General features: G+C 61.5%; 97 protein-coding genes and 4 pseudogenes (2 of these 101 running past the window's edge). 48 read left to right on the top strand and 53 right to left on the bottom strand.

The genetic code is table 11. The annotated features are described in order from the left end of the window. On the bottom strand, positions 1-372 hold the start of the coding sequence (groL, locus tag ACP7E3_RS13395; RefSeq protein ID WP_057004093.1) for a chaperonin GroEL. The gene continues 1,248 nt to the left of window position 1, outside the view; the window shows 372 of its 1,620 coding nt (coding positions 1-372); its start codon is at positions 370-372; its stop codon lies beyond the left edge, outside the window. A 253-nt stretch (positions 373-625) separates the two neighbouring features. On the opposite strand from groL, the gene ACP7E3_RS13390 reads away from it, so the two are divergent. Next, positions 626-1,123, top strand: a complete 498-nt coding sequence (locus tag ACP7E3_RS13390; protein ID WP_017845773.1) for a BCAM0308 family protein — start codon at positions 626-628, stop codon at positions 1,121-1,123. Between the two features lie 14 nt (positions 1,124-1,137). Here the strand turns inward: ACP7E3_RS13390 and mgtA are convergent, their stop codons facing one another. Next, positions 1,138-4,719 carry a magnesium-translocating P-type ATPase gene (mgtA, locus tag ACP7E3_RS13385; RefSeq protein ID WP_426123332.1) on the bottom strand — a complete coding sequence of 1,194 codons (3,582 nt, stop codon included), beginning with the start codon at positions 4,717-4,719 and terminating at the stop codon, positions 1,138-1,140. A 198-nt stretch (positions 4,720-4,917) separates the two neighbouring features. Between mgtA and ACP7E3_RS13380 the strand changes: the two genes are divergently transcribed. Next, on the top strand, positions 4,918-5,487 hold the full coding sequence (locus ACP7E3_RS13380; RefSeq protein WP_108524068.1) for a GNAT family N-acetyltransferase: 570 nt from the start codon (positions 4,918-4,920) through the stop codon (positions 5,485-5,487). A 21-nt stretch (positions 5,488-5,508) separates the two neighbouring features. On the opposite strand, the gene ACP7E3_RS13375 is transcribed toward ACP7E3_RS13380, so the two are convergent. After that, positions 5,509-7,197 (bottom strand): HAD-IIB family hydrolase, encoded by a 1,689-nt coding sequence (locus ACP7E3_RS13375; protein ID WP_017845770.1) that lies wholly within the window; start codon positions 7,195-7,197, stop codon positions 5,509-5,511. 37 nt (positions 7,198-7,234) lie between these two features. Further along, positions 7,235-7,960 carry a dienelactone hydrolase family protein gene (locus ACP7E3_RS13370; protein WP_426123503.1) on the bottom strand — a complete coding sequence of 242 codons (726 nt, stop codon included), beginning with the start codon at positions 7,958-7,960 and terminating at the stop codon, positions 7,235-7,237. Between the two features lie 3 nt (positions 7,961-7,963). Between ACP7E3_RS13370 and ACP7E3_RS13365 the strand changes: the two genes are divergently transcribed. Further along, positions 7,964-8,128: a hypothetical protein gene (locus ACP7E3_RS13365; protein ID WP_158276037.1), complete on the top strand. Its 165-nt coding sequence runs from the start codon at positions 7,964-7,966 to the stop codon at positions 8,126-8,128. A 128-nt stretch (positions 8,129-8,256) separates the two neighbouring features. Here the strand turns inward: ACP7E3_RS13365 and ACP7E3_RS13360 are convergent, their stop codons facing one another. From ACP7E3_RS13360 to ACP7E3_RS13340, 5 genes are all read right to left on the bottom strand, one after another. Next, complete coding sequence (locus tag ACP7E3_RS13360; protein WP_426123329.1) at positions 8,257-9,390, bottom strand: NAD(P)H-hydrate epimerase; 1,134 nt, start codon at positions 9,388-9,390, stop codon at positions 8,257-8,259. A 66-nt stretch (positions 9,391-9,456) separates the two neighbouring features. After that, positions 9,457-10,893 carry an NAD(P)(+) transhydrogenase (Re/Si-specific) subunit beta gene (locus ACP7E3_RS13355; RefSeq protein ID WP_104903160.1) on the bottom strand — a complete coding sequence of 479 codons (1,437 nt, stop codon included), beginning with the start codon at positions 10,891-10,893 and terminating at the stop codon, positions 9,457-9,459. Between the two features lie 9 nt (positions 10,894-10,902). Next, positions 10,903-11,244, bottom strand: coding sequence for an NAD(P) transhydrogenase subunit alpha (locus ACP7E3_RS13350; protein ID WP_426123327.1), 342 nt, complete (start codon positions 11,242-11,244; stop codon positions 10,903-10,905). After that, entirely contained in the window at positions 11,241-12,380 is a 1,140-nt protein-coding gene (locus ACP7E3_RS13345) for an NAD(P) transhydrogenase subunit alpha (protein ID WP_017845765.1), read from the bottom strand. Before ACP7E3_RS13345 ends, ACP7E3_RS13350 begins: the two co-directional genes overlap by 4 nt. Before the next feature lie 63 nt (positions 12,381-12,443). Beyond that, positions 12,444-13,826 carry an NAD-dependent succinate-semialdehyde dehydrogenase gene (locus tag ACP7E3_RS13340; RefSeq protein WP_046383385.1) on the bottom strand — a complete coding sequence of 461 codons (1,383 nt, stop codon included), beginning with the start codon at positions 13,824-13,826 and terminating at the stop codon, positions 12,444-12,446. 399 nt (positions 13,827-14,225) lie between these two features. On the opposite strand from ACP7E3_RS13340, the gene ACP7E3_RS13335 reads away from it, so the two are divergent. Beyond that, the gene (locus tag ACP7E3_RS13335) at positions 14,226-16,070 is read left to right on the top strand and encodes a response regulator (protein ID WP_261753535.1); all 1,845 of its coding nucleotides are present in this window, start codon (positions 14,226-14,228) and stop codon (positions 16,068-16,070) included. Between the two features lie 10 nt (positions 16,071-16,080). On the opposite strand, the gene ACP7E3_RS13330 is transcribed toward ACP7E3_RS13335, so the two are convergent. The 3 genes from ACP7E3_RS13330 to ACP7E3_RS13320 all read right to left on the bottom strand — a co-directional run bounded on the left by ACP7E3_RS13330 (position 16,081) and on the right by ACP7E3_RS13320 (position 19,226). Beyond that, entirely contained in the window at positions 16,081-16,761 is a 681-nt protein-coding gene (locus ACP7E3_RS13330; RefSeq protein WP_426123324.1) for a BON domain-containing protein, read from the bottom strand. A gap of 126 nt (positions 16,762-16,887) precedes the next feature. Next, a complete protein-coding gene (locus tag ACP7E3_RS13325; protein ID WP_426123322.1) occupies positions 16,888-18,270 on the bottom strand; it encodes an MBL fold metallo-hydrolase RNA specificity domain-containing protein in 1,383 nt (460 codons plus the stop codon). Between the two features lie 35 nt (positions 18,271-18,305). After that, entirely contained in the window at positions 18,306-19,226 is a 921-nt protein-coding gene (locus ACP7E3_RS13320) for a universal stress protein (RefSeq protein WP_046383382.1), read from the bottom strand. Between the two features lie 283 nt (positions 19,227-19,509). Here ACP7E3_RS13320 and ACP7E3_RS13315 point away from each other — a divergent pair, with 283 nt between their 5' ends. From ACP7E3_RS13315 to ACP7E3_RS13305, 3 genes are all read left to right on the top strand, one after another. Beyond that, positions 19,510-20,157, top strand: a complete 648-nt coding sequence (locus ACP7E3_RS13315) for a BON domain-containing protein (protein ID WP_017845759.1) — start codon at positions 19,510-19,512, stop codon at positions 20,155-20,157. 79 nt (positions 20,158-20,236) lie between these two features. Further along, positions 20,237-22,060, top strand: coding sequence for an ATP-dependent zinc metalloprotease FtsH (gene ftsH / locus ACP7E3_RS13310; protein ID WP_057004085.1), 1,824 nt, complete (start codon positions 20,237-20,239; stop codon positions 22,058-22,060). A gap of 33 nt (positions 22,061-22,093) precedes the next feature. Continuing rightward, on the top strand, positions 22,094-22,519 hold the full coding sequence (locus ACP7E3_RS13305; protein ID WP_046383380.1) for a potassium channel family protein: 426 nt from the start codon (positions 22,094-22,096) through the stop codon (positions 22,517-22,519). A 3-nt stretch (positions 22,520-22,522) separates the two neighbouring features. Here ACP7E3_RS13305 and ACP7E3_RS13300 read toward each other — a convergent pair whose 3' ends face one another. After that, positions 22,523-24,892 carry a phosphoketolase family protein gene (locus ACP7E3_RS13300; RefSeq protein ID WP_126588370.1) on the bottom strand — a complete coding sequence of 790 codons (2,370 nt, stop codon included), beginning with the start codon at positions 24,890-24,892 and terminating at the stop codon, positions 22,523-22,525. A 206-nt stretch (positions 24,893-25,098) separates the two neighbouring features. Here ACP7E3_RS13300 and ACP7E3_RS13295 point away from each other — a divergent pair, with 206 nt between their 5' ends. Beyond that, entirely contained in the window at positions 25,099-25,884 is a 786-nt protein-coding gene (locus tag ACP7E3_RS13295) for a helix-turn-helix domain-containing protein (protein ID WP_079443759.1), read from the top strand. Between the two features lie 30 nt (positions 25,885-25,914). Continuing rightward, positions 25,915-26,898 carry a zinc-dependent alcohol dehydrogenase family protein gene (locus ACP7E3_RS13290; protein WP_057004083.1) on the top strand — a complete coding sequence of 328 codons (984 nt, stop codon included), beginning with the start codon at positions 25,915-25,917 and terminating at the stop codon, positions 26,896-26,898. Between the two features lie 13 nt (positions 26,899-26,911). On the opposite strand, the gene ACP7E3_RS13285 is transcribed toward ACP7E3_RS13290, so the two are convergent. The 3 genes from ACP7E3_RS13285 to ACP7E3_RS13275 form a co-directional block, all read right to left on the bottom strand. Then, positions 26,912-27,163, bottom strand: a complete 252-nt coding sequence (locus ACP7E3_RS13285; protein ID WP_017845753.1) for an Lpp/OprI family alanine-zipper lipoprotein — start codon at positions 27,161-27,163, stop codon at positions 26,912-26,914. 110 nt (positions 27,164-27,273) lie between these two features. Continuing rightward, a complete protein-coding gene (locus tag ACP7E3_RS13280; RefSeq protein ID WP_108524062.1) occupies positions 27,274-28,194 on the bottom strand; it encodes a universal stress protein in 921 nt (306 codons plus the stop codon). A gap of 51 nt (positions 28,195-28,245) precedes the next feature. Then, positions 28,246-29,160, bottom strand: a complete 915-nt coding sequence (locus ACP7E3_RS13275; protein WP_017845751.1) for a universal stress protein — start codon at positions 29,158-29,160, stop codon at positions 28,246-28,248. Positions 29,161-29,348: 188 nt separating this feature from the next. Between ACP7E3_RS13275 and ACP7E3_RS13270 the strand changes: the two genes are divergently transcribed. Both ACP7E3_RS13270 and ACP7E3_RS13265 read left to right on the top strand, forming a co-directional pair. Then, complete coding sequence (locus ACP7E3_RS13270; protein WP_017845750.1) at positions 29,349-30,251, top strand: GGDEF domain-containing protein; 903 nt, start codon at positions 29,349-29,351, stop codon at positions 30,249-30,251. A gap of 147 nt (positions 30,252-30,398) precedes the next feature. Beyond that, on the top strand, positions 30,399-31,268 hold the full coding sequence (locus ACP7E3_RS13265; RefSeq protein ID WP_046383376.1) for an isocitrate lyase/PEP mutase family protein: 870 nt from the start codon (positions 30,399-30,401) through the stop codon (positions 31,266-31,268). Between the two features lie 20 nt (positions 31,269-31,288). On the opposite strand, the pseudogene ACP7E3_RS13260 reads toward ACP7E3_RS13265, so the two are convergent. Both ACP7E3_RS13260 and ACP7E3_RS13255 read right to left on the bottom strand, forming a co-directional pair. Further along, positions 31,289-31,765 (bottom strand): annotated as a pseudogene (locus ACP7E3_RS13260) (methyl-accepting chemotaxis protein); the annotation flags it as partial. A gap of 111 nt (positions 31,766-31,876) precedes the next feature. Next, a pseudogene (locus tag ACP7E3_RS13255) lies at positions 31,877-32,644 on the bottom strand (PAS domain-containing protein); the annotation flags it as partial. Positions 32,645-32,844: 200 nt separating this feature from the next. On the opposite strand from ACP7E3_RS13255, the gene ACP7E3_RS13250 reads away from it, so the two are divergent. Both ACP7E3_RS13250 and ACP7E3_RS13245 read left to right on the top strand, forming a co-directional pair. Next, a complete protein-coding gene (locus tag ACP7E3_RS13250; RefSeq protein WP_046383374.1) occupies positions 32,845-33,225 on the top strand; it encodes a RidA family protein in 381 nt (126 codons plus the stop codon). A 139-nt stretch (positions 33,226-33,364) separates the two neighbouring features. Continuing rightward, positions 33,365-35,353, top strand: a complete 1,989-nt coding sequence (locus tag ACP7E3_RS13245; RefSeq protein WP_426123315.1) for a peptidase U32 family protein — start codon at positions 33,365-33,367, stop codon at positions 35,351-35,353. 40 nt (positions 35,354-35,393) lie between these two features. On the opposite strand, the gene ACP7E3_RS13240 is transcribed toward ACP7E3_RS13245, so the two are convergent. After that, positions 35,394-36,287, bottom strand: coding sequence for a DMT family transporter (locus ACP7E3_RS13240; protein WP_057004079.1), 894 nt, complete (start codon positions 36,285-36,287; stop codon positions 35,394-35,396). 109 nt (positions 36,288-36,396) lie between these two features. On the opposite strand from ACP7E3_RS13240, the gene ACP7E3_RS13235 reads away from it, so the two are divergent. Further along, a complete protein-coding gene (locus tag ACP7E3_RS13235; protein ID WP_017845744.1) occupies positions 36,397-36,837 on the top strand; it encodes an Lrp/AsnC family transcriptional regulator in 441 nt (146 codons plus the stop codon). 102 nt (positions 36,838-36,939) lie between these two features. Here ACP7E3_RS13235 and xylB read toward each other — a convergent pair whose 3' ends face one another. The 6 genes from xylB to ACP7E3_RS13205 form a co-directional block, all read right to left on the bottom strand. Next, positions 36,940-38,400, bottom strand: coding sequence for a xylulokinase (gene xylB / locus ACP7E3_RS13230; RefSeq protein ID WP_426123313.1), 1,461 nt, complete (start codon positions 38,398-38,400; stop codon positions 36,940-36,942). Between the two features lie 16 nt (positions 38,401-38,416). After that, positions 38,417-39,409 (bottom strand): LacI family DNA-binding transcriptional regulator, encoded by a 993-nt coding sequence (locus tag ACP7E3_RS13225; RefSeq protein WP_046484198.1) that lies wholly within the window; start codon positions 39,407-39,409, stop codon positions 38,417-38,419. Positions 39,410-39,431: 22 nt separating this feature from the next. Then, positions 39,432-40,364, bottom strand: a complete 933-nt coding sequence (locus tag ACP7E3_RS13220) for an ABC transporter substrate-binding protein (RefSeq protein ID WP_057004076.1) — start codon at positions 40,362-40,364, stop codon at positions 39,432-39,434. Between the two features lie 34 nt (positions 40,365-40,398). After that, positions 40,399-41,367 carry an ABC transporter permease subunit gene (locus ACP7E3_RS13215; RefSeq protein ID WP_086005473.1) on the bottom strand — a complete coding sequence of 323 codons (969 nt, stop codon included), beginning with the start codon at positions 41,365-41,367 and terminating at the stop codon, positions 40,399-40,401. A gap of 13 nt (positions 41,368-41,380) precedes the next feature. Continuing rightward, complete coding sequence (locus ACP7E3_RS13210) at positions 41,381-42,913, bottom strand: sugar ABC transporter ATP-binding protein (RefSeq protein WP_057004075.1); 1,533 nt, start codon at positions 42,911-42,913, stop codon at positions 41,381-41,383. Positions 42,914-43,076: 163 nt separating this feature from the next. After that, positions 43,077-43,619, bottom strand: coding sequence for a cytochrome b (locus tag ACP7E3_RS13205; RefSeq protein ID WP_017845739.1), 543 nt, complete (start codon positions 43,617-43,619; stop codon positions 43,077-43,079). 182 nt (positions 43,620-43,801) lie between these two features. On the opposite strand from ACP7E3_RS13205, the gene ACP7E3_RS13200 reads away from it, so the two are divergent. The 7 genes from ACP7E3_RS13200 to ACP7E3_RS13170 are packed head-to-tail and all read left to right on the top strand — an operon-like array spanning position 43,802 to position 50,090. Beyond that, positions 43,802-44,479, top strand: a complete 678-nt coding sequence (locus tag ACP7E3_RS13200; RefSeq protein ID WP_057004074.1) for a thermostable hemolysin — start codon at positions 43,802-43,804, stop codon at positions 44,477-44,479. After that, on the top strand, positions 44,469-45,947 hold the full coding sequence (locus ACP7E3_RS13195) for an AMP-binding protein (protein WP_057004073.1): 1,479 nt from the start codon (positions 44,469-44,471) through the stop codon (positions 45,945-45,947). The genes ACP7E3_RS13200 and ACP7E3_RS13195 overlap by 11 nt, the downstream gene beginning before the upstream one ends. Then, positions 45,944-46,618, top strand: a complete 675-nt coding sequence (locus ACP7E3_RS13190; RefSeq protein ID WP_126588362.1) for a TenA family transcriptional regulator — start codon at positions 45,944-45,946, stop codon at positions 46,616-46,618. Before ACP7E3_RS13195 ends, ACP7E3_RS13190 begins: the two co-directional genes overlap by 4 nt. Further along, positions 46,605-47,414, top strand: coding sequence for an SDR family oxidoreductase (locus ACP7E3_RS13185; protein WP_046383363.1), 810 nt, complete (start codon positions 46,605-46,607; stop codon positions 47,412-47,414). Before ACP7E3_RS13190 ends, ACP7E3_RS13185 begins: the two co-directional genes overlap by 14 nt. Beyond that, complete coding sequence (locus tag ACP7E3_RS13180) at positions 47,411-48,055, top strand: tetratricopeptide repeat protein (protein WP_046383362.1); 645 nt, start codon at positions 47,411-47,413, stop codon at positions 48,053-48,055. Before ACP7E3_RS13185 ends, ACP7E3_RS13180 begins: the two co-directional genes overlap by 4 nt. 11 nt (positions 48,056-48,066) lie before the next feature. Next, positions 48,067-48,729 carry a response regulator gene (locus tag ACP7E3_RS13175; protein WP_017845733.1) on the top strand — a complete coding sequence of 221 codons (663 nt, stop codon included), beginning with the start codon at positions 48,067-48,069 and terminating at the stop codon, positions 48,727-48,729. After that, a complete protein-coding gene (locus ACP7E3_RS13170; protein WP_046383361.1) occupies positions 48,726-50,090 on the top strand; it encodes a sensor histidine kinase in 1,365 nt (454 codons plus the stop codon). The genes ACP7E3_RS13175 and ACP7E3_RS13170 overlap by 4 nt, the downstream gene beginning before the upstream one ends. Positions 50,091-50,097: 7 nt before the next feature. Here the strand turns inward: ACP7E3_RS13170 and ACP7E3_RS13165 are convergent, their stop codons facing one another. Both ACP7E3_RS13165 and ACP7E3_RS13160 read right to left on the bottom strand, forming a co-directional pair. Next, positions 50,098-51,336 (bottom strand): MgtC/SapB family protein, encoded by a 1,239-nt coding sequence (locus ACP7E3_RS13165; protein ID WP_057004068.1) that lies wholly within the window; start codon positions 51,334-51,336, stop codon positions 50,098-50,100. Between the two features lie 12 nt (positions 51,337-51,348). Further along, positions 51,349-52,422 (bottom strand): NAD(P)-dependent alcohol dehydrogenase, encoded by a 1,074-nt coding sequence (locus tag ACP7E3_RS13160; protein WP_090234857.1) that lies wholly within the window; start codon positions 52,420-52,422, stop codon positions 51,349-51,351. Positions 52,423-52,665: 243 nt separating this feature from the next. On the opposite strand from ACP7E3_RS13160, the gene ACP7E3_RS13155 reads away from it, so the two are divergent. From ACP7E3_RS13155 to ACP7E3_RS13140, 4 genes are all read left to right on the top strand, one after another. Then, positions 52,666-53,589 (top strand): universal stress protein, encoded by a 924-nt coding sequence (locus ACP7E3_RS13155; RefSeq protein WP_046383358.1) that lies wholly within the window; start codon positions 52,666-52,668, stop codon positions 53,587-53,589. Between the two features lie 201 nt (positions 53,590-53,790). Beyond that, the gene (locus ACP7E3_RS13150; RefSeq protein WP_046383357.1) at positions 53,791-54,540 is read left to right on the top strand and encodes a helix-turn-helix domain-containing protein; all 750 of its coding nucleotides are present in this window, start codon (positions 53,791-53,793) and stop codon (positions 54,538-54,540) included. A 103-nt stretch (positions 54,541-54,643) separates the two neighbouring features. Next, on the top strand, positions 54,644-55,207 hold the full coding sequence (locus tag ACP7E3_RS13145; protein ID WP_046383356.1) for a GNAT family N-acetyltransferase: 564 nt from the start codon (positions 54,644-54,646) through the stop codon (positions 55,205-55,207). A gap of 259 nt (positions 55,208-55,466) precedes the next feature. Next, entirely contained in the window at positions 55,467-60,458 is a 4,992-nt protein-coding gene (locus ACP7E3_RS13140; RefSeq protein WP_201022225.1) for a glycosyltransferase family 32 protein, read from the top strand. Between the two features lie 51 nt (positions 60,459-60,509). Here the strand turns inward: ACP7E3_RS13140 and ACP7E3_RS13135 are convergent, their stop codons facing one another. Beyond that, on the bottom strand, positions 60,510-60,644 hold the full coding sequence (locus tag ACP7E3_RS13135) for a hypothetical protein (protein ID WP_426123306.1): 135 nt from the start codon (positions 60,642-60,644) through the stop codon (positions 60,510-60,512). A gap of 421 nt (positions 60,645-61,065) precedes the next feature. Between ACP7E3_RS13135 and ACP7E3_RS13130 the strand changes: the two genes are divergently transcribed. Beyond that, complete coding sequence (locus tag ACP7E3_RS13130) at positions 61,066-62,475, top strand: circularly permuted type 2 ATP-grasp protein (RefSeq protein WP_426123304.1); 1,410 nt, start codon at positions 61,066-61,068, stop codon at positions 62,473-62,475. Positions 62,476-62,477: 2 nt separating this feature from the next. Further along, a complete protein-coding gene (locus ACP7E3_RS13125; RefSeq protein WP_017845722.1) occupies positions 62,478-63,428 on the top strand; it encodes an alpha-E domain-containing protein in 951 nt (316 codons plus the stop codon). Here ACP7E3_RS13125 and ACP7E3_RS13120 read toward each other — a convergent pair. Next, positions 63,425-64,345, bottom strand: coding sequence for an AraC family transcriptional regulator (locus tag ACP7E3_RS13120; protein ID WP_046383354.1), 921 nt, complete (start codon positions 64,343-64,345; stop codon positions 63,425-63,427). The genes ACP7E3_RS13125 and ACP7E3_RS13120 overlap by 4 nt on opposite strands. Positions 64,346-64,444: 99 nt before the next feature. Here ACP7E3_RS13120 and ACP7E3_RS13115 point away from each other — a divergent pair, with 99 nt between their 5' ends. Next, positions 64,445-65,404 carry an oxidoreductase gene (locus ACP7E3_RS13115; RefSeq protein WP_169881103.1) on the top strand — a complete coding sequence of 320 codons (960 nt, stop codon included), beginning with the start codon at positions 64,445-64,447 and terminating at the stop codon, positions 65,402-65,404. Here the strand turns inward: ACP7E3_RS13115 and ACP7E3_RS13110 are convergent. Beyond that, on the bottom strand, positions 65,394-67,658 hold the full coding sequence (locus ACP7E3_RS13110) for an ATP-dependent DNA helicase (RefSeq protein ID WP_426123301.1): 2,265 nt from the start codon (positions 67,656-67,658) through the stop codon (positions 65,394-65,396). The genes ACP7E3_RS13115 and ACP7E3_RS13110 overlap by 11 nt on opposite strands. Beyond that, complete coding sequence (locus ACP7E3_RS13105) at positions 67,655-69,301, bottom strand: VRR-NUC domain-containing protein (RefSeq protein WP_426123299.1); 1,647 nt, start codon at positions 69,299-69,301, stop codon at positions 67,655-67,657. The genes ACP7E3_RS13110 and ACP7E3_RS13105 overlap by 4 nt, the downstream gene beginning before the upstream one ends. A gap of 187 nt (positions 69,302-69,488) precedes the next feature. On the opposite strand from ACP7E3_RS13105, the gene ACP7E3_RS13100 reads away from it, so the two are divergent. Further along, a complete protein-coding gene (locus ACP7E3_RS13100; RefSeq protein ID WP_017845718.1) occupies positions 69,489-69,713 on the top strand; it encodes a YgdI/YgdR family lipoprotein in 225 nt (74 codons plus the stop codon). A 75-nt stretch (positions 69,714-69,788) separates the two neighbouring features. Here the strand turns inward: ACP7E3_RS13100 and ACP7E3_RS13095 are convergent, their stop codons facing one another. The 8 genes from ACP7E3_RS13095 to ACP7E3_RS13060 form a co-directional block, all read right to left on the bottom strand. Then, on the bottom strand, positions 69,789-71,213 hold the full coding sequence (locus ACP7E3_RS13095) for a polyurethane esterase (protein ID WP_426123297.1): 1,425 nt from the start codon (positions 71,211-71,213) through the stop codon (positions 69,789-69,791). Between the two features lie 59 nt (positions 71,214-71,272). Beyond that, the gene (locus tag ACP7E3_RS13090) at positions 71,273-72,616 is read right to left on the bottom strand and encodes a TolC family outer membrane protein (protein WP_128191467.1); all 1,344 of its coding nucleotides are present in this window, start codon (positions 72,614-72,616) and stop codon (positions 71,273-71,275) included. 2 nt (positions 72,617-72,618) lie between these two features. Further along, entirely contained in the window at positions 72,619-73,920 is a 1,302-nt protein-coding gene (locus ACP7E3_RS13085) for an HlyD family type I secretion periplasmic adaptor subunit (protein ID WP_017845715.1), read from the bottom strand. Further along, positions 73,917-75,668 (bottom strand): type I secretion system permease/ATPase, encoded by a 1,752-nt coding sequence (locus tag ACP7E3_RS13080; protein ID WP_128191468.1) that lies wholly within the window; start codon positions 75,666-75,668, stop codon positions 73,917-73,919. Before ACP7E3_RS13080 ends, ACP7E3_RS13085 begins: the two co-directional genes overlap by 4 nt. Positions 75,669-75,772: 104 nt before the next feature. Next, positions 75,773-76,141, bottom strand: a complete 369-nt coding sequence (locus tag ACP7E3_RS13075; RefSeq protein WP_017845713.1) for an AprI/Inh family metalloprotease inhibitor — start codon at positions 76,139-76,141, stop codon at positions 75,773-75,775. Between the two features lie 48 nt (positions 76,142-76,189). Further along, positions 76,190-77,623: a serralysin family metalloprotease gene (locus tag ACP7E3_RS13070; RefSeq protein ID WP_426123294.1), complete on the bottom strand. Its 1,434-nt coding sequence runs from the start codon at positions 77,621-77,623 to the stop codon at positions 76,190-76,192. Between the two features lie 358 nt (positions 77,624-77,981). After that, complete coding sequence (locus tag ACP7E3_RS13065) at positions 77,982-79,085, bottom strand: P1 family peptidase (RefSeq protein ID WP_126587203.1); 1,104 nt, start codon at positions 79,083-79,085, stop codon at positions 77,982-77,984. Positions 79,086-79,094: 9 nt separating this feature from the next. Then, on the bottom strand, positions 79,095-80,459 hold the full coding sequence (locus ACP7E3_RS13060; RefSeq protein WP_426123292.1) for an APC family permease: 1,365 nt from the start codon (positions 80,457-80,459) through the stop codon (positions 79,095-79,097). Between the two features lie 199 nt (positions 80,460-80,658). Between ACP7E3_RS13060 and ACP7E3_RS13055 the strand changes: the two genes are divergently transcribed. Continuing rightward, positions 80,659-81,453, top strand: a complete 795-nt coding sequence (locus tag ACP7E3_RS13055; protein WP_017845709.1) for a helix-turn-helix transcriptional regulator — start codon at positions 80,659-80,661, stop codon at positions 81,451-81,453. A gap of 44 nt (positions 81,454-81,497) precedes the next feature. Here ACP7E3_RS13055 and ACP7E3_RS13050 read toward each other — a convergent pair whose 3' ends face one another. From ACP7E3_RS13050 to ACP7E3_RS13030, 5 genes are all read right to left on the bottom strand, one after another. Next, positions 81,498-82,577, bottom strand: a complete 1,080-nt coding sequence (locus ACP7E3_RS13050; RefSeq protein ID WP_017845708.1) for a polyamine ABC transporter substrate-binding protein — start codon at positions 82,575-82,577, stop codon at positions 81,498-81,500. 60 nt (positions 82,578-82,637) lie between these two features. After that, positions 82,638-82,979 (bottom strand): cupin domain-containing protein, encoded by a 342-nt coding sequence (locus tag ACP7E3_RS13045; RefSeq protein WP_046383344.1) that lies wholly within the window; start codon positions 82,977-82,979, stop codon positions 82,638-82,640. Between the two features lie 26 nt (positions 82,980-83,005). After that, positions 83,006-84,412 carry an NAD(P)/FAD-dependent oxidoreductase gene (locus ACP7E3_RS13040; protein ID WP_128191470.1) on the bottom strand — a complete coding sequence of 469 codons (1,407 nt, stop codon included), beginning with the start codon at positions 84,410-84,412 and terminating at the stop codon, positions 83,006-83,008. Positions 84,413-84,580: 168 nt separating this feature from the next. Beyond that, positions 84,581-85,009, bottom strand: a complete 429-nt coding sequence (locus ACP7E3_RS13035) for a hypothetical protein (protein ID WP_169864520.1) — start codon at positions 85,007-85,009, stop codon at positions 84,581-84,583. A gap of 82 nt (positions 85,010-85,091) precedes the next feature. Beyond that, positions 85,092-85,919 carry a helix-turn-helix transcriptional regulator gene (locus ACP7E3_RS13030; protein WP_169881111.1) on the bottom strand — a complete coding sequence of 276 codons (828 nt, stop codon included), beginning with the start codon at positions 85,917-85,919 and terminating at the stop codon, positions 85,092-85,094. 257 nt (positions 85,920-86,176) lie between these two features. Here ACP7E3_RS13030 and ACP7E3_RS13025 point away from each other — a divergent pair, with 257 nt between their 5' ends. Beyond that, the gene (locus tag ACP7E3_RS13025; RefSeq protein WP_017845703.1) at positions 86,177-86,449 is read left to right on the top strand and encodes a DUF1652 domain-containing protein; all 273 of its coding nucleotides are present in this window, start codon (positions 86,177-86,179) and stop codon (positions 86,447-86,449) included. Between the two features lie 92 nt (positions 86,450-86,541). On the opposite strand, the gene ACP7E3_RS13020 is transcribed toward ACP7E3_RS13025, so the two are convergent. Next, on the bottom strand, positions 86,542-88,986 hold the full coding sequence (locus ACP7E3_RS13020; protein WP_426123287.1) for a UvrD-helicase domain-containing protein: 2,445 nt from the start codon (positions 88,984-88,986) through the stop codon (positions 86,542-86,544). Between the two features lie 218 nt (positions 88,987-89,204). On the opposite strand from ACP7E3_RS13020, the gene ACP7E3_RS13015 reads away from it, so the two are divergent. Next, positions 89,205-89,900 carry a pirin family protein gene (locus ACP7E3_RS13015; RefSeq protein ID WP_169881113.1) on the top strand — a complete coding sequence of 232 codons (696 nt, stop codon included), beginning with the start codon at positions 89,205-89,207 and terminating at the stop codon, positions 89,898-89,900. A 55-nt stretch (positions 89,901-89,955) separates the two neighbouring features. On the opposite strand, the gene pgm is transcribed toward ACP7E3_RS13015, so the two are convergent. The 4 genes and pseudogenes from pgm to ACP7E3_RS12995 all read right to left on the bottom strand — a co-directional run bounded on the left by pgm (position 89,956) and on the right by ACP7E3_RS12995 (position 96,321). Beyond that, a complete protein-coding gene (gene pgm / locus ACP7E3_RS13010) occupies positions 89,956-91,602 on the bottom strand; it encodes a phosphoglucomutase (alpha-D-glucose-1,6-bisphosphate-dependent) (RefSeq protein WP_046484153.1) in 1,647 nt (548 codons plus the stop codon). 104 nt (positions 91,603-91,706) lie between these two features. Further along, positions 91,707-93,120, bottom strand: a pseudogene (locus ACP7E3_RS13005) (PLP-dependent aminotransferase family protein). Between the two features lie 36 nt (positions 93,121-93,156). Then, positions 93,157-94,593, bottom strand: coding sequence for a hypothetical protein (locus tag ACP7E3_RS13000; RefSeq protein ID WP_046484150.1), 1,437 nt, complete (start codon positions 94,591-94,593; stop codon positions 93,157-93,159). A gap of 705 nt (positions 94,594-95,298) precedes the next feature. Beyond that, on the bottom strand, positions 95,299-96,321 hold the full coding sequence (locus tag ACP7E3_RS12995; protein ID WP_017845697.1) for a zinc-dependent alcohol dehydrogenase family protein: 1,023 nt from the start codon (positions 96,319-96,321) through the stop codon (positions 95,299-95,301). A gap of 269 nt (positions 96,322-96,590) precedes the next feature. On the opposite strand from ACP7E3_RS12995, the gene ACP7E3_RS12990 reads away from it, so the two are divergent. Next, complete coding sequence (locus ACP7E3_RS12990) at positions 96,591-97,505, top strand: LysR substrate-binding domain-containing protein (protein ID WP_079443735.1); 915 nt, start codon at positions 96,591-96,593, stop codon at positions 97,503-97,505. 41 nt (positions 97,506-97,546) lie between these two features. Here ACP7E3_RS12990 and ACP7E3_RS12985 read toward each other — a convergent pair whose 3' ends face one another. The 3 genes from ACP7E3_RS12985 to ACP7E3_RS12975 all read right to left on the bottom strand — a co-directional run bounded on the left by ACP7E3_RS12985 (position 97,547) and on the right by ACP7E3_RS12975 (position 101,444). Further along, positions 97,547-98,914 (bottom strand): glutamine synthetase family protein, encoded by a 1,368-nt coding sequence (locus ACP7E3_RS12985; RefSeq protein ID WP_426123283.1) that lies wholly within the window; start codon positions 98,912-98,914, stop codon positions 97,547-97,549. Positions 98,915-98,983: 69 nt separating this feature from the next. Further along, positions 98,984-100,384 (bottom strand): aspartate aminotransferase family protein, encoded by a 1,401-nt coding sequence (locus ACP7E3_RS12980; protein ID WP_426123282.1) that lies wholly within the window; start codon positions 100,382-100,384, stop codon positions 98,984-98,986. A gap of 274 nt (positions 100,385-100,658) precedes the next feature. After that, on the bottom strand, positions 100,659-101,444 hold the full coding sequence (locus ACP7E3_RS12975; protein WP_046383314.1) for an SDR family NAD(P)-dependent oxidoreductase: 786 nt from the start codon (positions 101,442-101,444) through the stop codon (positions 100,659-100,661). Positions 101,445-101,541: 97 nt separating this feature from the next. Between ACP7E3_RS12975 and ACP7E3_RS12970 the strand changes: the two genes are divergently transcribed. Next, the gene (locus tag ACP7E3_RS12970; protein WP_046383313.1) at positions 101,542-102,447 is read left to right on the top strand and encodes a LysR family transcriptional regulator; all 906 of its coding nucleotides are present in this window, start codon (positions 101,542-101,544) and stop codon (positions 102,445-102,447) included. A gap of 216 nt (positions 102,448-102,663) precedes the next feature. Beyond that, positions 102,664-102,756: pseudogene (locus ACP7E3_RS12965) on the top strand (cytochrome b); the annotation flags it as partial. Positions 102,757-102,821: 65 nt separating this feature from the next. On the opposite strand, the gene ACP7E3_RS12960 reads toward ACP7E3_RS12965, so the two are convergent. Beyond that, positions 102,822-104,159, bottom strand: a complete 1,338-nt coding sequence (locus ACP7E3_RS12960; protein WP_046383312.1) for a hypothetical protein — start codon at positions 104,157-104,159, stop codon at positions 102,822-102,824. A gap of 235 nt (positions 104,160-104,394) precedes the next feature. Between ACP7E3_RS12960 and ACP7E3_RS12955 the strand changes: the two genes are divergently transcribed. The 13 genes from ACP7E3_RS12955 to ACP7E3_RS12895 all read left to right on the top strand — a co-directional run. Continuing rightward, a complete protein-coding gene (locus ACP7E3_RS12955; protein ID WP_046383311.1) occupies positions 104,395-104,787 on the top strand; it encodes a DUF6152 family protein in 393 nt (130 codons plus the stop codon). Between the two features lie 64 nt (positions 104,788-104,851). After that, on the top strand, positions 104,852-105,634 hold the full coding sequence (locus ACP7E3_RS12950; RefSeq protein ID WP_046383310.1) for a hypothetical protein: 783 nt from the start codon (positions 104,852-104,854) through the stop codon (positions 105,632-105,634). Positions 105,635-105,666: 32 nt separating this feature from the next. Beyond that, positions 105,667-107,157 carry an alpha/beta hydrolase domain-containing protein gene (locus ACP7E3_RS12945; protein WP_426123278.1) on the top strand — a complete coding sequence of 497 codons (1,491 nt, stop codon included), beginning with the start codon at positions 105,667-105,669 and terminating at the stop codon, positions 107,155-107,157. 22 nt (positions 107,158-107,179) lie between these two features. Continuing rightward, positions 107,180-107,659, top strand: a complete 480-nt coding sequence (locus ACP7E3_RS12940; protein ID WP_046383309.1) for a DUF6644 family protein — start codon at positions 107,180-107,182, stop codon at positions 107,657-107,659. A gap of 32 nt (positions 107,660-107,691) precedes the next feature. Beyond that, positions 107,692-108,180, top strand: a complete 489-nt coding sequence (locus ACP7E3_RS12935; RefSeq protein ID WP_108524037.1) for a DUF6644 family protein — start codon at positions 107,692-107,694, stop codon at positions 108,178-108,180. Beyond that, the gene (locus ACP7E3_RS12930; RefSeq protein ID WP_108524036.1) at positions 108,180-108,881 is read left to right on the top strand and encodes a DUF6162 family protein; all 702 of its coding nucleotides are present in this window, start codon (positions 108,180-108,182) and stop codon (positions 108,879-108,881) included. Before ACP7E3_RS12935 ends, ACP7E3_RS12930 begins: the two co-directional genes overlap by 1 nt. Continuing rightward, a complete protein-coding gene (locus tag ACP7E3_RS12925) occupies positions 108,878-109,810 on the top strand; it encodes a metal ABC transporter solute-binding protein, Zn/Mn family (protein WP_046383306.1) in 933 nt (310 codons plus the stop codon). Before ACP7E3_RS12930 ends, ACP7E3_RS12925 begins: the two co-directional genes overlap by 4 nt. Before the next feature lie 23 nt (positions 109,811-109,833). Then, entirely contained in the window at positions 109,834-110,514 is a 681-nt protein-coding gene (locus ACP7E3_RS12920) for a metal ABC transporter ATP-binding protein (protein WP_052735786.1), read from the top strand. Beyond that, the gene (locus ACP7E3_RS12915; RefSeq protein WP_046383304.1) at positions 110,511-111,416 is read left to right on the top strand and encodes a metal ABC transporter permease; all 906 of its coding nucleotides are present in this window, start codon (positions 110,511-110,513) and stop codon (positions 111,414-111,416) included. Before ACP7E3_RS12920 ends, ACP7E3_RS12915 begins: the two co-directional genes overlap by 4 nt. A gap of 17 nt (positions 111,417-111,433) precedes the next feature. Beyond that, positions 111,434-112,405 carry a metal ABC transporter solute-binding protein, Zn/Mn family gene (locus ACP7E3_RS12910; RefSeq protein ID WP_236255114.1) on the top strand — a complete coding sequence of 324 codons (972 nt, stop codon included), beginning with the start codon at positions 111,434-111,436 and terminating at the stop codon, positions 112,403-112,405. Between the two features lie 29 nt (positions 112,406-112,434). Further along, a complete protein-coding gene (locus ACP7E3_RS12905; RefSeq protein ID WP_046383303.1) occupies positions 112,435-112,758 on the top strand; it encodes a hypothetical protein in 324 nt (107 codons plus the stop codon). Between the two features lie 8 nt (positions 112,759-112,766). Continuing rightward, entirely contained in the window at positions 112,767-113,591 is an 825-nt protein-coding gene (locus tag ACP7E3_RS12900) for a DUF4198 domain-containing protein (RefSeq protein WP_046385269.1), read from the top strand. Between the two features lie 486 nt (positions 113,592-114,077). Beyond that, on the top strand, positions 114,078-114,453 hold the 5' end (the start) of the coding sequence (locus ACP7E3_RS12895; protein ID WP_108524034.1) for an acyl-CoA dehydrogenase family protein. Its footprint extends 743 nt past the window's final position; only the first 376 of its 1,119 coding nucleotides appear in the window; the start codon lies at positions 114,078-114,080; its stop codon lies beyond the right edge, outside the window.

Genomic DNA, 114,453 nt, shown 5'->3' with positions numbered 1-114,453 from the left:
CAGGCCCCGATCCAGGCCGCGCTTGAGATCGATCGCGCTGGCCCCCGCGACCACGTTGCGAATGCCATCGGCCAGGATCGCATGGGCCAGCACCGTTGACGTGCTGGTCCCGTCGCCGACCGCGTCACCCGTGCGTTCCGCGGCCTGGCGCAGCATTTGCGCGCCGAGGTTCTCCTCGGGGTCCTGCAGGTCAATGCGTTTGGCAATCGTGACGCCGTCATTGCAGACCGTCGGGTTGCCCCACTTGTTCTGCATCAACACCGACTTGGACTTCGGCCCCAGCGTCACGCGCACCGCGTCCGCCAATTGGGTGGCGCCGCTGAGGATCTTCTCGCGGGCAGCCGCGCGAAACACGATTTTACTGTGAGCCATCAGGGTGCTCTCCTCTCACGTCGACGGAACTTGCATGCTTCTCTGAAGTGCCTGCGGCGAGGTTGACTTTTATCAACAAACTCACACCCGTTGCCGACGCCCGCCGCAACGCTTACACCGGCGGTCGCCGGGCGCTCTGCGAGTTGACAAAAATCAACCCGCTCGGGCGGAAACAGCGTCCAAATCAACCTGTGAAATCCACCCGATCGTCAACACGCGGGTTTGCCCCTCTCGATGCGTCAGGAGAAACACCATGGACAAGTATCAGCAGAGTCAGAAAAACAAGCTGTTCAAAACGCCGCCCCATGATCCCTATTGCTTGCCGCGGGTTGAAGGTTCGGCGGTGTGCCCGCAGTGCGACGCGGTGTATCAGGCCGGGAACTGGACCTGGAACCGACCTGAAAACGCGGTGGTGCATGACGCGCAAACCGTCACCTGCCCGGCCTGCCGCCGCATCGCGGACAACATGCCGGCCGGCACCCTGATGCTATCGGGCGGCTTCTTGCAAAAGCACCATGATGAAATCATCCACCTGATCGAAAACACCGAAAAAACCGAAATGGCCGAGCATGCGCTGGAGCGCATCATGCGCGTGACGGAGGTGGCGGACGACCTGATGGTGACCACCACCGGCATTCATCTGGCCAATCGCCTGGCGCATGCACTGGAAGGCGCATTCAAAGGCAAGGCGCAGTACCGCTACGGCGATAGTCAGTACGGCGTGAACGTCACGTGGGCACGTAACGAGTAACCCCTCACGCCACGCTACGGCGCAGCGCGAGCGCGGCTCAACCGCTGGCGACGGTAAAAGAGCCGCTTGACCCATTCCGCCGCGCCCATGTAGGCCAGGCTGATTGCCAGCACTGTCAGCAGGATCGGCAGTGGCAAGGGCACCAGGCCGAACCAGGACGCGATCGGGCTGTAAGGTAGCCCGACGGCCAGCAGGCCGATGGCCGCGGCGCTGAGCAACAGCAGTGTGGCCGGGCGGCTTTGGTAGAACGGGCGGTAGGTTCGCACGATGAAGATTGTCAGCAGTTGGGTCAACAGCGATTCGACGAACCAGCCGCTGCGAAACACTTCCGGGCCCTTTTCCGCCAGCAGGTACAGGGCCGCGAACGTGAGCACATCGAACAGCGAACTGACCAGCCCGAACACCACCATGAAGTTGCGGATTTCCCTGATGTTCCAGCGGTGCGGGGTGTTTTCCCATTCGCGGTCGACGTTGTCGCTGGCGATCCCCATGGAGGGGATATCGGACAGGAAGTTGTTGAGCAGTATCTGCTTGGCCAGCATCGGCAGGAACGGCAATACCAACGAAGCCAGGGCCATGCTGATCATGTTGCCGAAATTGGCGCTGGAGACGATGGAAATGTACTTCAAGGTATTGGCAAAGGTATGCCGGCCCTCTTCGATGCCTTCGCGCAACACGTCGAGGTTGTGCTCCAGCAACACGAAGTCGGCGGCCTGCTTGGCCACGTCGGCGGCGTTATCCACCGAGATCCCGATATCGGCGACTTGCAGCGCCGGGGCATCGTTGATGCCATCGCCCATATAGCCGACAACGTGCCCGGTCTTCTGCAGGGCGCGGATGATGCGTTCTTTCTGGTTGGGGTCGACCTCGGCAAAGAGCGTCGTCAGTGGCGCCAGGTGCATCAATGCTTCGTCTTTCATCGCCGCCAGCTCGGCGCCGGTGATGATGCGCTCCACGGGCAGGCCCACGGCCATGCCGACATGGCGGGCGACCAGATGGCTGTCGCCACTGATGATCTTGACTTGCACGCCCAGGCGCTCAAGGTTGGCGAGAGTGTCTTTCACCCCCGGCTCCGGCGGGTCGAAGAACAACAGAAAACCGCGGAAGGTCATGGCCTTTTCTTCATCCCGGCCGTAGTGCGGCTGGTCCGGCAAGACCCGCGTGGCCAGGCCCAAAACCCTGAAGCCCTGCTCGCTCCAGTCGGCGAAACGCTGCGCGATGGCGGCCCGCTCGGTGTCGCTCAGCGCCAGCAACTGTTCGCCGCGGCGCACCTGTGTGCAAACCTCGAGCACATTGTCCAGCGCCCCCTTGGTCACCATCAGCCGGGCGGCCTCAGGCGCATTCGCGACCACCACGCTCAGGCGCTTGCGCACGAAGTCATACGGCACTTCATCGAGCTTGCTCGCGCCGGGGCATGGCGCCAGGGTTTTGCCGGCCAGGGTGATCGCATCGTCCATGGCGTTGCGCATGCCGGTCTGCAGGCTGGAGTTGAACACCGCCAGTTGCAGGATCGTGGCATCGGCATTGCCCGCCAGATCCATGGCGCCGTCGAGCACGACGACGCCGCGGGTCAGCGTACCGGTCTTGTCGGTACACAGGATGTCCATCGCCCCGAGGTTTTCAATCGCATTGAGGTGACGCACGATGACCCCTTTGGCGGCCATGCGTTGCGCGCCTTTGGCCAGCGTGATGCTCAGGATCGCCGGCAACAGTTCCGGCGACAGCCCGATGGACAACGCGATGGCAAACAACAGGGTGTCGAGCGCAGGACGATGCAGCAGGATATTGATGCCGAACACCACGATCGTGATCACCAGCATCACCCGCAACAGCAAGCTGCCGAAGCGACGCAGGCCACGCTCGAACTCCGTCTCGGGCGGGCGCAGCGTCAGGGTCTTGGCGATGCGCCCGATCTCACTGTCCGAGGCGTAGCGCGTGACCAGCACCTCGGCGGTGCCGCTGCGCACCGAGGTGCCCATGAACACGCAATTATGCCGCTGCCCGAGCGTGGCATCGGCGGCGCAGTCGCCCGGCAATTTTTCCACCGGGAAGGTTTCGCCGGTCAGCAGGCCTTCACCGATGAAGCAATCGAGCGCCTGCAGGATCCGACCGTCGGCCGCGATCAGGCTGCCGGCGCTGAGTATCAGGATATCCCCCGGCACCACCTCGCTGGCGGCGATGTCCACGGCCTTGCCGTCGCGCCGCACCGTGGCGCGCAGCGCGATCTTGCTGCGCAGTTGCTCCACCGCCGTACTGGCGCGATTTTCATACCATGCGCTGAGAACCGCGCTGATCAGCACGATGCAGCCGACAATCGCCGCATCTAGCCAGTCCCCCACCACCACGGCGACCAGCGCGCCCACGATCAGGATCAGCACCAAGGGCGTCCGCATTTGCTCCAGCACCAGCCGGGCCAGGCCGCGCGGTCGGTCTTTGGGCGTGGCCGGCGCGCTGCGCACCCGCGCGTTGGCGTCGGCCTCGCTCAAGCCCTGCGGCGTGCTGTGCAGGCTGCTGAACACCTGGCTGACTGGCGGGCTCCAATAATCGCCGGTTGCCACGCGGGCGGGCGGCTTGACGTTGGATCGCCATTCACGATGGGCCAACCAGAGGCCGGGCAGCATCGGCAACCAGAACGTCAGCCCGCGGAATAACAACGTGGCGGAAAGCGCCACCGCAATGTTCACCCCCACCCAATGCAGCGTGACCACCGCCGCCGCTTCAAAGGCGCCGAGCCCGCCCGGCACAATGCCGATACTGCGCAGCACGCTGGCCAGCATAAAACCGGCAAACAGCCCCAACGGCGGCGCGGACACACCCAGCGCGCGCACCAGCACCCACAATGTGGCGCTGTCGAGCACAATGATCACCAATTCCAGCAAGGTAATCCGCCAGAGTAACCCTTGGCTGCGCACCAGTTGCTTGTCGGCCCCGGTGAGCAATGACGCGATTCTGGCGACAATCGGAAAATGTCGCCCCGGCAAATGCGCGACCAGGCGCCGATTGCCGGCCAGCCTTGGCGTGACCACTGCCAGCAACAGGCTGACGGCGACGAACACCAGGCACGCCGTCATCACCGCAGGCGTGGCATGGCCCTGGAAGATCACCACCGGTAACGCCACGCCGACCGACACCGCATAGGCCAGGAAATACCCGGACAAATCCAGCACCAGGCTCGCCAGCACCAGCGGTTTTGCGAACCCGAGGCGGACGAAGGAGGCCACGACCGCAAAGGCGCCGCTGATGCCGGAGGACGGCAGGGCCTGATCGACAAACAGCTTCATCACGCTGAGTTTGCCCGCCTCCCAGAGTGAAAGCGGCTGCGCCCCGGCCCTGAGCACCACCCGAAAGACCTGCCCTTGCGCCATATACGTCAGGACTTGCAACGCCAGGGCGCCGACCAGCCACAGCGGCTCTGCCTGGGTCAGCAAGCGTGTGAAGGATTCGACGTCGGTGAATTGCAGCGCCACGCCGACCACTGTCGCAAACATCGCGGCGCCGAGCAGCCACGTCAGCCACAGCGCGGAACGGCTGTAATGCTGTTCCTCTTCAGGTACAGCCGGATCGATGAAACCAGCAGTGGGCGGTTTGACAGGCATGCCGTGCCCCTGAGCGAATCAGCAGAGAGTCCGATTCTGGCGCGGTCTGGGCGGGGCCGTTTGATCCAGGTCAACCTGCCCCTGGACGATCGGTTAGTCCGCATCACGCTTTCTGACCTTGATCAATACGCCTGCCGCGCATCCCCCTCAGTGTGAACAGGGCCGTTCTTCGACCCCACTGTGCGCTGGAGCCCCCCAATGCTAGCTAATCAACACACCGCTGCTCTGATTGCCGAGATGGATAAAACCTCGCCCGCCGAGCATTGGCTGGAAAAACTGCACGACGGAACGCATGTGCTTATCCGTCCGTTGTCGACGCACGATCACCTGGGCCTGCTGCATTTTTTCCAGCGGTTGTCGCCGCTGTCGCTGCGGTTCCGGTTTTTGGGCGCGGTGACCCATGTCGATGCGAGCGCAATCGATACACTGCTGAGCGAGTCGGCGCAGATCAGCCGCGGCTACCTGGCCTTGATCCACCATGACGGCGAGTTGCAGGTAATCGGTGTCAGCCGCTATCGGCGCGCCACCGATCAGGACGAACAGTGCGACTGCGCGGTCGCCGTCGCCGACCCGTGGCTGCGCAGGGGCCTGGGCCGTTTATTGCTGGGGCATCTGATCGATGCCGCCAAGCGTGAGGGGTTTCGCAAAATGTGCTCGACGGACCTGTCGACCGATTACCCGATTCATGGCTTGTACAAGCAATTGGGTTTTACCTCGGCCTATCTGGGCCGGGATTTTGATCGCATCGTTCACGAGCTGGAACTGTAGACGCGCACGCCGCCCGACCATTCACTGCGGTTCCAAGTGGTAGCGCGATTGCACCAGGTGCGCGATCTGTTCCTGGGCATCCCGCAGCGGCACAGACGCATCGTTTTCCAGCAGACGGGTTTCGTTGGCCAGCACGTCGTCGCGGATCACCTCGCGAAACCAGTTGGAAAAGTCCCCGGCCTCGCGGTGTTGGCGGAACGCGGGATCGTCCAGGCGCGCAAGCGAAGACAAAAACTCCGCAAGGTTCGAGGCGCGCTGGTCAAGGCTGGGAAAGTAGAATGCATGCCAGGCGCCCACATCCCCGACCGCATACTTGCCGCTGTGGCGATGATGTTTCTGCTCGGGTTGCTGCTGCGCCATCAGCACCACGTCGCCGCCATGACGAACGTCCCACAGACAGAAATAGTCGGGCGCGGATGAGCGCGCCGGGAATTCGGGGCAGCGTCGCTGCGTATGCTGGGCGTAGCGTTGGACCAGTTCGCGGGCGGTGCTGCCCAGGGTCACCAGCACGTCTACCGCGTCCAGCAGCGACGGGCAGACTTGATCGAAGTCCAGGGCAACGATGATCGCCCCCATATTCGCCAGAAACCCCGGAGGCCACGCAGCGCAATGGGGCAGCATGTAGTGGGCCTCGTCCACGACCATCCAGTACGGGCGGCCGGTGCTGCTGCGTAGCTGCTGGATAAACGGCAGTAATTCGCCGAACAGCTGCACGCGGGCGGCCGGGTCCAGGGCCAGGGTGCTCACCACCACGTTAAGCCGCGCCTGTAACAGGTGATGCAACGATTCTTCGGTTGTCGGCGGAGTGGTCAGGCCACCGACCGTGACCGCACCGTCCAGCGACAGATAGTCGCCTTCCGGATCAATGATGCAGAAGCCCTGGTGGGCCTCGACCATGCGTTCTGTCAGCCAGGTCACGTAGCTCGACTTGCCGGAGCCTGAATTGCCGATCACCAGCAGCACCGATTCCGGCGGCAACCACACCTTGCGTGCATCGGCGGTCCGCCCCAGTTGCACGCCGATACGCTCGACCGGCACCAGCGCGGCGTCCTTTTGCAGCAGCATGTCTATCAGCTCGCAGACCCCGCGCCCGTGATCCTGGCTCAGGCAGATGTCCGCGCGGGCCTTGATTGAGTCGATCGCGTTGTTCACCGCCGCCGCACAACCGCAGATCGCGAGAAACGCGTGGTCATTTTCGGCGTCGCCCACGCCGACCACATTCAGTTCGCAGATGCCCAGCCTCAGCAACGCGGCACTCAGCCCCGAGGCCTTGTTCACCCCCGTCGGCAGGACCATGATCGCGTCCTTGTTGAACGTCATCTGCAGCTCCAGGCCCAGCTCGCGAATCGAGCTGATCACCGCGTCCTCGAACGGATGCCAGGTGGCAATGACGGACCTGCCGACGGACAAGGGTGAAACCCCTTTGTCGCGCAGGCGCTCCACCAGTGCGGTCGAGGCCGAATCGGCGATGAGTTCCTCGGTGTCAGTGCGCGGGTCGTACAGGAGCGCGCCATTCTCCACGACCACCAGGTCAAACAGATCGAGCTGGGTAAAATGATGCTTGAGCGCCTGCAACTCCCTGCCGGTAATCAACAGCAACTTGCGACCGCTGGCCTTGAGGCCGGCAAGCGCTGTACAGACGTGTTCGGGAACATTGCCGTTTTCGGCAATGGTTCCGTCATAGTCGACCGCCAAGGCTAAGAAATGCATGTTCGCTCCATGACGGGTTGGGTTGTACAGGCCCGCGCTAAGAAGATGAAACCTTGCCATTGATTCCAGGCAGAGGCTCGCTGGGCAAAGGTTCCTTGTGCAGGTACTTTTCGAACCAATCGCCGGTCAGCCTGGCTACGTCCGCCAGGGTGCCCGGCTCTTTGAAAAGGTGCGTCGCGCCTTTGACGACCTCCAGGCTTTGCGTGCAGTGCAACGCCCGACTGGTCCGCACATTCAAGCGCAGGATCATCGGGTCTTCCGCGCCCACCACTTGCAACGTCGGCGCTTTGACCTCGCACAACGCCTGGGCGGCCAGATCGGTGCGCCCGCCTCGACAGACCACCGCCCGCACACCGCCCACGTGAGCGGCGGCGACCAGCACGGCGGCGGCGCCCGTACTGGCACCGAACAAGCCCATGGCAAGTCGCCGTAATTCAGCGTCTCGGGCGATCGCGTCGATGACCTTGACCAGTCGATCGGCGAGCAATGCAATATCAAAACGCAGCACACCGGTCAGGTTATCCCAGCGCTGCTCTGTCCTTGTCAGCAGGTCGATCACCAAGGTGCCCATCCCGTGGCGCGCCAGGTACTCCGCGATAAAATGGTTACGCGGGTTCGAATGACCGCCGCCACTGGCATGGACGAGAACGACCAGGCTTTCGGCGCCTCGCGACAATCGCAGATCACCGGCCAATTCATAGCCGGCAAAGTTAAACTTTTTGTATTGGAGCTCAGATACTGCAACACCGCAGTGAGAGGCCATTAGTTGAATACCTTCGTATATAACCTTTTCGAGGGGCAAGGTACTTCAAGAGTGGCTTCATCTTTCTTTTTGATTGTTCGTCAGGTCGATGGATTGGGCATGAGCGCCTATCAGGTTAAAACCGAAAAAAGCCCGGCCTGCTCTGTTGGATACACGACGATGACCTGAAGCCTCTGGGGGGTAAACTGCGCTTTTCCGGCAAAGCGTACTTGATAAATATCAAACGCACGCCCATCCACGTTTCAAATCGGACATTTGACGTGCAATACACCACTCACCGACATGTCCACGGACAATCAGCCGTACAGTCGACGCAATAACCCAGGTAAAAGATTCGGCACGTCTTTGGCCAGTAACCCTGGGCCGAATTCGGCAGCGGCCACATCATGCAACCACACGCCCGCTGCCGCAGCCGGAAAGGCCGGCATGCCCTGGGTCCGCAGCCACCGAATAATGCCGTCCAAAAGCTCGCCGGTGGCGGCCGAGGGCACACTGCAATGGATCACGGCGCGGCCATCGGGGCAGGCAATCACCGTGTCACTGCCGCGATGCACAACCACAGCCGAGCCGTGCTGGGCAGCGGCTCGAGTGCGGGTCAGTTTGTCGCCGACGAAGTCGAACATCCGCCGAAATTCGCTCTCGTGAAGGGTCAGCACCTGCGTGGTATCCGCCGCAACGACCGGTGGGTGCCCCGCGACGGTATCGAGACCGGCTCGCGGTAAATCGGGCAGCCACAACCCAGGGTGATTCTCAAATGCCTGGGGGACGATGGCGTCGAGCACCGCTTCGGGCGTGCCAATATCGGCCACAATCACTTCGCCACACAGATCGCGCCCCGGTAACAGCAGATGCCCCGGCTTTTTGCGAAAAAACGTCACCGTCAGCACCGCCGCCACCGCGCCCAACGACTCACCGTTATCGCCCATCACGCCGCTGGGCGTGTCGACCGCGACAATCGGCACCGTGCCACGGCCAGCCGCAGCCAGGGTGTCCAACACCTGCCCCTCCAGCGCACGGGCGAGACCGGCGCCGAACACCGCGTCGACAATCAGCTCGGCCCCTTCAAGCACCGCGGGGCTCAGGGCTTGCACCTCGCCGGGCCAGCGCTGTGCATGTTGCGCGGCTTCGCCTTTCAGCGCGGCGCGACTGCCCCACATCGCCACCCGCACTGGCCAGCCCGCTTGCGCAAGCCGGTACGCGCAGACAAAACCATCGCCGCCGTTGTTGCCCGGCCCGCAGAGCACCAGCAGCGGCCGGGGTGTCCAGCGCCGCTGGATTTCGTGTGCCACCGCCGCGCCGGCATTGCTCATCAACTCGAAAGACGACACGCCGGCAACCACCGAAAGCCGGTCGGCTTCCGCCATCTGGCGCACCGTCAGCAAGGCCGCCTGGCGCGCGCCGTTATCGAGGTCGGGACTCAACGTGTTCATGCTTTTCACACTCTCGATCGCTACTGAAGTCACTCACCGCCTGCGCGGTGACGTCGCCCCGCTTGGTTACCCCAAGCCTCTGACCGCCTCGATCATCTTGACCAGGACGGCCTGTGCATCGCCGTACACCATGTTGCAGTTTTCCGCATAAAACAGCTGGTTCTGAATACCAGCATAGCCCTTGCCCTCCCCGCGCTTGACCACGTACACGTGATGAGCCTTGTCCACATCCAGGATCGGCATGCCATAGATCGGCGAAGCTTTGTCGTTGCGCGCGGCGGGGTTGACCACGTCGTTTGCCCCGATCACCAACACCACATCGGTGTCGACGAAATCGGTGTTGATGTCGTCCAACTGGAAGATCAGGTCGTAAGGCACACCGGCCTCTGCCAGTAGCACGTCCATTTGTCCCGGCATACGCCCCGCCACCGGGTGGACCGCGAATCGCACAAGCACGCCGTGGGCCTGTAACAACTTCACGAACTCATAGAGCTTTTGTTGGCCCTGCGCCACGGCCAGGCCATAGCCGGGCACGATGATGACCTTATTGGCGTACCGCATGGCGACGCCGGCATCACTCGCCGCCGTCGGCTTGAGCTCACCCACGATCGCCGCGCCTTTGCGCACGGGCTGGCCGCCAAAACGGGCAAACAGCACATGCGCGACCGTGCGATTCATGGCCTTGGCCATCAGCAATGTGAGCAGCACGCCCGCGGCGCCGACCAGCATGCCGGCGATCATCATGGCCGGAACCTGCAACACAAACCCTTCCAGGCCGACCGCCAGGCCGGTGAAGGCATTGTAGATGGAGATGACCACCGGCATGTCGGCACCGCCGATGGGCAATGTCATCAGCACACCGAACAACAGCGCGCAGCCGAAGAACACACCGATCAACCACAGCACGCCGTTCAACGAACCGTGTTCGGCGTGCATGACCACCATCAGCCAAGCGCCTACGCACAGCGTCACCAGCATCAGCAAGGCGTTGATCAGTTGCAGGCCTTTCATGTGCAGTGGTTTGTTGATGCGGCCATCCAGCTTGGCCCAGGCAATCAAGGAGCCGGATAACGAAATCGCACCGATCAACGCGCCAAACAAGGTGCCGGCCAATGCGGAAAGGTCGAACACTCGGCCCCCGAACAACTCCATGGCGGCGATCGCGGCGGCAGCGCCCCCGCCCATGCCGTTGTATATCGCGACCATCTGCGGCATGGCGGTCATGGCCGCCTTGCGCCCGCTCCACCACGCTGCGCCACCGCCCAGCAGCAGCGCGACGAGCGCCAGGCTGACGTTGACAGGCAAATGTGGCCGGGCCGCCTCACTCACCGAAAATACGTAGAGAAAACTCACGATAACGGCGGCCGCCATGCCCCAACCGGCGACATGAATGCCACCGGCCGCCGTGACCGGCGAAGACATGCGCCACAACCCGAAAATCAGTAGAAAAGCGGCGAAGAAATACACCAGCCCTATCAGCCACTGCGACGTCATAATCAGCATGATCAAACCTCAAACCTTTTCAGGCTTCCGGGTGGCAGAGTGATGAGCTTTGCGCCGCTTGGGTTCCGGCGCGCTGGTCTGGAACATCGCCAGCATCCGGCCCGTGACGGCGTACCCGCCCGCGGCATTCCCCGCGCCCAGCAACACCGCGATAAAACCAGCCGCCTGTTCGGCCACGCTCGCCGCATCGAGCAGGCCGATAAGCCCGCCGATCACCACGATGCCATGGATAAAATTCGAGCCCGACATCAACGGCGTGTGCAGAATCGCCGGGACCCGCCCGATGATGACCCAGCCGGCGAACGCGGCGAGCATGAAAATATAAAGCCCGACGAAGCCAACACTGTTCATGAGGTCTTCTCCTGGGTTGCGGCATCCGCCGGGTTCAGCGAATGCATGAGTTTGCCGGCGTGGGTGAGTACCGTTTGCGCCAGAATCTGATCGTCCCAGTCGATGCTGATGACGTTGTTCTTCAACATCAGCGCCAACAGGTTGAACTGGTTTTTCGCATACAGCAGACTGGCGTCCTGGCTCAACGATGAGGGCAGATTCAACGGCGCCATCAGGGTTACCCGACCGATCGTGACGGTCTGTCCGGGCACGCAGCCTTCGCAGTTGCCGCCGCCTTCGGCGCCAAGATCGACGATCACCGCGCCAGGTTTCATCCCGGCAAGCTGTGCGGCACTGATCAGGCGCGGAGACGGCCGCCCCGGCACTGCCGCCGTGGTAATGACCAGGTCCGCCTGTTGGATATGCTCCGTCAGCACTTGAGCGACTTGGGTTTTCTCTGCCTCACTCAGCTCCCGTGCATAGCCGCCCTTGCCTCGCGCATCGACCCCGACATCGACAAACTCGGCCCCCAGGGACCGCGCCTGTTCCGCGGTTTCCGGGCGCACGTCGTAGCCCTCCACCACCGCGCCCAGGCGATGGGCAGTCGCGATCGCCTCCAGCCCCGCCACGCCCAACCCCAGGACCAATACCCGCGCCGGCCCCACGATACCCGCCGCGGTGGTGACTTTTGGCAGGATGCGAGACATCTGCACCGAGCCCAGTTGGACCGCATAGTACCCAGACAACGCCGATTGACTGGACAGTGCATCCATCGACTGGGCCCGCGTGATGCGCGGCAGGCGCTCCATGGCAAAACACGTGATTTGGCGCTCCAGTAAACGTTGCACCAAGGCCGGATTCTTCTGCGCATACACAAAACACAGGAGTACCGACCCGGGCTTCATCTTGCCTACGACTTCCAGCGAGGGCGCCTGCACCGCGAGAAGCACATCGGCCTCATGCAGCCACTGTCCGCCGCTGGACACGAACAGCACATCCGAATAAGCAGCGTCCGGCAAAAAACTCGCTTCACCCGCCCCCGCCTGCATATGAAGCCTTGCCCCCAGCGCGCATAACTTCGCGCAGAGGCCAGGCACGAGGGCCACACGTCGTTCGTGCGGGTGGGTTTCTTTCAGCACAGCCACATTGACGTACATCGCGCGCTCCGTTGAAGGCACCCGCGCATGGCCGGGCACCCGGAATGTAAACAGGACAAGGCTTCAGATCGGCGCCTGAGCCAACACGTAACGCACCAGTTTTTTATTCACGAACTGCTGGATACCCATGTCGCCCAACTCGCGGCCATAGCCGGAGTCCTTGATGCCGCCAAAGGGCAACTCGGCGTCGCTCCAACTGATGTTGTTGATGAACATCATCCCGGTCTCGACGCGACTTGCCACACGACGCCCCCTGTCCAGGTCACGTGTAAACACCGAGCCGCCCAGGCCGAAGTCGGAGTCGTTGGCCAGGGCAATCGCGGCGTCTTCGTCCTTGACGCGGAAAAACAGCGCCACCGGGCCGAAGAACTCATCCCGGAACGCCGGGTTTTCAGGGGCAATGTCAGTGAGAATGGTCGGCGTCATAAAGGCGCCGGGGCGATCGATACGTGTGCCCCCGAGCAGAACCTTCGCTCCGTGATCGGTCGCCGTGCGAACCTGCCCGAGCAACTGCACCAATGCCGCTTCCGAAGACAGCGGGCCCAGGGTCGTCGCTTCGTCCATGGGATCGCCGGGTTTCAGCGCCGCGAGCCCGGCCTGAAAGCCCTTCAGGAACGCATCGGCGACCTTATCCACGACAATGAAGCGTTTTGCCGCGCAACAGGTCTGCCCGCAGTTGTACATCCGCCCCCAGATCGCCCATTTGACGGCCAGCTCCAGGTCGGCGTCTTCGAGCACAATGAACGCGTCGCTGCCGCCCAGCTCCATGGAGGACGGTTTCAGGTTCTGCCCGGCCCAGGCCGCCAGGCTGCGGCCCGCGGCGACACTGCCGGTCAGTGCAACCCCGCGAACACGCGGGTCATCGACCACCTGTCTGGACTGTTCATGGGAGATCGACAGGTTGGTATAAAGCCCGGCAGGCGCGCCGGCTTCGAGCAGGATTTGCTCGAAGGCCATCGCGCATTGAGGCACGCAACCGGCATGCTTGATCACCAGCACGTTGCCTGCCATCAAATGCGGACCGGCCACGCGAGCCAACTGATAGAACGGAAAGTTCCACGGTTCGACCCCGAAGATCACGCCGATGGGGCTGCTCTCCATGTGCGCCTCGCCTTGGCTCGGCTCCAGCGCTTGCGGGGCCAGGAAGCGTTCCGCGTTCTTGGCGTAGTACGCCATGATATCGGCGCTGAATTTGACTTCGCCTCGGGCCTCGTCGATGCGCTTGCCCATTTCCAGCGTGATCTTACGGGCCAGGGCATCGAAGCGCTGATGCATCAATTCACCGGCCTTCGCGATGATCGAGGCGCGCTGGGCATACGTTGTGTGTTTCCACGTCGCATAGCACTGCGCCGCAGCCGCCAGTTTGTGCTCCAGTTGCTCAGCCGTCAGCGTATCGAATTGTGCGAGCAACTCGCCGTTGTATGGATTGATCGTTGTATAAGCCATAACGGTTGCCTTCCCATGAGATTGAGTTAACCAACGTCAACCGGCTACCTTCAGCCGCCGTCCCCACGAACCGGCATTACGTTGGCCTGAATGCATTCAGCTGGCTAGCGTCGGAAACTACTTACGTCTACCCCCTTGAGCCCGGGCCAGGGCCTGAAGAGCGGGCACTCTAACGGTGCCGTCGGCGCACTTCGTTGGCGCAAAGCGCGGTGATGTGAACCGAAAGGCGGCCTGAACAAGGCGCTCAGCGTGAATGGCCTGCTGGCTCGCGATCAACCGAGCGGTTTAGAACCGTCGGGGTTCGGTAAATACTTACATAGATCAATTAAGCCGCCTTACAAACTGCATAGGATTGCGCATCAGGCAATACGACTTTGCGTCTTGCCAGGAGGGGTAATCATGCAAGTCAAGCAATCCATGTCGGAAGATGTGTTGCCACGTCAGGCATCAGGCCCGGCATCGGCCTACTGTCCTCTCCCCGCTGAACGGTTGGGCGGCATCGATCAGAAACTTCGCCAGACCGCGCAATTGGTTTCACTCATCGTCGGGCAGCTTGAGGCCTGTGAATTCGACCCCGCGACACCGGCGCGCAGGGTGCTTGAACAATTGGATGCCACGCTGGAGAAATTGTTGAGTCGATTCGGGCTCGACCAACCCGCCCCCACGACAGACTATGATCGCCACGCAGCGGTGGATTTCCCCATACAGGCCCTCTTCAAGGCATTGGCTCAAGACTTTTTGCCGTTGGCCGCCGCCCAGCACCGCAACCTGCGAATCGTGCCGTGTTCGTCGTGGGTCAGGAGCCTTCCCGATTGCCTCAGGCAACTCTTGAGCGGTCTGCTTGCCAACATCATGGACAGTACCAGCACGCTGCGCCTGACACTGGGCTGCAGGCGCCACTCGGAGTGGCTGAGCATCGAGCTGTGGTTCGCGGGCTGCAAAAGCCGCGACGACGCCTTGCGTATCGTGTCGATGCCTGTCTATGAGGCTTCGTTGCCGGGTGCCTGTGGCAAGCCTGCCCTTCGCTCGATAGCGGAACTCAGCGCGATGCTGGGTTTACAGCTTCAGGTCAAAACCGCCGACGAACGCGCGACGCTGATCTCCATCAGCGCGCCGTTATCGCCGTCAGTCGTTCAGCCCGGCGCGCGCAGGCAACAGAACGCTCGAGCGCTGGGCATGGCTCGCACGTGCCTGCTGTTGATCGTGGAACCGGACGCCCTGCTAGGCGATATGCTCAGTTGCGGTTTGGGGGCGCTGGGCTATCGAACGGCAGCGGTCCGCGATAGCGTCGCCGCGTTGGAATGGATCGCGCGCTCGGGCATTCAACCGGACCTGATCTTGACCGAGCACGTGCTCGAGCGGTCCTCGGACGGCGTCCAACTGGTGCAAAAGATTCGCGATCAATTCAGTCGAGCCACACCCGCGGTCATATTGACCGCCGAGACGAAAAAGCAGGTTTCCCAGTCCGCCCTGACCGCCGACTGCATGCTCCTTCGCAAACCGGTGAGCCTGAACCTGCTGCGCGTCACCCTCGCCAGTGCATTGAGTACACACGCCGAAGTACACGCTGTTCACGCCATGCCCCCGTCGCGCCAACCCGTCATTTACGTGGTGGACGACGACGCCGCGCTGCGCAGCGACTTGCGCACGCTATTGGAGTCGGAAGGTTACCTGGTGCGCGACTACGGCGCTGCCGAGCAGTTTCTCGACAGTTATACCGCTGACCAACCGGGCTGCCTGATCATTGATGCGCGCCGCTCGGGCATCAGCGGGCTTGAGACGGTGGCCCGTCTTAAAGCACAGGGCGACGAGTTGCCCGTTCTGATGATCAGTTGCAACAGCCGCGTTGCCGATGTCGTCGATGCGATGAAGGCTGGGGTATGCGACTTCATTGAAAAGCCGTTTCGTTATCAGCAGCTGTTAACCAGCGTGAAGAAAGCGTTGGCCAGCCAAGTCGCAACCGAGAGTTCCCAGGTCCTTCGCAAGGCTGCGATTGACCATATCAACCACCTCACCGCACGGCAGCGCCAGATTCTGGCGATGGTGCTGGACGGTCATCCGAGCAAAAACATCGCTGCCAACCTGGGGATCAGTCAACGGACAGTGGAAAAGCACCGAGCGTCGATCATGAGCAGGACCGAAGCCAGGTCGATTCCCGAACTCGCCCGCATCGCCCTGGCAGCCGGCGAAAAAACACTCTCGGCGGCTGCCAATGACAAACGCAATGGACTCATCCGCGGGTAATCGCGGACGGTTATGTCGAACCCGGCGATTCAAGGCCGCTGGGCGATACCATCAGATTGTCGACAACCTTCTGCACACCCGCAGTGCCCGATGCCGTCAACCGCGCCATATCCCGCTCCGGGAGCGATCCGACAACCCCCGAGAGCGTGACTTCCCCGCCCTCCACACGCACGTCGATAGCGTGGGCGTCGATGATCGCCTTGCGGCGAAACGCTGATTCGATATCGGTCTTGATGGTTTGCGCAGAGGCATGGGCCTTGACGACGATATCGTTACTGATCCCCTTGATCCCTTGCAGATAGCGCACCGCATAGCCGGCCGTCTGGCGCTGATGCTCAGAGTCCACTTCTCCGCTGAGCACCAGCCAGCCATCGGTCACGCTGACTTTGACGCGGTGGTCCGCCAGCGAGGTATTCCATTGCAATGCGGAAACGGCGGCCGCGACAAGATCACTGTCGGTCCGCACATGACTGGAAGGCAGCACGACATCGATCTGGTTGAGCAGATCCACGACACCGGCGACATGTGCGACCGCCTGTTCCGCGTGCCAGCGCTCGGCGTGACTGGCGACATTGCCGGAAAGCGTGACGATGCCATCGGACACTTGAACCAAAATCTGATCGGCTTTGAGTGCCAGGTCCCAATTCAGTTCTTCGATCACCTGTTGCCTAAGCTTTTCATCGGTACTCATAAAAAAGCTCCAGAATTTTTCAAAAGTCTCAATCAGCCAAAGCGTATCCGGTTGCGATGTTTTTCAGCAGGTCGGAAAGTACCCATCCTTGGCGCGGGAGCGGTGATTCAGGCGCGTTTTTTGGCTCTAGACCGGCAAAGGCTGCGCGACCGCCGGCAGTTCGACACTGTCCCGATACTCCGGCACCGACACCGACCAGCCCAGTTCCTGGCTGATGCGCCGCCGCAGCACGTCCGAGGCGTTCGGCTCGCCGTGTACGACGTAGGTGTGTTTCGGCGCACGCTTGAAGCCGCGCAGCCACTGCATGATTTCATCGGCATCGGCGTGCGCGGACAGGGTTTGCATCGGCACCACCTCGGCGTTGATCGGCACGTCCTGACCGTGGATACGCACCGACGGCACACCCGCGACAATCTGCGCGCCACGTGTGCCGCCGGCCTGAAAGCCTGGCACCAACAGGGTGTTGAGCGGGTTGGGCGCCAGCGCCTTGAGGTGGTGCAGCACCCGCCCACCGGTGGCCATGCCACTGGCGGCAATGATGATCGCGGGGGTGCGCTGCTGGTCCAGGTCAATCGACTGTTGCACGGAACACACAAAGTGCGTGCCATCGCACATACCCTGGCAGTCCTCCAGCGACAGCCGATGTTCAGAGCGAAAACGCTGGTACAGGCGGGTGACCTCGGTGGCCATCGGGCTGTTGAGGTAGATCGGCAGGTCCGGGATCGCATGCTGTTGTTTGAGCCGATACAGGTGATACATCAGCAGTTGCGCGCGCCCCACCGCAAACGACGGCACCAGGGTGATGCCGCGCCGCAGCGCCGTGCGGTTGATCACGTCCGCCAGTTGCTGTTCGGGAGGCTCAGCGGGGTGTCGACGATCGCCGTAGGTGGATTCCACCAGCAGGTAATCGGTCTGCTCGATGGTTTCCGGGGCGAACATCAGGGGATCGTTTGGCCGCCCCAGGTCGCCGGAACACACCAGCGTGACGCCATCGGCGACGACTTCGACCGTCGCCGCGCCAAGAATATGCCCGGCGTCACGCAGCAGGATGGTCAAGCCCGGCGCGATCGCGACCCGGTTGTGCAGCTCGATCGGCCGCAGCAGCTTCAACGCGCGCTCGGCGTCCTGTTCGGTATAGAGCGGCAGCGCCGGGTCGTGCTTGGAGAAGCCATGCCGGTTGGCGAATTCGGCCTCTTCTTCCTGCAAGCGGCCACTGTCACGCAGGAGGATTTTCGCCAGCTCGCAGGTGGCCGGCGTGGCATACACCGGCCCGCGATAGCCGTTGCGCACCAGTACCGGCAGGTAGCCGCTGTGGTCCAGGTGGGCGTGGGTCAACACGATGGCGTGCAGGTCTTGAACCGGCAGCTGGAACGTGTCCCAGTTGTGCAGGCGCAATTGCTTATAGCCCTGGAACAGGCCGCAATCGATCAGTACGTGCAGGTCGCGATGCTCCAGCAAGTACTTGCTGCCGGTGACCGTACCGGCCGCCCCGAGAAATGTCATACGCATGGCTATGTCCTTGAGGTCTCATGGAATCGGTGGTTTCAGTCAACCCAGGGTGATGGCTTGACGATCATCAAACTGCAGGAGGTGCGGTTCAGCACACTCTCGGCGGTGCTGCCGATCAGCCGGTCAAGCTTGTCGCGATAGACTGTGCCAAGCACCACCACGTCGAATGCATTGCGCCGGGCGAACAAGCTGATCACTTTGTGCGGAATGCCGGTCAGCACATGTTGGCGTTCCTGCTCGACCCCATAGCGTTCGGCGAGCACATCGAAGGCTTCCACCTGCGCGTCATTGACCGCCTCGCCCAAACTGCTATCCAGGCTTTGGGTCGGCACGCTCGTGGGGGTATCGCCCACCACCGACCAGTTGCTGACATTGAGCAGGTGCAGATGGGCATCACACACATGCGCCAATGTCGAAGCCAGTTCGAGCACGCGCTCGTTCAGCCCGTATGTCAGTTCTTCGAGGTGCGACAGGTCAATGGCCGCGAGTACTTTCAACGGTTTGGGGTGCCTGGCGTCGGTGACCAGGTGCAGGCAGGCCGGACAATCGCGCAACAACAGCCAATCCAGGGGTTGATGGAAGGTCCGGTCAAGGGCCGAGACGTGCTGGACGTCCTTGATCACCAGGTCGGCGTGAAAGTCGTTCACATACGCCAGCACGTGCGCCAGGTTGGGTTTGGCCCACACCACTTCACAGCTGACCGCCAGCCCCGCACGCCGTTGAAAGCGCACTTGCTGCTCCAACCAGTGGCGATGGACCTGCAGGTAGCCTTCCCTGGCCCGGGCCATCGCGTCATGGTCAAACAGGCCGGCCACCTCCAGCGATGCGACATAATCAAACGCCACAATGTGCAACAACGCGCCGGTTGCAATGGCCAGTGCCTGAGCCCGGTCAAAGGCCGGGGTGCGTGTCATCTCCGAGGGTGCAATCAATAAAATACGTTTGAGTGGCAGCATTAGATACCTCGGCCTGGGCGCATGTAATCACCTGACTGCAACCCGACGTCCTAGCGAGTAGCGTGGTGCCCTGTTGTTGTGACTGAAAACCGTCGGTCAAGTATCTGGCGCCATAGGGCGCGCGCTCTGATCTTTGTCAACTAATGGCTGGCTTTCAAACAATGAGTGAATCACTCAGGCCTTGTTGATATAGCTCAATGATTTTCCGTGGTTCGAGCGTAGAAACCAGTGACTGGCCACTCTCGGCCCGTCATCAGCCACGAATTCGATTGAGGACACCATCATGAGCGACTTGAGTTTGCGCAAAGCCATTATGGAAGAGCTTGAATTCCAACCGCAGATCGATGCAGCCAGCATCGGTGTTGCCGTGGAAAACGGCGTTGTCACGCTCACCGGACATGTCAGTAGCTATGAACAGAAGGTCTGCGCCGAGCGCGCGGTAAAAGGCATCAAAGGCGTGCGCGCAGTCGCCGAGGAGATCCAGGTGCGCCTGCACAAAGGCGCCGGAACCGCGGACGACACCATCGCCTCCCGCGCCCTGAGCATCATCAACTGGAGCGCCGACGTACCGGCGAATGCGGTTAAGGTCATCGTTCAGAACGGCTGGATCACCCTCGAAGGCCAAGTCGACTGGCAGTACCAGAAAGAAACCGTAGAGAAGGCGGTGCGCAAGCTGTCCGGCGTGCTTGGGGTGGATAATCGGCTGACCCTGAGCCCGCGGGTAGACATCGTCGATATCCGCAAACGCATCGAAGATGCGCTCAAACGCAATGCTGAAGTGGACGCCAAGGATATTCATGTCAGGGTCGACGGTGATGTGGTCCGGCTCGACGGCAAGGTTCACCTGTGGCGCGAGCGCAAGCTCGTAGAACGGGCGGCCTGGTCGGTGCCGGGCGTCACGCGGGTGGAAGATCACCTGCTGCTCGCCTGAGGTGATGCGTGCTCCAGTGCGCCGACTGGGGCATTCAACGTTTGTGTCTGCCTTGCGTGCCCTTTTTTGAGTCAAGGTCATGAAAAAGAACCATCAGTGGAACCTGTCTTACTTTCTGACCGCGTTTGTCGTGTTCACCGTTGTGCAGTTTCTATGGACGGAACACCGCGTGGTGCAAAGCATCCCGTACAGTCAGTTTCTGCAGTTGCTGAACGAGCAGAAAGTCAGCGACCTGCAGGTCGAGAAAGACCAGATCAGCGGCAAGCTGCAAGTGCCGATCGACGGCCATAACCTGTTCACGACAGTGCGGGTCGACCCGACGTTGGCCACCAGCCTGGCGCAGTCGGGCGCGAGCTTCACCGGGGTCACTGACAATACCTTTTTAAGCGGCCTGCTGGGTTGGCTGCTGCCTTTTATGCTGATCATGGTGGTCTGGCACTTTTTGTTTCGCGGCGTCGCGGAAAAACAGGGCCTGGGCGGGCTGATGAACATCGGCAAGTCCCGGGCCAAGGTGTTTGTCCAGCGCGATACCGGGATCACCTTCGCGGATGTCGCCGGCATCGACGAAGCCAAGGCCGAACTGGTGGAGATCGTCTCGTTCCTCAAGGACAAGGCCAAGTACGCACGGCTGGGCGCGCATATTCCCAAAGGCACGCTGCTGGTCGGTCCGCCGGGCACCGGCAAGACCCTGGTGGCCAAAGCCATCGCCGGCGAAGCCGGGGTGCCGTTTTTCTCGATCTCGGGCTCGGAATTCGTCGAGATGTTCGTTGGCGTCGGCGCCGCGCGGGTCCACGATCTGTTCGAACAGGCGCGCCAAGCGGCGCCGTGCATCATCTTCATCGATGAACTGGATGCCCTGGGCAAGATGCGTGGCGTCGGTGTAATGGGCGGCAATGACGAAAAGGAACAGACCCTCAACCAGCTCCTGGCCGAACTGGACGGCTTCGATCCCCGCGAGGGCGTGGTGCTGCTCGCTGCGACCAATCGCCCGGAGATTCTCGACCCGGCGCTGCTGCGCGCCGGCCGGATCGACCGCCAGGTGTTGATCGATCGCCCTGACCGCAAGGGGCGGCAGGCGATTCTCAAGGTCCACCTGCAGAAAATCACCGTGGACAAGGCCCTCGACAGCGAGCGCATTGCCGACATCACCACCGGTTTCACCGGCGCCGACCTGGCGAACCTGGTCAACGAAGCGGCGATTGTCGCCACCCGCCGTGGCGCCGACACGGTCGGCCTGGACGACTTCACCGCGGCCGTGGAACGCCTGATCGCGGGCATCGAACGCAAGAGCAGCGTGCTGCGCCCCGAAGAACGCCAGGTGGTGGCGTACCACGAGATGGGCCATGCACTGGCGGCGAGCCACCTGCCGGCCATGGACCCGGTACACAAGGTGTCCATCGTGCCGCGCGCCATTGGCTCGTTGGGCTACACGCTGCAGCGCCCGACGGAGGACCACTTCCTGATCAGTTGCCAGATGCTCAAGGACCGCATCGTCGTGCTGATGGCCGGCCGCGCCGCCGAATTTCTGATATATGCTCAGACGTCCACCGGGGCCGCCGATGACCTGGCCCGTGCGACGGATATCGCCCGGCAGTTGGTGACCCGCTTCGGCATGAGCGCCGAACTGGGGCAGTCGGTGCTGGAGCGACAAAACATGACCTACCTGGGTGAGCAGATGCAGAGTACGGGGCAGAAAGATTATTCGGAACAGACCGCCAGGGAGGTCGACCTGTGTATACGCGGCCTGCTCGACGAGGCCTACGCCCGCGCCAAGAGCCTACTCCAGGCACATCGCGCCGACCTGGAGGCCGGCGCGCACCTGTTGATGGAAAAGGAAAGCCTGACCCCAGAGGACTTCCCCGCGCTGCTGCCGATGAAACCCGTGCCGGTCGCCGCAGGTTGAGCGTCGCCCTGAAACCACGCACTGAGGCTCGCCATGCTGGCCGTCACGCTGATTAATACGCTGGTGGTCATCATCGCCGTGGTCATTCATTACGAATGCCTGTTGCGCCTGAACGACTGGTTGCCGCGGCTCAAGGTTTGGAGCCGCTTCAGGATGGTCATCGGAGTATTCGGTGCCCTACTCGCCCACGCGATCGAAGTCTGGTGCTTCGCCCTGGTCTATTACCTGATGACACGCGACGGCGAGTGGGGCAGCCTGTCGGGCCAGTTCGATGGCTCGTTCATGGACTGCGTGTACTTTTCCTTCACGACCTACACCACCATCGGTTTCGGCGACATCACCCCCATGGGCCACATCAAGTTCCTGACCGGCCTGCAAGCGCTGACCGGTCTGGTGCTGATCACGTGGACGGCGTCGTTTCTGTTCCTGGAAATGCAGAAGTACTGGAAGAACAAGTAGCCCCTAGCCGGCCGGGGTCCATTGCCAGTTCAGCACCTCGGGCAGGTCTTCGCCGTGTTCGATCAGGTACAGCTTGTGTTTCTCCATCATCGCCCAGTAGCGCGCCTGCGCGGTGTGGCGTTGCTCGTGCAACCGGGGCACGCGTTCGATGACGTCCAACGCCAACCGGTAGCGATCCAGGTTGTTGATCACCGCCATATCGAACGGGGTGGTGGTGGCGCCCTCCTCTATGAAGCCGCGCACATGGAAGTTGTCGTGATTGGTGCGCTTGTACAGCAGCCGATGCACCAGCGCCGGGTAGCCGTGGAAGGCAAAGATCACCGGTTTGTCGGTGGTGAACAACTCATCGAAGGCGGCATCCGCCAGGCCATGGGGATGCTGCGATGACGACTGCAGCACCATCAGGTCCACCACATTGATGACCCTGACCCGCAGATCCGGCACGTATTCGCGCAGCAATGTCACGGCGGCCAGAGTCTCCAGGGTCGGTACGTCGCCGGCGCAAGCCATGACCACGTCCGGCTCCTGATCATCGCGGCAGGCCCAGTCCCAGCGGCCGATGCCTGCCAGGCAATGGCGCACGGCCGCGTCGATATCCAGCCACTGCCACTCCGGCTGCTTGCCCACCACGATGACATTGATGTAATTGCGGCTGCGCAGGCAGTGATCCGCCACCGACAGCAGGCAGTTGGCATCCGGCGGCAGGTAGATGCGCGCCACGTCGGACTTCTTGTTCGCCACCAGGTCGATGAAGCCGGGGTCTTGATGAGAGAACCCGTTGTGGTCCTGGCGCCAGACATGGGACGTCAGCAGCAGGTTGAGCGACGCCAGCGGCTTGCGCCAGGGCACGTCGGCCGCAGTTTTCAGCCACTTGGCATGCTGGTTGACCATCGAATCGACGATATGGATGAACGCTTCGTAACACGACAGCAGGCCATGACGCCCGGTGAGCAGGTAGCCTTCGAGCCAGCCCTCACACACGTGTTCGCTGAGAATCTCCATGACCCGGCCATCCGCCGCCAGGTTCACGTCGTCGGCCTCCAACGGGTCCATCCACGCTTTGGCGCTGACCTCGTACACGGCGTCCAGGCGATTGGAGGCGGTTTCATCCGGGCCGAACAGGCGGAAGTTGGCAGCGCCCTGTGCGTTTTTCATCACGTCGCGCAAAAAGCTGCCCAATACCCGGGTCGCCTCGGCACGCAGGCAACCGGGGGCCGGCAGGGCTACCGCGTAGTCGGTAAAGCGTGGCAAGTCGAGCGTGCGTAATACCAGCCCGCCGTTGGCGTGCGGGTTGGCGCTCATGCGGCGGTGCCCGGTGGGCGCCAGCGCAGCGATTTCCGGGAGCAAGGCACCGTCGGCATCGAACAGTTCGTCGGGACGGTAGCTGTTCAGCCATTCCGCCAGCTGCTGCACATGCCCCGGCGCCTGAAAGTTGGCCAACGGCACTTGGTGGGCACGCCAGGTGCCTTCGACCCGACAGCCATCGACAAATTTCGGCCCGGTCCAGCCCTTGGGCGTGCGCAATACCAGCACCGGCCACAGCTGGCGCTCCGGCGTCTCGGCCCGCCGGGGCTGGCGCGCCGCGTGCTGAATCTCGCGGATTTTCAGCAGCATGGTGTGAAGGGTGCGGGCAAGCTCCTGATGCACCTGCGCCGGGTCATCGCCTTCGACGAAGTACGCATCGTAACCATAGCCATACAACAGCGCCGACAGTTCATCTTCGCTGATCCTGGACAGGACCGTGGGGTTGGCGATCTTGTAGCCGTTGAGGTGCAGGATCGGCAGCACTGCCCCATCGCGCGCGGGGTTGATGAATTTGTTGGAGTGCCAGCTGGCGGCCAGCGGGCCGGTTTCGGCCTCGCCGTCGCCGATCACGCAGGCGACGATCAGGTCCGGGTTATCGAAGACCGCGCCATAGGCGTGCGCCAGGCAGTAACCCAGCTCGCCGCCTTCATGGATCGAGCCTGGGATTTGCGCCGAAACGTGGCTGGAAATCCCATAGGGCCAGGAAAACTGCCGAAACAGCCGCAGCAGGCCATTGGCATTGCGCTCCACCGAGGGATAACACTCGGTGTAGGTGCCTTCCAGGTAGGTCTGCGCGACCACCGCCGGCCCGCCATGCCCGGGGCCGGCGACAAAGAGCATGTTCAAGTCGTACTGGTTGATCAGCCGATTGAGGTGCGTATAGAGCAGATTCAGCCCCGGCGTGGTGCCCCAATGCCCCAACAGGCGCGGTTTGATGTGCGCCAGGGTCAAGGGTGTCTGTAACAACGGGTTGCTCTTGAGGTAGATCTGCCCAACCGCCAGGTAATTGGACGCCCGCCAATACGCGTCCAGCCCTTCCAGCTCCTCTGCACTCAAAAAATCGCTCATACACCCCTCCGTCAAGGCTCGACCCGTGGATTGTCGTTCGTCGATTCTGGGTGCCTCAACTGCGCGAGGCTTGATGTATATCAAGTCTTAAAGCCGGCGCTGAAGCTCAATTGAAACAGGAGCTCGGGATATTGAGCAAAAGCGCTGGCAGCGCATTTTCCTCGTTCTCTCTATCACTCAGGCACATGCCTGGACGGAGCGCATGCATGAATGCCCATCACCTGCGTTTAGTCGGTCGCTCGACGGTGCTACCGCACACCTCCTGCCCCAGACCGGTAATCCCCCCCAAAACGGCATGTTCCGGTTGCGGCGTGTCGGCATGCAGCTTGCCGATCGGCCTCGATAGTCCGGACGTGTCCCACTTGGATGCGTTGGTGGTGCAACGCTTCAAGGTCAAAAAAGGCGCAGCTTTATTCCGTACCGGCGACCCCTTGCGTTCGCTGTATACGGTTCGCACCGGCTCGTTCAAGACCGGCATCGTGTCTGTCGATGGCCGTGAACAAGTGACCGGTTTTCAACTCTCCGGCGATATGCTCGGCCTGGACGCCATCAGTGACGATGCACACGCCTGCACGGCGGTCGCCCTTGAGGACAGTGAGGTCTGCCCCATCCACTTCGCCCATCTGGAGAGCCTGGCGCGTAACCTTCCGTCGCTGCAGCACAACCTCACGCGGCTGCTGAGCCGTGAAATCGTGCAGGATCACACCCTGCTGATGCTGATGGGCAACATGAGCTCGGATGAACGCCTGGCCGCGTTCCTGCTGAACCTGTCGCAACGCTTCAGCTCCCGCGGGTATTCGGCCAGGCACTTTGTGCTGAAAATGCGCCGTGAGGAAATCGGTTCCTACCTGGGCTTGCGCCTGGAAACCATCTGCCGCGGCATCGCGCACCTGCGCGACCAGGGGTTGGCGCAGATCGTCGGCCGCAACGTCACGATCCTGGACCTGGAAGGTCTCAAGCGTCTGGTCGCGGGCTGCCGCCGACCGATCTAGCATTACCGCCCGAACACCTGGAGATTCGTCATGCGTGCGATGGTTCTGCACACCCCCGGCCAACCGCTGCAACTGGAGCAGCGCCCGATCCCGGCACCCGGAAGCGGGCAGCTGTTGATCAAGGTCCTGGCCTGTGGCGTGTGCCGCACCGACCTGCACCTGGTCGACGGCGAGTTGCCGCAAGCGCAACTGCCACGGGTGCCAGGCCATGAAATCGTCGGTGAAGTGACGGCCGTGGGCGCCACGGTCGGGGCTGACTGGATCGGCCGCCGCGTCGGGGTGCCGTGGCTCGGCTGGACCTGCGGCGAGTGCGCTTTCTGTCGATCGGGCCGGGAAAACCTCTGCGATCAGGCGCTGTTCACCGGCTGCAATCTGGACGGCGGCTACGCTGAATACACGGTGGCGGACGAACGCTTCTGCCTGCCGATTCCCGACACACTGTCGGACGTTCAAGCCGCGCCCCTGTTGTGTGCCGGCCTGATCGGCTTTCGCGCCTTGCAAATGGCCGCCGACGCCGCCCACCTGGGGCTTTACGGCTTCGGTGCGGCCGCCCATCTGGCGATCCAGGTGGCGCTGGGCCGCGGGCAACAGGTGTACGCGTTCACCCGCCCGGGTGACAGCGCAGGCCAGGCCTATGCACGCTCATTGGGCGCCGTGTGGGCCGGGCCTTCGGACCAACTGCCGCCGCACCTGCTGGATGCCAGCCTGATATTCGCCCCGGTCGGAGCGCTTGTACCGCTGGCATTGGCCGCCACCGTCAAGGGCGGCTGTGTGATTTGCGCCGGGATTCACATGAGCGATATTCCGGCCTTCCCCTATCGACTGCTATGGGGCGAGCGCAGCGTGCGTTCAGTGGCGAACCTGACCCGACAGGACGGCACGGCGTTCTTTCAAACCGTGCAGCACACGCCGGTCCACTGCGACATCACCCGCTTCGCCCTGGAAGACGCCAATCAGGCACTCGCGCACCTGCGCAGCGGGCAGTTCAACGGCGCGATCGTGCTGACCCCATAACACGCAGCAGCGGCTATTTGCGGGTCGCGCTGGTCAGCATATGGATCGCTCTTTCGTTGGCTTCGTCAGCGGTGCGCTGGGCCTGGTTGGCCAGCGCCATCGCCTGCTCCGCCTTGAGGTAGGCTTCGTCAGCGCGCAGGCGCGCCGTGGCGGCATTGTTTTCCGCGGAGTCCAGGCGAGCCTCAAGTTCCTTGACATGTTGACTGCACCCGGCGGACGTTGCCAATACCAGCGCCAACAGTGAAACGGACAGGTAGCGGTTCATGGTGTTTCCCCTCGATTCATCGCGGTAAGAAATCAACAACGCACATTTTCAGTATCCGGCGTGAGCCCGCCCTGCCTCTGACCTTTGTCAATAAAGGATCAGAGCCCAGGCTAGCCCTTGACGTCGCTTCCCGGCTGGCGGATCGCTAAAATGCTGCCCGGCACCGAATACAGCGCCCGTTCGGTGTTGCTGCCGATCAGTCGGTCGAGCCCGACCCGGTGAGCAGTCCCCATGACCACCACGTCGGCCTGGAATTGCTCGACAAACTCCTGAATCACCGGCACTGGCTGGCCCATGACAAAGTGCCGTCTTTCCGGCGGTACGCCATAACGGTCGGCCAAGGTCACGAACGCCTGGTGCAACGACTGGCGCAGCTCTTCGGCGAAGTCCACGTTCCAACCGCCCATGGCCATCGGCGCATCACCGTTGAATGCCGGTGACAGGTCATAGGCGTACAACAGATGCAGCGGCGCATCGCATTGCAGGGCCATGGAGTAGGCGCACTGAATGATGGTGTCGTTCAGACCGCTGATCTGCGTGCCGGGCTCGAACGGATCGACGGCCGCCACCACGCGATGGGGCAAACCGTAGCGCGCCTGGCTCACCAGATGCAGGGGTGTCGGGCACTCGCGCAGCAGGTGGCAATCGAGCGGGGTGATGAATATGCGCTTGAGAACCGGCTCCAGCTTCACGTCCTTGATCACCAGGTCCGGGTTCAGATCGGCGATCGTGCGCAGGATCTCCAGCACAGGGTGGGTGGTGAAGAGCAATTCAACCGTCACCTTCAGCCCGTTACCGCCCAGGCGCTGGACTTCGTCGATCAGCCAATCGCGATAGCGGTGCAGGTAGTCCTGAAAAGCCGACTCATCGACGTGTTCTTCCCACAAATGAATGATCGGCGCAGGTTCGATAAACGCCCTGATATCGAGCGCCGCGCCGCTGGCCTTGGCCAGGGCCACCGCGCGCAGCAGCGCCGGGGAGTGATACAACGAACGGTCGGTGATCAGCAACAGACGTTGATATTGGCTCATTTCGCACCTCGTCGGGCACCGGTTGGTCCTGGCGCCAGGTTCAATCCTTCATCAACTGCGCGTCGGTTTGATCGCCCACATGCTGCACGGCGCGTGGTGCAGCAGGCTTTCGGCGGTAGTGCCCAACAGCTTGTTCAAGCCCCAGTGCTGCACGGTGCCCATGACGATGATGTCGATCTGGTGATCGCGGGCGAAGTCGCAAATGTTGAAGAGCGGCGTGCCCTCGATAAAGTGCCGATGCTCGACGGGAATCCCCTGGCGCTCGGCCAACGCGGCAAACGCCTCATGCTGGGCTTCATTCAACGACTCATAGAGCCCGGCGGCCAGGGGCACCGCGCCGAAGCCCATGTCCTTGGCATACACCGCGGCCCAGTCGTACACATGCAGCAACTCGAGCTGGGCCTGGCATTGCGCGGCCAGCTTGACCGCCGCTTCGACAATCTGGTCGTTGAAGATCTGGTCCTGCTCCTCGCTGCGCAACACATCGACAATCGCCAGCACCTTGCGTGGCAACGGGTGGCGCGAGTCGGTGACCAGATGCACCGGCACCGGGCAGTCGCGCAGCAGTTGCCAATCCAGCGGGGTGAAGAACACCCGTTTCAACGCCGGCTCTTCCTCGGCATCCTTGATGATCAGGGCCAGCGACATCTCGTTGACGAAATGCAGGATTTCCTCATAAGGATGATGCACCCAGACTACTTCGCTGGTGACCTCGACCCCGCGCTGGCGCATCACCTCGGCCTGCTCGGCGAGCCAGTGGCGATGGGTGTCCAGGTACCCTTCCCGGGCCCGATTGATCTGTTCGGGCGCAAACAGCCCGGCGATCGCCAGGGCCTGCAAATAGTCGAATGCCACGATATGCAACGGCAACTGCATCGCGCGCGCCAAGGCAGCTGCACGATCGAACGCCGGTGTGCGGGTCATGGACGAAGGGGCAATCAACAGTAAACGCTGAGTCTGCAACATGGGGGCACCTCGGCACGCGGCCATCTGATTCGGTGGATAGGCCTTCAGATTGAGCGTTCCGGCTCAGCGGCTACTTGATCTTTATCAGTTGGTGCCCGCAAAAGTTGATTTTCATCAACAGCCGCCGGGCCCCTTGCCCCTAGCCTGCATCAAGACTTGCAGCGTCACCGGCTCCGTCGGAGGGCACCATGATCGAAGATGAGCAGCAAGTGTTGGTGAGGGCGTTGGACGCGGCGACAAACCCGGTGCTGATCACCGAGAGATCGGGTTGCATTGTGTGGATCAACCGAGCGTTCAGCCTGTTGAGTGGCTATTCGAAGCTGGAGCTGGTCGGTAAAACCCCGCACCTTTTGTCGTCGGGACGGCAAACCACCACGTTCTATCGAGAGCTGTGGATGACCATCATGGCGGGCCTGACCTGGCAGGGTGAGATGGTCGAGCGCCGCAAGGACGGCTCCAACTGTACGATCAATCAGGTCATTACCCCGGTGCTCGACCCGCAGGGCGTGGTCACGCACTTCATCGCGATCCTGCACAACTTCAAGGTGATGGACGAAGAACGTGCGCGCATGCAACAACTGGCGTTCCATGACGGACTGACCGGCTTGCCCAACCGCAGCCTGTTTCTGAGCCTGCTCAATCAAGCGATGAGTCATGCCACCCAGCAGCAACAGCCGCTGGCGTTGATGTTTATCGACCTGGACCGTTTCAAAGCGGTCAACGACACCCATGGGCATGCGTGCGGCGACAAATTGCTGGTGGCGGTGGCCGAACGCCTCAGCCAGTCGGTGCGCAGGTCCGATGTCGTCGGCCGTTTGAGCGGCGATGAATTTGCGATCCTGGTGACCGGCATGGACCACGCCAGGCAGGTCGAGGTGTTGGCCGATAAATTGATCGGCGCGATCAACCAGCCGTTCATGATCGATGCCCACCGCCTGAACACACACATCAGCGTCGGCATCAGCCTGTATCCATGGGACGGGGCAAGCGTCGAGCAACTGCTCGCACGGGCCGACGACGCGATGTACCAGGCTAAACGACGCGGTGGCAGCGCCTGTCATTTCAACCTGCTTAGCCAGCCTGCCGACTGAACGGCGCACACCTCGCGCCCACCGTATGTGCGGTGGGCATAGCCCATTCTCAAACGTCATAATCCTGGGTTTTGTGGCGTGGTAATCTCTTACGACTATGAATAGGCATTGATCGTCAGTCGACAATGACCAGAACCAGGAAAGATCATGCCCAAAGTGTCCCACTCAGCCCTGCGTCGTAATTTCCGTGAACTGCTTGCTACGCCACTGTGCGTTGAGACGGCCTCTGTGTTCGACCCGATGTCGGCGCGTATCGCCGCCGACCTGGGCTTCGAGGTCGGCATTCTGGGGGGCTCGGTCGCTTCGCTGCAGGTACTGGCGGCACCTGATTTTGCGTTGATCACCTTGAGTGAGTTCGCTGAACAGGCCACCCGGATCGGCCGCGTTGCGCAGTTGCCGGTGATTGCCGATGCCGACCACGGCTATGGCAATGCCCTGAATGTCATGCGTACCGTCGCGGAGCTGGAACGCGCAGGCGTAGCGGCACTGACGATTGAAGACACGCTGTTGCCGGCGCAGTTCGGGCGCAAATCGACCGATCTGATTTCCATCGAGGAAGGCATCGGCAAAGTCAGGGCCGCCCTTGAAGCACGGGTCGACCCCGAGCTGTCCATCATCGCCCGCACTAACGCGAAGGTGTTGCCGACCGAGGCCGTGATCGAACGCACCCTGGCCTATGAAAAAGCCGGTGCCGATGGGATCTGCATGGTGGGTGTCAGCGACTTCGAGCACCTTGAGCAGATTGCGCAACAACTCACGGTGCCCTTGATGCTGGTGACCTACGGCAACCCGAAACTCAATGACAGCCAGCGCCTGGCAAGCCTGGGAGTACGCATCGTGGTGGCCGGCCACGGCGCCTACTTCGCGGCGATCAAGGCCACCTACGACAGCCTGCGCGCCCAACGTCAGCTCACCCACAGCACCTCGAACCTCAGTGCCACCGAGCTTACTCACACCTACACCCTGCCGGAGAGCTACGTGGCCTGGGCCAAAGAGTTCATGGATGTAGAGGAGTGAGACTGACCCCGGGTGCGCGTCTAGCCGACCCAGCCGACAGCGGTTTTCGGAACCACCTCCGACTCATCCAGCTTTGACGCAAACATGCTCACGGCTTGCACCGCATCGCTGGTGCTGGTGCGGATCTGCAGAATCACCGAACCCGCCTGGTCGGCCAGGCTGACGCCACGTTGCGCGCCTTCCTGGGTCGCGCTCATGCTGGCGACCGCGTCACGGGTTTCCGACAGAATCAGGCCGATCATCTCGGCAATCTCGGCCGTCGAACGGCTGGTGCGCCCCGCCAGTTGCCTGACCTCATCGGCCACCACCGCAAAACCACGGCCCTGATCGCCCGCGCGCGCGGCCTCGATGGCGGCGTTGAGCGCCAGCAGGTTGGTCTGGTCGGCAATACCGCGAATGGTATTGACGATCGCAGTGATCTGCTCGGAACGATCACCCAGTTGCCCCACCAGACGTGCGGAGGCGCCGATGTTTTCGGCAATGCGGCGCATTTCACTGGCGGTTTCGTGGATCACCTGGGTGCCATGTTCGGCGAATCGCTCGGTTTCCGAGGAGATATGGTAAGCGCGGGAAGCACCGCGTGAATCCTCCTCGAACTTCTCGACGCGCTCGCTGATGTCGCTGGCGAACTTGACGATTTTGATCAGCTTGCCGTCGCCGTCATACACCGGGTTGTAACTCGCCTCCAACCACACCACGCGGCCGTGCTTGCCGATACGCTTGAATTGCCCGGTGAAGAATTCACCATTGTTCAAGCGCCGCCAGAAGTCGGCGTACTCAGGGCTGTTGACCTGGGCCGGCTCGCAAAACATACGGTGATGTTTGCCTTTGAGTTCCGTCAGTGAATACCCCATGACCGCGAGGAAATTCTCGTTGGCATCGAGCACTTGCCCGTTCAAGTCGAACTCGATCACCGCCATCGCCCGGTCCAGCGCAGCCAGCTTGCTGCGGGTCGCCGCCTCCTGCTCCACTTTGCGCGTGACGTCGAGGGCGTACTTGACCACTTTCACGACCTGGCCACGCTCATCCAGCACCGGGTTGTAGCTGGCCTCCAGCCAGATGATCTTGCCGTGGGCGTCCACGCGCTTGAATGTGCCCGAGACGAACTTGCCGGCCCTGAGTTCCTGCCAGAACTCGGCATAGGCAGGGCTGCTGGTCAGCGCCGACGGGCAAAAATCACGGTGGGTCTTGCCGGCCAATTGAGCGCTGCTGTAACCCAGGGTTTTCATAAAGTTGTCATTGGCGCGCAACACCTTGCCATTGAGGTCGAATTCGACCACGGCCATGGAGCGCTCAAGCGCGGCAATCAATCCTTGGTATTCAGCGACTTCGGCCCTCCTGGCCGCCAGTTCTGTTTTTAGTGTGTGATTGAACATGACGTAGCCTCAGCCGTGCGTGGAATCGGGGGTTATCTCCTGCACTATCGGCCAATAAATACCGGACTTGACCGATGAAAAATAAATATCATTTGACGTCAAATACCCGTCGCTCGCCACGCCTGCAACGCCGAAGAGTACTGATCCTCGCGCCCCTCTGTGTTTAAATTGGCGGCCCTTTTCCCTGCCAAGAGAACGTCATGGCCAACCACGACCTGTCCTTCACCCCTGATCCGGATGCCGACTCGATTTCCTCCGACGTGATCGGCTTCAACGGCATCCTGGTCTCCACCCAGATCCCGACCCGCGCCGACGGCAGCCTGGAACTGGGCGACATCACCGCGCAAAGCGAATGCACGCTGCAAGCCCTGAAAGTCGCCCTTGAACGCGCCGGCAGTTCCATGGACCGGGTGATGCACCTGACCATCTACCTGACCGACATGGCCGACCGCGCGGCGTTCAACGAGGTCTACAAGCGCTTCTTCGCCAAGCCGTGGCCGGTGCGTGCCGCAGTTGGCGTGGCGGCCCTGGCGGTGGAAGGCATGCGCGTGGAAGTCACCGCGATGGCCGCCAAGGCCTGAACCCGCGTCGATTGAAACACCCGTCATTGGCCTGGCACCTTGCAGGCCAAGCCCGCCGGCGGCCCTGCGGTAGGTGCCGGTCAGGCGTTTCACGGCTACAATGCGCGCCTCGACCGTGACAAGCCTGACTAAAAAAACTATGTCCTTGCCCAAGCATCACCTGGAATTGCTCAGCCCTGCCCGCGATGTCGCCATCGCGCGCGAGGCCATCCTGCATGGCGCCGACGCCATCTACATCGGCGGCCCAAGCTTCGGCGCCCGCCACAACGCCTGCAACGAGGTCAGCGATATCGCGCAGTTGGTCGAATTCGCCCGGCGCTACCACGCCCGCGTCTTCACCACCCTCAACACCATCTTGCATGACAACGAACTGGAACCGGCGCGCAAGCTGATCCATCAGCTCTACGACGCTGGCGTCGACGCGTTGATCGTGCAAGACCTGGGCGTGATGGAGCTGGATATCCCGCCGATCGAGCTGCACGCCAGCACCCAGACCGACATCCGCACCCTGGGCCGCGCCAAGTTTCTCGACCAGGCAGGCTTCTCGCAGCTGGTATTGGCCCGCGAGCTGAACCTGCAGGAAATCCGCGCCATTGCCGATGAAACCGATGCCGCTATCGAGTTCTTCATCCACGGCGCCCTGTGCGTGGCGTTCTCCGGGCAGTGCAATATCTCCCACGCGCAGAACGGCCGCAGCGCCAACCGCGGCGACTGTTCCCAGGCGTGCCGCCTGCCGTACACCCTCAAAGACGATCAAGGCCGCGTCGTCGCCTTTGAAAAGCACCTGCTGTCGATGAAAGACAACAACCAGAGCGCCAACCTGCGCGCCCTGGTCGATGCCGGTGTTCGCTCGTTCAAGATCGAAGGGCGCTACAAGGACATGGGCTATGTGAAGAACATCACCGCCTATTACCGCCAGCGCCTCGACGAGATCCTCGAAGACCGCCCCGACCTGGCCCGCGCTTCCAGCGGCCGGACCGCGCATTTCTTCCTGCCCGACCCGGAAAAGACCTTCCACCGGGGCAGCACCGACTATTTCGTCAGCGACCGCAAGATCGACATCGGCGCCTTCGACACCCCGACCTTCACCGGCCTGCCGGTGGGCGTGGTGGAAAAAGCCGGCAAACGCGACCTGCAAGTGATCACCCATGAGCCGCTGTCCAACGGCGACGGCCTGAATGTGCTGGTCAAGCGTGAAGTGGTGGGTTTCCGCGCCAATATCGCCGAGGCCAAGGGCGAGTTCGAGGAAGACGGCGAGAAGCGCTACCGCTATCGCGTCGAGCCGAACGAAATGCCGGCCGGCCTGCATCAGTTGCGCCCCAACCACCCGCTGAACCGCAACCTCGACCACAACTGGCAACAGGCGCTGCTCAAAACCTCCGCCGAGCGCCGGATCGGCCTGTCGTGGGTCGCCCGACTGCGCGAAGAGCGCCTGGAGCTGAACGCCACCAGCGAAGAAGGCATCACCGCCAGCGTCGCCCTGCCCGGCCCGTTCGGCGCGGCCAACAAGCCGGAACAGGCGCTGGACACCCTGCGTGACCTGCTCGGCCAACTGGGCACCACCGAATACCACGCCACCGCCATCGAGCTGGATGCGCCGCAGGCGTTCTTCATCCCCAACTCGCAGCTCAAGGCCGCGCGCCGTGAAGTGATCGAAGCGCTGACAGCGGCGCGCATCGACGCTCACCCGCATGGTGGGCGCAAGGCCGAAACCAGCCCGCCGCCGGTGTACCCGGAAGCGCACCTGTCGTTCCTGGCCAACGTGTATAACCAGAAGGCCCGGGATTTCTACCACCGCCACGGCGTGAAACTGATCGACGCGGCCTTCGAAGCCCACGAAGAAACCGGTGAAGTGCCGGTGATGATCACCAAGCACTGCCTGCGTTTCTCGTTCAACCTCTGCCCCAAACAGGCCAAGGGCGTGACGGGGGTGAAGACCAAGGTTGCGCCGATGCAGTTGATCCATGGCGATGAAGTGCTGACCCTGAAATTCGACTGCAAGCCTTGCGAAATGCATGTGGTGGGCAAGATCAAGGGGCACATCCTCGGGTTGCCGCAGCCAGGCAGCGTGGTCGGCTACATCAGCCCGGACGATCTGCTCAAGACCATCCCGCGCGCGCCGCATTGATCGAACCGCGGGCGCGCTGCAACGGCGCGCTCGCTCTCGATCACTGCACTTGCACCACAGCTTTGGGGCGCCACCACCAGCCCCTTTGCAAACCGGCGGCAGCCAACAGAATCGCGGCGACACCCAGCCATTGCAGCCAACCCAGGCGATGCCCGAAGGCAATCCAGTCGACCAGAATCGCCGCAATCGGGTAGATAAACGACAACGCGCCGGTGATGGCCGTCGGCAACTTCTGGATCGCCCCGTACAGCAACACATACATCAAACCGGTGTGTACCACCCCGAGCGTCAACAAGGCCGCCCAGGCGTTGTGCGCCACCGGCAGACTGTGCCACGGCACCAGCGGTGCCAGTAACAACGCACCGGTCGTGACCTGGATCAGCGCGATCAAATGCGGCGGTACTGCCTTCAGGCGCTTGATGATCAGCGCGGCAAGCGCATACAGAAACGCCGCGCCGAGGGCCAGGGCGATACCGGCCAGGTAATCGTCGCCGGTTGGCTGATTGCCATGGGCGCTGACAATCGCCAGCATCCCGAGGAATGCCACACTCAGCCACGCCAGCTTCGGCACGCTGAGCTTTTCACCGAGAAACAGCGCCGCCAGCATCACCAACATGAACGGCTGCACGTTGTACACCGCAGTACTGATGGCGATGGACGCGCGGGAATACGATTCGAACAGCAGCAACCAGTTGCCGACAATGGCCACTCCGCTGAGCATCGCCAGGCCGAGCCCGGCCCAACTGAGCAAGTCCCGGCGCAGATACCCGAGCAGCGCGCACACCAGCAATAATGTCAGCGCCCCGATCACGCAGCGCCAGAACACCACTTCGAGCACCGATACGCCCGACACCAGTACAAACCAGCCAATGGTGCCCGAGATCAGCATGGCGGCGACCATTTCCCACGACCCGCGACGGATGGATGTATCCATGATTGAGACTCCTCAAGTGAGGCTCAATTATGGCAAGCTGGTTCGCCGCGGCTCCAGCGCCTAAAAAAGGCGAAAAGCCTCAATGACCTTTATTTATTAGGCGCACACCATGATCGACACCATCGACCAACAACTGATCGGCGCTTTGATGGACGACTCACGGCTGTCCCTCAAGGCCCTGGCCGGCATCACCGGCCTGTCCTCGCCCAGCGTCGGCGAACGCCTGCGCCGCCTGGAAGAGCGCGGCGTGCTGACCCATTACACGGTCGACATCGACCCCAAACACTTCGGCTACCTGCTGCAAGCCATCGTGCGTATCCGTCCCCTGCCCGGCCAATTGCAGGAAGTGGAGCGGCAGATCCAGGCCATCCCCGAATTCACCGAATGCGACAAAGTCACCGGCGAGGACTGCTTCATCGCACGCCTGCATGTACGCACCATGGACCACCTCGACAGTCTGCTGGATCGGCTCAACGTCTATGCCGAGACCAACACCGCCATCGTCAAGAAAACCCCAGTGAAGCGGCGCCTGCCACCGCTGACGGACTAACGCCGACAAACCTTAGGTGGGGATAGCAGCGGTTCAGGCACTTATGCGGTGACTGACACTCCGCTATCGGGAGCAAACTCCCTCCCACAGGGCCGGATCAAGTCAGCCGTGCAGAGCCTTGGCCGCGCCCAACAGCCCCTGAAACTTGCGATAACGCGCCTCCAGCACCGGCTGTTGCGCCACGTCCGGTACATACCGCGCCTTGACCGGCATGCCCGCCGCAAGCAACGCCGCGCCCTGCCCGATGGCCAAAAAGCCCAACTTCGCCGCGCCGATGCACGCGCTCAGTTCACTGCCGTGCAGCGTGAAGATTTCCCGCTGCAGGATGTTGGCCAGCAACTGCGCCCAATACTCACTGCGCGCGCCGCCACCCACCAGCGCACAGGCGGTGACGTCGGCGCCGCTCGATTGCACCGCGCGCAACGCGTCGAGCAGGCCAAAACCCACGCCTTCCATCACCGCATACCCCAGCATCGCCGGGGTGCAGTCGTGGCCCAGGTTCATAAAGCCGCCGCGCAATAAGGGGTCGTTATGCGGGGTGCGTTCGCCGGCCAGGTACGGCAGGAACAACGGCGTGTCCAGCGGCACCGATTGGCCGATGGGCAACTGGGCCTGGACCTGATCCAACAGCGCCTGTTCATCCGGCATGCCCGTCAGGCGCGTGACCCAGCGCAAACAACTGGCGCCGGCCAGCATCGCGCCCATGGTGTACCAACGGTCGGGCAGCGCATGGCAGAAGCTGTGTACCGCGCTGGCCGGGTTGCCCGCCGCATGGTCGGTGATCGCGACAATCGCCGCGCTGGTGCCCAACGTGATGAAACCGTCGCCGGCATTGATCGCGCCGATGCCGACCGCCGCAACCGGGTTGTCGCCACCGCCGCCGGCAATCACCACCTCGGCGCGCAAACCCAGCTCGCGGGCGGTCAGACACGCGCTTGCCGCACCGCCCTCCACCAGCCTGGGCATTTGTTCCGGCGCCAGGCCGGTGGCCCGCAGCATGGGGCTGAACCATTGACGATTGGCCACGTCCAGCCACAGCGTTCCGGCCGCATCGGACATCTCGCTGACGCGCTCCCCACTCAAGCGCAGGCGCAGGTAATCCTTGGGCGACAACACGCAATCGATGGCCTTGAACACTTCGGGCTCATGCCGTTGCAGCCAGAGCAGTTTCGGCGCGGTCAAGCCGGCCATGGGCAAGCTGCCGGTGACGTCGGCAAACCCTGGGCCGAGCTGTGCCGCTTCGGCCACCGCGCGCGAGTCGTCCCACAGAATCGCCGGGTATAACACGCGATCGTCATCCCCCAGCAATACCGCGCCGTGCATTTGCCCAGACAGGCCGATGCACGCCACACGGGCAAACGATTCATGAGCGCGCAACACATCCAGCGCCTGCAAACAGGCTTGCCACCAGTCTTGCGGCGCCTGTTCGGACCAGCCGGCGTGCCGGCGCGAGACGCTCAAGCGCACGCCGGCCTGAGCCAGCACCGCGCCGCTGGCATCCATCAGGATGGCTTTGAGTTCCGAGGTGCCCAGGTCGATGCCGAGGGAAACAGCAGTGTTCATACGCGAGTCATTCCAATCAATCACAGCCACAGGAGTTACGTATTTGCAGGGTCGGCTCCAGACGCACACTGCGGGTCGGCGCATCGGGTGCGGCCATGCGTTGCAGTAACAGGTTGACCGCACGAGCGCCGAGCGCCTGGACCGGCTGGGCGATCAACGTCAGACGCGGCACAAAGAAATCCGCCCAATCAAAATCATCGAAGCCCACCAGCGCCATCTGCGCCGGCACCTCGATATGTGCATCGCGCAAGGCCTGCATGGCGCCGAGGGTCATCAGGTTGTTGCCGGCCATGATCGCGGTCGGCGGCGCAGCCAGGCCCAGTAACTGCACCGTGGCCTGGCGTGCCGGTTCGGTGTTGGAGCCGCCGTTGACCAGCAGTTGCGGATCGAACGCCAGCCCCGCGGCCGCCAATGCCGCGCGGTAACCGGCCACCCGTTCATCCGTGGTGCTGAACCCCAGGCGCCCGGCGATGAAGCCGATTCGGCGATGCCCATGGGCGATCAGGTGGGCAATCAGCGCCTGGGTGGGCTGGGTATTCGCCACCCCGACCTGATCGAATTGTTCACTCATCATCCGGTCCACCAGCACCGCCGGAATCTCGCTGGCCCGCAGATACTCCAGGGCCAGCGAACCGTTCGAGGGCGCCAATACAATGCCGTCGACGCGCCGGTGATGCAGCGCCGTGACCACCCGCAGCTCCTGCTCCGGGTCGTCGTGGGTATCGACGAACAGCATCATGTAGCCGTGCTTGGCACACTCGGTTTCGATCGCGTGTACGGTTTCGCTGAAGTAATGATTGGACAGCGCCGAGATCGCCACGCCGATGGTGTTGGTGCTCGAACGCGCCAGCGAACGCGCCAGGGTGTTGGGGATATAACCCAGTTCCTGGATCGCGCGCTGCACCGCTTGCACCGTGGCCGGGCTGACCTTGCGGGTGCCGTTCAACACATGGGACACCGTTGACGTCGACACCCCCGCTCTGCTTGCGACGTCATCCATGGTGACCACGGCGCTGTCCCCCCTCAATGACTCAGTGTTTACTCGACCAACCGCTGTACGTCGCGACGTTGTCGCGGGTGATCAGTTTGGGCGTGAGCAGCGTAACCGTTTCGGCCGGCGCCTTGTCGTTGAGAAGGTCATTGCCGATGTTCACCGCCGTCTGCGCCATGGCCCATGGGTCCTGGCTGGAGGACGCCTGGATCTGGGTGTCGGTCTTCAGCGCATTCTCGATATCCGGCGCGCCATCTACCGAGGTGATGATGATACCGCTGCGTTTAAGCTGCTTGGCCGCCAGGTCGCTGCCGATGGCCTGGGGGTCGTTGATCGCGAACAGACCGTCGATTTTCGCAAAACGCGTGAGGTAGCCCTGCATCACGTTCAGGCCGCCTTCACGCGAGCCCTTGCCGTCCTGGTCATCGGACAGCACCTTGATCTGCGGCGCAGCGGCCAAGGCGGCCTTGCAACCTTTGACGCGGTCGGTCACGGCGGTCACTTGCGGGCCGTTCTGGATAATCACGTTGCCTTTACCCGCGAGCTTGTCCACCAGGAATTGGCAGGCCAGTTTGCCGGCTTCGACGTTGTCGGTCTGCACGGTCGCGTTGACCCCCTTGGCGTCCACGTCCACCGCCACCACGACGATACCGGCGTCACGGGCTTTCTTGATCGCCGAGGCCATGGCGGAGGGGTCGACGGCGTTGATCAGAATCAGGTCGACCTTGGACGAGATGAAGTTGTCGATCTGCGAAAACTGCTTGCTCAAGTCATAGTCGGCCGACACCGACGTGACCTTGACGCCCGGGTTCAGCTCCTTGGCGCGGGCCGTGGCGCCGTCGGCCAGGGTCACGAAATACGGGTTGCCCAGCGAGCCCATGCTGATGCCCAGGGCTTTCAATTCACGCGCTTCCACGGCTTGGGACATCAGGGCAGCCAAGGCAATGACGGGGAAGATGTGTTTTAGGTTCATGTGGGTCTCTCTTGTGATTGTTGTAGGAGTGAACTCAGGTCCGCGCACCGGACTGGCGATAGCGATCCAGCGCGACCGCGCCGATGATCACGATGCCCTTGATGATGTACTGCCAGATATCCGAGACGCCCAGCAGCACCAGGCCATTGGTCAGTACCGCGATGATCAGTGCGCCGATCAGCGTGCCGCCGATGGTGCCGACGCCGCCGGTAAAGCTGGTGCCACCGAGGATCACTGCAGCGATAGCATCCAACTCGTAGGATTGCCCCAGTTGCAGGCCATTGGCGGCGAACAGGCGTGAAGCACTCATCACCGCGCCAAGCCCGGCCAACGCACCGGACATCGCGTAGACGAACAGCAGCACCTTCCACACCTTGATCCCGGAAAGCCGCGCCGCTTCCGGGTTGCCGCCCACCGAATAGATCTGCACGCCCATCACCGTGCGCCGCAGGATGAACCACGACAACGCCACCACCGCGACCGCGATCACCACCAACCACGGCACGCCGAGGATCGAGTCATTGCCGATAAAGGCAAACGGCAGGTCGGGGTTGAACACGGTCTTGTCGTCGGCCAGCAAACGCGCCAGGCCGCGCATGGCGGTCAGCGCGCCGAGGGTGACGATAAACGGCGGCAAGCGCATGAACGCGATCAACCCACCGTTGACCAGGCCCAGCAACAGGCCAAAGCCAATCCCGGCGGCAATCCCGAACATGCCGAACTGCGGCGACATCGAGGCCTGCAACGCCACCACGGCGGACGCTGCGAGGATCGCACCGACGGACAGGTCGATGCCGGCAGTGAGGATCACAAAGGTCATGCCCGCCGCCAGCACCACGTTGACCGAGGCCTGTTGCGTGATGATCGACAGGTTCTGCACCGTCAGGAAGTTTTCACTGGCCAGGGCAAAGCCCACCAGCAGCAGGACCAGTACCGGCAACATGCCGACGCTGCGCATCAGTTCCCTGAGCCGCTCGGCCTTGCCGATTGGCGGGAGGGTCATTGTGTTGTTCGAATCAGCCATGGGCAGCCACCTGATCGCCACCGGTGGCGAGGTCAATAATACGTTCCTGGGAAATGACGTGGCCCGAAGCCCCGCCGACTTCGGCCACCAACTGGCCTTCGCGCATGATCAGCACGCGGTCGCAGGTGCCGATGATTTCCGGCAACTCGCTGGAAATCACCACGACGCCTACACCGGCCTGCGCCAGTTGATTGATGATGCGGTAGATCTCGGATTTGGAGCCGATGTCCACGCCGCGCGTGGGTTCGTCGAGGATCAGCACATGCGGCTTGACCTCCAGCAGCCGCGCCAACAAGACCTTTTGCTGATTGCCGCCGGACAACGCGCCGACGTTGACCTTGCCCGACGCCACGCGAATCGACAGCGACTTGATCGCGTCCTGCGAGCGTTGCACGGCATGCCGTCGATTGAGCACGCCACCGGCATGGGCGTCCGGCACACAGGCGCAGACATTGATGTTGTCGGCCACGCTCATGTCCAGGAACAGGCCCTGGGCCTTGCGGTCTTCGGTGAGGTACACCACGCCGGCGCGGATCGCGTCGGCCGGGGTGCGCAGTTGGGTGACGGTCTTGCCCACCACTTCCAGGGTGCCGCCGGTGCGCGGGTCGGCGCCGAAGATCAGCCGCGCCAGTTCGGTGCGCCCTGCCCCCACCAGGCCGGCGATGCCCAGCACTTCGCCGGCATGCAGGTCGAAGCTGCAGTTGCGCACGCGTTTGCCGTCGGCCATGTCGCGCACGCGCATCACCACCGCGCCAGGGTCATAGGCCGCGTGTTCCTTCTTGTAGAAACCGGAGAGGTCGCGGCCGACCATCATCTTCACCAATACCTCGGCCGACAGCGCGTCGCGGGTCAGTTCGCCGATGTACTGGCCGTCGCGCAGCACCGAAACCCGGTCCGACAATTCGTAGATCTCAGCCATGCGATGGCTGATATAGATGATCGCCAGGCCCTGGCTGCGCAGCTGTTTGATCAGCGCGAACAGGCGGTCGGTCTCGCGCGATGAGAGCGGCGTGGTGGGCTCGTCCATGACCAGGATCTTGGCGTGGGCATGCAGGGCGCGGGCGATTTCCACCAATTGGCGTTCGGCAATCGACAGGCTGCTGACCCGCGTCGCCGCGGTGAACTCGGCACCCAGGCGTTGCAGCACTTCCACGCAACCGGCCTGCATGCCCTGGCGGTCGATGGTCCAGCCACGGCGCAGTTCACGGCCCAGGTAGATGTTCTCGGCCACGCTCAGGTTCGGGCACAGGCTCAGTTCCTGATAGATCACGGCGATGCCGAGGGCTTTGGCGGTGGCGGGGTCGAACGTGGCGACAGGCTGGCCGGCGATGCGGATGGTGCCGCCCGGGTCGGCCTGGTAAGCGCCGGAGAGGATTTTCATCAGGGTGGATTTGCCGGCGCCGTTCTCCCCCATCAAGGCGTGGATTTCGCCGGGGTAGACTTTCAGGCTGACATTCTTGAGCACGCGCAAACCGTTGAAGGTTTTGCTGATGCCCTGCATTTCAAGCAAGGGTTCGAGGCTCATGACTGAGCTCCTGAATTTATTATTTTTGTATTCGCGCTCCTTGGATCAGAGCCGATCACCACCGACTCTAATCAGATAGATTTGCTTACGCAAGCGCTTGCGTAGCCCGTTTGTCGCTTGATGAAACGTTTCATCAAGCGACTTAACCGCAACCTCAGCGTTCTTAACGTTTTGGCAGCATGCGCAGCAAGGTGTTGTCCCGCACCCAATAGTGGTGGAACAAACCGGCGGCGGCGTGCAGGCCGATCAGCCAATAACCGGCGCTGCCCAACCATTCATGCCAGTGCTTGAACTGCCTGGCCAGGTCGGGGTCCGCTGCGACCAGGGTCGGCAAGGAAAACTCGAAATACGGCACCGGTTTGCCTGCGGCGTTGAGCATCAGCCAGGCCAGCAGCGGCGTGACGATCATCAGGCCGTACAACGCCAGGTGCATCAGGTGCGACATGCCCGTCTGCCAGGCCGGCGGGCGCGGCACGATCGGTGGGCGCGGCGTCAGGCGCCCGAGCAGGCGCAGCCAGACCAGCAGGAAAATCCCGATACCGAACAGCGCATGGGCGCCGAGGAACAGCCCCTTGAGTGCGTGCCCGCGGGGCAACAGACCTTTGATTTCGATGCAACCGTACACGCCGACAAACAACGCCAGCATCAACCAGTGCAGAATCATCGACAGCCTTGAGTAGCGCGCTGTCATCAGGTTTTCGCTCATAGAAAAGGCACCTTGTGCAGGGGGTGGGGCCGAACCCGGCCTTGATAAAGTCGCGATCACCCTGCCCGGCTAGTCTTAAGACAATCTGAAGATCGCTGAAACGATCATTTTCAGCACCTTCAGACTTCGTTAAGAAACGCCCTCGATACTCCTCCCAACTTCACTTGGGAGGCATAACGCCAATGCCCAGTATCGATTGGAAGATCCCCCTGCCCCTGCTGTTCGGCCAAGCCGACAGCGCATCGCTGTGCCTTTCCCGAGCACTGCCCCAAGACCCCCAACGCCCGGCCTTCGAAGCCTTCATCCAGCAGCGCTTTCGGATTGCCCACGGTGCCGATATCCGTCATTTCATGCCGCAGCTGTTTGGCGTCAGCCAGGCCAACGGTGAACTCTGCGCCGTCGCCGGGGTGCGCCTGGCGAGCGCCGAGCCGTTGTTCCTGGAGCGCTACCTCGACCATCCGATCGAGCCGCTGATCAGCGCCGCCGCCGCGCAACCGGTAGACCGCCGGGCCATCGCCGAAGTCGGCAACCTGGCCGCCAGCGACACCGGCAGTGCGCGCCTGAGCATCATCGCCATCACCTGGTTGCTGGCGATGGCCGGCCTGGAGTGGGTGGCGTTCACCGGCAATATCGGCCTGGTCAACAGTTTCCATCGCCTCGGTCTGAAGCCCGTCACCCTGTGCGCCGCCGACCCGCAGCGCCTGGGCGATGAGCGCCATCACTGGGGCAGTTATTACGAAAGCCAACCCTGGGTGCATGTCGGCAATATCCGCGCCGGCTTCATCCATCTGCGCAACATGGGCCTGTTCTCGCGCCTGGGGTTGCCGACCACGATTGAGGATGCCAGCCATGTCGCCTGAAACCCGCCGTTTCCACGCTGTTCTTCGCGGCTATGCCGAACGCAATGACGGCGCCGTCGCCCTGTGGGGCGACACCTTGAAGATGGATTACACCGCGCTGTTCGCCGAGGTGACCGCTCGACAGGAACGCCTGCGCGATGAAGGCGTGAAGGTGGTGGCGCTGGCCCTGGACAATGGCATCGAGGCCATGCTGTGGGACCTGGCGATCCTGTTCGAAGGCTTGACCTGCCTGACCCTGCCGCCGTTCTTCAGCCCGACCCAACGCGCCCACTGCCTGGAACAGAGCCACGCCGAGCGCGTGATCGCCGAGCCCTACCTGGACGCCGAATTGCACGCTGGCGGTTACCGCAAAACCGGTGACTTCTGGTGCCGCGCGTTCGACGGCCGCCCTTCAATGCCCCTGGGCACGGCCAAGGTGACCTTTACCTCCGGCACCACCGGCACGCCCAAAGGCGTGTGCCTGAGCGCCGACAGCGTACTGCGGGTGGCCCGCGAGTTGTACCAGGCCAGCCATGCCAGCGACCCGCGCCATCACCTGTCATTATTGCCGCTTGCCATCCTGCTCGAGAACCTGGGTTGCTACGCCGCGCTGTATGCCGGCGCCACCTTGAGCCTGCCCAGCCAGAAGAGCCTGGGCATCCAGGGCGCCAGTGCGGTGGATGCCGCGCAATTGCTCGGTTGCCTGGCGGTGCGCCAACCCCACAGCCTGATCCTGGTTCCGCAGTTGCTGCTGATGCTGGTCATCGCCGCCGAGCAGAAAGCCTTCAACCCGCAAGGCCTGCGCTTTGCCGCGGTGGGCGGTGCGCGGGTCTCCAAGGCCTTGCTGCTGCGCGCGCAGCACTTGGGCGTGCCGGTGTTCGAAGGCTACGGCCTGTCGGAATGCGCCTCGGTGGTGTGCCTCAACCGGCCCGGCGCCCAGCGCGCCGGCAGTGTTGGCCAGCCGCTGCCCCATGTGGAGATCCGCCTCGCCGAAGACAACGAGGTGCTGATCAAAGGCTCGACCTTGCTCGGCTATCTGGGCCAGACCGAACAGCCCGAACAATGGTGGCCCAGCGGTGACCTCGGCGCGTTCGACGACGACGGTTTTCTCTACCTCAAAGGCCGCAAGAAGCATCAGTTCGTCACCAGTTACGGGCGCAACGTCAACCCGGACTGGGTCGAGGCCGAACTGACCCAGGGCGGCGCCATCGCCCAGGCCTTCGTCTATGGCGAAGCCCTGCCGCAGAACCACGCGCTGCTGTGGCCTCATCGCGCCGACTGCTCCGACGCCCAACTGGCCGCCGCTGTGGCCCTGGCCAACAGCGGCCTGCCCGACTACGCACAGGTGCATCGCTGGACGCGCCTGGAAGAACCGTTCACCGCCGCCAACGGCTTGCTCACCGCCAATGGCCGGCCACGGCGTGACGCCATCGTCGCGCGTTATCAATCCCAACTTGCCCCTGCACTCAACGAGGAAACTTCATCGTGAACTTTTTCGACACACTGCAAGACGCCACCCAACAAGAACGCCAGGCCCTGTTCAGCCTGCCGATCATCCGTGATGCACTGGAAGGCAAGGTCAGCCTGGAGAGCTACCGTGAATTCCTCGCCCAGGCTTACTACCACGTGCGCCACACCGTGCCGTTGATGATGGCCTGCGGTGCGCGCCTGCCCTCGCGCCTGGAGTGGTTGCGCAAGGCAGTCAGCGACTACATCGAGGATGAATATGGCCATGAGCAATGGGTGCTCGATGACATCGAGGCCTGTGGCGGCGACCGCGACGCGGTACGTGACGGACGCCCGGGCTTGCCCATCGAGTTGATGGTCAGCTACCTCTACGACCTGATCGCCCGTGACAACCCGGTCGGCCTGTTCGGCATGGTCAATGTACTGGAAGGCACCAGCATCGCCCTGGCCACCCACGCCGCCGGCAGCATCCGCGATCATCTGCAACTGCCGGAGACGGCGTTCAGCTACCTGAGCTCCCACGGTGCCCTGGACATCGGGCACATGGAAACGTACCGCCGCTTGATGAACAGCCTGGACGACCCCGAAGACCAGGCCGCCGTGATCCGCGCCTCCAAAGTCGTGTACGCGCTGTACACCGACATGTTCCGCAACCTGTCGCGTAGCGGGGAGGCTCCCCATGCGCCTGTCTGAAGCCCGTGTGGTGCTGACCGGCGCCAGCGGTGGCATTGGCCTGGCGATTGCCACCGCACTGTGCGCCAGTGGCGCGCATGTGCTGGCCGTGGCGCGTCATCGCGAACCGCTGGAAGCCTTGTTGGCGCAATACCCGGAACAACTGTGCTGGGTCGGCGCCGACCTGACCTTCCTCAACGACCGGCGCAAGGTGCTGGCCGCCGCGCAAGCCATCGGCGGCGTCAACCTGCTGATCAACGCAGCCGGGATCAACCACTTCGCCATGCTGGAACAGCTCGACGAAAACGAGATCAACGGCATGCTCGCGTTGAACATCACCGCGCCGATCTGCCTGACCAAGCTGCTGCTGCCCATGCTCAAGCAAGCCGCGAGCGCGATGGTGGTGAACGTCGGCTCCACTTACGGCTCCATCGGTTACCCCGGCTATGCCACCTACTGCGCGACCAAGTTCGCCTTGCGCGGGTTTTCCGAAGCCCTGCGCCGGGAACTGGCCGATACGCGGGTCGGCGTGTTGTACGTCGCGCCGCGTGCCACCCACACGCGCATGAACAGCCCCGCGGCGCAGGCCTTGAACGATGCGCTCAAATCCAACGTCGACGACCCGCACAGCGTGGCCGCCGCGGTGATCAAAGCGATTGCCAACGACCGCCGCGACCTTTACCTGGGCTGGCCGGAGCGCTTTTTTGTGCGCCTCAACAGCCTGCTGCCGAACCTGGTCGACCGAGGCTTGCGCAAACAACTGCCGCTGGTCCGCCGCCTCAGCGATAAACCCGTGAAAAAGGATCTGAACCCATGAAACGCCTCATCGCCGCGCTGCTGCTCACCGCCCTGAGCCCACTCACCTGGGCGCTGGACAGCGCCGACCAGCAACGCCTGACCGAGATCCAGACACGCTGGGCCCATATTCAATACAACTTGCCCGAGGAACAGCGCACCAAGGCCTTTGAGCAACTCGCCGCCCAGGCGACAGCCTTCACCCAGGCGCGCCCTCAAGCGGCCGAGGCCTGGATCTGGTCCGGCATCGTCAGCAGCAGCTGGGCCGGTGCCCAGGGCGGGCTTGGCGCGTTGAGCAAGGTCAAGGCGGCCAAGGTCGACCTGGAAAAAGCCCTCGCCCTCGACCCCAAGGCCCTGCAAGGCTCGGCCTACACCAGCCTCGCCGCATTGTATGATCGGGTTCCCGGCTGGCCGATCGGCTTCGGCGATGCCGACAAGGCTGACCAGTTACTCAAACAGGCCTTGCAACTGAACCCGACGGGCATAGATAGTCTGTATTTCTGGGGGGACCACCTGTACCGGCAGAAACGCTACAGCGAAGCCCGCGAGGCCCTGCAAAAAGCCTTGCTCGCCGCTCCACGGCCGGGCCGGGAAACCGCCGATGCCGGACGGCGCAAAGAGATCGAAAGCGTGCTGGCCGACATCAACAAAAAACTCAACTGACAGGAGTCCGCGTGCGCCTATTACTGATCGAGGACGACGAAGCATTGGGTGAAGGTATTCACCAGGCGCTGGTGCGAGAGGGCTACACCGTTGATTGGCTCAAAGATGGCAGCAGTGCATTACATGCACTGCTCAGCGAAACCTTTGACGTGGCGGTGCTCGATCTCGGGCTGCCGCGCATGGATGGGCTGGAGGTGCTGCGCCGCTTGCGCGACAGCGGCTCGAACCTGCCGGTGCTGATCCTCACGGCACGGGATGCCACCGAAGACCGGATCGCCGGGCTGGACGCCGGCGCCGACGATTACCTGATCAAGCCCTTCGACCTGGCCGAACTCAAGGCGCGCCTGCGCGCGTTGCTGCGCCGCAGCGCCGGGCGCGCACGGGTGATGATCGAACACGCGGGCATCTGCCTGGACCCGAGCACGCAACAGGTCAGCTACCACGGCGAACCGGTGCTGCTCACCCCCAAGGAATACCAACTGCTGCACGAACTGCTGTCGCCACCGGGCCGCGTCATGACCCGCGACCAGTTGATGCAGTTGCTCTACGGCTGGAACGAAGAAGCTGAAAGCAACACCCTGGAAGTGCATATCCATCACCTGCGCAAGAAGTTCTCCAGCGAGCTGATCCGCACCGTTCGCGGCGTCGGCTATCTGGTTGAGGAGCGCGGATGACTTCTATACGACGGCGAACCCTGACCCTGATCATCGGCCTGCTGCTCGTCGGCCTGCTGCTGATCAGCGCGCTCAACCTGCATGACAGCAACCACGAAATCGCCGAAGTCTATGACGCGCAACTGGCGCAGAACGCCCGCCTGCTCCAGGGCGTGATGAGCATGCCGCTGGCCAGCCAGGACCAGGAAGACCTGTACCGCGCGTTCAACAAAGCCTTGGGCGAAGCGATGCCCAAGGTGGATGGGCACCCCTACGAAAGCAAAGTCGCCTTCCAGGTGTGGAACCCCAAGGGCGAACTGCTGGTGTTCACCGCCAGCGCCCCGTCATTTGTCCCCGCGCCCACCCAGCCGGGCTTCAGCAACGTCGAAGACCTGAACGGCCGTCAATGGCGCGGCTTTGTGCTCAAGGACAAGGACAACGGCCTGCGGATCTGGGTGGGCGAGCGCGACGACGTGCGCGCCGACCTGGTGCAACGCATCGTGCGGCATACCTTGTGGCCCAACGTGCTGGGCAGCCTGATTCTCGCGGCGATGGTCTGGCTGGCGATCGGCTGGGGCCTCAAGCCCCTGGCCGACATGGCCGCCACCCTGCGTGCGCGGCATTCGGGCTCGCTCGAACCGATGCAACTGACGCCGCTGCCCACGGAGCTTGAGCCGATGCAGGCGGCGCTCAACCGCATGCTCGCGCAGATCCAGGAAATGCTCGGCCGCGAACGGCGCTTTATTGCCGATGCGGCCCATGAGATGCGTACACCATTGGCGGTATTGCGCGTGCATGCCCAGAACCTGCTGGAAGCCGGCACAGAAACCGAACGGCGCGAGTCCCTGGCCTTTCTGATCGCCGGCGTCGACCGTACCAGCCGCCTGGTCAACCAATTGCTGACCATGGCGCGCCTGGAGCCCAGCGCCGGGCAACCGCCGCTGCAGGCCGTCGACCTGGCGACAACGGTGCGCGAAACCCTGATTCAGTTGACCCCGTGGCTGTTGAGCAAAGGCCTTGAGCTGGTATTCGACGTCGAGGATGGCCCGTGCCCGGTGAATACCGATACCGCCGCGATCAATATCGCCCTGACCAACCTGGTGACCAACGCCGCGAATTTCTCCCCGGAACACGGGGTGATCACCGTGGGCTTGCGCAAGAACGCCATGCGTTTTGCCCTTACCGTCGACGATCAGGGCCCTGGCATCGACGAAAACCAGCGCGAGCGCCTGTTCGAACGCTTCTACAGCCGTGGCAATGCCCAAGGCGCAGGCCTGGGCCTGACCATCGTACAAACCATCGCCCAACGCCTGGGCGGCCAGGTCAGCCTGGAAAACCTGGCGGCCGGCGGCCTGCGGGCGACCCTGGAAATCCCTGCCTGACGGAGCATCAGCCGGCCCATGTGACCAGCCACATCGCGCCGACCAGCAAGACCTGGCCGACGATCACATACACCGCGAAGTAACGACCGCCGCTGACCCCGGCCACCACGCACTTGCTCAGCGCGTTGCAACTGACCGCGAGCAACACCGGGATGGACGCGGCCCCCAGGGACAACTGGCCGCTGGTGGCCAGGGCCGCGATCGAGGCGATGGACGCGTGGGCATCGGCAAAGCCACTCAGGGTGGCAGTCAATATCACGCCGACCTGGCCGAAGTGATGGAGCATCAGCGACGACAAGAAGGTAATGCCGGTCAGGGTCACGACCATGATCAGCGCCAGCTTGAGGTCGAACGCGCCGCCCACCTTGATGGTTTGGCTGGCCGCCGCCGTCGGCGCGTGCCACATCAGGCACACACCGTACAACGCGGTGGTGGCAAACCCGGCGAGCAGCGGCCAGGCCATCTGCGACAGCAGCGCCGGCTCCACGGTGCCGAGGATCAGCGCCACCTGGGCCACCGTCGCAATATTCGAGAAAATGGCCGCCGCCGCGAGGATGCGCAGGTGCTCCGGCTCTTTGGCGACCATCTGGCCCATGGCAGCAACGGTCACGGTACTGGAGGCGAACCCCGAAGCAATGGCGCTCACGACGTAGCCATAACGTGGTCCCAGCGCGCGCACCGCCACATGCCCCACCGCGCCGACCGCCATCAACAACACCGTCAGCGTGCAGATGGTGCGCGGGTTCAGCGCGCCGTAGGGGCCGATAAAGCGATCCGGCGCCAACGGCAGGACCACCAGCGCAACGACCAACAGCAACAGGCCGTCGCGCATTTCCACATCGGTCAATTGACTGCGAGCAAAGTTGTGCAACTTGTCGCGATAGGCCAGCAGGCCGGCCACCACCACGCCGACGGCCGTGGCCAGTTCGGGAGCGACCCCACACCAGGCGCCCAGCAGCAGCACCGTGAGCAACGCCACTTCACTGGTGATCCCCGGGTCGTTGTCCCGGCTCTTCCAGTAAGCGGTACTGACGATCACAGCCAGACACCCGGCGATCAGGCCCAGCAACAGGCCACCACCGACTTGCTGCGAGACGTAGCCCAATAACGCGGTAATCGAATAGGTGCGCAAACCGGCAAACGCGCGCAACTCGCCCTGGCCCTTGTGGCGTTCGCGCTCAAGGCCGATCAGCATGCCGATGCCCAGCGCCGCGGCGGCACCGGCCAGCCCGAGGGTTTGCGTCATTTACAGGCGCCTTCAGGGCGTGATCGCGACCTTCATGACACCGTCGCGCTGATGGGCAAACAGCTCATAGGCGGCCTCGATATCGTCGAGCTTGAAACGGTGCGTCACCAGGGGCGACAGATCCACCCCGCCGCTGGCCACCACGGCGAGCAAACGGCGCATGCGTTCCTTGCCGCCAGGGCACAGGGTCGACACGATGCTGTAATCCCCCAAGCCCGCGCTGAACGCGTCGTAGGGAATGCGCAGGTCGCTGGAGTAGACCCCCAGGCTGGAGACCCGCCCTCCCGGACGCAGCACGCGCAATGCCGACTCGAACGTACCCTGGGTGCCCAGGGCCTCGATCGCCACATCGACCCCACGGCCGTCGGTGATGGTCATGATCTGCTCGACCACATTGCCTTTCTTGAAGTCGACGATATGGGTGGCGCCCAGGCTGCGGGCGACGTTCATGCGCTCGCTGACGCCATCGACACCGATGATCATCGACGCGCCTTTGAGCCGGGCGCCCGCCACCGCGCACAGGCCGATCGGCCCGAGGGCGAAGACCGCGACGGTGTCGCCGATGGTCACCTCACCGCGCTCGGCGCCGGAAAAGCCGGTGGACATGATGTCCGGGCACATGAGCACTTGTTCGTCGCTCAGCCCATCGGGAATCGGGCACAGGTTGGCCAGCGCATCGGGGACCAGCACGTATTCGGCCTGGCAGCCGTCGATGGTATTGCCGAACTTCCAGCCGCCGGCCGCGCGAAAGCCATGCCGGGTGTCGGGGCCGTCCTGGGAGCCGCAGCCGCACAGGCAGGCATAACTCTGCCCGCTGGGCGTGATGGCGCCGGCGATCACCCGCTGCCCCTCAACGAAACCACGCACCTGGGAGCCCAGCCGCTCGATCACGCCCACCGGTTCATGGCCCACGGTCAGCCCTTTAGCCACCGGGTACTCACCGCGCAGGATATGCACGTCGGTGCCGCAGATGGTCGTGGTGGTGATACGCACCAACGCGTCCAGCGGGCCGACTTCGGGGATGGGTTTGTCGTCGAGGACGATGCGGTTTTTTTCAACGAAGACAGCTGCTCTCATGGTTGCCACGGCGTGACCTCCTGCGTCTGGAAAAGCCTGAATGACATCCAGACTGCACCGCGATGACAACACGGGGGTTGATCATTATCAACAATCCTCTGATTGATCGAGACACCCGGCCGGATGTCGCTGAGCGTGCCCTGGCTCAAGGCGACTTGATGCAAGTCAAACCGGCGCCGGCGCCCGGCGCCATGATCTAGAGTAAGTATCATTGCCCGATGCTATCTGCTGGTTACCCAAGGGAGATTGCCCATGTCTGCTCAAGCACGTTTCTTACTGCTGGTTTCGCCACTGATGGAACACAGCCCCGCCTTCGACCGGGCCGCCGCCCTGGCCAAGGCTGAAGGCGCCGCGCTGCACATCCTCGCCTTCGATTACCTGGAAGGCCTGGCTACCGCCGGCCTGGTCAACGAGCAGGCCCTGGAACAGATGCGAATTGGCTATGTAGAGCGCCATCATCAGTGGCTGGAGGATCAGGCCAGGCCCTTGCGCAACCTCGGCCTGACCGTCACCACCGAAGTGGCGTGGGTGGAGCGCCCGCTGCAGGAGATTCTGATTCGTCTTAAGGAAGAGCCCATGGCCGTGGTGATCAAGGCGCTGGAGCATGAGTCCCTGCTGTCGCGCTTGATGTTTACGCCGCTGGACGTCCATCTGATTCGCGAATGCCCGGTGCCACTGCATTTTGTCAGCGGTGCGCCCCATGCGTTACCGCGCAAGATCGTGGCGGCCGTCGACCCGTTCCATCACGACGAGCACTACGACAGCCTTAACGACCGCATCCTGCATGAAGCCGTCAAACTGGCGACAGCCTGCGATGCCGAGGTCGAGGTGATTTATGCCCATGACCTGTCCGATCTCGGCGCTCAGGAGTATGGATTCGGCAGCGGTGCCGGGTTCTTCTCTTCGGTGGCCGCCAAACGGTTGTTCGACGAACAGGGGCAGGCCTTCAATGATTTGGCCGCGCGCAACGGTATTCCGCCAGCGCAGCGCCATATGATCTTGGGTAACCCGGCGAAAGTGCTGTCCAGCTATGCCGATGCCTACAACGTCGATGTGATCGTCATGGGCCGCGTCGGTCATCGCGGCCTATCGCGCCTGCTCGGCAGTACCGCCGAAACGCTGCTGTACAAAATGCCTTGCAGCGTGTGGATGGTTAAACCGGAAGTGCTCGACTGAGTACCGCGATCATATGCACACCCTCGCTGCTAATTCGCAGCGAGGAGCATGTCAAAGACATTCATTAGGGTGGCATAGCGAGGCCCATTACACTCAAAAGCGATCAGCGGTTCAAATATATAAAACTTGCACCTATCTTTCTCCAATATTTGGATGTTAAGTAGGAGGAATATATATGTGTGTGTGCAAGAGGCTTTTGTGATGAAGTCAACTCCAGTTCTTGTACAAGTCCAACATTTAAAAACAACCTGCGCGAGCTGCAGCGTTTTAGAGTTGTGTTTACCCCTGGGTTTGACCGAGATCGAAGTGGGTCGCCTGGACACATTGATTCCACAACGCGTTAAAGTCAAAAAAGGCGCTTCGCTGTATCGCACCGCCGATCCGTTACGCTCGCTTTACGCCGTGCGTACCGGGTTCTTCAAGACCTGCATACTGTCCATGGATGGTCGCGAGCAAGTCACCGGGTTCCAGATGGCCGGGGAAATGCTCGGCCTCGACGCCATCAGTGCCGACACCCATGCCTGCAACGCGATTGCGCTGGAAGACAGCGAAGTGTGCCCTCTGCACTTCAACCAACTGGAGCGACTGGCCGGTCAAATACCGTCGTTGCAACATAACTTGAACAAAATCATGAGCCGCGAAATTGTGCGTGATCACGGTATGTTATTGCAAATGGGTAATATGAACGCCGATGAGCGGCTTTGTGCATTTGTATTGAATATATCAATGCGTATGAGTACGCGTGGTTATTCATCGCGATCTTTTATATTACGCATGAGACGAGAAGAGATCGGCTCTTATCTGGGCCTGCGCCTGGAGACGGTGTGCCGCAGCATTGCGCAGTTACGCAAACTGGGCCTGGTGCATATCAGCGCGCGCAATGTCGAGATTCTCGACCTGGCGAAACTCAAGACGTTCATATCCGGCTGTCATCGGCATGGTCCCGAGTAACAGGGCCTCATCTGATCCAAATCAGCTTTATCTGTCGGCAAAGGCGTAGAACCGAAGCAACAGGGGGCCGCTCCTGTCGCCCCCAAACCTCGGAGCTCACACCATGCTTACCGTCGAAGAGCACAACAGACAAGCCGCCATCGCCTATAAAACAAGCCCGGAACCGCACTGGATCGATAAGCTCAATGACGGCCGCCATGTGCTGGTGCGCCCGCTGAGAATCGAAGACCGGGACCGCGAATATAACTTCATCAAGAGCTTGTCCCGCGAGTCCCGGCACGCGCGCTTCCTCGGCGAAATCAACGAGCCCGGCAAGACCCTGCTCGATCAATTGATGGATGTCGACAATCAGCAACGCGTGGCGTTTATTGCCCTGGTGCATGACAACGGCAAACTGATCGAAATCGGCGTTGCGCGCTATGCCGCGGCCAAAGAGCACGAATGCGAATGCGCGGTCACCGTGGCGGACCCTTGGCAGCACCTGGGACTTGGGCACATTTTGATGCAACACCTGATGACCGCGGCGAAAGCAAACAACTTCACGTCGATGTACACCGTGGATGAAGCGAGCAACACCCCGTTGCGTGAGTTGACCAACGCGTTGGGCTTCCACACCGTCACCAATCCGGATGACGCTACCCAAGTGATCAGCAGCGTGAAGCTCTGAGTAGCAGCACGGTAAAAGGGCGGCGCGCCGCCCTTGCCTTCCATACACTCGTTTGAGTGTATTCATACCGAACCGAAAACGTCTGTTGCGCGAACGCCTGTAAGCAGGGTGAACCGCACCTGCGCCTGGCACTGCGCAATACCAGGTAACGGTGTTTTGGCTGAACGAAGGAATCAAGACCGCTTCTGTCGCTACACACGGTTAATGCCACGGGCACTGCCCCCCTGGCGTCATCTCGTAACCTCAGGCGACAGACCTCATGACCAGTGTTTCCACGCACATCACCGCACAACCCCAGCCATTCGCCCTATCCCACCTGCCACTCGCCAGACACAAACGCGAAGCCCCTGCCCCCACCGAGTCGGCAGGCGACGCTCGTACCGAAGGCGATCGCGCATTGGCGGCCGAATACAGTACTGCGTTGCTGCTGGCGGCCAATCGCGAGAGCAATATCAACATCCGCCCGATACCTGCCGATTCCTCATTCGGTCGGTGGTGGGGGCAGTTGCGTGCCGCCTTTCGATCACCTGACGTCGTTCAGTGGATGCGTGACAAAGGTATTAATGCTGAGTCGATAACACTCAAACCGGAATCGGGAACGATCACCTTCAAGCTCAAGCCTTCGGTTGATCCCGAACAGAAACTGCATACCGTCGGGCAAGACGACAGGCGCTGGGGCGCGATCAGCGGCCCCATCCTCCAGGCCGCGCGTGTGATCAACGCGGGCCACGAGGATACGGCCTTCACGCCGCCGGCAAGTGATCTCAGTGAATCCGCACCTTGGTTTATGGTGGGGCGGTTTTATCAAGAGCGGCAAGACCTTACAGGGCCGGCGATGCGCAGGCGCGCTGAAGAGCTCGACCGGGACCAAGGTTTTTCACCTCTCGACCCGAGCAGCGCGGCAGGCTTGATTGAATCGCGTAGCGCGGACGCGCTCCAAAAACAGGAAGCCACGGTGGGCGATGTGCTGAATCGGCATGAGGCCATCAACGAGCTGCGGCACCTGGCAAAGTCCGTGGACATCCGCAATCCCGAGCAAATCCCGGGCGAATTGAAGAAGCGGACGCTCTCTCTGTCTTCCCCGAGCACCTACCAACCCATCAGTGCTAGCCAATCGAACAGGGTCAGCCTCGTGCAATTCCTGGAAGATCATGGCTGGCATATTCCCACCCATCACGAACAGCTGGAGAACCTCGCAACCGCCCTCTCAACCCCAGCGCCCAAGATGCCGGCACACGGTAACCTCGGCGGAGCGCTGGCTTGGCCTGTGCCGCTGGATCAGGGAGACCTGCAACAGCTGAAGGCAGATATTGGTACGGGCAAAATTGGCGATATTGACTTAGGACCGTCAAAAAATGTCCTGGACTACCTGCTGAGCGGCAGGACAATTTCCGCGGCGGAACAGAGTAACCCGCGACGGCTGATCGATACCTGGATCACATCGCCCAGAGGCAAGGCGCTGGGTGAGGCCATTCAAACTGCGTTCGAGACGCGGGGTGTCAAAGGCAGTGCTTCTGACTGGCTGCTCACGGCCCTGAACAGCGAAAGCGCCAGCGTCTCTGGCGACGACGTCGATCACCAAGCCCCTGGTCAAATTGAAGGCTATCGGCTGGTCTCGGCGGAGAACTCGGGCAAATCACCGTCGACGGTTGTCAAGGAGCTGGAGGATCACCTGGTCGCCAAAGGCAAAGCCTCATCCCCGGAAAAAGCCACGATTCAGGCTCACCTGTTACTGGCCAGCCGGGCACCGGAATTCCTGATCAAGGACATCCCGGAAGGCGTCGTCGTGGGCACCCACAGCTGGGTCAGTCTTGCCACGGCGGTTGCCCGAATCGAAGCGAAAGCGCCAGGAAACACGGCGTCGATGAGCTACGCCGACGTTATGCTCGAAGCCAGCGTTGCGCCGATCTCTGACGACGAACGCACTGTCGAATATGTCGCCCAGACCGACGCAATCAAACACTGGAGCGTTGCCAACGGTATGGATTACCCGTCGACGGATGCCTCAATGACGACTGCCCGCGAGGCCTACAGCGCGCAGATTCGAGAGTTGAGAGAGGCTGCGCAAACGCACATCGGGCAAATGCCGACGACGAGGGGCATTGCGCTGGAACAGTTAAAAGTAGCGCTGCCTCACGTCGACCCGGAACTGTTCGAAGAAAAAACTATCACCCTGCAGCCTTCCAACCGACACTTCCCCGGGCCTTACTCGATACTGGACATGTATATCGATGGTCGAGGACTCAAAGGCGCACCGGACTCAGCGGATAATTGGGGGGAAGCGGGCCGTGGTTTCGTGAACCTACTGACATTTGGCGGCGTCACTCTGCGGCCGGACGGTCGTCCCAGCGCATGGGTGTCCTCCTCGGACGGGTTCAGCATTAGCGATGTGCTGGAACGGCTTAACGAACTACCGCGCCCGACGGAGATATTCAACGAGACGTTCTCGGATTACTCCAGTGCCGTCAAAAAAACGACCGCCGCGCAGCTCAAGCACCTTATTTCGAAACAGCCGCTGGAGGATCGGCAGAATCTGGAGTTTGGCAAAATAACAATCCGCAAAGAAATGTCGTTCCACCGCGCCGATCAGCCCAGGCGTGTTTCAGACGGTGTTCTGCTGGTCGAGACCGAGCGCAATGGCCAGCGCATGAGCTATGAAATCGACCGACTAAAAGGGACGGTGACCAAGCTGCCGGACAAGACTTATCGGGACTATGAGCCGACGGTTCATTCTATAAAAGCAGGCAAACGTTTTGATGAGGTAAAACCCGCAGGTCACTATGCAGCGGGGATAACCCATGAAAACAAAGATGCACAAGGCGCACCCAATAGTTTCAGTAGCGCTAGAACCCAATACATCGTTGATGCATTGGTAGAGGATATCAACTTGCCTGCGGTGGAGAAGTACGCCAAGGGCAGAACCACCTTTGACTCTGAAGTACCGCTGCATGAGACCGTTGAGGAGATCGCGCTCAACCTGATCCCGTTACGGTCAGCCATTGTTAATTTTACCAACGGCAATGTTGGTGGGGGCGTTGTCGATCTTGCCTTCGATATCTTTGGTTTCGCCGTCGGCTTGGGAGCCGCGGCAAAAGGCGCGAAAGTCGCGGCGGCCGGCGCATCGACAGTTGCCAAGGTTGGTCAGGTCGCCAAGATTATAGGGCGCGCGACCGTGGGCGCACTCAATCCATTGGACGGGGTTGCCGACCTGGTTCGTGGCGTGGCGAACGGCCTGCATCGAGGCGTCAGCACAGCGATCAAGGGGGTCAAACATCTGCGCGGCTCTTACCGAGGTGTCGATCTACTTGAATTGGCGAAAAAAACCGACGTCGCCGAAGGCACACTCAAAACAGCTAATGGCACACGCGAAAGCAAAGCGCTGGGCAAATTCGATGAGGCGACCAATAAGTGGTACGCCTACGATCCGCTCGCGAAGCAGGCATACGGCAGGCCGTTGGACAATTTCAGCGTTGACACGCCGAGGTTGAATGACCCCAATAGCCTGCACTCGATCGGCAGTAATGATGTGGTGAAGACCGCCAGTCAGCAGCACGGCGTGGCAGCAACCGGCACATTCAGCGTGGGGCAAGAGACGGTCGAAGGTAACGTGGTTTTGTTTCAAGGTAATTGGCATCGCTACGACGCGATCAATAAACGTGCCTTCGGCCCGCCGCTGACAGATTTCAAACCGAGCCGGGTCGCGGCCAATGGTGACGTGAGGTCGATGGACGCCGATTTGTTGGGCTATGAGGTCAAGTACATTGCGCCCCAAGAGTTATCGACAAAAGGCTTACAGTCCAATGTGTACGTGGGTCGCAGTAAAAAAGAATATGTAAAAATCGATGATAAGTTTTATGAGTCACACCTCAAGGATGGCCAGCGAGTTATCCGGCATCCGACGCGCACGGGGCCTGACCTACCGGTCAGGGATCTGGGGCTTTCCGGATGGGAACCGCTCTCCAGAACCGACCGCCTCCTGGGGGGCGCGGGCGGCAACCCCTGGAACCCCGGAGAAAATACCTACTTAATCCCGCTGGACGATATCCACCTGACGGGAAACCCGACACGCCCCTATTCGCTGAACCACAAGGGCGTAGAACATGATGTCACCTTCAACATCTATGCCGGTACGTGGAAATCCAGCAACCTCAAACCAGCAAGCGGTGCCCAAGACCAGGACTACTTCTGGAGGAGTGGCAAAGGAAAATGGCAACGGGGAACGTTTAGTGAGTTTAAACACGCAAAAAAAGTCGATGCCCGCGCGTTTAAATACGTTGATGTTTCCCCTCCGACAATTTTACGGGTTCCAAAAGATGCTCATCCTATCCCCAAACAGATTCACTATTTTTGGGCCGGCAGTGACATTCCGCCGAACCTGATAGAAAACATCGCCAACAACTCTGCCAATGCACCTGGGTATAAATCCATTATCCATGTAGATGCGGACAGCCCGGCGATGTTTGAAAAAATCAAAAGCAAATTGCACACTCAAGCGCCTGGCCTAAGCGTCATGAATCTGCACGAGGACGATTTTTTCAAACAATTGAAAGACACTGAAATGTACAACTATTTTCGACAGGGGCAAGGTAAAAATCTCGCCGCCACTTCGGATGTCGCCCGTTACCCACTGATGAATAAATACGGAGGCATTTACCTCGACACCGATGATGCGATTCCAGTCAATATTGGCGCTACCGCATTGAAGGCGGGCTCCAGCGACATTCTGCTTAACAGACCCGTCGCCCATACTATTACGGACTACAAACCCTTCTACAACACCAGTAACTTTGCGACACAGCCTGGCAATCCGGTTATTAACGATATGATCGCGGAGATGAACAAGCGATTTTCCGCTAACAAAGCTTACTTTGAAAGCAACCGCCCCACCGTCACCAGAGGGCCCGGAGGGGAAATCCAATACACCTCTGAATTTCGCACCTACGAAAGTAAGATTTTCGAGACGGTAGGCCCAACAATGTTTGATGACGTGCTCCAGTCAAAAAGACCTGACATGTACCATCTGGGCCTCGATGGGTTGGCTAAAGAATCGAAGATTGTCGACGGTAAGCTGGTCTCATCCGGACCGATAGTCGATATTGAACGTGAAGCGCGCCAATATTATGCGAGCAAGGGTATTACTCCGCCGGACCTGCTGGGTAATCAGATAAAAAAGATGAAGGAGCACTACCTATCACTTCTTCACCAACTCCAGATAAAGATTGGCGCCGAACACTCCTGGATAGGAACATGATCAACTAATGCTCATACCGGCAGCCGGCCAACGCTGGCAAGGTATGAACAATCAGTCTTGATGTTCACCGCTGCCAGGGTCCGCGGCGTTATCCGGTTCCTTGAGCGGCACTTCTGCATCATCCATCAGCGACCCCGGGTCTTCGTTGCCGGGGTCGTTGAGGTCTTCTTCCGAATCTTTTGACATGACCGTCTCCTCTGATCGCCTTGACATAGCGTAGCTCTTTTGAAGAACGTGGCCTGCGTCAAGATGAGGCCCTGCGCGGGTCGTTAAAGTTCCGATGAATCCCTGGCCGGGCATTCAGAGACGTTCAAGTTCGCGTATGCACCGTTGTAGTGCGCGCGCCGTTCCCTGGTGGCGAGCAAACGCGCTCGCCACAAGGGAATAGAGACGCTTTGCCGGTTTCGGCACAGGCATTGCTTAATCCATTCATCGTTCACCCGCCATGCCCGGATACAGGAGCATTCGTTACCCCCGACCCAGAGCCGACCCCATAAGAAAGTAAGGACCTGGCCCGATGGCACCCTGCGCCACGGGCTCATAAAAAATGCGTTTTTCAAAGCGGCAGTGCCCCCCGCGCTTCCCTCGGCACTGACAAGGTACTGGAATGGCTCGATCTTTCTTTGATGAAATGAATGACGCACACGGTGTATGCCGCGCGCACTATCAGGAATTCTCCCGCTGGCTGGCCAATACGCCGCCAGAACTGCTGGACCAGCGTCGCCGCGAAGCCGACCTGTTGTTCCACCGCGCCGGGATCACCTTCACCTTGTATGGCGACGAGCAGGACACCGAGCGCCTGATCCCCTTCGACATCATCCCGCGCAGCATCCCTGCCAGTGAATGGAGCATCATCGAGCGTGGCTGTATCCAGCGCGTCACTGCGCTGAACATGTTCCTTGCCGATATCTACCACGACCAGCGCATCATCAAGGCCGGGATCATTCCGGCGGACCAGGTGCTGGGCAACGAGGGTTACCAGAAGGCGATGGTCGGCCTCGACCTGCACCGCGACATCTACTCGCATATTTCCGGGGTGGACCTGGTGCGCGATGGCGACGGCACCTACTACGTGCTCGAAGACAACCTGCGCACGCCCAGCGGTGTGAGCTATATGCTCGAAGACCGCAAGATGATGATGCGCCTGTTCCCCGAAGTGTTCGCCAAACAGCGCATCGCGCCAGTGGACCACTACCCCAACCTGCTGCTCAAAACCCTGAAAAGCGCCAGCCGCCTGGACAACCCCAATGTGGTGGTGCTGACGCCGGGGCGCTTTAACAGCGCATTTTTCGAGCATGCGTTCCTGGCCCGGGAAATGGGTGTGGAGTTGGTGGAAGGCGCCGACCTGTTCGTGCAGGATCTCAAGGTGTTCATGCGTACCACCGACGGCCCCAAGGCCGTGGACGTGATCTACCGCCGTATCGACGACGCGTTCCTCGACCCGCTGGCGTTCAACCCGGAATCGATGCTCGGCGTGCCCGGCCTGGTCGCGGCCTACTGCGCCGGCAACGTGGTGCTGGCCAACGCCATCGGCACCGGCGTCGCGGACGACAAGTCGATCTACCCCTACGTGCCGGAAATGATCCGCTTCTACCTGGACGAAGAACCGGTCCTGCAAAACGTGCCGACGTTTCAGTGCCGCAAGCCGGATGAGCTGTCCCATGTGCTGGCCCACCTGCCGGAACTGGTGGTCAAGGAAACCCAGGGCTCCGGCGGCTACGGCATGTTGGTCGGCCCCGCTTCCACGGCGGCTGAGATCGAGGACTTCCGCCAACGCATCAAGGCGCGTCCCCACGCCTATATCGCCCAACCGACCCTGAGCCTGTCCACCTGCCCGACATTTGTCGAAAACGGCATCGCCCCCCGGCATATCGACCTGCGCCCGTTCGTGCTGTCGGGCAAGGAGACCCGCCTGGTACCCGGTGGCCTCACGCGCGTGGCGTTGCGCGAAGGGTCGTTGATCGTCAACTCGTCGCAAGGCGGCGGAACCAAGGACACCTGGGTGGTGGAGGGCTGAGTATGTTGAGTAGAACCGCCGCAGACCTGTACTGGATGTCCCGTTACCTGGAGCGTGCCGAGAACCTGGCGCGCATGCTCGAAGTCAGTTATTCGTTGTCATTGATGCCCCAGGCCGGGCGCAGCGATGGCCTGGACGAACTGGCGATGTCGCTGCTCAGCAGCGGCACCCTGGACAGCTACCTGGAGCGCCACGGCCAACTGGATGCCGAGCGCATGCTGCACTTCTTCGCCCTCGACGAAGAAAACCCGGCCAGCATCTATAACTGTCTGCGCGCCGCACGGGGCAACGCCCATGCCGTGCGCGGGCGCATCACCGCCGACATGTGGGAAAACCTCAACGCCACCTGGCTGGAAATGCGCAGCATCGCCGCCGGCGGGCTGGCGCGCCATGGCATCAGCCACTTCTGCGATTGGGTCAAGCAGCGTTCGCACCTGTTTCGCGGGGCGACGTCCGGCACCATCATGCGCAATGACGCCTACCGGTTCATTCGCCTGGGCACCTTCGTCGAGCGCGCCGACAACACCTTGCGCCTGCTGGATGCGCGCTACGAGATGTTCGGCGAGGAATCGGAGGAAGTCAGCGACTTGTCGGCACGCGGTTATTACCAGTGGAGCGCCCTGCTCCGCGCCCTGTCGTCATTCGAGGCGTACACGGAGCTGTATCCGAATGCGCTGAATGCACGCTCGGTCTCGGAGTTGCTGCTGTTGCGCAGTGATGTGCCGCGTTCGTTGCATGCCTGTATCGAGGAACTGAGCCACATTCTGGCGGACTTGCCAGGCAGTTATGGGCGCACCGCGCAGCGCTTGGCCGCCGAGTTCGAAGCGCGGCTGCGCTATACCGGGATCGACGAAATCCTCGAAGCAGGCTTGCACAGCCGCCTGACGGAATTCATCGACACGGTACGCGAATTGGCGCGGGCGATTCACCGCTCGTACCTGGAGGTGGTTTAGACACCGAGGGGCGCGTGCTTTCGCTCGCGGTATTCCCGCGGGGAGCAGTTCATCAGGCGCTTGAAGGCACTGCTGAACGCGCTGTCCGACTGATACCCGAGTGACTGGCCGATACAGGAAACACTTCTGGCAGACGTGTTCAAGGCCTGTAACGCCAGGTGCATGCGCCAGCGCGTCAGATACTCCTGGGGCGCCATTCCGACCCGCTGCTTGAAGTGCAGGGCAAAGGTCGACCGGGATTGGCTCGCGACACCGGCCATGTCGCTCAAGGTCCAGCGGCGTGCCGGCGCGGCGTGTATTTGCTGCAGTACCGGCGCCAACCGCGGATCGTTCAACGCCGCCAACCAACCGGTGGTAGTGGCGCCCATGGATGACTGATAGAGGCGCAGGATCTGCACCAACATCATTTGCGCCAGATGCTCGGTCATCAACGCCGCGCCTTGCATCGGGCTGGCATATTCCCGAGCCAGGCGATCCAGACACCAGCGCAACACGCTGGCCTGCTCGGACCTCGCACTGATACGCACCACCGGCGGCAACCCCTCCAGCAATAGACGGGCGTCGTCACCGTAGCTAAAGCGCCCGCCTATCAGGAACAAATCCACAGTCTCACCCAGGCGAGCGATCCCCCCCACAGCGTCACGGTACACCGCGCGCGCGTCAACGCCCTCCAGTGCAAGGTTGCTGGACAACCTCCAGGGACGGTTCTGCGTCAACAAAAAGCAATCGCCCTCGCTCAAGGGCATCGGTACGGGCATGCCCTCGACTTCCAGCCAACACTTTCCCTCCACCACGGCATTGAACTTGATGCCCTCCGGCGGTGGAAAATCCAGGGCCCAATCACCGCCAGCCTTGAGGCCGGCGAAATAGGACCGATGACTCTTTAACAGCGCCACCACGTCAGACAGGGTATCCATAAAAAAACTCCGGACGATCGCGACAGAAATACGGACTTTATGGCGTTTCGCGTCCGGCATCCAGGGGAGAACATAGCGGCTCCCCCTGGAGAACTCCCTATGATCAATAAACAACGCCCTATCGAGAGTGGATTCGACGGCACGACAACCGCTATGCAAGCGTTGGCGGGTAAAGATTTGCACGGTATGACTGCCATCGTCACCGGTGGTTATTCAGGCATTGGCCTGGAAGCCGTGCGCGTGTTGGCAGCCGCAGGTGCGCAGGTCATCGTGCCTGCACGGGACCCGCTCAAGGCCGAACGCAACCTCGATGGCATTGCCGGGGTTGAGTGGGGCAACCTGGATTTACTCGACTCGGCGTCCATCGACTGCTTTGCACGCAATTTCCTGGCGTCCGGGCGGGCATTACACCTGTTGATCAATAGCGCCGGGATCATGGCCACGCCACTGCAACGCAACGGCAAGGGTGTGGAAGCGCAGTTCGCCACCAATCATCTGGGCCACTTTCAACTGACCGCGCGCCTGTGGCCGGCCTTGTGCGAAGCCGACGGTGCGCGGGTAGTGTCGGTATCGTCGCTAGGCCATCGGTTGAGCCCTATTCATTTCGAAGACCCACAGTTTGAGCGACGCCCTTACGACAAGTGGGCCGCCTACGGCCAATCAAAGACGGCCAACGCGCTGTTTGCCGTGGCGCTGGATCAACGCGGTAAAGCACACGGTGTGCGTGCATTTTCCGTGCATCCCGGGGAGATCCTCACGGACCTGGTTCGCTACCTTGACAGGGACGACCTGGCGTTGATTGGAGCACTGGACGATTCAGGGAACATCCGTCCTGCCAAACATTACAAACGTCCCGAACAAGGCGCAGCGACGATGCTGTGGTGTGGCGTCAGCCCTTTACTGGAGGGTATGGGCGGCCTGTACTGCGAAGATTGTGAGGTTGCCGTGCTCTCTCAGGACGACACCAAACGCTCCGGCGTCCGCGCATGGGCCATCGATCCGGAGCAAGCCGAGCGGCTCTGGGCATTGAGCGCGCAATTGAGCGGCGTCACGCTTTAGTCGCTATCGCCCACCACCGAGGCAACAGCTGCCGCACCCGCGCTTCGCCGAACCGGTCATCGATCAACATCACCACGCCTTGGTCCTGCTGGCTGCGGATCACCCGCCCCGCCGCCTGCACGACTTTCTGAATGCCCGGGTACAAGTAGGTGTAGTCATAGCCGGAGCCGAAGATCGCGCCCATGCGCTGCTTCATCTGTTCGTTGACCGGGTTCAGTTGCGGCAGCCCCAGGGTCGCGATGAACGCGCCGATCAAGCGCGCACCGGGCAGGTCGATGCCTTCGCCAAACGCGCCGCCCAGCACCGCAAAACCGACGCCCTGGCTGTGTTCGGTGAACTGTTCGAGAAACGCCCGGCGCTCGGCTTCGGCCATGCCGCGTGACTGCTGCCACAGTGCGATATGCGGGTGTCGCTCGGCGAGTAACAGCGCCACTTGTTGCAGATAATCGAAACTGCTGAAGAACGCCAGGTAATTACCCGGTTGGTGAGCGAACTGCTCGGCGATCAATTCAACGATGGGCTCCAGCGAGGCCTGGCGATGCACGAACCGGGTGGAGACCTCATCGACAATCCGCACCCGCAACTGCGCGGCATTGAACGGTGATTCCACGTCGACCCAGGCAGTGTCCGCCGGCAGGCCCAGCAGGTCGGCGTAGTAGTGGCGCGGGCTGAGTGTGGCGGAAAACAACACGCTGCTGCGCGCCGCCGTCAATCGCGGGCGGATGAATTCGGCGGGCACCACATTGCGCAGGCACAAGGTGGAACTGCTGCGCTTGCCGCGCAACTGACGCAGGCTGATATCAAAGATGAAATGTTCGTTGAACAGCTCGGCGACCTTGGCAAATTGCAGTGCCTCAAAATAGAACGCCTGCAGATCGCCATTGAGTGCTTCGGGGTGGTCGTTGAAATAGTCGCCCATGGCGCCGGCGCAAAGGCTCAGGGCCTGGAGCATTTTGTCGGGTCTGGCCGCGTAGGCCTGATACGGCGCGAGTTGGTCCTTGTGCAACGCGTTCCACTCACGATTCAAGCGCCGCAAGGGTTTCTTCAACGGCTCCGGCGCCGTATCGCGCAGGGTCTTGAGGGTGTACTGATCAAGGCTGGCGCTGTACATCGATCGTGCGCGCTCCACCAGGTTATGGGCTTCGTCCACCAGCACCGCGACGCGCCATTGGTTGAGTTGGGCCAGCCCGAACAACAGCGCGCCGAAGTCGAAATAGTAGTTGTAGTCGGCGACCACCAGGTCGCTCCAGCGCGCCATTTCCTGGCTCAGGTAATACGGACAGAGACCGTGCTCCAGGGCGACCTCGCGCAAGTTGCGTTGGTCGAGCAGGCGCACCTTGGCGGCCGCGATACGCGCGGCGGGCAAGCGGTCGTAGAAACCCTTGGCCAGCGGGCAGGATTCGCCGTGGCAGGCCTTGTCCAGGTGTTCGCAGGCCTTGTCCCGCGCCACCAGCTCCAGCACGCGCAGCGGCAGTTCGGGACTGCTGGCATACAGCACTTGCGCGGCGTCGAGGGCCAGCTTGCGACCCGGGGTCTTGGCGGTGAGGAACAACACCTTGTCCAGTTGCTGGGGCGCTAGGGCCTTGAGCATGGGGAAGATCGTGCCGACGGTTTTGCCGATGCCGGTGGGCGCCTGGGCCATCAGGCAGCGGCCGGTGCTGACGGCCTTGTACACCGACTCTGCGAGGTTGCGCTGGCCGGGGCGAAAGGCGCTGTGGGGGAACGCCAGGGCCTGTGCGGCGCGGTTGCGGGCGTCGCGGTGCTGCATCTCCTGGCGGGCCCAACCGAGAAACAACGCGCATTGCCGGTTGAAGAAACATTGCAGATCGGCGGCCGCAAAGCGCTGGTTCAGCGAGGTTTCGCCCTCGCCGACGATATCGAAATACACCAGCGCCAAATCGATGTGCGCAAGCCCGAGCTTCTGGCACATCAACCAGCCGTAGACCTTGACCTGGGCCCAATGCAATTGCCGATGGTTGGCGGGCTGGGCGTCGAGGTCGCCGCGATAGGTCTTCACCTCTTCGAGGCGGTTGCTGTCCGGGTCGTAGCCGTCCGCCCTGCCCCGCACCTTGAGTTCCTCGTACTCGCCTTCCAGGACCACTTCGTTCTGGTAGTGCGCGCTGCGCCGCGAGGCGACCGTGCGATGGCCGGCGATGCCTTCCTGGGCGCTGGGCGACGGGGTAAAACGCAGGTCGAGGTCGCCGACCTTGGCCGTGAACTCACACAGTGCGCGCACCGCCACGGTGTAGCTCAAGCGGACTGCGCCCAGCGCACATAGCAGACGGTGACCGGCATCTGGTACTCGCCACAGAACTCCAGCCAGCGCAGTTGGTTGTCTTGCAGGCGATCGCCGGGGCCTTTGACTTCGATCATGCGGTAGGTTTTCTGCGCGGGCCAGAACTGGATCAGGTCCGGCATACCCGAGCGGTTGGCGCGAATATCCAGCAGCAGCCGCTCGAACCAGCAACGCAAGTGTTCGGCGGGCAAGCATGCCAAGGCCTGCTCCAACAGTTCTTCACTGAGCAGGTTCCAGAAGACAAAGGGTGACTGGATGCCCCACTTGTCCACGTACCGTTGGCGGATGGTGTGTTTGTAGCGGTCATCCTGCAGTTGCTCGAGACAGGCGGCAAACAGTGACGCACGACGCTGATGGAAGTCTTCGCTGTGCAAATCCGCCGGCCCGCGCTGGAACGGGTGGAAAAATGCCCCCGGCAGCGGCGCGAAGATCGCCTCCCAGCACAGCAGGCCGAACAGCGAATTGATCAGGCCGTTTTCGACGTAGTACACCGGCGCATCGGGCTCGCTCAGATGCGCCTGCACGCAATACTCCACCGCCATCGAGGGCGGCGGCGGCGGGAGCGCCAGGTCCAGGCGCGTGACGTCCCGAGGCTTGGCCTTGGGCACGGCTGGCGCGCCCAGCTTGCGCCGCAGGCGCGGCAACACTCGCAGCAGGTGTTGCTGCTCGGCGGGGCTTTCCGGGGCCTCGTGGGCGGCACATGCCAGGGCCATGGCCTGGGCGTAGTCTTCCTGGCGCTCCAGCACGCGAATCAAGCGTGCGCGCGCGCCGGGATAAGTACAGGCCCGGTAGATCTGCTCGGCCAACGCCAACTCGGCACTGCGCTCGCAAGACTGGCCGACCTGGAACAACAGCTTGGCCCGGCGTTTTTCCAGCCAGGGGTTGTCGGTCTGCAACGTAGCGATCTGCGCCAGCACGCTGTCCAGCGCCTGCGCGGACTCAAAGGCTTGTTGGCACTGGTGCAGGAACAGAAACCCCAGCACGTCATCGCGGCTGCGCAAACCACGGGACTGTGCGCAAAACTCGACTTTTTCGTAGGTGTAGATGCCCAGGTCCGCCAGCACGAACTCCGACCAGTCCTGATGCAGGTTGCCGAAGAACATCAAGCGCAAGCGATCACACAAGTCCATCACGGTGACGCTATAGAGCACGTCATCCAGCTCGGGGCACCAGTGGGCAAAGCAGCGACGCTCATCGAACTGCGGCGCCAGTTGCTCGAGCCAATCGGCCTTTTTGCCCTTGGGCTGCTCGATCCACGGCTGGAACGCGCCCAGCAACTCGCCCTTTTGCAGCAACCCGAACAGTTCGTCAAAGCCCAGCAGGCACTGATCATCCACCCAACCCAAAGCCTTCAGCGGGCGCGCTGCCGCATGAGCGCAGCCGATCTCCGGGTAATTGAGCTTGCCCGCTCGAAAATGCACGCCCTTGCGCATCACCAGACGTACCAGTAATGCCTGGGACGCCTGCGGCAACCTGTCGAATTGCTGAATGAAATGCGCTTCTTCAGCATCGAGCAGATCGGCATAGCGTTGTGCCAGCCAATCCAGCACCTGACGGAAGTTATGCAGGTAATACAGGGGGTTTTCGAGGGTTTCGGGCATGGTCCGCAGCGATTAAGTACTGGTTATGCATACAGAGTGCCGCCGCTGACGCGTTGTTGCAATCGGTAATAGATAAATGGCGCACGCAACTTTTTGCGTAAAAGTGATCAGATAGGGGAATTGATGGCGTAACATTTATGGCCCGCTGCCTCAGGCCGCGGGACTTTTCAGGGTTAAGGTAAGGGTTATGAACATGAAGAATTTGGGTCTGCCACTGGTTGCACTCACTTTTCTGGTATTGGCCGGTTGCGCGACGCAAACCGTAGTGACATTGCAGAACGGCACGCAGTATTTAACCAAAGACACGCCGAAGACCAAGACCGCCGACGGCTTCTATGAATTCACCGACATCGCCGGCAAGCGCATCCGCGTCAGGGCCGATGATGTGGCCACGGTTCGCAAGGAAGACTGATCCCGCCCTGCATCCCTCATCAAACATGTGGGAGCCCGCTTGCTCCCACCCTTTGAACCGCGTGCCAACGCGGTTTCAACCGATCACGACACCCTCCCCCGACCAGTTGCTCACCCCCACCAGCGTCACCGAGTCCGCGCCAAAACTGATCACCGTATCGCCGCCCACCGCCTTGGCGTGCTCGCGATAATCCAGGCTGCCCTGCACATCCGTGAACACCAGTTTGTCGTTCGATTGATAGCCGATCACCCGATCCTGGCCAAACGGCCCGCTGAACAGAAAGGTGTTATGGCCACTGTTGTCGCGAAGGGTGTCGTTGCCCTTGCCGCCTTCGATGAAGTCCGCGCCCTTGCCGCCCTGGATCAGGTCATTACCGTCACTGCCGATGATGAAGGTGTTGCCCTTGTGCGGCTCGGCATTGCGGTTGAGGTCCTGCACCCAGGTGGTAGCCCGCGCCGGGTCGGACAGGTTGGCGACGATCACCGTCGAGTCCCGGCTCATCTGGTCGTAGAACCCGGATTCGAGCACGCGGGTCATACCGTCGCCATAGCCGCTGGGCAAATGCGACACCCAGGTCGGCAGGTTGGCGATGGAAAACGGCAGCACGTTCCACAGCGTCGAGGCGTAGTGATCGTTGAAGCTGACGATGTTGTCGGTGGTCGATTCATGGGGCTTGTCATGCACGCCCAGGGACGACAGGTTGAAGGATGAACCGTCCAGCGCACGGAATACCGGGTCGTTTTCATAGCCGATGTTCAACACCTTGTCGCCGGCGCTCTGGGTCGGCGACGCGTAGGCCACATAGTTGGTGTCCTTGTAGAACCCCGACCATCGCTGGTCGCTCAACTCCGCCAGGCTGTTGACCGCCAGCCCGCCGAGGCTGTGGCCGCTGACCAGCACGTCGGAACCGCTCAGGCCATGGGCGCCGGCATACTCGGCAACCGCCTTGAGCAAACCGCCGAAGGCTTCGCCGGCGTAGTTCTTCGCGTAATCCCTGGGGCCCAGGGCGGCGAGCAGATCGCTGAGCAGATCACCGATGGAATCGCTGATCAGGCTTTCCCGCGGCCCCGACGTGCCGCGAAAGCCGATGCCGATTTCGAGCAGTCGACCGGCGTCATCGTACTTGCCCAGCACTTCGGCCTGCGCGGTGGTGTAGCCAGCCTTTTCACCGAAAAACGTGCCCCGGGCGTCGACCTTGCCGGCGTAACCCAGGGTGCTCGCGCTGAGCGGCGTCCATCCGGCGTGTTGCAGCGCTTCCAGGGCGGCCTTTTCCGAATCGGGATTCCACGGGATACCGGGAATCACGCCTTGGGAGTCGGCACCGCCGAGCAATGCACCGACCAGCGTCGCCGGCAGGCCAACGCCCAAGCCGTGGTGCTGATAGCCCACCGCAAAGCCGTTATCCAGGTTGTGGTAGGTATACAGCGTGATCGCCATCGCATCGGCGAACAGCGCCTTGGAACCCTCGGTGCCAAGGTTTTTATAATCAAAGATTCCCATCGGTAGTGCCTCTCTGTTGTTGGAGTTGTCGAGAAAGCGCAATGACGTCCCAGGTGCAGCTACGGCTGCTTGCCCACCGGCCCAAAGGCCTCATCGACTTGCGCCAGGTCGGTATCGCGCAGGTTGCCGGCGTAGTAGTGCAATTTGGTCCAGGCCATCAGGTAGTCATAACGCGCCTGGGCCAGGTCGCGCCGGGTGCTGTAGAGCTGCTGCTCGGCGTTGAGCGCATCGAGGTTGACCCGCTCGCCGCCGAGGATGCTTTGCCGGGTCGACACCACCAGCGCCTCGGCCGAGGTCAGGGCTTTCTGGTAGGCGCGCAGCTTGCTCACGCCCGACAGGCAGGCGCTGAACTGGCGACGCAGTTCGATCAGGGTTTCGCGGGTCTTGCCTTCCAGCTCGTATTCGGCCTGCTCCATGGCACGGCTGGCCTGGCGCGTGGACGCGGAGACAGCGCCACCGGCATACAACGGCAGGCTGACTTCGACGCCGATGGTGTTGGTGTCGTAGCGCTGGTTGTAGGTGTTGCCGCTGTCGGATTCCTGCTGGCGCGAACTGGCATACGCGGTGATCTTCGGCAAGTGCCCGGCACGGTTGCGCTCCACTTCATAACGCGCCACTTCCAGGGCCTGGCGTTGCGAGGCCAGCGTCGGGTTGTTGCTGATCGCCAGCGCGTGCCAGGTGTCGTAGTTGGCCGGCGTCAGGCTGAAGGCGGCGAAGCGCTGATTGAGCGGCGCGAGGTCGTTGATATTGACACTCTGCACGCCGATCAGCGCGCCCAACGCTCTTAACGAGGCGTCCTGTTCATCCAGCGCCTGGATTTCTTCGGCCGTGGCCAGCTCATAGCGCGATTCAGCTTCAAGGATGTCGGTGCGCGTGCCCTCGCCCTGCTGGAACAGGTGCTGGTTCTGCTGAAACTGCTGCTCGAAGGCGTTTTTCTTGGCGCGGGCGATCTCGATCTGGTCTTGGGCGAACAACGCTTGGGTGTAATAGCTCAACACCCGCACCAACAGCGCCTGGCTCTTGTCGCGAAAACTTTCATCGGCAAACAGCGCCTGGGCCACACCCTTGCGGTAGTTGGCATAGGCTTCGTAGTCGAACAGCGGCTGCTGCAGGCTGAAGGTCGAGCCGTAGCTGTTGTAATTGCGCGCGTCGCGATAGCTGCCGCCACGCCCGTCAGGCAGGTGCGCTTCGGAATTGTTGCGCCCCTTGTTGTAGTTGTAGGACAGCCGCGGCAGCAACCCGGCGCGGCCGATGGTGCGGTTTTCCAGGCCGGCGTCGCGTTCCTTGAGCGCGCCAAGGAACACCGGATCGTTGCGCAGAGCCTGCTCGTACACATCGAACGGGCCCATGGCGGCCTGGGCAGGCGCACAGCTCAACAGCACGGCAATGAACAGCGGTTTCATGTTCATTCCTCGGTCAACGCAGAGCCGGCGCGGTCGAGCAGCGGCTTGAACAGGTAATTGAGCAACGAGCGCTCGCCGGTACGCACGAACATCTCGGCGGGCATGCCCGGCTTGATCACCAGGCCGTGGAGTGTTTCCAGCGCGGCCTCGCTGACGCTGGTGCGCAGCACGTAGTACGGCGCGCCGGTTTTTTCGTCGAGCAGTTGGTCGGCGGAAATCAGGCTGACCTGTCCCGGCACACGCGGGGTACGGCTCTGGTTGAACGCGGTGAACAGGATGTCGACCGGCAGGTGGGTGCCGACCTTGTCCACCAGGTGGACCGGCAAATGCCCCTCGACTTCCAGCCGCGTGCCCTGTGGCACGATCTCCAGCAAGGTCTCCCCGGCACGCACCACCGCGCCTTCGGTGTGGACGCCGAGGTTGACCGCAATGCCATCGGCCGGCGCGTTGATTTCGCTGTGTTGCAGGTCGAACCCGGCGGACGTGAGTTGCTGCTCCAGGGTCAGGCTGCGCAGTTGCGCGTCGGCCAGTTGGCTGCGCACTTCCTTCTGGTATTCGTCGCTGTGCTGCTGCAGTTTGAGCCGCGATTCGAGGATGCCCTGCTCCACTCGGCCGCTTTCGCCGGTGTTCTGCGCCAGGTCCTGTTGCACCTGGGACAGCTGGCGCTGGTACTCCATCAAACGGTTGCGCGGGATGTAGCCATTGTCGGCCAGGGGCTGCAGATTGCTCAGTTGATCGCGCAGGGATTGAGCCTGGGCGCTCAGGTCGCTGCGTGCGCGGCGCATGCCATTGAGCTGCGCCGTGGCGCCGTCGATATTCGCGCGAATCCCCGCCTGTTCACGGGCAAAGGCTTCGCGGCGGCTGCTGAACAGTTGGCGCTGGCCTTCGAGCACCAGGGCCAGCGCGGGGTCCGGGGCGGTGCTGAGTTCGGCGGGAAACACGATGGCCGCGCGATTGTCGCGCTCGCTCTGCCAGCGCGCCACACTGGCCCAGGCCAGGCGGTACTGCGCTTGCAGCGATTGCACATCGGCCTGGTTCTGGGTCTGGTCGAGACGAAACAGCGGCTGGCCCTGTTTGACCGTCTCACCTTCGCGCACCAGGATCCGGCTGACCACACCGGGGCTGAAGGTCTGCACGGCCTTGCGCTTGCCCGAGACCACCACGGTGCCCTGCACCGGAATGCCCTGGTCCAGCGGCGCCAAGCTGGCCCAGAGGAAAAACCCACCGGCGCCGACCACCGTCAGCCACCAGCCCAGACGCACGAAAAAAGCGGCGTCGCGTTGTTCCACAGTGAGCATGCTCATGCGCCTGGATTCCTTGCGGTTTGATACTGACGACTGAAACTGACGCCGGTTTTTTCCTGCGTCGCCGCCTGCTGGCCGGACAACGCGCGCAGCACGTCCTGGCTCGGCCCAAACGCTTGCAGGTGGCCTTCGTTGAGCACCAGCAACTTGTCGGCCTGGGCCAGGGCCGAAGAGCGGTGGGTGACGAGAATCACGCTGCTGCCCTGGGCCTTCAACTGCACGATGGCGCTGGCCAGCGCGGCTTCACCGACGGTGTCGAGGTTGGAGTTGGGTTCGTCCAGCACGACCAGCCGCGGCCCGCCATACAGCGCACGCGCCAGGGCCACCCGTTGCTTCTGGCCGCCGGACAGGCCGCCGCCGTTGTCGCCCAACACGGTGTCGTAGCCTTGCGGCAGGCGCAGAATCAATTCATGCACGCCGGCCTGTTGCGCCGCCTGGACCACCTGCGCCGGGTCGGCATCGCGAAAGCGCGCAATGTTGTCGGCGATGCTGCCGCTGAACAGTTCGATGTCCTGGGGCAGGTAACCGATGTGCGGGCCAAGATCGTCACGGTCCCAGCGATGGATATCCGCGCCATCCAGGCGCACGGTGCCGGCCAGGGTTGGCCATACGCCCACCAGCACCCGCGCCAGCGTGGACTTGCCGGACCCCGACGCGCCCAGCACCCCCAGCACCTCGCCGGCGCCCAGGTGGAAACCGACCTGATGCAGCGTCGCCAGGCGTCGACCCGGCGGGCCGGCGCTGACCTGCTCGAAACTCACCTGGCCCTTGGGGGCGGGCAAGGCCATCGGCTCGACGTCCGGCGCAAATTCGCGCAGCAGTTGGTCAAGCCGCTGATAGGCCAGCTTGGCCGAACTCCACTGCTTCCACACGGCAATCAACTGGTCGATCGGGCTGAGCACCCGCCCCATCAGGATCGAACCGGCGATCATCATCCCGGCGGTCATCTCGCCCTTGATCACCAAGAATGCGCCCAGGCCGAGCACCAACGATTGCAGGCACAGGCGCAGGGATTTGCTCAGCGCGGTGATCACCGAGCCGGTGTCGCTGGCCGCGTTCTGCAAGCCCAGGAACTGCGAATGCACGGCAAACCAGCGCTGGCGCAACGCGCCGAGCATGCCCATGGCCTGGATGGTTTCGGCGTTGTGCAAATGGCTGGTGGCCAGTTGGCTGGATTGCTGGGAGTAACCGCCAGCCTCAGCCAGGGGCTTGTTGGTCAGGTATTCATTGAGGCAGGCCAGGCCGATCAGCAGCAAGGCCCCCGCCGTGGCCAGCACGCCCAGCCACACGTTGAACAGGAAAATCACCAACAGATAGATCGGAAACCACGGCGCATCAAAAAACGCGAACAGCGCCGGCCCGGTGATGAACTGGCGCAGATGGGTCAAATCTGCCAGGGACTGCCCGGCATGCCCCTGGCCGCGTTGCAGGTTGCGTTCGAAGGCAGCTTTATACACGCGCAAGTTGAAGCGCCGTTCCAACTGGCTGCCGATGCGGATCACGATAAAACTGCGGATGACTTCCAGGCTGCCGATAAAGGCGAAGAAACCGACGACCATCAGCGTCAACATCACCAGAGTGGTTTCATTCTGGGAGGACAGCACGCGGTCATACACTTGCAGCATATAAATGGATGGCACCAGCATCAGCAGGTTAATTAATGCAGTGAAACAGCCAACGCTGATCAAAATACTTTTATATTCACCCAGCGCCTTGAATAAAGGCGCAATAACAGGGGGCTTCGCCATGGTGTTTGATCTTCCTTGAACCCAATGACCGGCAATAGTTGCCCCAGCCCCTGAATAAGCGGCGGCCAACTATTAAATTCGAGTTATAGCGTTATAACTAAAAACTAAGGTATTCGTTGCAATGTCACGATATCGCCAGATGGCGTGCGCGCCTGGTATTCACCGTCGCGCTGACGATTCAAGTGGGTAATCCCGGAACCTTCGGCATTCATCAACCAGATCCCGTCCGGCGTCGGCGACCATGTCAGGGGTTTGTCTCCCAGCCATTGCTCGACGCAGGCCACATCGCCCCCCACCGCGGTGGCTTGCTCCAGCAAATCCAGGGCACAGACCTGATCCTGTCGGTGCAGTTGCCAATGTCCGGCCAACTGCGCGGTGGTGGGTAAAACGAGACTGCTAGCCATTGCGTGGGCTCCTGCCGACACGAACAACACCTGTAGGACACAGGCGATCAAATGCACAAAACGCGGCATGTGTATGCCCCTCCTGGAAGCGCGGCGCCACAACGCCGCGCCGGTGCATCAGGCCACGATGTCGCTGACCGCTGCCTGGCCCACGGTGGTGACGAGGAAATCCGCCACGCCGTGCCCGGAGAAGTCCACAGCCAAGGTACCCAGGTGGGTGCCCGAGGCATAGCTCAATACTGCGTCGCCGGCATGCCCGGTGAACGCGTTGACGAAGCTCAGGCCCGCACCTTTGGTGATGCCGCTCAGGTCGATCTTGTCGGCGCCGCTGGTGAAGTCAAAGATCTTGTCCGCCGCACCTGGCTTGGAATCGGAACTGGCACCGAACACAAAGGTGTCGTTGCCGGCGCCGCCCCACAGTTGGTCGGCACCGCCAGCGCCGTAGATGAGGTCGTTGCCGGCCCCGCCCTTGATCAGGTTGGCGGCAGTGTTGCCGATGATCAGATCGTTGCCCGCGCCGCCGAAGGCGTTTTCCACGGTGACGCCCTTGGCGATGGACACGTTGCCCACCAGGCCGCCAACGTCGGAGAACGAGGTCTCATTGAGGTTGATCTTCTGGCTCTGGGTAAAACCGGAGAAATCCAGGGTGTCGTTGCCACCGCCGTCCCAGACCGAAAACACCAGCTTGTCGGCGTTGGCGGTGGCGCTGAGGAAATCACGCCCGGTGTTGGAGTTGAAGCCGTAGGTGGTGTCGCCGGCGCGGGTGGCGTAGTTCGCGCCGTAAAGCTTCTGGATCGCCGCGATATCGTCGATCAACGGCCCGGAGGCATAGGCCTCGACCCCGCCCTTGCTGAAGTTCTGGTTGGTGTTGCTCTCGCTCCAGTAACTCATGAGGCTGTAGCCGCGCGTGTCCTGTCCATAGGTCGCGTCGTTGTAGGTCGGGTTGCCGTTCCCGGCGTTGTAGTCGCCGGGGTGAGCCAGGCCCAGGGTATGACCGATCTCGTGGGTCAGGGTCTGCCGGCCGTAGTTGTTCAGGTCCGGGGTCTTGTTGGGTGTGTAGCTGCTGTTGGTCAGGTACCACGAGGTGCCGTCGTAGCCCGCGCCGGTGCCGGGCAGGTAGGCGAAGGCCGCCGCGCCGTCCTGGCCGCCGCTGTAGTTGCCGAAGGTCATATGCCCATCGCCGCCGCTGGCCTTCTCGGTGAAGGCAACGTTGGCGACATCCGACCAGGACTGCATGGCCAGTGCGGCCTGGGCTTTCTGCTGGCTGTTGAACTGGCTGAAGCCCGAGATGCCATGCTTGTTCAGCGTGCTCGAGGAGGCCGAGGTCAGGAAGGTGTAGGTCAGGTCGATCTTGCCGTTGCCGTCGACGTCCCGGTACGCGGCGCCGTCGCGCAGCAGCTGGGTGGCGGCCTGGTCAACGGAGTAGGAGGGTTTGCCATTGATCGTGAGGTTGCCGCCACGGTCGTACAGATGGCTGAAACTATCGATTTGCGTATACGCAGTGCTGGCTTGCGCGGCAGACACAATAGCCTGGTCTTTTACTTTTGACATAAACGTACTTCCTTGTGTGCAAGTGCATCAGTCTTGGGTCGATAGGAACCCCGCTGGCGAGATCGTCCTATCACTCGCCTCTTTTGAAGGCGTCACGAAACTGACACAACTTGAAATCTTTCGTCTACATCTATTTACGCAGTGAAAACCGACAAGTCGGCAACTTAAGCAAGTCGCGTGCAATGTTTGTAGGGGGTTAGTTGCTTTTGTCCGACAAAAAGCACCGCGCTGTTATTTAAATATTAAATAGCGGTAAAGCCGCTCAACTTGAGCGGCGCACTTGTTTAGATGGATCCAATATATTGTCACGGTGTCATTCGCCGCATTAAAGAGCCAGCATCTTTATAAATACACCGGATTATCGGCAGCTGTTCCAGCCCGTCTCGCGCAATGCCTGCAACAGGGTTTCGCCGTCCAGACCCGGCACCCGCACCCCGTCGTCGGTGGTCATGCTCTCACCGGCCAGCATGGCGTTGACGATCGCCTCCTCCACCGCCTCCGCCGCGGCGAGGAACAGCGGGGACATATGATCGTTATTGACCATCTGCACCGCGCTGCTGAACGCCAGGTCCTTGCGCCCATAGTCCGCCGGGGGCAGCGCCTGATTGCCGGTGGCGAAGGCCAGGAACAGGTCGCCGCTGGAGTCCTCGGTGCCGCCGCCGGTGCGCGCAATGCCGATGGACGCGCGTTGCGCCAGGCGCCGGCATTGATGGGGCAGCAACGGCGCGTCGGTGGCCAGGATCACCACAATCGAGCCCATGCCCGGCGTGCCCCGCTCGGCGAACGGCGATGGGATCGTCATCAACTGCCGGCCCACCGGGTAGCCGTCAACCCGCAGTTCCTGGCGCTTGCCATGGTTGGCCTGCACCAGCACGCCGACCGTCCAGCCGCCCTGCTCCGCCGGCAACCGGCGCGACGCGGTGCCGATGCCGCCCTTGAATTCATGGCAGATCATCCCGGTGCCGCCGCCCACTGCACCTTCCTGTACCGGACCACTTTCGGCGTGGTCCAGCGCCTCGCGCACATGCGCAGGCTTGACGTGCTGGCCCCAGATATCGTTCAGCAGGCCGTCGTAGGTTTCCATCACCACCGGCATGCACCAGTACACGGCCGGGTCCGCCAGACGCTCGCGCTCCAGGGCAATCAGGGTGTCGCGCACAATGCCGAGGCTGTGGGTGTTGGTGATCGCCAATGGCGTGGTCAACAGCCCTGCTTCGCTGATCCACTCCAGGCCCGTGGCGTCGCCATTGCCGTTGAGCACGTGATACCCGGCAAAGCACGGCTGCTGCCGCGCCTCGCCGGCACGCGGCTGGACCACTGTGACGCCGGTACACACCTGTTTACCGTCGACGCGGGTCTTGAGCGTGCTGTGGCCGACCCGGACGCCGGGAACATCGGTGATGGCATTCAACGCGCCGGGCGTGCCCAGCCCCAACGTGATGCCCAATTGACGTGCGCGCATAACCACTCCTTACAGTTTCTGATACGCCGGACTCAACCGGCCACTGATGCAATACAGAATCACCGACAGCGCCAGCAAGCCGATGATGACCATGATGTCGCGCACCGAAGCCTCCGCGATCAAGGTCATCAACAGATACCCGGCGCCCAGCACCGCCAGCAATGCCGGCAGCGGCCACAAGGGCATGCGATACGGATGTGCGCGCTCATGCAGCAGCACCCGGCTCATCAGCGCACTCAAGGCCACGATCAGGTACACCAGCATGATCAGCAGCACACTGAACGAGGTGAGGTCCGCCAGGTTGGAGCTGAAACTCAGCAGCGCCGAAGGGATCGCCAGGAACAGCGTCGCCAGCCAGGGCGAATCCCAGCGCGGGTGAATGCGCGTGAACAGTTTGTTGATGGTCGGCGTCCACAGGGCGTCGCGGCCGCTGCTGAATACCACGCGGCCGATCTGGATCACAATGGCGACGATGGCGTTGAACACCGAGAGGAAGATCCCGGCACTGACCAGGCGTGACAAGGTTTCGTTGCCATGGCTGGTCAGCAGGTAGCCGATGGGGTCGGGGCTGCTGATCATCGCACTCAGCGACGGCGCGCCGATCAGCAGCGCCGTGATCGGCACCAGTTCGATCACCACCACCAGCCCCAGGGACCACAACACCGCTTTGTGTACGCCCTTGCCGCCGCATTTCATGTCTTCGGCCAGCAGCACCGCCGGCCCGTAGCCATTGAAGGAGAACAGGCCGATGCCGACCGCGCCGATCACCAGGGCCCAGGGCGCCAGGTGCAACATGCCGTTTTCGACGATCTGCGGCTGAAACAGCACGCTGACCGGCTGCACCGGATGGCCGAAGCCGAGGAACACGATCACCAGCAAGGCCGCCACTTCCAGCAGCAGGCAAGTGCCGGTGATCCAGGCATTGAGCTTGATATTGAGGATGCCCAGGGCGTAACTGCACACCACAATGACCAGCGCAACGGTCTGGGCATCGAACCGGGTGCCCAGGGCGTTATTCAAGTAGGTCGCCGCGCCCGTGGCCAGTACCGGTGGGATAAACAGCAACATCACCAGTACCGTCAGGAACGTCGCATAGCCCGCCATGCCGCCGAATACCCGCTTGGCATACACATATTCACCGCCAGCGCTGTTGTGGGCGCGGCCCAGTTCGGCGTAGCAAAAGGCGAACATCAGCGCGAGCAAGGCGGCCATGACAAAGGCCAGGAACACGCCGCTGCCGGCCTGTTGAATGGCGAACGGGGCGATCACGAACACCGAACTGGCGGGCGTCACCGCCGAAACGGTAATGGCCACCACATCGAAGACGCTCAGGGTGGGCTTGAGCACGCCGTCAGGCGCGGGGGAAGCACTCATATCGTTATCCTCTGTCGTTGTTTTTTGTGTGAGGCAGAAACGAAAAGTCTGAAAGTCGTGGGATATGTTTCCCACTCAATGATCGCGAAGTTAAAGCCAGAGCTGTTGTCAGCCAATTCCCCTATTGGCGTACTCCCCTTGACGACACCCGGCAAAAGCCGAACCCTTGGCCGATCTTTTGATGAGGGGAACCTGTGACATGAGCCTGTTCAGGGAAGTCGGCATGCATGCGGGGCTGGGGCGCACCCTGTCACAGATCGGCAGCGAGCGATTCTGGAAACAGCTGGTGCTGTTGTTGCACCAATGCCTGCCGTTCGATAACGCCCTGGCGATTTTCTACCCGCTCGACGGCCTGCCCCAGGCCCTGGAGGAATACGACGCCCAGCCCAGCAGCAAACCGGCGTCGATGCTGGTGTACCTCAACGGCCTGTACGTGCTCGACCCGTTTTTCCAGGCCTGTCGCGAAGGGTATGCCAGCGGCGTGTACCGCCTGGAGGAAGTGGCGCCGGACCATTTCCGCCAGAGCGAATACTTCCTCAATTACTTCCACGACAACGTGCTGGAAGACGAGGTGCAATTCATCCTGCAACTACCTGGCGCGGGCACGTTGTCGCTGTCACTGGGCATGCAGCGGCGCTTCAGTGCTGAAGAAACCGGGCTGCTGACCACCTTGGCGGCGTGGGTGCTGCCGTTGATGCAGCAGCATTGGCAGCAAAGCACCCAGCGTGTACCGGCAGCGCAGGCGATGGCCAGCCAGATTCGCGATGCGCTGAGCCATTTCGGCTGCGGCGTGCTCTCGGACCGCGAACTGGAAGTCGCCCGCCTGGTACTGCGCGGGTTCTCCTCCAAGGCCATGGCCGAGCGCCTGAATATCTCGCCGGACACGGTCAAAGTGCATCGCCGGCATCTGTACGCCAAGCTGGATATTTCTTCGCAGCCGGAGCTGTTCTCGTTGTTTATCCAGTCGTTGGGGCATGACCTGGAAAACCCCTGAAATCCAAATGTGGGAGGGGGCTAGCCCTCTCCCACATCAGTTCTTCAGCGCCCGGTACGAATGGTGTTCCACACCCGCGTGCGAACCCGGTCGATATTCAGCGGCATCGCTTCCAGCGCGAACAGCTTGCCCATCATTTCCGCGCTTGGGTAGATCTTGGTATCGGCCTTGATTGCCGGGTCCACCAGGCTGTCCGCCGCACTGTTGCCGTTGGCGTAATGAACGGAGTTGGTGATGTCGGCCATCACTTGGGGCTCCAGCAAGTAGTTCATGAAGGCATACCCGGCCTTTTCATCCGGGGCGTCGGCGGGCATGGCCACCATGTCGAACCAGATCGCGGCGCCTTCCTTGGGGATCTGATAGCCGATGTTCACGCCATTCTTGGCTTCCTTGGCGCGGCTTTCGGCTTGCAGCACGTCGCCGGAGAAACCGACGGCCACGCAGATGTCGCCATTGGCCAGGTCGCCGGTGTATTTCGAGGAGTGGAAGTACGCCACGTAGGGGCGAACTTTCATCAGCAGCGCCTCGGCTTTCTTGTAGTCCTCAGGCTTCTTGCTGTGGGGTGGCAGCCCCAGGTAATTCAGAGCGATCGGCAACAATTCCGGGCCATTGTCGAGGATGGCCACCCCGCATTTGCTGAGCTTTTGCATGTATTCGGGCTTGAAGATCAGGTCCCAGGAATTCACAGGCGCGTTATCGCCCAGCACTGCCTTGACCTTGTCGACGTTGTAGCCGATGCCGGTGCTGCCCCACAGGTACGGGAAGCCGTGGGCGTTGCCCGGGTCGTTGTTTTCCAGGGCCTTGAGCAGCACCGGGTTGAGGTTCTTCCAGTTGGGCAATTGGCTCTTGTCGAGCTTCTTCAGGGCGCCGCCCTGGATCTGCCGCGCCATGAAGTGGTTGGAGGGGAACACCACGTCATAGCCGGAGTTACCGGTCATCAACTTGCCATCGAGGGTTTCGTTGCTGTCGTACACGTCATAGCTGAAACCGATGCCGGTTTGTTTCTGGAAGTTCTTCGTGGTGTCCGGCGCAATGTAGCTCGACCAGTTGTAGATCTTCACCGTCTCGGCGGCCTGACTGATAGCGGCCACCAACATCAAGGGCAACAGGGCAATGGCTTTCATGGTTCGATTTCCTGGCGGTTTTAGGGCTGTTTTTATGGCAGGCGATCAAGGATCAAAGCGTTACAGGATCAATACATAGGTCTTGCGCACGGTTTCCTGGATATCCCAGGTTCCGCTGCTGTTGGCCGGCAACATCAGTGCATCGCCAGCTTGTAGGTGGACGATTTCACCGTCGTCAGGGGTGAAAGTGCAGCGGCCCTGGATAAAGTGGCAAAACTCCTGGGCTTTGATCTGCCGGCGCCAGCGGCCGGGGGTACAGGCCCAGATACCGGTTTCGACGCCGTCGCTGCGCTCGACGCTCAAGGTCGACGCCACGGCGATCGGCTCGCCCAGGGGCACGGCGACCGGTGACGAATCCGGCAGGTGGGCATTCAGCGCGTCTTTGAATTGAGTGATGCTCATGGGGCTACCTGTGTGAGTGGAACGGCTCAGTGCATGAAACTTTCCATGAACCCGGCCACGCCGATCGCCAACTTGCGGCGCCAGGGCGCGGTATTGGGGTTGGCCAATACCTGGTCCTCATGGACAAAACTGCGAATGATCGCGTTGTAGCCCAGCCAGCGGCACGGCTCCGGCTCCCAGGCCTTGAGCGCCTCCAGGCCACGCTCGCGGATCACCCAGGGTTGATGGGTCAACGGCGTCTCCTGGCCCAGGATCAGGTCGGCCAGGGTGCGGCCGCCCAGGTTGGTGGCACCGACGCCCTCCCCGCCGTAGCCGCCGGACAGCGCGATGCCGGTGGCGTGATGGCAGAGCATGTGTGGTCGGAACTGGCGCGACATGCCGAGGTTGCCGCCCCAGGAGTGGGTAATCCGCACGTTTTTCAACTGTGGGAACAGCTCGCCGAACAGGTAGCGACGCAGCGCCACTTCGCTGTCGGTCAAATCGAAGTCGTGGCGCAATTTGCCAGCAAACTGATAACCGCCACGGGCACCGAACACCAGACGGTTGTCGGCCGAGCGCTGGCCATAGGTGACCTGGCGGCTGCTTTCGCCGAAGGCCTGGCCATGCCTCAGGCCGATTTCGTCCCAGGTGCTGGCGGGTAATGGCTCGGTGGCGACGATCAGGCTTTGCACCGGCAGTTGGTAGCGACCCAACGGCGCCAAGGTGGTCGCGTAGCCCTCCACGGCCGGCACCACCCAGGCGGCACGCACGCCGGCTTTTGCAGTGCGCAGGCGGCCGGACTGCCAATGGGTAACGGGCGAGTTTTCGTAGATCTTGACGCCCATGCGTTCCACCACCCGCGCCAGGCCGCGGACCAACTTGGCTGGGTTGATCGTCGCCACATGGGGCGCATAAACCGCGCCAAAGGGCTTGGCGATTCGCAGTTGCTCAGCCAGTTGTTGCGGGTTCAGCCAGCGGTAGTCGGCCTCGGTGAGGCCTTGGGCGTAGAGCTTGTCCAGATAAAGGCGCAGGCTGCTTTCCTGCTCGGGGTAACGCGCGGCGCAGTACAGGGCGCCGCCCTTGCGGTAGTCGCAGTCGATGCCTTCGCGGGCCAGCACCTGCGCCACTTCGTCGGGAATGCCGTGCAGCAGGTCAAACGAAGCACGCCGCTGCTCGGGCGTGAGGCCGGCGAGTAAACGGTCTTCCCCCAACAGGTTGCCCATCAACCAGCCGCCATTGCGCCCGGACGCGCCGAAACCGGCGGTTTGCGCCTCGATGATGGCAATGTTCAGCTCGGGCGCCTGGCGCTTGAGGTAATACGCGGTCCACAGACCGGTGTAACCGGCGCCGATGATGGCCACGTTGACGTCCAGGTCGTGCTCCAGAGACGGCCGCGCCAGCAGCGGGTCGTCCAACTGGTCCATCCATAAACTGATAGTGCGCCATGCCGACATGCCAGGTTCCCCTACCTCGTTTCGATAGGCTGGATCCTAGAGTGGGATGTCAGGGGCTGTCTTGCGTGCGTGCACGCAGGGAAATGTTGGCGCGACCTGCTGCCCCGTCAACGCCGAATGATTGGCGCTAACCGACGCGGGCAGAGGCTGCGGGGCCGACTATTTATTCTACCCCTTGAAGGAGTACTGGACGTTTACGATAGTCGTTCGACCGCCAACACTGAACTCACAACTCACTACCCCGAATAACTGTTTAAGGGGGATGCTCCTGGTGAGCGACACCTCGCCTTTGTCAGCTGTATAGCTGTTACCGGTTTGATGGTCGACGTAAATAACATCTTTAACACTCTCCCCGCCCACGTGGTATGTACCCGTCGAAATGGTGGGCGGTGTGAGTTGCACTTGAACCGCTTCGAATTTATCCGGGTTCTCGTCAACGGTTCGGGCACCGAAAAATCTCAGCGCACCGTCTTGCTCATCCATATACACACGGTCCGCTTGAAAGGTGTGACCCGTTCCGTCGATGTTAATGATTCCGTCCATGCGGCCTTCACTCTCTGGACCGTTCGGGTGCGCGGATTTATTGTGCTTAGACATAGCGACACTCCAACTGAAAGAAAAGATGCCTGGGCATTACACTACGAATCCGCGAATGAAAAACCTGTCGAACATGACAGGTTTAACCCACATCTTTTTTATTGCCAGTTGATCTAGCCGACTCGCCCTCAAAGCGCCCTTTAATGTAAGCCTTCGGCGTCAGGCCGGTGTGCTGGCGAAAAGCGCTATAAAACGCCGATAACGAATTGAACCCCGCCGCATAGGCCAAGTCGTCCACGCGTATGGGCGGCCTGGCTTTATCCAGCGCAGCCAGCAAATGCACGAGCCGAGCCTGATTGACATAGCGATAGAAGGTTTGCCCGAGGACTTGATTGAGCAAGTAGGAAATCTGATTGCGACTGTAACCGCACTCCTTGGCAACCCGTTGCAGGTCCAACTCCGGGTCCAGGTAGGGTTGTTGCTGCTGGAAGTAGTGCTGCAGGTCGTTGGCCATATGCCCTAGTTGCTGGGGCGACAGGCCCAGGCGGCTGACGCTCGGGCGCGTGGTTTGGGGGCTGTGCTCATGCACCAGTGACGCATATTCGTTGACCCGCCAGATCAGCCCGTCGCGCACGGTGATGGCCTCACTGGTACGGAACGACACCAGGCCCTGCCCGCCGCGCAGGGTGATGCGGTACTGGATGAACGCGGTGTCGCCATCGGCGCGAATGCGGTCCATGTGCTCGATGGCCTCGTCGGGCCCGCGCGGAATGCTGGCTTGCAGGTACTCGCGCAGTTCGGCGTAGCCGACGACGCGGTTCTGGAAGAAGTCGTGGTACTGGATGTGCGGATGGTAGTAAGACATCACGCCATCCAGGTCGCGATGACGCCAGCACAGGTGGTGGCGCGTCACTAGCTCGCGCGTGGCGTGGGTGTGCTGGCAATCATCGTCCGCGGCGGTGTGGGGCATGCATGGCTCTACGACGGGTAAAAGGTGGAGGTTGCCGAATTTCAGCGCTGCCATCAATGGCCGACGGCAACTTCTGACTAATGGCCTTTTGCCCAGCCTTTAGCAAGACATGACACACGTCAAGCTATAGGAAAAGAACCGCCGAACGGGGAGAAAAAACTGCCCTTGCATTTATGAACGAATGCTATTTTTACACTCTCACTCGCTGTGACCAGTGACGGTCATGGCCCCCTGCCGCGAGCTAAAGGAAGCGCTCAATGAACAAGGTGGGCAACATGAACAAAGTGACATTCCCCAACGCCTGCCAGCTGATGCGCTGGCATTTCCATCCCATGGGCTTCGAAGGGAGCATGGACGCTCCCGGCAGTATGGTCGCGCGTCTGTTCGACCGCGCCAGCGGCGAGACGCTGATCGCCATCGCTGGCATCCCCTGCGCCACCGTGATGAATGCTACCGATGTAGAGCGCATCATCGAAGCGGTGGAAGCGGAGCTGGAGTGTTTTGTGCCGCCACATTTGTTAAGGGCTTGAACACGACCAGCGGTGCGCCAGTCGAGCGGTCTATCGACTGATGCACCGCTATTGCGGGCAAGCCCCTACATAGGGCCTGTGCCAGGCAGTGCTTAGCGCTGATCGTCAAAGAACGCTTTCCTGGCGTCGACCCGCTCCGAGGCCTTCGGCACATTCACGGCCTGGCCTTCGGGTTTTTCCACATACCAGTAGCAATGGCTGACCGCGCGGGTAATGCCGACATACGCCAGGCGCAGCACTTCGTCTTTTTGCGCGTTGTCGTAGGGTTCGGCGTCGCCGGCCTTGCCCAGGCCCGCCATGCGGTACACCTGGTTCTTGTACGGCGAACGGGTGACATGCTGGCAATCCCCAAGCAGGAACACCGCATCCGCCTGCAGGCCTTTGGCGCTGTGATAGGTCAATTGCTTGAGCCTGCGCGCCGCGGGCGGCAAGCTAGAATCCACATTAACTACAGATTGAATATGCTCATTAATCAATAACTTATCGCTACTTTTTCGATACAGCATTAACACCGAATCGCCCTTCTGATAGTGCTCCTGCAGGCGCCGGCCCAAGGCCGCATCGTCGCGTTCCAATACCGTAACGGGCACCAACGCCTTGGGTATGCCGCTGGCCTTGGCCTTCTTGCCGGGGATCGCCGGCGCGGCGCGCACAATGTGTTCGGCGGCATCGATGATGTGCTGATGGCTGCGATAGTTCTCGCCGAGCATGACGCGGGTGGTACTCGGTGCCGGGAATTCCTGGTTGAACTGCATGAAGTACTTCGGCGAACTGCCGCGCCAGCCATAGATCGACTGCCAGTCATCCCCTACGCACAGCAGTGACGAATGCTGGGCGCCGCGTCCTACATGCATGGCTGGCCCACGGCTGCGGATTTCACGCAGGCTGGCGCGCAGCCAGGAGACGATCTGCGGCGAGACGTCCTGGAACTCGTCGATCATCAGGTGTGACAGCGGCCGCAACAGGGGGTCGCTGAGCAACTTGAGGTTTTCCGGGGTGTTTTCGCCAAACAGCGAGAACATGCGGTTGTAGGTCATGATCGGCGGCGACTGGTCGAGCAGATGGTCTTCCAGGGCTTTCCAGAAAATGCTCAAGGCCTCGAAGAAGCCGCGGTCCGGATCGTCTTTGGCGAAACTCATCTGGCCCACGGCACTGGGCACGTCCAGACCGAGGTTCTCGATGAAACCTGCGGCCATGACAAAACAGTCCAGCAACGGCGCCGACGCCAGCTCGCCTTTGACCTTGTAATCGAACCCCGGCCCCGCACTGGCGTCACCGGCCAGGCTGCTTAAAAGACGCTTGGACGACTCGTAACTATCGATCCATATCAAAGGTTTACGGCAGAATGCTTGAAACAGGGTGCGCTTTACCGCCCATTCCGCACGCACCGACAGCTTGGCATTGGGGCGGCTGAGCTGGGCGTTTTCCCGCGAATCGAAGCCCAGCACGACCCAGGCATCCAGCTCGGGAATATAGCCATGGCAATGGAATTGCGCGCCATTGATCTCCACGGTCTGGCGACTCGGCTCGATCCCTTTGATCGGCCAGGCGCCCGCGCGAAACCACAGGTCTTCAATCACGTCACACAGCTCTTCATCGCGCTTGGCGGCCAGTTCTGTCACGGCCATGCGCTTCTGCACGTCCGGGTGATCACGCTCCAGCTCCTTGAGCTGCAAACCATGGCGCGCCAGCGGTGCAATCAGTTCGCGAAAGCGCGTGTGCTGGCCGTACAGCCGGTGGTAGCAGGCGTTCATCTGCTGGCGTTGCGCCTCGTTGAGGCGCAGGTCGAACGGGTTGCTGTCTGCGTCCTCGAAGCCCGCACTGAGGTTCTCGAACGCCTGCAGCCGCTCGAAGCCCGGCAGGCTGCGCACCATCGGCAGGATGCGCGAGTGAAAGGTCCGCACCACGGCCTGGGCTTCTTTGATATCAAGAGGTTGCCCCCATAAGCTGAGCACTTCCATGAGCTTGTTGATGAAGTCCTTGCGCGACTCACGGGTGAACGTCACCACGGTCATCGAGCTCAGCTCGAAACCCAGGTAATGGGTGAGCAGCAGGATACGCAACACCAGCGAGGTGGATTTGCCCGCACCGGCACCGGCGATCACCGAGGTGGACGGCGTGTCGCTGAAGATCATCTTCCATTGGGCGGCGCTGGGCTGCGCGTGAGCCGGCAGCAAGCGTGCCACATCGGCCTTGATGCGTTTTTTCAGATCGGCCGTGAGGGGCAGCCGCCAATCATCGAACAGGTTGTCATCCACCCCCGGCGCACGGTGTTCTTCCGGGCGGAAGTCGCGAATCAGCAGGACCTGCCGGCCTTCTTCGATGCCGTCGGCCTTGCCCTCGCGATAGCCGTACTCCACACCCGCCTCGTGCCCACTGCGAAAACCGTCGGCCTGCCCATGCAGCCAGGAAAACCGGTGTTGTGCGCGCAAGCGGGTCAATCCATGCCCGAACAAGCGGGCGGCGAGCCGTTTCAACCATGGCATTTCGGCCAGGGGGCGCAATTCAGGGGGCAGATCAGGCTTTTGTTGCGGCACGCGGACTCCTGCGATGAGCTGGGTGTTGACGAGTGCGCCATGGTCGCCGGAATCGCCGCGCAGTTCCAGCCAATTGCTTTGCCGTCATGCAGTTAGGCGATGAAGTGAAAGTCAAAACATCCGAAACCAATCCAATTGATCGATAGGAATAAGGCATTTTTTACGCTTTTTATCGATCATGCACTGTTGGATGATGACCCCATCAACTGGAGACGATCATGCTCGAATTACGACCTTTCACCGCCCTGGGCGGCGCCCATCATGGCTGGCTTGACGCCCATCATCACTTTTCATTCGCTGAGTACCACGATCCCCAGCGCATGCACTGGGGCAACCTGCGGGTCTGGAACGACGACATCATCGCGCCCGGCACCGGGTTTCCCCAGCACCCGCATCGCGACATGGAAATCATCACCTATGTGCGCGAAGGTGCCATCAGCCATGCCGACAACCTCGGCAACAAGGGCCGCACCGAGGCGGGTGACGTGCAGGTCATGAGCGCCGGCACCGGGATTGCCCACAGCGAATACAACCTGGAAGCCACCCCCACCAAGATTTTCCAGATCTGGATCATCCCCAACGAAGCCGGCCTGCCGCCGTCATGGGGCGCCAAGCCGTTTCCGAAAGGTGACCGCGAAGGGTTTGTGACCCTGGCCAGCGGCAAGGCCGGTGACAGCGAGAGCCTGCGCATTCGTGCGGATGCGCGCCTGGTGGCGGCCAACCTGAAAGCCGGGGAAACTGCCGAATACCGCCTGGACAGCGGGCGTCGCGCCTACCTGGTGCCGGCGACGGGGGTGATTGAGATCAATGGCTTGCGCGCGCACGCGCGAGACGGTGTCGCGGTGGAAGATGAACAGCTGTTGCGCGTGACCGCGATAGAAGACAGCGAGATCGTGCTGGTCGACCTGGCCTGATCTCGAGGCGAAATGTAGGCGCAGGCTGACCCGCGCCTATATTGACTGAGGCGTGTCAGCCAGCGCTGATTGCACCGTCAACCAGTACCTGCGCCTCTTGCACCAGTTGCTTGAGGTGATCTTCACCGATGAAGCTCTCGGCGTAGATCTTGTAGATGTCCTCGGTGCCCGATGGCCGTGCGGCGAACCAGCCGTTTTCGGTCATGACTTTCAAACCGCCGATCGCCTGGTTGTTGCCCGGCGCATGGCTGAGGATCTGCTGGATGCGCTCCCCGGCCAATTCGGTGGACGTCACCTGCTCCGGCGACAGTTTGCCCAGCAACGCCTTCTGCGCCGGGGTGGCCTTGGCGTCGACGCGAATCGCGAACGGTTCGCCCAGAGCGTCGGTCAGGCCACGGTAGATCTGGCTGGGGTCCTGGCCTTTGCGCGAGGTCATTTCTGCCGCGAGCAGCGCCGGGATCAAACCGTCCTTGTCGGTGCTCCACACGGTGCCGTCCTTGCGCAGGAACGAAGCGCCGGCGCTTTCCTCACCGCCAAAACCCAGCGAACCGTCGAACAGACCGTCGGCAAACCACTTGAAGCCGACCGGCACTTCGTACAGGCGCCGTCCGATGCGCGCCGCGACGCGATCGATCAAGCCGCTGCTGACCACGGTCTTGCCCACGGCCGCATCGGCGCGCCAGCCGGGACGGTTCTGGAACAGGTAGTCGATGGACACGGCCAGGTAATTGTTCGGCGCCAACAGGCCGCCGGACGGGGTGACGATGCCGTGGCGATCGTGGTCCGGGTCGCAGGCGAAGGCCACGTCGAAACGCTCCTTGAGTCCGATCAAGCCCTGCATGGCGTAGCTGGACGACGGGTCCATGCGGATCTGGCCATCCCAGTCGACGCTCATGAAGCGGAAGGTCGGATCGACTTCGGTGTTGACCACGTCCAGGTTCAAGCGGTAGTGCTCGGCAATCGCCGACCAGTAGCGCACCCCGGCGCCGCCCAGCGGATCGACGCCCAAACGCAGGTCGGCGCTGCGAATGGCGTCCATGTCGATCACATTGATCAGGTCGGCCACGTAGCTGTTGAGGTAGTCATGGCGATGGGTGGTGTCGGCTTTAAGCGCCTGGGCGTGGGTGATGCGTTTGACCCCGGCCAGCCGATTGGCCAGCAGCTCGTTGGCCTTGGCCTCGATCCATTTGGTGACGTGGGTATCGGCCGGACCGCCGTTGGGCGGGTTGTACTTGTAGCCGCCGCTTTGCGGCGGGTTGTGGGACGGCGTGATGACAATGCCGTCGGCCAGGCCGCTGGTGCGACCGCGGTTATAGCAGATGATGGCGTGGGAAATGGCCGGGGTCGGCGTGTATTCATCGCCCTCGGCGAGCATCACATGCACACCGTTGGCCGCCAGTACTTCCAGCGCGCTGGCCCCCGCAGGCGTCGACAATGCATGGGTGTCGAGGCCGACGAACAACGGCCCGTCGATACCTTGGGCTTCGCGGTACAGGCAGATGGCCTGGCTGATGGCGAGCACATGCCATTCGTTGAAGCTCAGTTCGAACGAGCTGCCCCGGTGCCCGGAAGTCCCGAACGCGACGCGCTGGGTGGAGATCGCTGCATCAGGCTGACCGGTGTAATAGGCCGTAACCAGTCGCGGGATATCTACCAGCAACTGGGCTGGCGCCGGTTTGCCCGCAAAAGGACTGATTGTCATGCATAAACCTCGGAAAGAAGGATTCGGAAAAAATGACAGTTTACTGAGAGTTGGACTGCCGCGCGATGTTATAGATCCCACGCCAGCAAGAGATTTTTCACACGCTAGGCGCTCTGCGCCTGCAACAAGGCCTGCGCCAGCGCATCCAATGCCGCGTCCAGGTTCGGGTGCCCGTTGAACGCATGGCTCAGCCGTAGTTGCTGATGATGCAAGCCACTGAGGCTGAACAATTCCCCCGGGGCAATCACCACCTGTTGCGCCAGCAGGCGCTGGAACACCTGGCGCATGTCCACCGGCACCGACGCGTGCAGCCAGAAACTCGCCCCGGCCAGCGGCATGCGGTAAGTCACCCGCCCTGCCAGGCGCTGATCCAGGCGCTGGCTCATGGCGTCGGCCTGTTCACGCAGGCGCTGGCGCAACGTCTGCAGGTGCTGGTCCAGCCGCCCGCTTTGATACAGGTGGGCAATTGCGCGTTGGCGGATCGACGACAGGCGAAACGAACGCAGCAGGAACTGGCGCTGCAGCTCACTGCTCAGGTGGCGTGACAGTACATAGCCGAACGGTGCTTCCGGGCCGAGTACTTTTTCGAACGACGAAAATACGATCAGCCGTTCGGGGTTGACCTGGTTGCGCAGCGCCGTGTGGTTCTGCGCAAAACCCAACTCGCCAAAGGTGTCATTCTCCAGCAGCCAGCAGCCAGCAGCCATATTCTTCGAGCAACTGAGCCACCCGCAAGCGCTCATAGTTGAGCATGACGTTGCCCGACGGCATGCCCACCACCGACGACAGCAGCACCAAGTGGACGGGTTCATGGCGCAACAGGTGTTCGAGCCGCGCCAGGTCCAGGCGACCGTCGACCTGCCAGGGCAACTCAATGACGCGCACGCCGGCAGCCTGCAGCAGGCGCAGTATTAACCAGTCGCAGGGAGACTCGACCAATACCGCGGCGCCCTTGAGACCCAGTACATCAATGAGTATTTCCAATACACCGCGCAGATCGGCACCGATGTAGACGTCATCGGCCTGCCAGCAGCGGGTCGGCGATGAGGTGTAACGCGCCGCCAACGCGGCGCGCAGCTCCCAGACGCCGCAAGGCTGCGACCAGGGTTGCAGCTGGCGTGGGTGGCGGCGCACCAGTTGGCGTTCGAGCATCAGCAATGCGCCGTCCAGCGCTCCCAGCAGCGCCGGTTCATCGCCGCTGAGTACCACCATTCCGGGCCGCCGCGCCGCCGCATACAGGCGCTCCAATAGATCGGCGCCCGCCGCCATCAGCGGATTGGCTGCCACGGGCCAGGCGAAATAACCCGATTTGGCCACCGAATACACCCGCCCTTCCTTTTCCAGCAGGGAGTATGCGTATTGAATCGTCGAGATCGACACATTCAGGCGCGTCGCCAACTGCCGCAAAGAAGGCAGTTTGACGGGCATGTCCAGGCTGACTTCGTTGATCAGGTTGATCATGTAGCGGTACACCGCCTGGTAGGCGAAATCCGCCTGCCGCTCACCTCGCAGGTTCATGACTGTCTACCTGGACGCACACACCGACGCACCCGCCTAGCGCCCGAACAACTGAAACGCCCGCGCCTCGGCGTTGGTCTGCAGGCGTGCGGCCCGGCGCTTGCGCGCATCGGCGCCCTGTTCAACCGCCAACGGGCGCTTGCGGTAAAGGTGCTGGAGCAGAGGCAGCGGCAAGCCGCTGGTGTCGATCGCCCATTGCTGCAGCATGTCGGCAGCCGGCTTGCCCTGGAGCACCTTGTGCAACTCGGGGAGTGCCACCAGCATGCCGGGGTGGCATTGACGCAGGTAACCCTCCAGCCGCTCACCATGATGGATGAAGGGCGAGAACAACAAACAGGTCAACTGGGCCTCCTCCAGGCCAAAGAACTCTTGGGCGTAGGCCGTCGACTGCACACGCCCTTCCCCACCGCAGGCCTCTGCGATCAAATGTTCAGGAATTTGCCGGCGACACAGGTAGTCCATCGCCTGGCGCAGAAAACCCGCCACGCCGTCCTCGTAGGACAGCTCGCGCAGGCACTGGGCCTGCACCCCGCGCAGGTGAGCCATCAGCAGCGGGTTGGGGTAGGCCGGATGGCTGAAGTGAAAACCAAACGGATCGGGGACGTAGCCCAGGAAGTCGCTGAGCAGAGGGGTTGAAGCAACGTCGACGTTGTTAAGCAGGTCGGCGATACCAATGTAGGCCAAATGGCGGTGCCCACCCCGGCCGGGGCTCTCATGGGCAACGTATTGCTCGCCATAGAGGTCTTGATAACAGCCGTTGCTCCACTCCTCCATGCGCGCGAACAACCCGGTGAGCGAGGCCGGCTTGCCCGGCGCAGTGCTGACGCCGGCCGCTTGGGCCGCCTTTTTCAACCACGCCAGGTACTGGCTCTGCTTGCGCGGCGAATCACCGCTGACCAGCGCATGCACCCCTCCGTTCCAGGTGGTGACACGCTGGTAGAAATCCCCCAGGGACAGGTAAGTATCGTTACACAACGTCGCGCGAATATCCCCGGAGGTCAGGTGCCCCACCATCAGCATATTGCGCTGGCTGACCTCCCGGCCCGCACCTGAGGCCGGGCGCTGGTGGTTGAACGGCTGCACTACCTGGTTTTCCACCATCAGCAGCTCGACCCGCGGATCGTCGTGGAAAAACAGTGTGCTGTAGCCATGCTGCAGGCTATCCAGCGTGGCCTGGGTCATGCCGGCATGTCGGAGCGTCGCCACACGCAAGTTGAAAGTCCTGGGCGCGCGGCCCGCGATAGTCAGTTGCGCCGCACGCAGCAGTGCCAGGGTATAGCTGCTGACTTCGCCGCCCCCATGGGCAACCAACACTTTGTAATCGCCCACTTGTTCCATGCCGCCGGCAGCCACGACAATTCGCTGAATCAATAATTGAAGTGCAGTACGTTCGGCGCGCGTGAAGTGCCCGACCAAACGTTGCAGAACTTGCTGATAAACATAGTTCATGGCTTGTTCGTGAATTGCGCTCATAGTTCTACTACCTGAGTTGAAATATCAGTTCCAAGTAACTGCCGAGGTTATTTGCTCGACCCATTAGATGCGTAGGAATGTCGTCACACCGCGTGGCGTAACGATAAATAAACCTTAGCACGCCGTAACAATTCGACAGGGAACGCCAATTGTGTGCCCTTCGCGCCGCCTCTCCTTGAGACCCTTGCGCCAGGGCGTCCTGGCTACCCTAGGACCGTTCCGACAATGCCCTACACCGGCTTAAGCAGGAAACTAAGGATGCATCCGACATAAAGAAAAGATCCAGTTCAACCAATCAAACTTCAATAAATTGGAGTTACCTATCCCAACAGCCGCACCCTGTCTCGCAGGCAAGCATCGCGATAATTTAATTTCATATGTATCAGGCCGGAACGTCAGACATTCAATCATTGCTCAATCCTTGAGATGAGAGTGAAGTCACGATTATCGGCACTGGCATAATGATTAACAGATACAGAACGCCGCAAGAAACCAGTTCAGATGGCAATTGGGCAAGCCGTTGATTACGCGCACACACAGATGCCGCGCTGGAATACAGCGCGGCATCGGGGGGAAAGCTCGTGTTTTGCGGGGCCTGGCGCCCTGATGGCGGCTTAAACGCCGCGAGGGTTAAGCCCTGACAAATGGCGCATTTGCCCCATCCGTTCAGACGCCGGAGTATTCATTTGCGAATACTCCTACAGCTCAAACAGCTTCAACCTGCAATGCGACGCGCTCACGGCACGGGCATTCGTCCATGTAGCGGTGCGCTTCGACGAACTGGCTGAATGGAAACACAGTGGTTTTCAGCGGGACCAGCACACGGTCGGCGGTCATCTGGTTGATGTCGCGCAACGCGCGCTGCAATGCCACTTGGTCCTGGGCGATGCCCAGCTCCGGTTTGCCGGTGAAGTTGCCGATGCAATGCACAAAGAACTGAATATTTTTCTGGAACGCTGCACAGGCCGGGAATGGCGTCTGGTTGCCACCTTGCAGGCCATACAGCACCAGGCTGCCACGCGGCGCCAACACATCACCGAGTAACGACATCTGCGGGCCGCCCAAGCCATCGAACACCACGTCAACGCCGCGATTATCGGTGAACTTGTTGATTTGCATGAGCAGGTCCTGCTCTTCGGTGACGATGACCTTTTCCGCCCCGAGGGACAGCAGGTACTCGCGCTCCGCGCTGTCCTTGGTCGCGGCAATCACACGCACACCCAAGGCCTTGCCCAGTTGCACAAAGGACGGGCCGGCGCAGTGGCTGGCGTCGGTCACCAAGGCAAACTGGCCGGGTTTGACCCGCGCTAAGTCCACATATGCAAAATATGCAATCAACAGCGGCGTGTAATGCACGCTGGCTTCGATCGGGCTCAAGACATCCGGATAACGGGTCAACGCCGAACGGGGCAGGACGATTTGTTCGCCATACACCGGGTAATCATTGGGGCTCTCGGCGGGAAAACTGGCGACTTTATCGCCCACGGCCAAGTCATCCACGCCGTCGCCCAGGGCTACGACCACCCCGGCCATCTCGTGGCCAAGGCCGGACGGCAAACGTGCATGGGAAGACGCCAGGTTCTGGCGCCACAAAATGTCATACCAACTGATGCCAATTGCCTCGACTCGTACCTGCACTTCGCCCGGTGCAGGCTGCGCGGCTGCATGCTCTTCGCACTTGAGCACCTCAGCCGGACCAAACTTGTGAAAACGGATCGTGCGGGACATCGCAAACCTCGTCAAAGTAACCTCTATTGCCCTGAACTCTATCTGGGCTTTCCGGGTAAGACCACCGGTCGCCGTTAATAGTCGACATGTCTGTCATTGATTCCGCGACTGAGGAATAGACCTCAACTATCGTAGGAAAACTCAATTAGCCGGTGCAGAGTACCAGCCTTTCCCCGTAAGATTCATGCCGGTCATGCTCCGAGCATGGAGATCATAGGGATCATGTATGGCCGCTCTCGTCAAGTTTACAGACTCATCCAGGACACAAGATGAACCGTAACGACCTGCGTCGTGTCGACCTTAACCTCTTGATCGTATTCGAAACCTTGATGCATGAGCGCAGTGTGACCCGTGCCGCCGAGAAATTGTTCCTCGGCCAGCCGGCCATCAGCGCGGCACTGTCGCGCCTGCGCGGTCTCTTCGATGACCCTCTGTTTGTGCGTACCGGGCGCAGCATGGAGCCGTCGGCCCGCGCCGTGGAAATTTTCGCCCTGCTGTCCCCGGCCCTGGACTCGATTTCCACCGCCGTCAGCCGCGCCGCCGAATTCGACCCGGCCACCAGCACCGCCGTGTTCCGCATCGGCCTGTCGGACGACGTCGAGTTCGCCCTGCTCCCCCAACTGCTCAAACGCCTGCGCGCCGAAGCCCCCGGCATCGTGCTCGTCGTGCGCCGTGTCAATTACATCCTGATGCCCGGCCTGCTCGCCTCCGGCGAAATCTCCATCGGCGTCAGCTACACCGCCGAGCTACCGGCCAACGCCAAGCGCAAGGTACTGCGCCGCAGCCTACCGAAACTGCTACGCGCCGACAGCGTGCCCGGCGCCCTCAGCCTGGACGACTTCTGCGCCCGCCCTCATGCGCTGGTGTCGTTTGCCGGGGACTTGAGTGGGTTTATCGACGAAGAACTCGAAAAGCTCGACCGCAAACGCCATGTGGTGTTGGCCGTGCCGCAATTCAACGGCCTGGGCACCCTGCTTGCCGGGACCGACATCGTCGCCATCGTGCCAGACTACGCCGCCGAGGCCCTGACCGCGGCGGGCGGCTTGCGCACCGAGGATCCACCACTGCCGGTGCGCTCGTTCGAGTTGCACATGGCGTGGCGGGGCTCGCAGGACAATGATCCGGGTGAGCGTTGGTTGCGGTCGCGGATTCAGATGTTTTTTGGCGACCCGGATAGCCTTTGAGATCGACCAGTTCGCATTTCAAGGCAGCCAGCCGCCATCACTCATGCGTGAGTGAGGTACCAGCGCCAGTCCTGCTCCCCGACTTCAGCATTGAATGTACGGAACTCGCGCCACTTGATCGCCAGGAACACCTTCAGGAATTCAGCCCCCAGCACCTCACATGCCCACGTTGAACGTTGCAGTGCCTGCAACGCTGTAAGCCAGTCGGTGGGTAGAAATTCGGTCGCCTGTTCATAGCCATTGCCCACAATCGCCGCGCCAGGATCGCTTTGATGAGTGATGCCGTGGTGAATGCCCGCCAGTACTGCGGCGGCAGCGAGATAGGGGTTGGCATCGGCACCGCAAATACGGTGTTCGATGTGCCGACTTATCGCGGGGCCGCCGGGTACGCGGAACGACACAGTACGATTGTTGACGCCCCAACTTTTGGCCAGCGGCGCGTAACTGCCGGTCTGGAAGCGTCGATATGAATTGGCATGCGGGCAAAATATCGCCAGCGAGTCAAACAAGGTCTCCATCATCCCACCGATGGAGTGCCGCAACAGCGGCGTGCCCTGTGGGTCTTCGCTCGCATACAGGTTGTGACCCTGCTCGTCGGCAAGGCTGACGTGCAAATGCATACCGCTACCGGCCTGATCGCTGAATGGCTTGGCCATGAAGCACGCTTGCAGCCCATGTTGGTTGGCCACGCCTTTGACCAGGCGTTTGTAACGTACACCTTCATCAATGGCTTGGAGTGCGTCGAAACGATGCTCCAGCGTCAACTCGAGCTGGCCCGGAGCGTACTCGGAGATCGCCGTGCGTACCGGCAGCCCTTGCAGCGCGCAAGCTGCGTAGAGGTCATCAAGAAAAGATTGAAGCTGTTCCAGTTCGTATACGCCATACACCTGTGGCGCATGAGGGCGTACGCCATTGGTCTGCAACGCTGGCTGCGGCCGACCGTTGACGCCGCGTTGTTGGTCCAGCAGGTAAAACTCCAACTCAACGGCCATGACCGGATGGAATCCATCGGCTTTCAACCGCTCGATGGTGTTCACCAGGACATGGCGCGGGTCGGCCGGGGCGGCGGGAATACCTTGGGTCGGGTGCATGCTCACCTGCACTTGGCCTGTTGGGTTGGTACGCCAGGGTTGCAAGGTCAGGCTTCCCGGCAGGGGGTAAGTCCAGCAATCAGCGTCAGCGACGTCCCAGACCAGGCCAGTCTCGTCTACGTCTTCACCCTGCACGGTCAGGGCGAGAATCGAACTTGGCAGCGGCCGACCATTTTCGTAGATCGCCAGCAGTTCGTCGCGATGCAACAGTTTGCCCCGTGGAACACCATTGGCGTCGATAAGAAACAACTCGATGCTCAGCACTTCAGGGTGGGCGGCCAGATAATCCTGAGCCTCTTTTTTATCAGCAAATTGCATGTCAAACCTCTCAGCGCTCATTCAAGCGACTTGGCAGTATGTGAGAAAAGTGGGGCTTCAGACGTCCAGTCATGAAGGGGTGACGCGAGCGCCAGGTAGGGCAAGCAGCGTGGTCAGCGCGCGATCCAACTCATCGATCAGCCTGTCGATATCCGCCTGACTTGTCTGCGGACAGCACAGGGTCATGTTGTGAAAAGGCGTGATCAGGATGCCGCGGTTGATTAGATAAAGGTGCAGAGCCATTTGAAGGCTGTCATGAAAAGCCGCTTCGGCTTGCGCGCCTGTTCTGGGCGACGTGGCACAGAATTGAAACTCACAACGAGCCCCTAACTCTGTGACAGACCAGTTCAGTTGGTGGCGCTTGAACAACGCTCGAAATCCCTGGGCGAGTCTTGAGGCCAGGGGCAGCATGTGCTGGTACGCAGACGCTGTCATGACCTCTTCAAGACTGACTCGCATGCAATGCATCGCCAGGGCGTTGGCGGACAGCGTCGTTCCCATCCCACTGTGGCCATGCCCGCCACTCTCTTCGCTGACGGCCTTCTGCGCGTCGCGCATGGCCAAGGCGACTTGCTCGCTAATGCCAAACACCGCGCATGGCACGCCACCTGCGATGGGTTTACCCACCACGAAAAAGTCGGGTTTCAAATCCCACTGGCGAGTGCATCCACCGATGTCGGTGGAAATAGTGTGGGTCTCATCAATGACCAACAGGCTGCCATATTTAAGGGTCAACTCTCGGCACTTTTGCATGAACCCCGGATCGGGCAGGACCATGCCTATGTTCGTCATCGCCGGCTCGCACATCAGCGCGCACACATCGCCCTGGGCTAACGCCGCCTCAAGCGCGTCGACGTCGTTGAAGGGGATGGATCGACTGTATTGGGTCAAGTCGTAGGCTTGGCCCACAAGGCCGGCACGGTGCACTGTTTTGCCGTCGCGGTAGCGCACCATCACGTCATCTACGGTGCCGTGATAACAGCCGTCGAACACCAGCAACACATTACGTTTGGTGATCGCGCGCGCCCAGCGCAACACATAACGATTGGCGTCCGTCGCATTGGCGGTCACCTGCCAATAAGGCAGCTCGAATCGCTGAGCCAGCAACTCGCCGCAGACCACCGCGTCTTCGCCAGGCAGCATGGTGGTCAAGCCATTATTTGCCTGCTCGGCGATGGCGCGGGCAATAGGATCCGGTGAATGGCCAAACATCGTGCCGGTGTCGCCCAGGCAGAAGTCAATGTATTCATGATCGTCAACATCGGTGAAGCGTGCGCCTTTGGCACGCTGGACGAAGAGCGGTGAAGGCATTGACCAATCGCTCATCCAGTGCATGGGAACACCATTGAACAGATGAGCCTTGGCACGCTTGGCGAGCGCCATTGACGTTGGGTTGTTTTGTATAAAACGGGCACGTTCGGAGGCGGTAAAAGCAGCAATCGCTGATTCACTAATTCCACTTTTCGACATGATAAAAACCCTCTTTTAATTATTACATTAATTAAAATTCGTCACCGTCGAGATAAAAAGATAATCCATCGCCACACTCACTCCCCTCTCAGTTCGTGAATGACTGAAAACAACGTGCCAACCTCTTATGACTTGAGTGTTCGCCATCAGTATTTGCAGCGCGGATTAACCTATGCCTGGGTATATTGCGGTGAGCGCAGAAACTTTATTTTGATCATTAATTTATCCCGCTGAATAATCTGAGATTCAGGGAATAAACCGACGTAACTTGAAGTCAGGCGTGAGGAGCCTTGTTCTCGACCAGACAGTTCCCGCCGTCCACCACAAGGACTTCACCCGTGATGTAACTGGCGTCAGGCGACGCCAGAAATGCAACCGCCGCCGCCACTTCACGGGGGTTGCCTGCCCGTCCAATCGGGGTAAAGCGCCCCGCCGCTGCTTCAACGGGCGTGGTTGAGCCGGTGGTGATCCATCCGGGCGCCACGCTGTTTACAGTAATCCCCTGCTTGGCGACTTCAAGTGCAAGCCCCATGTTCATGCCAACCATCGCGGCCTTGGCTGCGCTATAAGCGGCCTCGCCCGGATTGCTCCCCCGAGTGCCCGTGGTGGAACTAATATTGACAATGCGCCCGTAACTTCGCGCCCGCATACCGGGCAAAACGGCCCGAGTTAAAAGAAAAGCCGTGGTTAAGTTTCTTGCCAGTGAAAGATTCCATTCCTGCAGTTCCATACTCGCCAATTCCGAAAAAATCTCAGGGCTTCCTTGCATGGCCATACCGGCGTTATTCACCAGGATATCGACCCGCCCCCAGACTGACTCTGCCCACAGGCTGAATTCACGCACTTGGATTTCATCGGTGAGGTCAGCTGGCCGGCCTTCAACTTCAAACCCTTCAAGGCGTAGCTCTTTAACCCGATCCGCGATGCGGCTGCTGCTGGCAGTGACGATCAACTTCGCCCCGGATGCACCTAGCCTGCGAGCGATCGCCATACCAATGCCAGCTTCACTTCCAGCACCACTGACAAGTGCCACATGCCCCATCAACTCGGTATTTAACATGGTGTTCCCCACGTACTTAATTTGTAATAGGAGTGGAAATTAGGCTAATGAATCTGATAAATAAAGACGATCATTATCAGAAAATCTGACAACCACGATGGCATTTACCAGCGAGTCACTTAAAATTTTCCTTTCGGTCGTGGACAGCGGCTCCTTTTCCGCCGCAGCCCGAAAGTTAGGCCGGGTTCCCTCCGCTATCAACATGGCGGTGTCGCAGCTTGAAGCAGAGTTGGATCTCTTGCTTTTTGACCGATCGACCCGCAAAGCCATTCCGACCGCAGCCGCCAAAGCACTTGAGCCCCAGGCAAGACAGGTCGCTAGCCAGTTAAACCTGCTGGACGCCCATGCCCTCCAGCTTCATCAGGGGTTGGAGGGGCGCTTGGTCCTTGCGATGGCGCCAGAGCTGCAAACAGGCGTGTGGAATCGTCCGCTGTCCATTATCGCCAAAGAGTTTCCCACGCTTGAAATCGAGATTCGCTCCGCGTCCCATCCGGAGGCGATTCGCATGCTCCATGAAGGACGTGTGCAATTGGCACTTGGATTTGAACGACCCGGGCTTGACGAGCGGGAGACGTTTCTTGAAGCGGGGAGCCAGTTGTTAGTCGCAGTTGCCTCTCCAGATCATCCGGCGGCCGCCGGCAAGAAAAGCCCTTTAGGTGAAGAGCAACTGGTGGACGTTCGGCAGATCATCGTTGCGACTGGAGGACCTACAGACTCTGACCCACGTGTTGTGCTGTCGCGGCGGATTTGGCTCAGCGACAGTTATCTGGCAACGCTGGATCTGGTGCAGCAAGGATTGGGCTGGGCTTATCTTCCACAGCCGCTGGTACAACCGCTAATCACTTCGGGCGCATTGACGGAGGTGGTGTTTGACAACATGCCAAGTCAGATGCGGTTATGGGTCGACATCATCTGGGTAAAGAACCGACCTCTGGGGCTGGGCGCGCGTCGTTACCTGAGTCTGATGCGCGAAATTGCCGAGGGCGAGCCTCGTCGTACTTGAGAAGTAAAAAAATTGGAGGGATTTTTAGTGGCCACCAACTGACTGCTGCGAACAGCCGAAACCGGGTTCTTCTGCGTCGCGATCACGGTGCTTATTCAAACACTGCATGCCTGGCCAGTTTTCAGGAAACCCCCACCGATGTCCCTGGTCTTTACTTGGAGGTCAGGGCGTCGAGCAAGCTTGGGAAACCCCTTTCCAAGTTCTGGCGCTTAAAGCATCGGCTGCACGGTGCTGCATGTGGCAGGCGCCCTCAAGCATCGCTTCTACGACCGCGACCCGCGCAACGACGTGTTGCGCCGCATGCTCTGAATGGATGAGGCGTTGACGCAAAACGCCAACGCCTGCAAGGCCCCGCGATAGACGTCAATGACGACTCAGAACGTCGCCCACACAATGAACTGCATGTACGTGTTGGTTGATGCGTCGCCGCTCTGGCGGCCACCGTTGCCCAGCCACTTCTCCGGCTTGTAGAAGCCCACCAGCGGCGAAAGCGTGATGTTTTCCGTGACCGCCCAATCCAGAAACAGGTCGACCTCCTGCGCAGCGAAGTCCAGCTCATGGCGACGGGAAAGCTGGTGGTAGTCGAACGCCATCGCGTTAAGGGTCAACTTCTCGGTCGGCTTGACCGAGAGGAGTACATCGTTGATCTGCATGTTCGAAGTCACGGCGCCCGCATAATTAAGCGCAACTTCCCCCTGGAGGCGTTTGCGATAACCGCCCTGGAACAGGAAGTCCCAGCCTTCGGAGTAGCGCGAATAACGATAGCTGACGGTCGGTTGCCATGGTGCATCGACGAACGTGTAACCCGCGTCGAAAAACATCGCTCGCTGTGAGCCCGAACGCTTTTCCTGGCGGGCCACCTCGAAGGCAAAATCGGCGTTCTCGATTCCAGCATTGCCCTGCCCACGAATGCTGTAGACGTTCATGCCCTTGCGCTCAAGCCGATCTGCAAAGGCATATTTCTCATCCACATCCAGGCCGTGTACGTAGGTCGAACCGATCGAACCAATGGGGGTGGTGTAATCGATAGTGCCCACTGCCAGTTCGGTCTTGGACTGCCCAGCGTTGTCGGATTTCAGCCATATCAAGCTAGCGTGCAGCCCTTCCTTGCCGCCCAACTTCAGCACCGCTGTATTGCCGAACGCCAGGCGTTGGCCAAGGTAAAAGGCGCCACCACGGTTAAACCGGCCATCATGCACGCCCTCAATGGGGTTGAATGCGTTACCCGCGTCGAATCCATCGTCGGTAATCAGAAAGCCGTCCACCGTGACAATCTGGCGCCCGAAAGAAAAATCCACGCCATCCTTGCCCAGGGCGGGTAGCAGGTCGCCGGATCTCCAGCCCAGGAACGCGTCTTCCACAGCGGTTCGTCGCTCATTGCCCGCCGTGGTCGCCCCCATGTCTCCGTCCCCCCATGACCCGCTGCTAAGCAGGCTGAAGCCGCCATACACCGAGCCGGCGACGATCTTATCCGTGGAACCAGTGAGACCGTATTTGACGTAACCCTCCTGCCAGTGCATGCCGCCGGGTTGTTTTTGCGGATCACCGAGGTAGTTATGGGTACTGCCAAACCAGCCAAATGCAGCGCCCAGGTCGGCGTTCAAAACGGTTGTACCGTCATCTTCGTTGTAAAGCGTGTAGGCATGTGCCTGTGAGCCGACTGCACAGAGTGCAACCAGCGACAGTAATGGCGCGTAGGGGGGGATGCGCATGACGTCTCTCCTGTTTTTATAGTTGTGAGGCGAGGCACGAGTGTTCCCGTTTGGGCCGTGAAGCGGTAACCCAAATCAGCACGTACAGGCATTTGCTCCCCCCTCCTTCGTCACGCACCACCTCACTGGTGCAACAACCTCCCTTTGCTCAATAGTTGCCGTTTTGGGATACGGCTTCTGAGCGCGTCCGCCCTATGCTGGGCCGATAAGAACCATAAAAAACGAGGCACCCGTCATGACCGCTTTATTACCCTTTCGCTTATTCCGTCAGGGGCTTTGTCTTCTGACCCTCATCACCTGCAGCGCACTGCCACCGGTTGCCAGTGCCCATCATTCATTCGCGCTGTTCGACCAGACCCAGACAACCACGATCAAAGGTGTCGTCGAGCGCTTTGCCTGGACCAACCCTCACATCACGATTTACGTCGATGTGCCCGGTCCGCCCTCCCAACGCTTCAAGATCGAGACGGGCAGCGTCAACGCGCTGCAACGAACGGGTTGGACGGCCAACTCGATCAAGGCTGGCGAGACCGCCGAGGTGTCCTTCAAACCGTTGAAAAACGGCGAGCCGGGCGGGCTGCTGGTGGAGATCAAGATCGGTGACGTGGTGCTCTCGGGCGGCGGCTAAACGCAGCCCCTCCCGAATGCGACAACAACAGAACTGGGCAAACCAGCAACGCGGAGACATTTCAATGAAACCAGCACGTACCACCCACACAGCCATGCTCCTCCTGGGCGTGGTCCTCGCGACCTTCGCCGGAATGAGCAGCGCTGCCACGGCATCGAAAACCCAAACCGACAGGCACAGCGTGGCCACCCGGCCGGACATCAGTGGCACCTGGGAAAGAACCCCGGACGACTGGTTCGGCGAGAACCCGGACGATCCGGTTCACCCCGGTGGGCCGATGGACCTCAAGGCGTCCTACGCCGCCGAGTACGCCGAACTCAAGAAGAAAGAAGCCGTGGCCAACGCCGCCGGCACGCCGATCGCCACCACCAGTTCCAGGTGCCTGCCCGAGGGCATGCCGACAATGATGGCGGCGCTCTTCCCGATCCAGATCATTCGCGATGACAAGCAAGTGATCATCCTCGGCGAGTATCTCCAGCAAGTGCGGCGAATTCTCTTGAACCAGGCCATGCCGCCCACAGACGAACTCGACCCGAAGTACCAAGGCCATTCGCGCGGCCACTGGGAGGGCGACACGCTGGTGGTCGAGACCCAACGCGTGCGAACGGACGTGCGCTTCTACGACGTGCCCCACGGACCGGCGATGAAGATCACCGAACGCATCCGGCTGCGCGGGCCGGATCACCTGGAAAACCAGGTCCTGATCGAAGACCCGCAGGTACTCAACACCCCCTATCGCTTTACGTTTGAGTACAAGCGCTCCAACTACGCCATCCAAGAGTACGTGTGCGAGAACAACCAGATCGTGATCGACAGCGAGGGCAAGGCATCTCTGAGCCTTGAGTGAATCTGCCCATCCCCCCTGCTGGAGCTTTACGAATGGAACGCCTGATCCCCATCAGCCTCAGCGTCGTGCTGTCGCTGTGCATCGCGTCGAACACCTTCGCCGAGGTGCCGCGCATGCCCACGGCCATCGCGGTACCGCCCTCGGACAAACCGCCGCTGTCGTCGGCAAAACGCCAGGGCACCGAATACAGCGACCTCGACCGGTACGGCTACATCGAGCAAGAGTACTACCTGCAAGGCGTCGCCCCGGCCATTACCGCCGCCGGCAAAACCCTGTTGGAAGCGCCTTACACCACGCGCATTCTGGTGCGTAAACCGGCGGACCCGGCACACTTCAATGGCACGGTGGTGATCGAGCCATTCAGTTGGTTCGGCGAGCGTGGCGCAGGCTGGATCCTGACCCGCGACTATCTGCTGCGGCGCGGCTACGCATACGTCGGGTACACATTGAATGTGAACAAGCCGGCGGTAGATCCCAAGTTCATCTCCGACACCCCGGCGGCTGAGGCCGAACAGATCGCCCAATACGGACAGATCGTGAACTTCGAGTTCATGCGCCGCTTCGACTTCGCCCGCTACGCACCGCTGGGCACCTATTACGACCCGGCGCACTTTACGCGGGGCGAAGCACCCGACCCGTTTGCGCCCCAGTCACAAGGGATCGGCGCGCAACTGGCGTTGCTGCTTAAAACCAACGGGGCACAGGGCCCGTTGGCGGGCCTGGATGTGCAGCGCGTCTATGTGAATAGCTGGGCCGTCACCGCGCAAGTGTGGATGGACTATCTCGACCAGGGCCGTCACCAGCAATGGCGCATGCCCGACGAAACGCCGCTGATCGACGCCTATATGACCGGCCGCATGGCCTATGGAGAAGTGGGCGGCGAGGTGATCCGGGTGCCACGCCAGATGCCCGCAGGCGTGCCGTTCGTGACCGTCTACAGCCAGTCCGAACTGATGCACGACGTGATCGAAGGCATCCCGCTGCCCGCGGACACCGACGCCCCGCAGCTGCGCTACTACGAAGTCACCGGCATGCCCCATCTGCGCCTGGCCGACCTGGGCACGGATCACACCGAAAAGCTCGCTGCCGACATCGGCAAGGGCGACGACCCGCGCTGCCGGACGCTGTACGACGAACCGGTTGAACTGGTGGTCTCGGCGTTGCTCGATGGCATGGACCAGTGGGTACGCGACGGTAAACCGATGCCCAACGCCCCCCGGGTGGTACGCGACGGCAAGGCCGCTGCCCGCACGCCCGCCACCGGCAACCTGCAAGGCGGCGTGCGCCCGCCGTGGATCCAGGTGCCCAGCGCCAGCTACCTCACCGATCAAGAGAGCGGCTGCGGGCTGATCTACGACACCAAGGTGCCGTACTCCAAAGAAGAGCTGGGCCAGCGCTATGGAGATTTCAGCCGCTACGCACAGAAATTCGAAGACGCCAAAGCCGTTTCGATCCAGCAAGGGTACTTGCTGCCGGAGGATGCGGCGCGATTGCATCCGATCGCAACCCCTCAAGATTTCTAACCCACTGCGGGAGAAAAAGCCGATGTCCTCTTCACTCATCATTGCCTGGATCTACGCGTCACCGTTGAGCACTGCCATCCGCGACATCCTGTGGGTCATCCCCACGGTGCAGAGCATTCATATCATCGCCATCACCGTGCTGTTTGGTTCGGCGCTGATTTCCGATCTGCGACTGGCGGGCGTGTTCGCCAGCGATGAGCCCTTGCGCGGCATCGTATGCCGTTACTACCCATGGATGCGCAATGCACTGATCGTGCTGTTGTGCACCGGGTTACTGATGATCATCGCCGAGCCTGATCGGGTGCTCGTCAACTCGACGTTCTGGCTGAAGATGGTCCTGGTGGTGACTGCGTTCAGCTTGACCTGGTTGCTTCGCCGCCCGCTGCTGCGCTCTGCCGGCAGTGACGTCGCGTCGGGTTCCGTCAAGGCGTTTGCGTGGCTGTCGATCGGTTTGTGGTGCGTCGTGATCATCTGCGGCCGCTGGATCGCCTACACGATCTAAGCGTTTTCAACCCAAGTTCTCAGGTATTCGCCATGAATATTCAACCTCTGCTGCAAGCCGTCCAGGACACTCCAGTCGCAACGTTCATTCGCGAGTCAGGCTCGGCATTTCCGATGCTGGAGTCGGTACATGTGATCGGCATCGCCATCGTCTACGGCAGCATCGCGGTGGTCGACCTGCGTCTGCTGGGCGTGGCCGCCCACCGGCGCGGCGCGCTGAAGCTGACCCAGGATTTGCTGCCGTACACCTGGGTCGCGTTCGTGACCTGTGTCATCACTGGCCTGCTGATGTTCTGCGCCAATGGCACGACCTATGTGCAGAACACCGCGTTCCTTTTCAAGATGGGCCTGTTGATGCTGGCCGGGATCAACATGGCGATTTTCCACCTGGGCGCCTTTCGCCGGATTGCCGAATGGGACACGACGCTGCCGCCTCCCCGTCAGGCGCGTATCGCCGGCTTCAGCTCGTTGCTGTTGTGGGCGGGCGTGGTCTTTCTGGGCCGCTGGATCGCGTTTCTCTGATGGCGCGCCCGACCATTGCCGTCACGCGGGTGCGCCCACGCTCCAGCGGATGGGAGTCGCTGGCGTTGATGCTGGCGACTCTGACCGTCATCGCCGGCGTGGCCGGTTATGTGCTGCTGCGCCCCGAAAGAGTTGGCCCGCCGACCCCGTTGAGCTGGCAGGTGCGTTCCTTCGATGGCTTGGGCGCGGTCGATCAGGCCATCCACAGCGCGTTGTTACCGGCCGGTGAAGAAATCATCTGGACCAACAACGATACCGGCGGCTGGATCACCCTAGAGCGTGCGCAGGAGCTGTTGCTGCCGCCCTTCTACCGGGATGCCTTCTGGAAAGCCAATGGCGAGGTGCACTGGCAATTGATCCTGCCTGGCTCCCACCTGGCTCATAAGGGTGGCGACGACGATGCCACTGCGGCGGACCAGACCGTCAACGCCGTGTCCCAGGCCACCCTGGGGCAAGGTGCAACGGTGTACTACGGCTCTGGCGGCCATGCACCGGGCCAGAGCGCCTATTTGCTGATCATCGGTCACGCCCATGCCGGGGTGATGTGGGCCAACCAAGCGACGATTTGGGTCCACCGAGACCCGAACGCGCCCTACCCCGCCATCGTCAAGCCCGAATCCCTGGTCGGCGAGGGTTGGCGCCAAGTCATCCCTTACGACGGCGCCAGCGAAATCGAACGCGTAAAAGGAACCCAGCAATGACTGTTTCTATGAAACAACGCGCCTTGTGGCACCGTTGTATCGCGCTGTTGGTGCTGATATTCGCCATCACGCTCGCCGGCCCGGCCTTCGCCTCGGCAAAGAAACTCAGGATCGGCATCACCCTGCATCCCTACTACAGCTTCGTGGCCAATATCGTGGGTGATCGGGCAGAGGTCATTGCGCTGATCCCGGCAGAGGCCAACCCGCACAACTACCAGCCGCAGCCCGATGACATCACCCGCGCGATGAATATCGATGTGCTGGTGGTCAACGGCATCGGCCACGATGAATGGGCCTTCCAGATCATCAAGGCCGCCGGCCGCACGCAAACACTGCCGATTATCCAGGCGAATGCCACGGTGGCGCTGATTCCCATCGGTGGCGACCAGGAAGGGGTCAAGGTGGTCAACCCGCACACCTTCGTGTCCACCACGGCGGCGATCCAGCAGGTGTTCGAGATCGCTCGCCGGCTGGGAGAGCTGGACCCGGACAACGCTGCTGCGTATCGAAAAAACGCCCTGGCGTATGCCGGCCGTATCCGCGAGCTACGCGCAGGCTTCATGACGCGCTTCGCCGCGCTGGACCTGTCTTCGTTCCGCTGTGCGACGACCCATGCGGGCTACGACTACATGATGCAGGAGTTCGGCCTGTTCGTAAGCGCTGTGATCGAGCCGCGCCACGGCGTCGCCCCGACGGCACGCCAACTGGCCAACACCATCGAGGCGATCAGGAAGGCCAACGTCAAAGTGCTGTTCGCCGAGAAAAACTTCTCCCTCGACCTGGCCAAACCCATCGAAGCCGCCACCGGCGTGAAGGTGTTCGCCCTGTCCCATATCACCGGCGATACCTACAGCGCCGACGAGTTCGAGGTGGCGATGCGCGAGAACCTCAAAACCCTGGCACAAGCCGTTGAGTACACCCAGCAATGAATGCGCTAAAGGAGGAACACGCGATGCGCGGCCCCGCCATTGTGTTCGACAACGTCTCCCTGCGGCTGGGAGGTACGCAGGTACTCGATCAGGTGAACGTGCACATAGAAGCCGGCGCCTTGCACTGCCTGGTCGGCCCCAACGGCGGCGGCAAAACCTCACTGGTGCGCGCGCTGCTGGGCCAGATGCCGCATTCGGGGACGATCCGCTTCGAAGGTGAATTCACCACGCCCATAGGGTATGTCCCGCAATTGCCGGACTTCGACCGCAACGTGCCGATGACGGTCAACGATCTCATGGCCTTGCTGGGTCAACGCCGGCCCGCATTTCTGGGCGCAAGCCGCGCCGCCAAGGCGGCCAATGCCGAAGCCCTGGCGCGTACCGGCATGGCGGGGATGGGTAAAAAACCCTTTGGCAGCCTGTCCGGCGGCCAGCGTCAGCGCGTGCTGCTGGCCCAGGCGATCAGCCCGATGCCTTCGCTGCTGATCCTCGATGAACCGACCGCAGGGATCGACGAGGCCGGTGTGCGCCTGGTGGAGGCGCTGGTGGCCGAGCTGAACAGCCGTGGGGTGACCATCCTGTGGATCAACCACGACCTCGAACAGGTCAAGCGTATCGCGCAGTCAGTGACCGTTATCAACCAGCGGGTGCTGTTTCACGGCCCCGCCGATCAGCTCGACAGCCGAGTGGAGGCCATTCGATGAATGCCTTGTACGACTTCATTCGCGACCACCTCCAGGCGCTCGCCGCGAGCCATGTGTTACCGCAACCGTTCGAATACGAGTTCGTGATCAATGCGCTGATGTGCTCAGTGCTGATCGGGCCGTTGCTGGGCGTGCTGGGCTCAATGGTGATGATCAAGCGGATGGCGTTCTTCAGCCAGTCCGTGGGCAATGCTGCAATGACCGGCGTGGCCATTGGCGTGCTGCTCGGCGAGTCCTATACCTCGCCGTACTTTTCGATGTTCGGCTTCTGTCTGCTGTTCGCCCTGACCCTCAAATACACCCAGCACCGCACCACTCTGGCCAATGACACGCTGATCGGCGTGTTCCTCTCCATCTCGCTGGCGGTCGGGGCTTCATTGCTGCTGTTCGTGTCAGCGAAAATCAACACGCACGTGATGGAAGGTGTGCTGTTCGGCTCGATCCTGGCCGTCGACCACACCGACATGAACGTACTGCTGGGCGTGACGGTGATTTGCACGCTGATCGGGCTACCCCTGTACAACGGCATGTTGCTCTCCAGCCTCAACCCGAGCCTGGCCCATGCGCGCGGTGTGAAGGTGCGCAGCGTCGAGTACCTGTTCGTGGTGCTGGTCACCCTGGTAACGGTCGCCTGCTTGAAAATCATCGGCGCCGTTCTGGTCGAGGCCTTGTTGCTGATACCGGCAGCCGCGGCCCGCAACATCAGCCGCTCACTCTCGGGCCTGGTCGCGTGGGCGGTCGTGATCGCGGCCTTTTCCTGTGTGGTCGGCATCCTGGCACCGATGCAGTTCCATATTCCAGTCCCCACGGGCGGCGCCATCGTGATCGTCGCGGCCTTGGTGTTTGCGTTAACCACCCTCATCCGCGGCACCGCGCCGCAGTTCAGAGGGGCCAGCGTATGACACGGTTCACCCCATCCATGTCCCCCTGGCTAGCCCTGCTGGTACTGCTGCTGGGCGGCACGCCGTCAGCGTTTGCGGATGCAGGACAGCAACAAGTTCTGGTCGCCCTGCCGGCGCTGTATGCGCTCACCTCGGCACTCGGCGAAGGCACCCACATAGAGGTAGTCCGTGTGCCGCTGGACGCCGAAGTGCCCATGGAAAGCCAGGCCAACGCTCTGTCACGCCTGGAGCCGGCCGTGTTCCAGAAAGCCGCCGCCGTGGTCACCGTGAGCAGCCTGTGGCGCGCAGACCCGCTGTATGCGACGGCCCGGCGCCACAACCTGCGGATCGTCGAGATCGATGCGTCGCACTCATGGGACAGCTTCAAGCCCGGCGTAGCCGTGACCCGCGAACCCTCGAACGATGTTCCCTGGGCTGGCGCCCGCAACGGCGAAGGCGGCCTGTCGCCCTACGCCTGGCTTGGCCCGGTCAATGCCATGCGTATGTCGGCACTGATCGCGGCCGACCTGGCACGCCTGTCCCCGGCCGACGCGCCCCGGATCGAGCGCAACCTCGCCGCACTCGACGGCCGACTGCGCCAACTGAAGGCCGACTACGGTGATCGGCTGCTGAAGGTGCCGGACCTGCGCGTGCTGTCGCTGGCCAGCGAGCCGATCTACCTGTTCGGCGAGTTCGGCGTGTATGTGGACGGTTGGTTTGTGCGTCAGGACATCGACTGGACTGACGCCGACCGCGCCGCCCTGACCCGCTACCTGCGCGAGCGTGATATCCGCGTGGTGGTCCATAAGTGGGCGCCTGACGCCAAGACTGCACAGGCCATAGAGGAAGGGGGCGCACGCCTGCTGATCCTGGATATCGGCAACCCTGGCCTGCTCGCCAACAACGCTAACTACGAGGCGCTGCTGAGTTTCAACCTGGACGCCTTGCTGGCGGCCTTCGCGCCGGCCGGTTCCCCTGAGGCTGGCGTTCAAGCAGCAACGCCCCAGTGATCGACTTCGACCATGGAGACTGAAACCAGATGAAATCGCTAGATCTAGTCCACCCGATACTGCTGGCAACTGCACTGCTGTTCTGCCAGGCCGCCTCGGCCCACGGCCCCGTTTTCGACTGCTATATCGAGAACGATGACTGGGTGAAGTGTGAGGCGGGTTACACCGACGGCAGTTCCGCCGCGGGTCGAAAAATCCATGTCCAGGACACCAGCAACAAGGTGTTGCTCGAAGGCACTGTCGACAAAGACAACAGCTTTACGTTCCGGGCCCCGGCTGGCGCCTACTCCGTCGTGTTCCTCGGCGGAGAGAACCATGGCGCCACGATCCAATCCTCCGACATTACAAAGTGAAAATGACCATGGCGATCAAACGACGACTGCTTCAAGCCCTTGCCGCCGTGACCTTCGGTTGCATGGCGTGCGCCGCACAGGCCCATTTCCAACTGCTGTATGTGGAAGAAACAGCGCTGCCGCGCGCGGACAACCTGGAATTCGCGATGGTGTTCACCCACCCGTTCTCCGCCGGGCCGACGATGGTCATGGGGCAACCCCTCGCCTTCAACCACGTCAGCTCCCATGGCGGGGAAAAAATCGACCTGCGCAAATATCTGCGGCCTGTGCAGTGGCAGAGTCGGGATAACCAGGCGACCGCTTATCGTGCGTCGATCCCGCGGGAATTGGTGCGCTCGCTAGGTGACCATGTCTTCGTACTCGAACCCGAGCCCTACCTGGAAACTGAGGAAGACGTCTACATCCAGCAGTTCACCAAGCTGATCGTCAATGTGGGTGGCGTACCCGGCAACTGGTCGGAACCGCAAGGCGCGCCGGTGGAAATCCAACCCCTGAACAAACCCTATGCCAACTGGACAGGCGGCGTGTTCCGCGCCGTAGTGCTTGCCAACGGCAAACCCGTTCCGTTCGCTGAGGTCGAAATCGAATACCTCAACCATTCCGTCGACATCAAATACAACGCCTTCGGCCAGAAGGACTATGTCACGCCCCCCCAAGCCTCCTTCAAATCCATGAGCACGTATTCGGATGCCCAAGGTATCGTCACCATCGGCCTGCCCCGTGCCGGCTGGTGGGGCATTGCGGCGCTCAACATCGGCACAACAAAAACCTATAAAGGCAAACCCCTGTCGCAAGACGCCGTACTGTGGGTGCAGGCCAGAGATATGAAATGACAACAGGCCATCGGGGGGCTGTGCTGGTCTACGGCAAACCTGCCCCTCGATGAGGCCTGCATTCATTCAGTGACACCGGTTACGGTCACATCATGCTGCGTGCTTCCATGTTGACCATTGCTCTATATCCGAACGCTGGCAGAAGCTGACTCGTTGCGAGCCGGGCCGAGCGCTGACAACGGGCCAGACAACGAGGACAGCACCAATGCTTGCCGCATCGGAATCGTTTGCGTATGGCAAGCCCACTCCTACACGTTCATCCAGACTTGCTCTTCAGGCCTTGAATTTGGCCTAAATTCTAAAGCAAATGTCCCCCCTGATAATTCCTTAAAGCCCCCCATTGTTCCTATCCTCTATCCCATCCGAGGCCGCCCTATCTACCAGGCGGTTCGACGTTTGAAAGCGGCCGTATTCGATCCAGATTGCCTAAGGATCGGACTGGCGCTCAGCCCATAACAATAATTCGCGGGTGGTGATGTCATAGCCATGAACACCGAAGATATTTTGCCTCTGCTTGATGAAGTAGGTCGTTTCGCAAAAGAACGTGTTTGGGTCTCAGCGGAGCGACCCGAACATCCCGTCTCCACCCAGTGCCTTGAGACGCTGACAAAAGAAGCTGTCGAACTTGGCATTATTTCCCTGTCCACCAGTGAGGATGGATTTGGGATCTGGGATCACACCGATACCGCCGAAACCATGTTCTTCAACATAGGGGGGCTCAGGCATCTGGGCCGCGCCAACCCTGGCATTGCCTTCTCCTGGCATCGCAGTGGCTTGGCCCATGGCTTAGCAAAACAGCTCGGTTTCACGCTCAACCAAGAGCATCTCCTCGCCTCCACACTATCTATCGTCGGACACTACG

This window comes from Pseudomonas sp. PSPC2-3 (assembly GCF_049898265.1).
Taxonomy (GTDB): Bacteria; Pseudomonadota; Gammaproteobacteria; order Pseudomonadales; family Pseudomonadaceae; genus Aquipseudomonas; species Aquipseudomonas veronii.
This window is presented reverse-complemented; position numbering and strand designations above follow the sequence as displayed.

What these genes read in the sequence shown, in the direction of transcription:
- ACP7E3_RS13390 (WP_017845773.1), top strand. Translation starts at nt 626, where the DNA reads ATGGACAAGTATCAGCAGAGTCAGAAAAACAAGCTGTTCAAAACGCCG.
- mgtA (WP_426123332.1), bottom strand. Translation starts at nt 4,719, where the DNA reads ATGCCTGTCAAACCGCCCACTGCTGGTTTCATCGATCCGGCTGTACCT.
- ACP7E3_RS13380 (WP_108524068.1), top strand. Translation starts at nt 4,918, where the DNA reads ATGCTAGCTAATCAACACACCGCTGCTCTGATTGCCGAGATGGATAAA.
- ACP7E3_RS13375 (WP_017845770.1), bottom strand. Translation starts at nt 7,197, where the DNA reads ATGCATTTCTTAGCCTTGGCGGTCGACTATGACGGAACCATTGCCGAA.
- ACP7E3_RS13370 (WP_426123503.1), bottom strand. Translation starts at nt 7,960, where the DNA reads ATGGCCTCTCACTGCGGTGTTGCAGTATCTGAGCTCCAATACAAAAAG.
- ACP7E3_RS13360 (WP_426123329.1), bottom strand. Translation starts at nt 9,390, where the DNA reads ATGAACACGTTGAGTCCCGACCTCGATAACGGCGCGCGCCAGGCGGCC.
- ACP7E3_RS13355 (WP_104903160.1), bottom strand. Translation starts at nt 10,893, where the DNA reads ATGCTGATTATGACGTCGCAGTGGCTGATAGGGCTGGTGTATTTCTTC.
- ACP7E3_RS13350 (WP_426123327.1), bottom strand. Translation starts at nt 11,244, where the DNA reads ATGAACAGTGTTGGCTTCGTCGGGCTTTATATTTTCATGCTCGCCGCG.
- ACP7E3_RS13345 (WP_017845765.1), bottom strand. Translation starts at nt 12,380, where the DNA reads ATGTACGTCAATGTGGCTGTGCTGAAAGAAACCCACCCGCACGAACGA.
- ACP7E3_RS13340 (WP_046383385.1), bottom strand. Translation starts at nt 13,826, where the DNA reads ATGGCTTATACAACGATCAATCCATACAACGGCGAGTTGCTCGCACAA.
- ACP7E3_RS13335 (WP_261753535.1), top strand. Translation starts at nt 14,226, where the DNA reads ATGCAAGTCAAGCAATCCATGTCGGAAGATGTGTTGCCACGTCAGGCA.
- ACP7E3_RS13330 (WP_426123324.1), bottom strand. Translation starts at nt 16,761, where the DNA reads ATGAGTACCGATGAAAAGCTTAGGCAACAGGTGATCGAAGAACTGAAT.
- ACP7E3_RS13325 (WP_426123322.1), bottom strand. Translation starts at nt 18,270, where the DNA reads ATGCGTATGACATTTCTCGGGGCGGCCGGTACGGTCACCGGCAGCAAG.
- ACP7E3_RS13320 (WP_046383382.1), bottom strand. Translation starts at nt 19,226, where the DNA reads ATGCTGCCACTCAAACGTATTTTATTGATTGCACCCTCGGAGATGACA.
- ACP7E3_RS13315 (WP_017845759.1), top strand. Translation starts at nt 19,510, where the DNA reads ATGAGCGACTTGAGTTTGCGCAAAGCCATTATGGAAGAGCTTGAATTC.
- ftsH (WP_057004085.1), top strand. Translation starts at nt 20,237, where the DNA reads ATGAAAAAGAACCATCAGTGGAACCTGTCTTACTTTCTGACCGCGTTT.
- ACP7E3_RS13305 (WP_046383380.1), top strand. Translation starts at nt 22,094, where the DNA reads ATGCTGGCCGTCACGCTGATTAATACGCTGGTGGTCATCATCGCCGTG.
- ACP7E3_RS13300 (WP_126588370.1), bottom strand. Translation starts at nt 24,892, where the DNA reads ATGAGCGATTTTTTGAGTGCAGAGGAGCTGGAAGGGCTGGACGCGTAT.
- ACP7E3_RS13295 (WP_079443759.1), top strand. Translation starts at nt 25,099, where the DNA reads ATGAATGCCCATCACCTGCGTTTAGTCGGTCGCTCGACGGTGCTACCG.
- ACP7E3_RS13290 (WP_057004083.1), top strand. Translation starts at nt 25,915, where the DNA reads ATGCGTGCGATGGTTCTGCACACCCCCGGCCAACCGCTGCAACTGGAG.
- ACP7E3_RS13285 (WP_017845753.1), bottom strand. Translation starts at nt 27,163, where the DNA reads ATGAACCGCTACCTGTCCGTTTCACTGTTGGCGCTGGTATTGGCAACG.
- ACP7E3_RS13280 (WP_108524062.1), bottom strand. Translation starts at nt 28,194, where the DNA reads ATGAGCCAATATCAACGTCTGTTGCTGATCACCGACCGTTCGTTGTAT.
- ACP7E3_RS13275 (WP_017845751.1), bottom strand. Translation starts at nt 29,160, where the DNA reads ATGTTGCAGACTCAGCGTTTACTGTTGATTGCCCCTTCGTCCATGACC.
- ACP7E3_RS13270 (WP_017845750.1), top strand. Translation starts at nt 29,349, where the DNA reads ATGATCGAAGATGAGCAGCAAGTGTTGGTGAGGGCGTTGGACGCGGCG.
- ACP7E3_RS13265 (WP_046383376.1), top strand. Translation starts at nt 30,399, where the DNA reads ATGCCCAAAGTGTCCCACTCAGCCCTGCGTCGTAATTTCCGTGAACTG.
- ACP7E3_RS13250 (WP_046383374.1), top strand. Translation starts at nt 32,845, where the DNA reads ATGGCCAACCACGACCTGTCCTTCACCCCTGATCCGGATGCCGACTCG.
- ACP7E3_RS13245 (WP_426123315.1), top strand. Translation starts at nt 33,365, where the DNA reads ATGTCCTTGCCCAAGCATCACCTGGAATTGCTCAGCCCTGCCCGCGAT.
- ACP7E3_RS13240 (WP_057004079.1), bottom strand. Translation starts at nt 36,287, where the DNA reads ATGGATACATCCATCCGTCGCGGGTCGTGGGAAATGGTCGCCGCCATG.
- ACP7E3_RS13235 (WP_017845744.1), top strand. Translation starts at nt 36,397, where the DNA reads ATGATCGACACCATCGACCAACAACTGATCGGCGCTTTGATGGACGAC.
- xylB (WP_426123313.1), bottom strand. Translation starts at nt 38,400, where the DNA reads ATGAACACTGCTGTTTCCCTCGGCATCGACCTGGGCACCTCGGAACTC.
- ACP7E3_RS13220 (WP_057004076.1), bottom strand. Translation starts at nt 40,364, where the DNA reads ATGAACCTAAAACACATCTTCCCCGTCATTGCCTTGGCTGCCCTGATG.
- ACP7E3_RS13215 (WP_086005473.1), bottom strand. Translation starts at nt 41,367, where the DNA reads ATGACCCTCCCGCCAATCGGCAAGGCCGAGCGGCTCAGGGAACTGATG.
- ACP7E3_RS13210 (WP_057004075.1), bottom strand. Translation starts at nt 42,913, where the DNA reads ATGAGCCTCGAACCCTTGCTTGAAATGCAGGGCATCAGCAAAACCTTC.
- ACP7E3_RS13205 (WP_017845739.1), bottom strand. Translation starts at nt 43,619, where the DNA reads ATGAGCGAAAACCTGATGACAGCGCGCTACTCAAGGCTGTCGATGATT.
- ACP7E3_RS13200 (WP_057004074.1), top strand. Translation starts at nt 43,802, where the DNA reads ATGCCCAGTATCGATTGGAAGATCCCCCTGCCCCTGCTGTTCGGCCAA.
- ACP7E3_RS13195 (WP_057004073.1), top strand. Translation starts at nt 44,469, where the DNA reads ATGTCGCCTGAAACCCGCCGTTTCCACGCTGTTCTTCGCGGCTATGCC.
- ACP7E3_RS13185 (WP_046383363.1), top strand. Translation starts at nt 46,605, where the DNA reads ATGCGCCTGTCTGAAGCCCGTGTGGTGCTGACCGGCGCCAGCGGTGGC.
- ACP7E3_RS13180 (WP_046383362.1), top strand. Translation starts at nt 47,411, where the DNA reads ATGAAACGCCTCATCGCCGCGCTGCTGCTCACCGCCCTGAGCCCACTC.
- ACP7E3_RS13170 (WP_046383361.1), top strand. Translation starts at nt 48,726, where the DNA reads ATGACTTCTATACGACGGCGAACCCTGACCCTGATCATCGGCCTGCTG.
- ACP7E3_RS13165 (WP_057004068.1), bottom strand. Translation starts at nt 51,336, where the DNA reads ATGACGCAAACCCTCGGGCTGGCCGGTGCCGCCGCGGCGCTGGGCATC.
- ACP7E3_RS13155 (WP_046383358.1), top strand. Translation starts at nt 52,666, where the DNA reads ATGTCTGCTCAAGCACGTTTCTTACTGCTGGTTTCGCCACTGATGGAA.
- ACP7E3_RS13150 (WP_046383357.1), top strand. Translation starts at nt 53,791, where the DNA reads ATGAAGTCAACTCCAGTTCTTGTACAAGTCCAACATTTAAAAACAACC.
- ACP7E3_RS13145 (WP_046383356.1), top strand. Translation starts at nt 54,644, where the DNA reads ATGCTTACCGTCGAAGAGCACAACAGACAAGCCGCCATCGCCTATAAA.
- ACP7E3_RS13140 (WP_201022225.1), top strand. Translation starts at nt 55,467, where the DNA reads ATGACCAGTGTTTCCACGCACATCACCGCACAACCCCAGCCATTCGCC.
- ACP7E3_RS13135 (WP_426123306.1), bottom strand. Translation starts at nt 60,644, where the DNA reads ATGTCAAAAGATTCGGAAGAAGACCTCAACGACCCCGGCAACGAAGAC.
- ACP7E3_RS13130 (WP_426123304.1), top strand. Translation starts at nt 61,066, where the DNA reads ATGGCTCGATCTTTCTTTGATGAAATGAATGACGCACACGGTGTATGC.
- ACP7E3_RS13125 (WP_017845722.1), top strand. Translation starts at nt 62,478, where the DNA reads ATGTTGAGTAGAACCGCCGCAGACCTGTACTGGATGTCCCGTTACCTG.
- ACP7E3_RS13120 (WP_046383354.1), bottom strand. Translation starts at nt 64,345, where the DNA reads ATGGATACCCTGTCTGACGTGGTGGCGCTGTTAAAGAGTCATCGGTCC.
- ACP7E3_RS13115 (WP_169881103.1), top strand. Translation starts at nt 64,445, where the DNA reads ATGATCAATAAACAACGCCCTATCGAGAGTGGATTCGACGGCACGACA.
- ACP7E3_RS13105 (WP_426123299.1), bottom strand. Translation starts at nt 69,301, where the DNA reads ATGCCCGAAACCCTCGAAAACCCCCTGTATTACCTGCATAACTTCCGT.
- ACP7E3_RS13100 (WP_017845718.1), top strand. Translation starts at nt 69,489, where the DNA reads ATGAACATGAAGAATTTGGGTCTGCCACTGGTTGCACTCACTTTTCTG.
- ACP7E3_RS13095 (WP_426123297.1), bottom strand. Translation starts at nt 71,213, where the DNA reads ATGGGAATCTTTGATTATAAAAACCTTGGCACCGAGGGTTCCAAGGCG.
- ACP7E3_RS13090 (WP_128191467.1), bottom strand. Translation starts at nt 72,616, where the DNA reads ATGAAACCGCTGTTCATTGCCGTGCTGTTGAGCTGTGCGCCTGCCCAG.
- ACP7E3_RS13085 (WP_017845715.1), bottom strand. Translation starts at nt 73,920, where the DNA reads ATGAGCATGCTCACTGTGGAACAACGCGACGCCGCTTTTTTCGTGCGT.
- ACP7E3_RS13080 (WP_128191468.1), bottom strand. Translation starts at nt 75,668, where the DNA reads ATGGCGAAGCCCCCTGTTATTGCGCCTTTATTCAAGGCGCTGGGTGAA.
- ACP7E3_RS13075 (WP_017845713.1), bottom strand. Translation starts at nt 76,141, where the DNA reads ATGCCGCGTTTTGTGCATTTGATCGCCTGTGTCCTACAGGTGTTGTTC.
- ACP7E3_RS13070 (WP_426123294.1), bottom strand. Translation starts at nt 77,623, where the DNA reads ATGTCAAAAGTAAAAGACCAGGCTATTGTGTCTGCCGCGCAAGCCAGC.
- ACP7E3_RS13065 (WP_126587203.1), bottom strand. Translation starts at nt 79,085, where the DNA reads ATGCGCGCACGTCAATTGGGCATCACGTTGGGGCTGGGCACGCCCGGC.
- ACP7E3_RS13060 (WP_426123292.1), bottom strand. Translation starts at nt 80,459, where the DNA reads ATGAGTGCTTCCCCCGCGCCTGACGGCGTGCTCAAGCCCACCCTGAGC.
- ACP7E3_RS13055 (WP_017845709.1), top strand. Translation starts at nt 80,659, where the DNA reads ATGAGCCTGTTCAGGGAAGTCGGCATGCATGCGGGGCTGGGGCGCACC.
- ACP7E3_RS13050 (WP_017845708.1), bottom strand. Translation starts at nt 82,577, where the DNA reads ATGAAAGCCATTGCCCTGTTGCCCTTGATGTTGGTGGCCGCTATCAGT.
- ACP7E3_RS13045 (WP_046383344.1), bottom strand. Translation starts at nt 82,979, where the DNA reads ATGAGCATCACTCAATTCAAAGACGCGCTGAATGCCCACCTGCCGGAT.
- ACP7E3_RS13040 (WP_128191470.1), bottom strand. Translation starts at nt 84,412, where the DNA reads ATGTCGGCATGGCGCACTATCAGTTTATGGATGGACCAGTTGGACGAC.
- ACP7E3_RS13035 (WP_169864520.1), bottom strand. Translation starts at nt 85,009, where the DNA reads ATGTCTAAGCACAATAAATCCGCGCACCCGAACGGTCCAGAGAGTGAA.
- ACP7E3_RS13030 (WP_169881111.1), bottom strand. Translation starts at nt 85,919, where the DNA reads ATGCCCCACACCGCCGCGGACGATGATTGCCAGCACACCCACGCCACG.
- ACP7E3_RS13025 (WP_017845703.1), top strand. Translation starts at nt 86,177, where the DNA reads ATGAACAAGGTGGGCAACATGAACAAAGTGACATTCCCCAACGCCTGC.
- ACP7E3_RS13015 (WP_169881113.1), top strand. Translation starts at nt 89,205, where the DNA reads ATGCTCGAATTACGACCTTTCACCGCCCTGGGCGGCGCCCATCATGGC.
- pgm (WP_046484153.1), bottom strand. Translation starts at nt 91,602, where the DNA reads ATGACAATCAGTCCTTTTGCGGGCAAACCGGCGCCAGCCCAGTTGCTG.
- ACP7E3_RS13000 (WP_046484150.1), bottom strand. Translation starts at nt 94,593, where the DNA reads ATGAGCGCAATTCACGAACAAGCCATGAACTATGTTTATCAGCAAGTT.
- ACP7E3_RS12995 (WP_017845697.1), bottom strand. Translation starts at nt 96,321, where the DNA reads ATGTCCCGCACGATCCGTTTTCACAAGTTTGGTCCGGCTGAGGTGCTC.
- ACP7E3_RS12990 (WP_079443735.1), top strand. Translation starts at nt 96,591, where the DNA reads ATGAACCGTAACGACCTGCGTCGTGTCGACCTTAACCTCTTGATCGTA.
- ACP7E3_RS12985 (WP_426123283.1), bottom strand. Translation starts at nt 98,914, where the DNA reads ATGCAATTTGCTGATAAAAAAGAGGCTCAGGATTATCTGGCCGCCCAC.
- ACP7E3_RS12980 (WP_426123282.1), bottom strand. Translation starts at nt 100,384, where the DNA reads ATGTCGAAAAGTGGAATTAGTGAATCAGCGATTGCTGCTTTTACCGCC.
- ACP7E3_RS12975 (WP_046383314.1), bottom strand. Translation starts at nt 101,444, where the DNA reads ATGTTAAATACCGAGTTGATGGGGCATGTGGCACTTGTCAGTGGTGCT.
- ACP7E3_RS12970 (WP_046383313.1), top strand. Translation starts at nt 101,542, where the DNA reads ATGGCATTTACCAGCGAGTCACTTAAAATTTTCCTTTCGGTCGTGGAC.
- ACP7E3_RS12960 (WP_046383312.1), bottom strand. Translation starts at nt 104,159, where the DNA reads ATGCGCATCCCCCCCTACGCGCCATTACTGTCGCTGGTTGCACTCTGT.
- ACP7E3_RS12955 (WP_046383311.1), top strand. Translation starts at nt 104,395, where the DNA reads ATGACCGCTTTATTACCCTTTCGCTTATTCCGTCAGGGGCTTTGTCTT.
- ACP7E3_RS12950 (WP_046383310.1), top strand. Translation starts at nt 104,852, where the DNA reads ATGAAACCAGCACGTACCACCCACACAGCCATGCTCCTCCTGGGCGTG.
- ACP7E3_RS12945 (WP_426123278.1), top strand. Translation starts at nt 105,667, where the DNA reads ATGGAACGCCTGATCCCCATCAGCCTCAGCGTCGTGCTGTCGCTGTGC.
- ACP7E3_RS12940 (WP_046383309.1), top strand. Translation starts at nt 107,180, where the DNA reads ATGTCCTCTTCACTCATCATTGCCTGGATCTACGCGTCACCGTTGAGC.
- ACP7E3_RS12935 (WP_108524037.1), top strand. Translation starts at nt 107,692, where the DNA reads ATGAATATTCAACCTCTGCTGCAAGCCGTCCAGGACACTCCAGTCGCA.
- ACP7E3_RS12930 (WP_108524036.1), top strand. Translation starts at nt 108,180, where the DNA reads ATGGCGCGCCCGACCATTGCCGTCACGCGGGTGCGCCCACGCTCCAGC.
- ACP7E3_RS12925 (WP_046383306.1), top strand. Translation starts at nt 108,878, where the DNA reads ATGACTGTTTCTATGAAACAACGCGCCTTGTGGCACCGTTGTATCGCG.
- ACP7E3_RS12920 (WP_052735786.1), top strand. Translation starts at nt 109,834, where the DNA reads ATGCGCGGCCCCGCCATTGTGTTCGACAACGTCTCCCTGCGGCTGGGA.
- ACP7E3_RS12915 (WP_046383304.1), top strand. Translation starts at nt 110,511, where the DNA reads ATGAATGCCTTGTACGACTTCATTCGCGACCACCTCCAGGCGCTCGCC.
- ACP7E3_RS12910 (WP_236255114.1), top strand. Translation starts at nt 111,434, where the DNA reads ATGTCCCCCTGGCTAGCCCTGCTGGTACTGCTGCTGGGCGGCACGCCG.
- ACP7E3_RS12905 (WP_046383303.1), top strand. Translation starts at nt 112,435, where the DNA reads ATGAAATCGCTAGATCTAGTCCACCCGATACTGCTGGCAACTGCACTG.
- ACP7E3_RS12900 (WP_046385269.1), top strand. Translation starts at nt 112,767, where the DNA reads ATGGCGATCAAACGACGACTGCTTCAAGCCCTTGCCGCCGTGACCTTC.